This is a genomic window from Streptomyces sp. NPDC005794 (assembly GCF_042871445.1).
Taxonomy (GTDB): Bacteria; Actinomycetota; Actinomycetes; order Streptomycetales; family Streptomycetaceae; genus Streptomyces.
The window spans coordinates 1-113,739 of record NZ_JBIAIN010000009.1 but is presented as its reverse complement, the minus strand read 5'-3'; the positions used below and the strand labels follow the sequence as shown (position 1 = coordinate 113,739).

General features: G+C 71.3%; 100 protein-coding genes and 2 pseudogenes (1 of these 102 only partly in view). 47 read left to right on the top strand and 55 right to left on the bottom strand.

Annotation, left to right across the window (positions count from 1 at the left end):
- A protein-coding gene (map, locus tag ACFYQ5_RS16550; protein WP_389198013.1) for a type I methionyl aminopeptidase crosses the window boundary here: on the bottom strand, positions 1–484 show its 5' portion. Its footprint begins 374 nt before the window's first position; only the first 484 of its 858 coding nucleotides appear in the window; the start codon lies at positions 482–484; its stop codon lies beyond the left edge, outside the window.
- Between the two features lie 58 nt (positions 485–542).
- Between map and ACFYQ5_RS16545 the strand changes: the two genes are divergently transcribed.
- Positions 543–779 carry a hypothetical protein gene (locus ACFYQ5_RS16545; RefSeq protein WP_389198012.1) on the top strand — a complete coding sequence of 79 codons (237 nt, stop codon included), beginning with the start codon at positions 543–545 and terminating at the stop codon, positions 777–779.
- Here the strand turns inward: ACFYQ5_RS16545 and ACFYQ5_RS16540 are convergent.
- On the bottom strand, positions 776–2,065 hold the full coding sequence (locus ACFYQ5_RS16540) for an MFS transporter (RefSeq protein ID WP_389198011.1): 1,290 nt from the start codon (positions 2,063–2,065) through the stop codon (positions 776–778). The two genes, ACFYQ5_RS16545 and ACFYQ5_RS16540, sit on opposite strands and share 4 nt — an antisense overlap.
- A gap of 53 nt (positions 2,066–2,118) precedes the next feature.
- A complete protein-coding gene (locus ACFYQ5_RS16535) occupies positions 2,119–2,721 on the bottom strand; it encodes a hypothetical protein (protein WP_389198010.1) in 603 nt (200 codons plus the stop codon).
- A gap of 151 nt (positions 2,722–2,872) precedes the next feature.
- Here ACFYQ5_RS16535 and npdG point away from each other — a divergent pair, with 151 nt between their 5' ends.
- Complete coding sequence (gene npdG, locus ACFYQ5_RS16530; protein WP_389198009.1) at positions 2,873–3,583, top strand: NADPH-dependent F420 reductase; 711 nt, start codon at positions 2,873–2,875, stop codon at positions 3,581–3,583.
- 80 nt (positions 3,584–3,663) lie between these two features.
- Positions 3,664–3,855 carry a hypothetical protein gene (locus ACFYQ5_RS16525; protein ID WP_389198008.1) on the top strand — a complete coding sequence of 64 codons (192 nt, stop codon included), beginning with the start codon at positions 3,664–3,666 and terminating at the stop codon, positions 3,853–3,855.
- A gap of 13 nt (positions 3,856–3,868) precedes the next feature.
- Here the strand turns inward: ACFYQ5_RS16525 and ACFYQ5_RS16520 are convergent, their stop codons facing one another.
- Positions 3,869–4,681, bottom strand: coding sequence for a site-2 protease family protein (locus ACFYQ5_RS16520; RefSeq protein WP_389198007.1), 813 nt, complete (start codon positions 4,679–4,681; stop codon positions 3,869–3,871).
- A gap of 123 nt (positions 4,682–4,804) precedes the next feature.
- Between ACFYQ5_RS16520 and ACFYQ5_RS16515 the strand changes: the two genes are divergently transcribed.
- On the top strand, positions 4,805–8,140 hold the full coding sequence (locus tag ACFYQ5_RS16515) for a BTAD domain-containing putative transcriptional regulator (RefSeq protein WP_389198006.1): 3,336 nt from the start codon (positions 4,805–4,807) through the stop codon (positions 8,138–8,140).
- 3 nt (positions 8,141–8,143) lie between these two features.
- Here the strand turns inward: ACFYQ5_RS16515 and ACFYQ5_RS16510 are convergent, their stop codons facing one another.
- The 3 genes from ACFYQ5_RS16510 to panB form a co-directional block, all read right to left on the bottom strand.
- Positions 8,144–9,001, bottom strand: coding sequence for an ABC transporter permease (locus ACFYQ5_RS16510; RefSeq protein ID WP_389198005.1), 858 nt, complete (start codon positions 8,999–9,001; stop codon positions 8,144–8,146).
- Positions 8,998–10,017 carry an ATP-binding cassette domain-containing protein gene (locus ACFYQ5_RS16505; RefSeq protein WP_389198004.1) on the bottom strand — a complete coding sequence of 340 codons (1,020 nt, stop codon included), beginning with the start codon at positions 10,015–10,017 and terminating at the stop codon, positions 8,998–9,000. The genes ACFYQ5_RS16510 and ACFYQ5_RS16505 overlap by 4 nt, the downstream gene beginning before the upstream one ends.
- 188 nt (positions 10,018–10,205) lie before the next feature.
- Positions 10,206–11,093, bottom strand: a complete 888-nt coding sequence (gene panB, locus ACFYQ5_RS16500) for a 3-methyl-2-oxobutanoate hydroxymethyltransferase (protein ID WP_389198003.1) — start codon at positions 11,091–11,093, stop codon at positions 10,206–10,208.
- 419 nt (positions 11,094–11,512) lie between these two features.
- On the opposite strand from panB, the gene ACFYQ5_RS16495 reads away from it, so the two are divergent.
- The 4 genes from ACFYQ5_RS16495 to ACFYQ5_RS16480 all read left to right on the top strand — a co-directional run bounded on the left by ACFYQ5_RS16495 (position 11,513) and on the right by ACFYQ5_RS16480 (position 16,440).
- Positions 11,513–12,535, top strand: coding sequence for an endonuclease/exonuclease/phosphatase family protein (locus ACFYQ5_RS16495; protein ID WP_389198002.1), 1,023 nt, complete (start codon positions 11,513–11,515; stop codon positions 12,533–12,535).
- A 323-nt stretch (positions 12,536–12,858) separates the two neighbouring features.
- On the top strand, positions 12,859–14,046 hold the full coding sequence (locus tag ACFYQ5_RS16490; protein WP_389198001.1) for a Cmx/CmrA family chloramphenicol efflux MFS transporter: 1,188 nt from the start codon (positions 12,859–12,861) through the stop codon (positions 14,044–14,046).
- Positions 14,047–14,226: 180 nt separating this feature from the next.
- Positions 14,227–15,441: an MFS transporter gene (locus ACFYQ5_RS16485; protein WP_389198000.1), complete on the top strand. Its 1,215-nt coding sequence runs from the start codon at positions 14,227–14,229 to the stop codon at positions 15,439–15,441.
- A gap of 168 nt (positions 15,442–15,609) precedes the next feature.
- Positions 15,610–16,440: a hypothetical protein gene (locus ACFYQ5_RS16480; protein WP_389197999.1), complete on the top strand. Its 831-nt coding sequence runs from the start codon at positions 15,610–15,612 to the stop codon at positions 16,438–16,440.
- Between the two features lie 78 nt (positions 16,441–16,518).
- Here the strand turns inward: ACFYQ5_RS16480 and ACFYQ5_RS16475 are convergent, their stop codons facing one another.
- The 4 genes from ACFYQ5_RS16475 to ACFYQ5_RS16460 all read right to left on the bottom strand — a co-directional run bounded on the left by ACFYQ5_RS16475 (position 16,519) and on the right by ACFYQ5_RS16460 (position 20,289).
- Positions 16,519–18,273, bottom strand: a complete 1,755-nt coding sequence (locus ACFYQ5_RS16475; protein ID WP_389197998.1) for an NAD+ synthase — start codon at positions 18,271–18,273, stop codon at positions 16,519–16,521.
- 107 nt (positions 18,274–18,380) lie between these two features.
- Entirely contained in the window at positions 18,381–18,806 is a 426-nt protein-coding gene (locus tag ACFYQ5_RS16470; protein WP_389197997.1) for a CBS domain-containing protein, read from the bottom strand.
- A gap of 122 nt (positions 18,807–18,928) precedes the next feature.
- Positions 18,929–19,609 carry a DUF305 domain-containing protein gene (locus ACFYQ5_RS16465; protein WP_389197996.1) on the bottom strand — a complete coding sequence of 227 codons (681 nt, stop codon included), beginning with the start codon at positions 19,607–19,609 and terminating at the stop codon, positions 18,929–18,931.
- Positions 19,606–20,289, bottom strand: a complete 684-nt coding sequence (locus ACFYQ5_RS16460; protein ID WP_389197995.1) for a DUF3105 domain-containing protein — start codon at positions 20,287–20,289, stop codon at positions 19,606–19,608. Before ACFYQ5_RS16460 ends, ACFYQ5_RS16465 begins: the two co-directional genes overlap by 4 nt.
- A gap of 244 nt (positions 20,290–20,533) precedes the next feature.
- Between ACFYQ5_RS16460 and glnA (ACFYQ5_RS16455) the strand changes: the two genes are divergently transcribed.
- Positions 20,534–21,895: a type I glutamate--ammonia ligase gene (gene glnA / locus ACFYQ5_RS16455; protein ID WP_014156604.1), complete on the top strand. Its 1,362-nt coding sequence runs from the start codon at positions 20,534–20,536 to the stop codon at positions 21,893–21,895.
- A 77-nt stretch (positions 21,896–21,972) separates the two neighbouring features.
- Here the strand turns inward: glnA (ACFYQ5_RS16455) and ACFYQ5_RS16450 are convergent, their stop codons facing one another.
- Positions 21,973–23,226 carry an MFS transporter gene (locus tag ACFYQ5_RS16450; RefSeq protein WP_389197994.1) on the bottom strand — a complete coding sequence of 418 codons (1,254 nt, stop codon included), beginning with the start codon at positions 23,224–23,226 and terminating at the stop codon, positions 21,973–21,975.
- A 285-nt stretch (positions 23,227–23,511) separates the two neighbouring features.
- Here ACFYQ5_RS16450 and ACFYQ5_RS16445 point away from each other — a divergent pair, with 285 nt between their 5' ends.
- Positions 23,512–24,318 (top strand): putative protein N(5)-glutamine methyltransferase, encoded by an 807-nt coding sequence (locus tag ACFYQ5_RS16445; protein ID WP_389197993.1) that lies wholly within the window; start codon positions 23,512–23,514, stop codon positions 24,316–24,318.
- A gap of 20 nt (positions 24,319–24,338) precedes the next feature.
- Here the strand turns inward: ACFYQ5_RS16445 and ACFYQ5_RS16440 are convergent, their stop codons facing one another.
- Entirely contained in the window at positions 24,339–24,863 is a 525-nt protein-coding gene (locus ACFYQ5_RS16440; RefSeq protein ID WP_389197992.1) for a pyridoxamine 5'-phosphate oxidase family protein, read from the bottom strand.
- 148 nt (positions 24,864–25,011) lie between these two features.
- Here ACFYQ5_RS16440 and ACFYQ5_RS16435 point away from each other — a divergent pair, with 148 nt between their 5' ends.
- A complete protein-coding gene (locus ACFYQ5_RS16435) occupies positions 25,012–28,008 on the top strand; it encodes a bifunctional [glutamine synthetase] adenylyltransferase/[glutamine synthetase]-adenylyl-L-tyrosine phosphorylase (protein ID WP_389197991.1) in 2,997 nt (998 codons plus the stop codon).
- Here the strand turns inward: ACFYQ5_RS16435 and ACFYQ5_RS16430 are convergent.
- Both ACFYQ5_RS16430 and ACFYQ5_RS16425 read right to left on the bottom strand, forming a co-directional pair.
- The gene (locus ACFYQ5_RS16430) at positions 27,990–28,808 is read right to left on the bottom strand and encodes a phosphatase PAP2 family protein (protein ID WP_389197990.1); all 819 of its coding nucleotides are present in this window, start codon (positions 28,806–28,808) and stop codon (positions 27,990–27,992) included. The genes ACFYQ5_RS16435 and ACFYQ5_RS16430 overlap by 19 nt on opposite strands.
- 189 nt (positions 28,809–28,997) lie before the next feature.
- Positions 28,998–30,041, bottom strand: coding sequence for a LacI family DNA-binding transcriptional regulator (locus tag ACFYQ5_RS16425; RefSeq protein ID WP_389197989.1), 1,044 nt, complete (start codon positions 30,039–30,041; stop codon positions 28,998–29,000).
- A gap of 360 nt (positions 30,042–30,401) precedes the next feature.
- On the opposite strand from ACFYQ5_RS16425, the gene ACFYQ5_RS16420 reads away from it, so the two are divergent.
- From ACFYQ5_RS16420 to ACFYQ5_RS16395, 6 genes are all read left to right on the top strand, one after another.
- A complete protein-coding gene (locus ACFYQ5_RS16420; protein WP_389197988.1) occupies positions 30,402–31,673 on the top strand; it encodes an extracellular solute-binding protein in 1,272 nt (423 codons plus the stop codon).
- A gap of 21 nt (positions 31,674–31,694) precedes the next feature.
- Positions 31,695–32,711 carry a carbohydrate ABC transporter permease gene (locus ACFYQ5_RS16415; RefSeq protein ID WP_389197987.1) on the top strand — a complete coding sequence of 339 codons (1,017 nt, stop codon included), beginning with the start codon at positions 31,695–31,697 and terminating at the stop codon, positions 32,709–32,711.
- Entirely contained in the window at positions 32,708–33,595 is an 888-nt protein-coding gene (locus tag ACFYQ5_RS16410; protein ID WP_389197986.1) for a sugar ABC transporter permease, read from the top strand. The genes ACFYQ5_RS16415 and ACFYQ5_RS16410 overlap by 4 nt, the downstream gene beginning before the upstream one ends.
- Before the next feature lie 97 nt (positions 33,596–33,692).
- On the top strand, positions 33,693–35,369 hold the full coding sequence (locus tag ACFYQ5_RS16405) for a glycoside hydrolase family 13 protein (protein ID WP_389197985.1): 1,677 nt from the start codon (positions 33,693–33,695) through the stop codon (positions 35,367–35,369).
- The gene (locus tag ACFYQ5_RS16400) at positions 35,354–36,430 is read left to right on the top strand and encodes a LacI family DNA-binding transcriptional regulator (RefSeq protein ID WP_389197984.1); all 1,077 of its coding nucleotides are present in this window, start codon (positions 35,354–35,356) and stop codon (positions 36,428–36,430) included. Before ACFYQ5_RS16405 ends, ACFYQ5_RS16400 begins: the two co-directional genes overlap by 16 nt.
- Before the next feature lie 119 nt (positions 36,431–36,549).
- Positions 36,550–37,110: a GNAT family N-acetyltransferase gene (locus ACFYQ5_RS16395; protein ID WP_389197983.1), complete on the top strand. Its 561-nt coding sequence runs from the start codon at positions 36,550–36,552 to the stop codon at positions 37,108–37,110.
- 47 nt (positions 37,111–37,157) lie between these two features.
- On the opposite strand, the gene ACFYQ5_RS16390 is transcribed toward ACFYQ5_RS16395, so the two are convergent.
- Together ACFYQ5_RS16390 and ACFYQ5_RS16385 are read right to left on the bottom strand one after the other, a co-directional pair.
- Positions 37,158–37,367, bottom strand: a complete 210-nt coding sequence (locus ACFYQ5_RS16390) for a DUF397 domain-containing protein (protein WP_389197982.1) — start codon at positions 37,365–37,367, stop codon at positions 37,158–37,160.
- Entirely contained in the window at positions 37,364–38,242 is an 879-nt protein-coding gene (locus ACFYQ5_RS16385) for a helix-turn-helix domain-containing protein (protein ID WP_389197981.1), read from the bottom strand. Before ACFYQ5_RS16385 ends, ACFYQ5_RS16390 begins: the two co-directional genes overlap by 4 nt.
- Before the next feature lie 164 nt (positions 38,243–38,406).
- Between ACFYQ5_RS16385 and ACFYQ5_RS16380 the strand changes: the two genes are divergently transcribed.
- The 4 genes from ACFYQ5_RS16380 to ACFYQ5_RS16365 all read left to right on the top strand — a co-directional run bounded on the left by ACFYQ5_RS16380 (position 38,407) and on the right by ACFYQ5_RS16365 (position 41,476).
- Positions 38,407–38,844, top strand: a complete 438-nt coding sequence (locus ACFYQ5_RS16380; RefSeq protein ID WP_389197980.1) for an ATP-binding protein — start codon at positions 38,407–38,409, stop codon at positions 38,842–38,844.
- 280 nt (positions 38,845–39,124) lie between these two features.
- Positions 39,125–40,045, top strand: coding sequence for a helix-turn-helix domain-containing protein (locus ACFYQ5_RS16375; protein ID WP_389197979.1), 921 nt, complete (start codon positions 39,125–39,127; stop codon positions 40,043–40,045).
- Between the two features lie 16 nt (positions 40,046–40,061).
- Positions 40,062–41,069, top strand: a complete 1,008-nt coding sequence (locus ACFYQ5_RS16370; RefSeq protein WP_389197978.1) for a hypothetical protein — start codon at positions 40,062–40,064, stop codon at positions 41,067–41,069.
- A gap of 77 nt (positions 41,070–41,146) precedes the next feature.
- On the top strand, positions 41,147–41,476 hold the full coding sequence (locus ACFYQ5_RS16365) for a hypothetical protein (RefSeq protein ID WP_389197977.1): 330 nt from the start codon (positions 41,147–41,149) through the stop codon (positions 41,474–41,476).
- Here ACFYQ5_RS16365 and ACFYQ5_RS16360 read toward each other — a convergent pair.
- Both ACFYQ5_RS16360 and ACFYQ5_RS16355 read right to left on the bottom strand, forming a co-directional pair.
- Positions 41,469–41,835 (bottom strand): annotated as a pseudogene (locus ACFYQ5_RS16360) (isochorismatase family protein); the annotation flags it as partial. The gene ACFYQ5_RS16365 and the pseudogene ACFYQ5_RS16360 overlap by 8 nt on opposite strands.
- Before the next feature lie 111 nt (positions 41,836–41,946).
- Complete coding sequence (locus tag ACFYQ5_RS16355) at positions 41,947–42,372, bottom strand: hypothetical protein (protein ID WP_389197976.1); 426 nt, start codon at positions 42,370–42,372, stop codon at positions 41,947–41,949.
- A 154-nt stretch (positions 42,373–42,526) separates the two neighbouring features.
- On the opposite strand from ACFYQ5_RS16355, the gene ACFYQ5_RS16350 reads away from it, so the two are divergent.
- The 6 genes from ACFYQ5_RS16350 (at position 42,527) to ACFYQ5_RS16325 (ending at position 52,673) form a co-directional block, all read left to right on the top strand.
- Positions 42,527–42,871 (top strand): DUF998 domain-containing protein, encoded by a 345-nt coding sequence (locus ACFYQ5_RS16350; RefSeq protein ID WP_389197975.1) that lies wholly within the window; start codon positions 42,527–42,529, stop codon positions 42,869–42,871.
- A gap of 36 nt (positions 42,872–42,907) precedes the next feature.
- Entirely contained in the window at positions 42,908–43,279 is a 372-nt protein-coding gene (locus ACFYQ5_RS16345; protein WP_389197974.1) for a YciI family protein, read from the top strand.
- A gap of 25 nt (positions 43,280–43,304) precedes the next feature.
- Positions 43,305–44,588: an RNA polymerase sigma factor gene (locus ACFYQ5_RS16340; protein ID WP_389197973.1), complete on the top strand. Its 1,284-nt coding sequence runs from the start codon at positions 43,305–43,307 to the stop codon at positions 44,586–44,588.
- Between the two features lie 448 nt (positions 44,589–45,036).
- Complete coding sequence (locus ACFYQ5_RS16335; RefSeq protein WP_389197972.1) at positions 45,037–46,761, top strand: carbohydrate-binding module family 20 domain-containing protein; 1,725 nt, start codon at positions 45,037–45,039, stop codon at positions 46,759–46,761.
- A gap of 90 nt (positions 46,762–46,851) precedes the next feature.
- On the top strand, positions 46,852–52,158 hold the full coding sequence (gene pulA / locus ACFYQ5_RS16330; RefSeq protein WP_389197971.1) for a pullulanase-type alpha-1,6-glucosidase: 5,307 nt from the start codon (positions 46,852–46,854) through the stop codon (positions 52,156–52,158).
- Between the two features lie 164 nt (positions 52,159–52,322).
- Complete coding sequence (locus ACFYQ5_RS16325; RefSeq protein WP_389197970.1) at positions 52,323–52,673, top strand: 5-carboxymethyl-2-hydroxymuconate Delta-isomerase; 351 nt, start codon at positions 52,323–52,325, stop codon at positions 52,671–52,673.
- On the opposite strand, the gene ACFYQ5_RS16320 is transcribed toward ACFYQ5_RS16325, so the two are convergent.
- The 7 genes and pseudogenes from ACFYQ5_RS16320 to ACFYQ5_RS16290 all read right to left on the bottom strand — a co-directional run bounded on the left by ACFYQ5_RS16320 (position 52,658) and on the right by ACFYQ5_RS16290 (position 59,392).
- Positions 52,658–53,392, bottom strand: coding sequence for a TetR/AcrR family transcriptional regulator (locus ACFYQ5_RS16320; protein ID WP_389197969.1), 735 nt, complete (start codon positions 53,390–53,392; stop codon positions 52,658–52,660). The genes ACFYQ5_RS16325 and ACFYQ5_RS16320 overlap by 16 nt on opposite strands.
- A gap of 58 nt (positions 53,393–53,450) precedes the next feature.
- Positions 53,451–55,376: a hypothetical protein gene (locus tag ACFYQ5_RS16315; RefSeq protein WP_389197968.1), complete on the bottom strand. Its 1,926-nt coding sequence runs from the start codon at positions 55,374–55,376 to the stop codon at positions 53,451–53,453.
- An 83-nt stretch (positions 55,377–55,459) separates the two neighbouring features.
- A pseudogene (locus tag ACFYQ5_RS16310) lies at positions 55,460–55,669 on the bottom strand (histidine kinase); the annotation flags it as partial.
- 134 nt (positions 55,670–55,803) lie between these two features.
- Positions 55,804–56,433: a winged helix-turn-helix domain-containing protein gene (locus ACFYQ5_RS16305; protein WP_389197967.1), complete on the bottom strand. Its 630-nt coding sequence runs from the start codon at positions 56,431–56,433 to the stop codon at positions 55,804–55,806.
- A gap of 316 nt (positions 56,434–56,749) precedes the next feature.
- Positions 56,750–57,661, bottom strand: coding sequence for a DUF6891 domain-containing protein (locus ACFYQ5_RS16300; protein ID WP_389197966.1), 912 nt, complete (start codon positions 57,659–57,661; stop codon positions 56,750–56,752).
- An 82-nt stretch (positions 57,662–57,743) separates the two neighbouring features.
- Positions 57,744–58,778 (bottom strand): glutamine synthetase, encoded by a 1,035-nt coding sequence (glnII, locus tag ACFYQ5_RS16295; RefSeq protein WP_389197965.1) that lies wholly within the window; start codon positions 58,776–58,778, stop codon positions 57,744–57,746.
- 254 nt (positions 58,779–59,032) lie between these two features.
- Positions 59,033–59,392 carry an arsenate reductase family protein gene (locus ACFYQ5_RS16290; protein ID WP_389197964.1) on the bottom strand — a complete coding sequence of 120 codons (360 nt, stop codon included), beginning with the start codon at positions 59,390–59,392 and terminating at the stop codon, positions 59,033–59,035.
- Positions 59,393–59,511: 119 nt separating this feature from the next.
- On the opposite strand from ACFYQ5_RS16290, the gene ACFYQ5_RS16285 reads away from it, so the two are divergent.
- The 4 genes from ACFYQ5_RS16285 (at position 59,512) to ACFYQ5_RS16270 (ending at position 63,517) form a co-directional block, all read left to right on the top strand.
- Positions 59,512–59,781 carry a hypothetical protein gene (locus ACFYQ5_RS16285; RefSeq protein ID WP_389197963.1) on the top strand — a complete coding sequence of 90 codons (270 nt, stop codon included), beginning with the start codon at positions 59,512–59,514 and terminating at the stop codon, positions 59,779–59,781.
- Between the two features lie 161 nt (positions 59,782–59,942).
- Positions 59,943–60,812: an arpA protein gene (locus tag ACFYQ5_RS16280; RefSeq protein WP_389197962.1), complete on the top strand. Its 870-nt coding sequence runs from the start codon at positions 59,943–59,945 to the stop codon at positions 60,810–60,812.
- A 53-nt stretch (positions 60,813–60,865) separates the two neighbouring features.
- Positions 60,866–61,669, top strand: a complete 804-nt coding sequence (locus tag ACFYQ5_RS16275) for a class I SAM-dependent methyltransferase (protein ID WP_389197961.1) — start codon at positions 60,866–60,868, stop codon at positions 61,667–61,669.
- Between the two features lie 99 nt (positions 61,670–61,768).
- Positions 61,769–63,517, top strand: a complete 1,749-nt coding sequence (locus ACFYQ5_RS16270) for a choline/carnitine O-acyltransferase (protein ID WP_389197960.1) — start codon at positions 61,769–61,771, stop codon at positions 63,515–63,517.
- Positions 63,518–63,567: 50 nt separating this feature from the next.
- Here ACFYQ5_RS16270 and ACFYQ5_RS16265 read toward each other — a convergent pair whose 3' ends face one another.
- Positions 63,568–64,251 (bottom strand): class I SAM-dependent methyltransferase, encoded by a 684-nt coding sequence (locus tag ACFYQ5_RS16265; protein ID WP_389197959.1) that lies wholly within the window; start codon positions 64,249–64,251, stop codon positions 63,568–63,570.
- A 111-nt stretch (positions 64,252–64,362) separates the two neighbouring features.
- A complete protein-coding gene (locus tag ACFYQ5_RS16260) occupies positions 64,363–64,938 on the bottom strand; it encodes a TerD family protein (RefSeq protein ID WP_389197958.1) in 576 nt (191 codons plus the stop codon).
- A gap of 154 nt (positions 64,939–65,092) precedes the next feature.
- On the opposite strand from ACFYQ5_RS16260, the gene ACFYQ5_RS16255 reads away from it, so the two are divergent.
- Positions 65,093–65,500, top strand: a complete 408-nt coding sequence (locus tag ACFYQ5_RS16255; RefSeq protein ID WP_389197957.1) for a sec-independent translocase — start codon at positions 65,093–65,095, stop codon at positions 65,498–65,500.
- A gap of 95 nt (positions 65,501–65,595) precedes the next feature.
- On the opposite strand, the gene tatA is transcribed toward ACFYQ5_RS16255, so the two are convergent.
- On the bottom strand, positions 65,596–65,868 hold the full coding sequence (gene tatA / locus ACFYQ5_RS16250) for a Sec-independent protein translocase subunit TatA (protein WP_389197956.1): 273 nt from the start codon (positions 65,866–65,868) through the stop codon (positions 65,596–65,598).
- Between the two features lie 150 nt (positions 65,869–66,018).
- Between tatA and ACFYQ5_RS16245 the strand changes: the two genes are divergently transcribed.
- A complete protein-coding gene (locus tag ACFYQ5_RS16245; RefSeq protein ID WP_389197955.1) occupies positions 66,019–67,557 on the top strand; it encodes an LCP family protein in 1,539 nt (512 codons plus the stop codon).
- Between the two features lie 70 nt (positions 67,558–67,627).
- Here ACFYQ5_RS16245 and mgtA read toward each other — a convergent pair whose 3' ends face one another.
- The 3 genes from mgtA to glnA (ACFYQ5_RS16230) form a co-directional block, all read right to left on the bottom strand.
- Positions 67,628–70,264, bottom strand: coding sequence for a magnesium-translocating P-type ATPase (gene mgtA / locus ACFYQ5_RS16240; RefSeq protein ID WP_389197954.1), 2,637 nt, complete (start codon positions 70,262–70,264; stop codon positions 67,628–67,630).
- On the bottom strand, positions 70,227–70,589 hold the full coding sequence (locus ACFYQ5_RS16235) for an ArsR/SmtB family transcription factor (protein WP_389197953.1): 363 nt from the start codon (positions 70,587–70,589) through the stop codon (positions 70,227–70,229). The genes mgtA and ACFYQ5_RS16235 overlap by 38 nt, the downstream gene beginning before the upstream one ends.
- 231 nt (positions 70,590–70,820) lie before the next feature.
- Positions 70,821–72,230 (bottom strand): type I glutamate--ammonia ligase, encoded by a 1,410-nt coding sequence (glnA, locus tag ACFYQ5_RS16230; protein ID WP_389197952.1) that lies wholly within the window; start codon positions 72,228–72,230, stop codon positions 70,821–70,823.
- Between the two features lie 222 nt (positions 72,231–72,452).
- Here glnA (ACFYQ5_RS16230) and ACFYQ5_RS16225 point away from each other — a divergent pair, with 222 nt between their 5' ends.
- Positions 72,453–72,920 (top strand): RDD family protein, encoded by a 468-nt coding sequence (locus ACFYQ5_RS16225; RefSeq protein ID WP_389197951.1) that lies wholly within the window; start codon positions 72,453–72,455, stop codon positions 72,918–72,920.
- A 68-nt stretch (positions 72,921–72,988) separates the two neighbouring features.
- On the opposite strand, the gene ACFYQ5_RS16220 is transcribed toward ACFYQ5_RS16225, so the two are convergent.
- The 4 genes from ACFYQ5_RS16220 to lipB form a co-directional block, all read right to left on the bottom strand.
- Positions 72,989–73,696, bottom strand: coding sequence for a DUF4191 domain-containing protein (locus ACFYQ5_RS16220; RefSeq protein WP_389197950.1), 708 nt, complete (start codon positions 73,694–73,696; stop codon positions 72,989–72,991).
- A 30-nt stretch (positions 73,697–73,726) separates the two neighbouring features.
- Positions 73,727–73,927 (bottom strand): hypothetical protein, encoded by a 201-nt coding sequence (locus ACFYQ5_RS16215; protein ID WP_356707364.1) that lies wholly within the window; start codon positions 73,925–73,927, stop codon positions 73,727–73,729.
- 270 nt (positions 73,928–74,197) lie between these two features.
- Complete coding sequence (gene lipA / locus ACFYQ5_RS16210; RefSeq protein ID WP_389197949.1) at positions 74,198–75,166, bottom strand: lipoyl synthase; 969 nt, start codon at positions 75,164–75,166, stop codon at positions 74,198–74,200.
- Positions 75,167–75,277: 111 nt separating this feature from the next.
- Positions 75,278–76,099, bottom strand: coding sequence for a lipoyl(octanoyl) transferase LipB (gene lipB, locus ACFYQ5_RS16205; protein WP_389197948.1), 822 nt, complete (start codon positions 76,097–76,099; stop codon positions 75,278–75,280).
- A gap of 315 nt (positions 76,100–76,414) precedes the next feature.
- Here lipB and ACFYQ5_RS16200 point away from each other — a divergent pair, with 315 nt between their 5' ends.
- Complete coding sequence (locus tag ACFYQ5_RS16200) at positions 76,415–78,043, top strand: regulator (RefSeq protein WP_389197947.1); 1,629 nt, start codon at positions 76,415–76,417, stop codon at positions 78,041–78,043.
- A 7-nt stretch (positions 78,044–78,050) separates the two neighbouring features.
- Here the strand turns inward: ACFYQ5_RS16200 and ACFYQ5_RS16195 are convergent, their stop codons facing one another.
- Together ACFYQ5_RS16195 and ACFYQ5_RS16190 are read right to left on the bottom strand one after the other, a co-directional pair.
- Positions 78,051–79,364 carry an NAD(P)/FAD-dependent oxidoreductase gene (locus ACFYQ5_RS16195; RefSeq protein WP_389197946.1) on the bottom strand — a complete coding sequence of 438 codons (1,314 nt, stop codon included), beginning with the start codon at positions 79,362–79,364 and terminating at the stop codon, positions 78,051–78,053.
- Positions 79,365–79,549: 185 nt separating this feature from the next.
- The gene (locus tag ACFYQ5_RS16190) at positions 79,550–80,449 is read right to left on the bottom strand and encodes a TIGR01777 family oxidoreductase (protein ID WP_389197945.1); all 900 of its coding nucleotides are present in this window, start codon (positions 80,447–80,449) and stop codon (positions 79,550–79,552) included.
- Between the two features lie 54 nt (positions 80,450–80,503).
- On the opposite strand from ACFYQ5_RS16190, the gene ACFYQ5_RS16185 reads away from it, so the two are divergent.
- Positions 80,504–81,022 (top strand): GNAT family N-acetyltransferase, encoded by a 519-nt coding sequence (locus tag ACFYQ5_RS16185; protein ID WP_389197944.1) that lies wholly within the window; start codon positions 80,504–80,506, stop codon positions 81,020–81,022.
- Positions 81,023–81,040: 18 nt separating this feature from the next.
- Here ACFYQ5_RS16185 and ACFYQ5_RS16180 read toward each other — a convergent pair whose 3' ends face one another.
- From ACFYQ5_RS16180 to ACFYQ5_RS16145, 8 genes are all read right to left on the bottom strand, one after another.
- Positions 81,041–81,562: a DUF4240 domain-containing protein gene (locus ACFYQ5_RS16180; RefSeq protein WP_389198279.1), complete on the bottom strand. Its 522-nt coding sequence runs from the start codon at positions 81,560–81,562 to the stop codon at positions 81,041–81,043.
- An 83-nt stretch (positions 81,563–81,645) separates the two neighbouring features.
- Complete coding sequence (locus tag ACFYQ5_RS16175) at positions 81,646–82,614, bottom strand: helix-turn-helix transcriptional regulator (protein ID WP_389197943.1); 969 nt, start codon at positions 82,612–82,614, stop codon at positions 81,646–81,648.
- A 143-nt stretch (positions 82,615–82,757) separates the two neighbouring features.
- On the bottom strand, positions 82,758–85,427 hold the full coding sequence (gene aceE / locus ACFYQ5_RS16170; protein WP_389197942.1) for a pyruvate dehydrogenase (acetyl-transferring), homodimeric type: 2,670 nt from the start codon (positions 85,425–85,427) through the stop codon (positions 82,758–82,760).
- A 267-nt stretch (positions 85,428–85,694) separates the two neighbouring features.
- A complete protein-coding gene (locus ACFYQ5_RS16165) occupies positions 85,695–86,318 on the bottom strand; it encodes a GntR family transcriptional regulator (RefSeq protein ID WP_389197941.1) in 624 nt (207 codons plus the stop codon).
- Positions 86,319–86,465: 147 nt separating this feature from the next.
- The gene (gene sucB, locus ACFYQ5_RS16160; protein ID WP_389197940.1) at positions 86,466–88,262 is read right to left on the bottom strand and encodes a 2-oxoglutarate dehydrogenase, E2 component, dihydrolipoamide succinyltransferase; all 1,797 of its coding nucleotides are present in this window, start codon (positions 88,260–88,262) and stop codon (positions 86,466–86,468) included.
- A 56-nt stretch (positions 88,263–88,318) separates the two neighbouring features.
- Positions 88,319–89,707, bottom strand: coding sequence for a dihydrolipoyl dehydrogenase (lpdA, locus tag ACFYQ5_RS16155; protein WP_389197939.1), 1,389 nt, complete (start codon positions 89,705–89,707; stop codon positions 88,319–88,321).
- A 345-nt stretch (positions 89,708–90,052) separates the two neighbouring features.
- A complete protein-coding gene (locus ACFYQ5_RS16150) occupies positions 90,053–91,603 on the bottom strand; it encodes a leucyl aminopeptidase (protein ID WP_389197938.1) in 1,551 nt (516 codons plus the stop codon).
- 174 nt (positions 91,604–91,777) lie between these two features.
- Positions 91,778–92,560 carry an adenosylcobinamide-GDP ribazoletransferase gene (locus tag ACFYQ5_RS16145; RefSeq protein ID WP_389197937.1) on the bottom strand — a complete coding sequence of 261 codons (783 nt, stop codon included), beginning with the start codon at positions 92,558–92,560 and terminating at the stop codon, positions 91,778–91,780.
- An 87-nt stretch (positions 92,561–92,647) separates the two neighbouring features.
- Between ACFYQ5_RS16145 and ACFYQ5_RS16140 the strand changes: the two genes are divergently transcribed.
- Positions 92,648–93,421 (top strand): hypothetical protein, encoded by a 774-nt coding sequence (locus tag ACFYQ5_RS16140; protein ID WP_389197936.1) that lies wholly within the window; start codon positions 92,648–92,650, stop codon positions 93,419–93,421.
- A gap of 39 nt (positions 93,422–93,460) precedes the next feature.
- On the opposite strand, the gene cobT is transcribed toward ACFYQ5_RS16140, so the two are convergent.
- Together cobT and ACFYQ5_RS16130 are read right to left on the bottom strand one after the other, a co-directional pair.
- On the bottom strand, positions 93,461–94,582 hold the full coding sequence (gene cobT, locus ACFYQ5_RS16135) for a nicotinate-nucleotide--dimethylbenzimidazole phosphoribosyltransferase (RefSeq protein ID WP_389197935.1): 1,122 nt from the start codon (positions 94,580–94,582) through the stop codon (positions 93,461–93,463).
- Positions 94,583–94,695: 113 nt separating this feature from the next.
- Positions 94,696–95,898, bottom strand: coding sequence for a bifunctional adenosylcobinamide kinase/adenosylcobinamide-phosphate guanylyltransferase (locus ACFYQ5_RS16130; RefSeq protein WP_389197934.1), 1,203 nt, complete (start codon positions 95,896–95,898; stop codon positions 94,696–94,698).
- 86 nt (positions 95,899–95,984) lie between these two features.
- Here ACFYQ5_RS16130 and ACFYQ5_RS16125 point away from each other — a divergent pair, with 86 nt between their 5' ends.
- Positions 95,985–96,188: a hypothetical protein gene (locus ACFYQ5_RS16125; protein WP_099176312.1), complete on the top strand. Its 204-nt coding sequence runs from the start codon at positions 95,985–95,987 to the stop codon at positions 96,186–96,188.
- A 71-nt stretch (positions 96,189–96,259) separates the two neighbouring features.
- Here the strand turns inward: ACFYQ5_RS16125 and ACFYQ5_RS16120 are convergent, their stop codons facing one another.
- The 3 genes from ACFYQ5_RS16120 to ACFYQ5_RS16110 all read right to left on the bottom strand — a co-directional run bounded on the left by ACFYQ5_RS16120 (position 96,260) and on the right by ACFYQ5_RS16110 (position 98,830).
- Positions 96,260–97,333, bottom strand: a complete 1,074-nt coding sequence (locus ACFYQ5_RS16120) for a S1C family serine protease (RefSeq protein ID WP_389197933.1) — start codon at positions 97,331–97,333, stop codon at positions 96,260–96,262.
- Between the two features lie 103 nt (positions 97,334–97,436).
- Positions 97,437–98,171, bottom strand: a complete 735-nt coding sequence (locus ACFYQ5_RS16115; protein ID WP_389198277.1) for a class I SAM-dependent methyltransferase — start codon at positions 98,169–98,171, stop codon at positions 97,437–97,439.
- Positions 98,172–98,230: 59 nt separating this feature from the next.
- Complete coding sequence (locus ACFYQ5_RS16110; protein ID WP_389197932.1) at positions 98,231–98,830, bottom strand: DUF3043 domain-containing protein; 600 nt, start codon at positions 98,828–98,830, stop codon at positions 98,231–98,233.
- Positions 98,831–99,126: 296 nt separating this feature from the next.
- Between ACFYQ5_RS16110 and ACFYQ5_RS16105 the strand changes: the two genes are divergently transcribed.
- The 5 genes from ACFYQ5_RS16105 to ACFYQ5_RS16085 all read left to right on the top strand — a co-directional run bounded on the left by ACFYQ5_RS16105 (position 99,127) and on the right by ACFYQ5_RS16085 (position 105,638).
- Positions 99,127–99,909: a PspA/IM30 family protein gene (locus tag ACFYQ5_RS16105; protein WP_389197931.1), complete on the top strand. Its 783-nt coding sequence runs from the start codon at positions 99,127–99,129 to the stop codon at positions 99,907–99,909.
- Positions 99,910–99,919: 10 nt separating this feature from the next.
- Positions 99,920–100,198: a hypothetical protein gene (locus tag ACFYQ5_RS16100; RefSeq protein WP_389197930.1), complete on the top strand. Its 279-nt coding sequence runs from the start codon at positions 99,920–99,922 to the stop codon at positions 100,196–100,198.
- Between the two features lie 143 nt (positions 100,199–100,341).
- A complete protein-coding gene (locus ACFYQ5_RS16095; RefSeq protein WP_389197929.1) occupies positions 100,342–101,607 on the top strand; it encodes a histidine kinase in 1,266 nt (421 codons plus the stop codon).
- Positions 101,604–102,293, top strand: a complete 690-nt coding sequence (locus tag ACFYQ5_RS16090; protein ID WP_389197928.1) for a response regulator — start codon at positions 101,604–101,606, stop codon at positions 102,291–102,293. Before ACFYQ5_RS16095 ends, ACFYQ5_RS16090 begins: the two co-directional genes overlap by 4 nt.
- Positions 102,294–102,476: 183 nt before the next feature.
- Positions 102,477–105,638, top strand: coding sequence for an efflux RND transporter permease subunit (locus tag ACFYQ5_RS16085; protein ID WP_389197927.1), 3,162 nt, complete (start codon positions 102,477–102,479; stop codon positions 105,636–105,638).
- A gap of 122 nt (positions 105,639–105,760) precedes the next feature.
- On the opposite strand, the gene nadA is transcribed toward ACFYQ5_RS16085, so the two are convergent.
- Positions 105,761–106,948 carry a quinolinate synthase NadA gene (nadA, locus tag ACFYQ5_RS16080; protein WP_389197926.1) on the bottom strand — a complete coding sequence of 396 codons (1,188 nt, stop codon included), beginning with the start codon at positions 106,946–106,948 and terminating at the stop codon, positions 105,761–105,763.
- Positions 106,949–107,168: 220 nt separating this feature from the next.
- On the opposite strand from nadA, the gene ACFYQ5_RS16075 reads away from it, so the two are divergent.
- Positions 107,169–107,525, top strand: a complete 357-nt coding sequence (locus ACFYQ5_RS16075) for an iron-sulfur cluster assembly accessory protein (protein WP_056784314.1) — start codon at positions 107,169–107,171, stop codon at positions 107,523–107,525.
- 74 nt (positions 107,526–107,599) lie between these two features.
- Here ACFYQ5_RS16075 and ACFYQ5_RS16070 read toward each other — a convergent pair whose 3' ends face one another.
- Entirely contained in the window at positions 107,600–109,048 is a 1,449-nt protein-coding gene (locus tag ACFYQ5_RS16070) for a hypothetical protein (RefSeq protein ID WP_389197925.1), read from the bottom strand.
- Between the two features lie 131 nt (positions 109,049–109,179).
- Positions 109,180–109,377, bottom strand: a complete 198-nt coding sequence (locus ACFYQ5_RS16065) for a hypothetical protein (protein WP_389197924.1) — start codon at positions 109,375–109,377, stop codon at positions 109,180–109,182.
- Positions 109,378–109,537: 160 nt separating this feature from the next.
- Between ACFYQ5_RS16065 and ACFYQ5_RS16060 the strand changes: the two genes are divergently transcribed.
- The gene (locus ACFYQ5_RS16060; RefSeq protein WP_389197923.1) at positions 109,538–110,512 is read left to right on the top strand and encodes a carbohydrate kinase family protein; all 975 of its coding nucleotides are present in this window, start codon (positions 109,538–109,540) and stop codon (positions 110,510–110,512) included.
- A 20-nt stretch (positions 110,513–110,532) separates the two neighbouring features.
- On the opposite strand, the gene ACFYQ5_RS16055 is transcribed toward ACFYQ5_RS16060, so the two are convergent.
- The gene (locus ACFYQ5_RS16055; RefSeq protein WP_389197922.1) at positions 110,533–111,915 is read right to left on the bottom strand and encodes a cysteine desulfurase/sulfurtransferase TusA family protein; all 1,383 of its coding nucleotides are present in this window, start codon (positions 111,913–111,915) and stop codon (positions 110,533–110,535) included.
- Between the two features lie 271 nt (positions 111,916–112,186).
- Here ACFYQ5_RS16055 and coxB point away from each other — a divergent pair, with 271 nt between their 5' ends.
- Together coxB and ACFYQ5_RS16045 are read left to right on the top strand one after the other, a co-directional pair.
- Positions 112,187–113,155 (top strand): cytochrome c oxidase subunit II, encoded by a 969-nt coding sequence (gene coxB / locus ACFYQ5_RS16050; RefSeq protein ID WP_389197921.1) that lies wholly within the window; start codon positions 112,187–112,189, stop codon positions 113,153–113,155.
- On the top strand, positions 113,152–113,739 hold a 588-nt coding region (locus tag ACFYQ5_RS16045; protein WP_389197920.1), incomplete at its 3' end, for a cbb3-type cytochrome c oxidase subunit I. The genes coxB and ACFYQ5_RS16045, both read left to right, overlap by 4 nt.

Genomic DNA, 113,739 nt, shown 5'->3' with positions numbered 1-113,739 from the left:
GCTCCACGAGGAGCCGCGACTCCTCGTCGACGTCACCGCAGAGGTAGGTGGCGTTGTTGTCCCCGTGCACACCGTCGATGTACGCGGTGACGTCGAGGTTCACGATGTCGCCGTCCCGCAGCACGGTGGAGTCGGGGATGCCGTGGCAGATGACCTCGTTGAGCGAGGTGCACAGCGACTTCGGGAAGCCCCGGTAGCCGAGCGTCGACGGGTAGGCCCCGTGGTCCACCATGAACTCATGGGCGACCCGGTCGAGTTCGTCGGTGGTGACCCCCGGGGCGATGTGCTTGGCGGCCTCCTCCATCGCCTGCGCCGCGATACGGCCCGCGATCCGCATGCGCTCCACGGTGTCGGAGTCCTGGATCTCCGGCCCGGTGTACGGAGCGGGGGCGGGCTTCCCCACGTACTCGGGGCGCCGGATCTTTCCGGGAACGGAACGGACGGGAGTGATCTCCCCTGGTGCGAGAAGCGACTGGCCAGACATGCCAGCGAGTCTAACCAGCGTGCTCGGGGCACCATGGCAACGAGGAAAGGATTCCGCGATGGCTCTGTTCAAGAAGCGCACGGTGGGCAAACCGGGCGAGTGGTACTACTGCCTGCAGCACAAGAAGGTCGAGGAGGGCCCCGAGTGCCCCGGGAAGGACCGCTTCGGCCCGTACGCCACCCCGGGAGAGGCACAGCACGCGATGGACACGGCGCGCGAGCGGAACCTCGAGTGGGAGAACGACCCGAAGTGGCACGACGGCTCGGAACGGCCGACGGACGAGACGCCGGACTAGACCCGAGGCGCCTCTTCCGGGCCGGCGCTCGCGGCGCGCCGTCGTGCGGCGTCCTCGTCCGTCTCGGAGTCGTACGTGAGGAGCTTCGGAAGTGCCGCGGCCAGCAGCGCGACCGAAGCGACGCACGCCACCCCGCCCGTCCAGATCGCGGTCCGGGTGCCCGTCCAGCCTGCCATCGCGCCCGCTCTGACCTGGCCGAGCTGAGGACCGACGCTGTACGAGAGGACCTCGATCCCCGCCAGCCTGCCCCGCAGCTCGTCGGGGATCGTCTGGTTCCAGATCGTGGAGCGCCCGAGCCCGCTCAGCATGTCGCCCGCGCCGGCGACCCCCAGGCAGCAGAGCACCAGCCAGACGTTCCCGAACCACCCGGCCGCCGCGATGGCCAGGCCCCACACCGCCGCGCCGCCCACGACGAACAGCCCGTGCCGGCGCACCCGTGAGGTCCATCCGCTGGTCAGCCCGAGCAACAGCGAGCCCACCGACCCCGCCGCGTACATCAGGCCCAGCGACCACTCCGCGTCGAGCTCCTCCGCCAGGAACGGGAAGATCGTGTTCGGGAAGGCGAAGAGCATCGCCGCCAGGTCGATCGCGTACGTCCCCAGCAGCACGGGGCGGCTCCAGGCGTAGCGCGCGCCCTCCGCGATCCCCCGGAGCGACGGTTTCCGCGCGTCGTGTGCGGGCGGGGCCGCGGACAGCCGCAGGCACAGCAGGACGGAGACGGCGAACGTGACGACGGTGACGCCGTACGCGGTGGCGTGCCCGGCATAGGCCACGACGAGCCCCGCCAGCGCCGGGCCCGCGATCGCGCCCACCTGCCAGCGCAGTGAGTTCAGCGCTGCCGCCGCAGTGAGCTGGTCGTGCGGCACGATCCGGGCCATCAGCGAGTCCAGCGCGGGCCGTTGCAGTCCCGCCAGTGCGGAGACCCCGGCGGCCACCAGGTAGAGGGGCCAGAGCGCCGGCTCGGGCGCTGTCGCGTTCACCAGCAGGACGACGGCGAGCACACCGAGGCCGGCCTCGGTGCCCAGGATGACCTTGCGGCGGTCGGCGGAGTCGGCCAGCGCCCCTCCGTACAGGCCGAAGACGATGAGCGGGACGAGCTCCACCGCCCCCATGGCCCCGACCGCGAGCGGCGACCCGGTGAGGTCCTTGATCTGCAGCGGCAGGGCGATCAGGGCCATGAAGCTGCCGAAGTAGGTGATCAGCCCCTGGACCCACAGCAGCCGGAAGTCGGCGGAGGAACGCCAGGGCGTGAGGTCGGGCAGCAGACGAGAGGTCACGGTGGGCATGTTCGGCCGCCCCTGCCCTCCCGGCAACCGATTTCCCCCACGGGCCGGGGCCGTCACCAGCGGGCCGGGGGCGGGGCCGTCAGCTGGTCGGCCAGGCGGGAGAGGCGGTCGCGGAACGTGCGGCGGCCCCGGGGTGACGGGGAGCCGTTCTCTCCCGCTGCGGCGCTCACCAGGTGCTGGACCGTGTCCAGGTCGACCTCGGCATCGCCGGAGACGGTGAGCGCCTCATGGGCGAGGCCCCGCACCTCCGGGTCGCCGCCGTCCAGTGCGAGCACCGTCGCCCCCGCGCGGCGCGCGTCGTGCACCCGTTCCAGCAGGCCGCCGTCGGGCCGCTCGGGCGCCACCACGAGCAGCGTCTCGCCTCGCCCGGCCGCCTCGATCCGGCTCAGGCCGACGGCCAGCTGCACCGGGTCGTCCGGCTCCACCCGGTGGCGTACGAGGGTGGGCCGCAGCTGCGGCAGACCCGACCACGTGGACTCGTCCACCAGGTGCGCGGCCAGGTGCCACGGCTCGTAGACCTCGGTCCCCACCAGCAGCAGCCCCCCGCCCTGCGGGACGACGGCGGCCCGCAGGGTCCGGGCGAAGCCGCGGGCCGCCGCGGGCCACTCCGTTCCGGCGAGCACTTCACGCAGCAGGGCGACACGTACGGCATCCATGGCCCCGCATCCTGCCGCTGCCCCGGCCCCGTGACTGCCCGATCGCGGTAATCCACCCGAACGGGAACGTTCCCCCCGCCGCCCGTGACGCACGTCGCAGAGCGGACGAGGAGCGGGTTCACCCTCCCTACCTGGCAGTAGGGTCGGCGCCATGACTACGAACGACAGTGGAAGCGCCCCCAAGCCCCCCGCCAAGGACCCCTGGGACCTCCCCGACGTCTCCGGCCTGACCGTGGGCGTACTCGGCGGAACCGGCCCCCAGGGCCGGGGCCTCGCCTACCGCTTCGCCCGCGCCGGACAGAAGGTCGTCATCGGCTCGCGCGCCGCCGACCGCGCCGAGGCCGCCGCCGCGGAGCTGGGCCACGGCGTCGAGGGCGCGGACAACGCGGAGTGCGCGCGCCGCAGCGACGTCGTGATCGTCGCCGTGCCGTGGGACGGCCACGCCAAGACGCTCGAGTCACTGCGCGAGGAGCTCGCCGGAAAGCTCGTCGTCGACTGCGTCAACCCGCTCGGCTTCGACAAGAAGGGCGCCTACGCCCTGAAGCCCGAGGAGGGCAGCGCCGCCGAGCAGGCCGCCGCCCTGCTTCCCGACTCCCGGGTCACCGCCGCCTTCCACCACCTCTCGGCGGTGCTGCTCCAGGACGAGACGATCGAGGAGATCGACACCGATGTGCTGGTGCTGGGCGAGGCACGCGCCGACACCGACACCGTGCAGGCACTCGCGAGCCGGATCCCCGGGATGCGCGGCGTCTTCGCCGGCCGGCTGCGCAACGCGCACCAGGTCGAGTCGCTGGTGGCGAACCTGATCTCCGTCAACCGCCGTTACAAGGCACACGCGGGGCTGCGCACCACCGACGTGTGAGCCCGTGACCGGAGCCGAATCGGGCATGAGGGACACTGGACGGGACCGCGCACCATTCCCGGACAGGAGCACCAGCCCTCATGCCCCGCCTCGCTCTCTACGCCAGCATCGTCTGCGCCCTCGCCGTCGTCGCGGCCGTGGTGTCCTTCGTCCAGGGCAGCGTCCTGCCGGGCGTCGTCTGGGTGCTGCTGGCCGGTCTCTCCTCGAACATGGCGTGGTTCTACCTGCGCAAGCACAAGATGGAGTCCCGCGCCGAAGCCGCCGCGCGCTGACGGATCACCGCACTCAGCGGATCATCGCGCAGCCCGGGTCCTGGTCGCCGAACCACTCCTGCCAGAAGCGGTAGGTGTCGAGCCCGCAGTACGTCTCGACCTCGCTGACGCCCAGGCCCCGCAGCAGGGCGTCCACCGCGTCGAAGAAGACCCCGTTGAGCTCGGGGATCCACAGGAGCGCGAAGACCGCGATCAGCCCGAAGGGCGCGAACGGCTCCACCTGACGCCGGATCTTGTACGAGAGCCACGGCTCGATCACGCCGTAGCCGTCGAGCCCCGGGACCGGCAGGAAGTTCAGGATCGCCGCCGTCACCTGGAGCAGCGCCAGGAAGGCCAACGCGATCCGGAAGGACACCGGAACGCCGTCCAGGGCGCCCAGCCAGAACGGCGCCGTACAGACGACGGCGAACAGCACGTTGGTCAGGGGGCCGGCCGCCGAGATCAGGCTGTGCTTCCAGCGCCCGTTGATCCGGCCCCGCTCGATGTAGACCGCCCCGCCCGGCAGACCGATGCCGCCCATGATCACGAACAGCACGGGCAGCACGATGCTCAGCAGGGCATGGGTGTACTTGAGCGGATTGAGCGTCAGATAGCCCTTCGCCCCGATCGAGATGTCGCCGCTGTGCAGCGCGGTCCGCGCGTGGGCGTACTCGTGGAGGCAGAGCGACACGATCCAGGCCGTGGTGACGAAGAGGAAGATCGCGAAACCGGTCTGCTCCGCGAAATCCGTCCACACCGCCCAGCCCGAGACGGCCATGGCGGCGGCGATCCCGACGAAGATCGGGCTGACCCGCCGGTCGCTGGGTCGGCGGAACGCGGTGGTCATCGGCTGTACTCCTGGGGGCTGGACGGCGGCTGGAGCCCCCGACAGTACGGGTGCCACGGCGAGAACGCCTCACCGGCTGGTGGCAGTTCCCCGGAGGGCGGTGCCGTCACGGACAATGGGCCCGTGTACTACGGCCTCCTCGGTACCACCCGCGCCCTCCGCGTCGACGGCACGCCCGTGACCCTCGGCGGGGCCCGGCTGCGCGCCGTGCTCACCGTGCTCGCGCTGAGCCCGGGGCGTACGGTCCCGGTCGGGGTGCTCGTCGACGAGGTGTGGGACGGCGACCCGCCCGCCGACGCCCCGGGCGCCCTGCAGGCACTGGTGGGCCGGCTCAGACGCGCGCTGGGCCGGGACGCGGTCGCATCGGCGGGGAACGGCTACCGCCTCGCCGCCGACCCGGACGCCGTGGACCTGCACCGCTTCGAGCGGCTCGCCGGGGAGGGGGCCCGGGCGCTGCGGGAAGGTGACGCGGCGAAGGCCGCCACCCTCCTCGACGACGCGCTCGCCCTGTGGCGCGGACCCGCCCTCGCCGATCTGCCGGACCGCGCCGTGGCGGCGGCCCGCTGGGAGGCCAGGCGCCTGGACGTCCGCCGCACCCGGGCCGAGGCCGTCCTCGCGCAGGGCCGTGCCGACGACGCCCTGCCCGAACTGGCCGGGCTCTGCGCCGACCACCCCCTGGACGAACCTCTGCAGGCCCTCCGGATCAGGGCGTTGCGGGACGCCGGACGCACCGCCCAGGCGCTCGCGGCGTACGACGAGGTGCGTGCCCTGCTCGCCGACCGGCTCGGCACCGACCCGGGCCCCGCACTGCGGGCCCTGTACGAAGGGCTGTTGCGCCAGGACCCGCCCGCCCCGGCCCCCGCTCCCGCCGCCCTGCCCGCCCGGCCGGGCAATCTGCGGACCAGGCTCACGAGCTTCGTAGGACGTGAGACGGACATGGCGGACCTGCGCCAGGACCTGACCCGGGCCCGGCTGGTCACCCTCCTGGGCCCCGGCGGCGCGGGAAAGACCAGACTGTCCCAGGAAGCCGCCGAGACGGCCGCCGCCTCCTGGCCGGACGGCGTGTGGCTGGTGGAACTCGCCCCGGTCGACGACCCGGAGGCGGTCCCCGAGGCCGTACTCAGCGCGCTCGGTGCCCGGGAGACCGTGCTGCGGGGTGCCGGCGCCGAAAGCCTGCGCGCCGTCGAGCGGAGTTCGGGGACGGGGGCGGGGAGCGCGATCGCCCACCTCACCGAGCACTGCTCCCAGCGGAAGATGCTCCTGCTGCTCGACAACTGCGAGCATGTGATCGGGGCGGCGGCCCGGCTCGCCGACCACCTCCTCGCCCGCTGCCCCGGCCTCACCGTCCTGGCGACCAGCCGCGAGCCCCTCGGTGTCCCCGGCGAACTGGTGCGCCCCGTAGGCCCGTTGCCCGACCCCATGGCGCTGCGCCTGCTCGCCGACCGCGGTGCTGCCGCCAGGCCCGGCTTCCGGGTCGACGCCGACCCGGAGACGGCGGCGGCCTGCGCCGAGATCTGCCACCGTCTCGACGGGCTCCCGCTCGCCGTCGAACTGGCCGCCGCCCGGCTGCGGATGCTCGGCCCGCGCCAGATCGCCGACCGGCTCGACGACCGCTTCCGCCTGCTGACCAGCGGCAGCCGCACCGTACTGCCGCGCCAGCAGACCCTGCGCGCGGTCGTCGACTGGTCGTGGGACCTCCTCGACGACGGCGAACGCGCCGTACTGCGACGGCTGTCCGTGTTCGCCGGGGGCTGCGACATCACCGCGGCGGAGGAAGTCTGTTCCCTGCCCGGAGCGGATCCCGGCGACACCGACGCCCGCGACGTGGCGTCCCTCCTCGGCTCCCTGGTCGACAAATCCCTGGTCGTGGCCGCCCCCGGCGACGACGGCGACATGCGCTACCGGCTCCTGGAGACCGTCGGCGAATACGCCGCGGAACGCCTCGCCGCGTCGGGGGAGCGGGCTGCCGCCGAACGCCACCACCTCGTCCACTACCGGGAGCTCGCCCGCGCGACCGACCCCCGACTCCGCGGCGCGGGACAGCGGGCCGCGCTCGCGCTGTTCCGCCGTGAGTACGAGAACGTGCGCACCGCGCTGCGGCGTGCGGTCGCCGCGCAGGACGAGCACGAGGCGCTCTGCCTCGTGCACTGTCTCTTCTGGTACTGGCAGATGCGTGATCTGCGGAGCGAGGCGCGCTTCTGGTCCGACGCGGTCGCGGCTCTCGGCCCCGATCCGTTCGCCGGACCCGTCGAGCCCGCCCCCTCGCTGGCCGAACGCTGCACCGACCGTCCGCCGCCGATGGAACCGGAGCAGCTTCAGGAGGCCCGGCGCGGGGTGCGGCTGGTCCAGCTGGCCAACATGGACCACGAGACCGACGAGTGGGTCACGGGCGCCGGCCTGGAACGCCTGCGGGCGGTCGCCCGGACCTACCGGCCCGGCCAGCCGCAGACCTGCCGCACGCCGGGGTCGATGTGGATGTTCGCCGTCCTGTTCACCGGGGACCACGACCAGTTCCGTGCGCTGCTGGACGGCACGGTGCGCACCTGCCGGGAGCTCGGTGAGGAGTGGGAGCTCGCCACCGCCCTCCAGATGCGGGCCAACGCGCTGGCGAACCGCCCCGACTGGGCGGGCGAGGCCGGGCGTGACGCCGACGAGAGCCTGGACATCTTCACGCGCCTCGGGGACGCCTGGGGCGCCGCCGAGGCACTCGCCTCCAGGGGCGAGGCCAACGAGCGCAACGGGGACAGTGAGGCCGCCGCCGAGGACTTCCACGCCGGCGTCGTCTACGCCGAACAACTCGGAGCGCACGCCCAGGTGGCGGTGCTGCGCGCCAGATACGCCTCCGCGCTCTGCGACACGGGCCGTGGGGAGGAGGGGGAACGTATCCTGCGCGACGTCCTCGCCGAGGGGGGCGGGTCGGGCTCCGAGGCCAGGCCCTGGGCCCGGCTGTACCTCGCGCTCTGGCTGGGAAGGACCGGCCGTATCACTGAGGCGCGTGAGCACCTGGACATACTGCGCGAGGTGTTCGCGTCCGAGAACGTGCCGTTCTTCGAGGGGTTCATCCTGGGTTTCCAGGCCTGGCTGGACAACCTGGAGGGGCTCTACGACACCGCCCTGCCCCGAGCCGTCCGCGCGATGGAGCGGTCCCGGGACACCATGGTGATGATGGTGGCGCCCCATATGACCGCCATCCACCTGGTCGCCGTCGCCTGGGCGCTGGCAGGGCCCGGTGGGGAGCGGCGCGGCGCGGACGCGGCGCGGCTGCTCGGCCTCCACGCGGCGCTGCTCCCGGAGAGATACGTGACCACGGCGACGGAGCGCCGGGACCTGGCCCGCGCGGAGGGGACCGTCCGCGCCGCCCTGCCGGACGCCGGGGCGTACGAGGCGGCGTACGCCGAGGGCGGTGGCCTCACGATCGAGGAGGCCACCACCCTGGCGCACGCGTACCTGGACGCGTAGAGGTCAGGTCTTCTTGCGGAACTTGGACACCGCGAGCGGCGCCGTCACCGCGGTGATGACCACGGTCCAGCCGAGCGTCAGCCAGACCGAGTGGCCGAGCGGGCCGTTCATCATCAGGCCGCGGGCCGCGTCGGCCAGGTTGGACAGCGGATTGTAGTCGGTGAACGTCTGCAGCCAGCCGGGCATCGTCTGCGTCGGGGCGAAGATGGAGGAGCCGAACTGGAGCGGCATCATCACGATCATCCCCATCCCCTGGACCGCCTGGGGGGTCTTCAGGCTCAGTCCGAGCAGGATGAAGATCCACATGATGGCGGCGCCGAACGCGGCCGCCAGGGCGATCGCCCCGATCAGCCCGAGCACCGACCCCTGGAGTTCCATGCCGAGCGCGAAGCCCATGGCGAGCAGGATCAGCGTGGCGACCAGCATCCGGCCGAGCTCGACCACGATCTTGGCGATGAGCACCGAGGAGCGGGCGATCGGCATGGTGCGGAACCGGTCCATGACCCCCTTGCGGAAGTCGTCGTTGACGCCGGATCCGACCGCCATGGCGATGTTCATGCCCATCATCGCCATCAGGCCGGGGATCAGGTAGTTGAGGTAGTCCTGCCGGTTGCCGCCCATGCTGCTGCCGACCGAGCCGCCGAAGACGTACACGAACAGCAGCACGAAGATGACCGGCATCAGGAGCGCGTCGAACATCGACTCCGGATCCTTCTTGATCTGGAGCAGATTGCGCCGCACCAGCGCCCCGATGTGGCGCAGGTTGTTCCGCAGTCCGATCCGGCCCTCGTCGTGGAGCTTCGTGGCCGGGACGGCCGAGGCCGCGTCGGTGGGGCCGGGCGTCAGAGTCGTCGTGCTCATGCCGCGACCTCCTGCGGGATCGTGTCGGTGGGGGTGGCCTTGTCGCCGGTGATGGCGAGGAACACCTCGTCCAGGCTGGGCAGCGCCGTGGCCACATGGGCGAGCGGGAAGCCCCGGGTTCCGAGCAGCCCGATGACGGCGGTCAACTGCGCGTCGCTGAGGATCGGAACGTACAGCAGGCCCTCGTCGGGGACGGCCTGCGCGCCGGCGACCCCGTCGAGTCCGGCCTCCCTGACGGCCTGCGCCATGTCGGCGAGCTGCCCCGGGTCCGAGGGCCGGATCTGCAGGGTGCGGCCGCCGACCTTGGCCTTCAGCTCGTCGACCCCGCCCCGGGCGATGATCTTCCCCCGGTCGATCACGGTGAGCTCGCTCGCGAGCTGTTCGGCCTCTTCCATGTACTGGGTGGTGAGCAGCACGGTCGCCCCCTCTGCGACCATCCGCTGCACCTCGTCCCAGACCTCGTTGCGGGTACGGGGGTCGAGTCCGGTCGTCGGCTCGTCCAGGTAGAGGACGGACGGGCTGCCGATCATCGAGGCGGCCAGGTCGAGCCGGCGCCGCATGCCGCCGGAGTACTCCATCGCGGCCTTCTTGGCGGCTTCGGTGAGCGAGAAGCGCTCCAGCAGCTCGTCGGCACGTGAGCGCGCGGTCTTCCTGGGCAGGTCGAGCAGCCGCCCGATCATGTAGAGGTTCTCCCAGCCGGACAGCTTCTCGTCCACCGAGGCGTACTGCCCGGTCAGGCCTATGGTGCGGCGCAGCTGCCGGGGCTGCTTCACCACGTCGTAGCCGGCGACGACGGCATGCCCCGCGTCCGGCACGATCAGGGTGGACAGGCAGCGTACGAGGGTGGTCTTCCCGGCGCCGTTGGGGCCGAGTACGCCGAGGACGGTGCCCTCGCGCACATCGAGGTCCACACCGTCGAGCGCCTTGGTCGTGCCGTAGTGCTTGACCAGCCCCCGTACCTCGACGGCGTTCCTGCCGCTCCTGAGGTTCTTGTCGTTTCGCGTCATGGACACCATCAGACCAGCGCCCACCGACAAGTCACCGACAAGTCACCGACATGTCGCCGACACCGGAACGACAGCGGAACGACAGCGCGGGCGACGGCGCGGGCGACGGGCGGTTCCACCCGTCCCGGAAAGGGCGACAGCCCGCCGATGGGGGAAGTCGGCGGGCTGTCGGTGGTGCGGCAGTGGTCGGACGGGCGTCAGTGGAAGGTGTGCTCCGCCGCGGGGAACGTGCCGCCGACGACCTCTTCGGCGTACTCCTTGGCGGCGTCGGTGAGCACCTGACGCATGTTCGCGTACTGCTTGGTGAAGCGCGGCGTCCTGCCGCCGGTCAGTCCGACCATGTCGGTGTAGACGAGCACCTGCGCGTCCGTGTCGGGTCCGGCGCCGATGCCGACGGTCGGGATGTGCAGGGTGCGGGTGACCTCGGCGGCCAGTTCGGCCGGTACGAGCTCCAGGACGACGGCGAACGCGCCCGCGTCCTGCACCGCCTTCGCGTCGCGCAGCAGCTGCTGGGCGGCTTCCTCTCCACGGCCCTGTACCCGGTAGCCCATGGCGTTGACGGACTGCGGGGTCAGGCCGATGTGGCCCATGACGGGGATCCCGGCCTCGACCAGGAGCCGGATCTGCTCGTGGGAGCGCTCGCCGCCCTCCAGCTTGACCGCGCCGACCCCGGCGTCCTTGATCAGCCGGGTGGCGTTGCGCAGGGCCTGGACCGGGCCCTCCTGGTACGCCCCGAAGGGCAGGTCGGCCACGATGAGGGCACGCCTGGTGCCCCGCACGACGGCGGCCGAGAGGATGGCCATCTCGTCCATGGTGACGGGCACGGTGGTCTCGTAGCCGAGGTGACAGTTGCCCATGGAGTCGCCGACGAGCATGACCGGGATACCGGCCTCGTCGAAGACGGACGCGGTCATCGCGTCGTAGGCGGTGAGCATGGGCCACTTCTCGCCGCGCTCACTGGCGGCGGCGATGTCGTGGACGCTGATGCGGCGGGTGCTCTTGCCTCCGTACAGGGCCTTGCCGGCACCGGGCGTGGGACCCGCGGGAGGTGTGGCGGACTGATTCTGCGCAGCCTGAAGCGACATGGCCAACGGCTCCTTCGTCATCTCGAGGCGCCCTGACGGCGTCCCCGGATCCCTTCCATGGTGGCATCCCGGAACCGCTCCCGGGAAGTGGGCCCGCTCTGCCCGCACCGCGGAAGTCGGCAAGGCCACCGTCCACCGACCGGAGGCGCCCCTGCCGGAGGGCCTCGCCGGGCGCATGATCCGGCCCTCCTCCAGGGCCTCGCGTCGAAAGCGCAGGTCACAGCTGTGGCGCAGACGACCACCCCCGTGTGATCGTTCTGTCACAAGCCTCGCATCGGCAGCCCCGGCCGGAACCCGTCGTACCGCCTCGCTCGTCCTGATGGCAGTACGGCCGTCGTCGGCGGCGAAAACGGCGTCACCCATCGCCTAGGGTCGGGTGGCGCGGTGATGTGCAGGGCAAGTCAGTGAGGACGAGCGCAATGGTGCAGGCGTACAGGACGGACACCGAGGACGCCGACGCGGGTCCGCGGACGGGATCCCGTTTCGGGGCCCTTCGTCACAGGCTGACCTCCGACCGGGGTATCTGGCGGCGGGGCATCCTCCTGGCGCTCTGCTCGGTCCTCCTGACCGTCGTGATGGTCTTCCACTCGGACATCCCGAACGCCATCGGCAACACGGGCAGCCTCATCGAGACGTTCCTGCCCTGGTTCGGCCTTCTCGTTCCGGTGCTGCTGCTCCTCGGCCTGGTCCGGCGCTCCGCGACGGCGCTGATCGCCCTCGTCCTGCCCGTCGCGGTCTGGCTCAACCTCTTCGGTGGCCTGCTGTTCGCCGACAAGTCGGGCAGCGGCGGCAACCTCACCGTCGCCACGCACAACGTCAACGCCGGCAATCCCGACCCGGCCGGCACGGCCCAGCAGGTCGCCGGTTCCGGCGCGGACATCGTGGCCCTGCAGGAACTGCCGGGCGGCCAGGTGGCGGCGTACGAGGACGCGCTCGCCGACCGCTACCCGCACCACTCGGTCCAGGGCACCGTCGGCCTGTGGAGCAAGTACCCGGTGACGGACTCCAAGCCGGTCGACATCAAGCTGGGCTGGACCCGTGCGATGCGCGCCACGGTCACGACCCCCGAGGGCCCGGTCAAGGTGTACGTCGCCCACCTCCCCTCCGTACGGGTCAAGCTGCACGCGGGCTTCACCGCCAACCAGCGGGACGACAGCGCGGACGCGCTGGGCGAGGCCATCGCCGACGAACCGCTGGGGCGGGTGGTCCTGCTCGGCGACCTGAACGGCACGATGAACGACCGCTCGCTGAACGCGGTCACCGCCCAGATGCGCTCCACCCAGGGCGCGGCGGGCGACGGCTTCGGCTTCAGCTGGCCGGCGTCCTTCCCGATGGCGCGGATCGACCAGATCATGGTGCGCGGTCTCGAGCCCCTCGCCTCCTGGACCCTCCCCGCCACGGACAGCGACCACCTCCCGATCGCGGCCCGCGTGCAATGGTGAGCGCCGCCACCGCGGCAGTTGGTACGCTCCCACCCATGTCCAGCCCCGAGTCCGACAGACTCAGGCCGCCGGTTCGCCGGTGGCCGGTCACCGACGCCGAACGCCCCTGACCCGCGCGGTCACCGGGCTTTCCCCGTCACACCGTCGACCACCGCCGGATCTCCCCCGGCGGTGCGGGCCGACTTCCATGTCCCGTGAGAACACCGGGCATTCCACCGCGTAGCCGTCCTCGCGCCCCGTGCGCGCGTGACGACGGGCGCGGCCCGCACCCCCTGCACACCGCTCGTTCCCTCCGACGGTTCCGTACAAGGGGTCCCTTTCTCATGCCATTCGCTGTCCACGTGCTCGGGCTGGCGGTCTTCGCCCAGGGCACCTCGGAGTTCATGCTGTCCGGCCTGCTCTCGGGCATCGCCGGTGACCTGCACGTCTCACTCGGCGCCGCCGGGCTGCTGACCTCGGCCTTCGCCATCGGAATGGTGGTCGGTGCGCCGCTCACCGCTCTGGCCGGCCGCACCTGGCCCCGGCGCCGGGCGCTGCTGTTCTTCCTCGGCGTCTTCGTCGCCGTCCATGTCGTCGGCGCCTTGACCTCCAGCTACGGGGTGCTGCTCGCCACCCGGGTCGTGGCGGCACTGGCCAATGCCGGTTTCTGGGCGGTGGCGCTGGTCACCGCGCTGGCCATGGTCGGTCCGCACCAGCGGGCACGGGCCACCGCCGTGGTCGTCGGCGGGGTCACCGTCGCGTGTGTGGTGGGCGTTCCGGCGGGGGCGGCGCTCGGTGAACTGTGGGGCTGGCGCGCGGCGTTCTGGGCCGTCGCCCTCGTCTCCGTACCGGCGGCGATCGCGTTTCTGGTGGCCGTGCCGGGCGGCCGGCCCGACGACGCGCCGCAGGTGAGCGCGAGGAGCGAACTGCGCGCCCTGGCCCGGCCCCGGCTGCTGTCGACGCTGCTGGTCATGGCCCTCGTACAGGGGGCGACCTTCTGTACGTTCTCCTACCTGGAACCGCTGGTCACCCGGGTCACCGGCTTCGGTGCGGGCTGGGTGCCCGTGGTGCTCGCGCTGTTCGGCGTCGGCTCGTTCGCGGGGGTCACGCTGGCCGGACGCCTGGCCGACGCCCGCCCGGACGCCGTGATCGGGCTCGGCATGACCGCGCTGGCCGCCGGCTGGGCCGCACTGGCCCTGACCGCCGGCCACCCGGTGGCGGCCCTCGCGCTCGTCCTGCTCCAGGGAGCGCTCGCCTTCGGTACGGGCACGACGCTGATCACCCGGGTCTTCCGCCTGGCCCCGGACGCCCCGACGATGGCGGGCTCCTTCGCCACGGCCGCCTTCAACGTGGGCGCCGCCGCCGGCCCCTGGCTGGGCGGCCTGGCCCTCGGCGCGGGCTTCGGCTTCCGCGCACCGGTCTGGGTGAGCGCCCTGCTGATGTGCCTGGCCCTCGTGGGGGCGGGGGCGCTGTCGGCGTCCTCTCCCACGGGGGTCGTCCGGCGGCCGGGGCGGGGCGGACCCACTGAGTGACGTGCACATCACACCCAGCCGCAACGGCATGTTCACGTCCGGGCATAAAACGTCTGAGAGACTTTGTTCCGACGGGATACATAATCCGTCCCGGCAAAGAAGCCGACGCTCCCGCACACACTCCGCTGTCACCCGGCCCCTCCACGGTCCCGGGCGGCCCCTGCCCGAAAGGTCTTCTCCATGCCCCTGGCCCTGCTCGCTCTCGCTGTGAGCGCCTTCGGCATCGGCACCACCGAGTTCGTGATGATGGGGCTGCTGCCCAACGTCGCGGACGATCTGGGAACGTCCGTGCCCACCGCCGGTTACCTCGTCTCGGCGTACGCCATCGGCGTCGTCCTCGGTGCCCCGCTGCTCACCGGCCTCGGCTCCAGGATCCCGCGCAAGCGGATGCTCCTGCTGCTGATGGCCGTCTTCACCGTCGGTAACCTCGCTTCCGCCTTCGCCCCCGACTTCGGCTGGCTGATGGCCGGCCGCTTCCTGGCCGGGCTCCCGCACGGGGCCTTCTTCGGGGTCGGTGCGGTCGTCGCCGCGCGCCTCGTGCCGGACGGGCGTCAGGCTCGCGCCGTCGCCACGATGTTCCTCGGTCTGACCGTGGCCAACATCGTCGGCGTCCCCGCCGCCACCCTGCTGGGGCAGCACCTCGGCTGGCGCGCCACCTTCATGGTGGTCGCGGTGATCGGCCTGGTCGCGATGGCGTCACTCGCCCGCCTCGTCCCGCAGATCCCCGCCGAGGCACACCAGGGCGTGCGCCGCGAGCTGAGCGCGCTCGGCAACCGGCAGGTCGTCCTCGGCCTGCTCACCGCGGTCCTCGGCTTCGCCGGTGTCTTCGCCGTCTACTCCTACCTCTCGTCCATGACGACCGAGGCGATGGGCTTCGGCGAGTCCTCGGTGACCCTTGTCCTCGCACTGTTCGGCATCGGCATGACCCTCGGCGCGCTGGCGGCGGGACCGCTGACCGACCGGGCGCTGCGCCCCACCCTCTACGGCTCGCTGGGGGCCCTGGCCGTCGTCCTCGTCGTCTTCCCCTTCACGGTGCATGTGCAGTGGGCCGCGCTGGTCATGGTGGTGCTGCTCGGCGGCGTCGGCTTCATGACCACCACGCCGCTGCAGATGCTCGTGATGAACAAGGCGAAGGACGCGCCCACGCTCGCGTCCGCGTCCAACCACTCCGCCTTCAACCTCGCCAACGCGGGCGGGGCCTGGCTCGGCGGGGTCGCCATCGCGGCGGGCTGGGGCTGGACGTCCCCGGCCCTGGTCGGCGCGGTCCTGGCCGTGGCCGGGCTCGCCGTGGCGATCACGGCGGGTGTGCTGGACCGGACCCCCGGCACCTCGCGGGTGGTGGCGTCCGGCGCCCCCGCCGAGGCGCGCGAGCAGGTGGAGGCGCGTTCCCTGTAGGGGCTACGACGGCTCCGGGCCGGCGGGGGCGCGGGAAACCGCGCCCCCGTCGGCCCGGAGCCGTGTGCGGTCCCCGCACGACTGCAGAGGGAACGAGGCGGTTTCACGCGCTGACGCGTGCGTATTCTCCTGGTGACGTGTGGGCGCGGCGACAGTGAGGACGAGGGAATGAGCGGTAACGGGGGCGGGGCGCCGTGGAATCCGTACGGAGGACAACCGCCGGTACCGGGCAGACCGCCCGTGCCGCCGACGCGCCGGCTGACCTTCGGGCGCCTCTTCAACCCGTTCGCCGTGGGCCGCGCGGTGTTCACGCCGTCCCGGCCGGACCGTGTGCACGACCCGGCAGTGAAGCGGGTGCAGGTCGTACGGACGCTCGTCGGCATGGCCGCCATCACATGGATGCTGCTGTCCTACGGGCTGGCAGCGGACGCCGACGCAGTGATGGACGACCGCTTCGCCCAGATCCGCACCACCCTCATCGTGCTGGGCGTGACCTTCCCGGTCGCCGTCGCCGCATTCATCGCGGCGGCCCGCCCACCCAACCGGCGCCTGTTCCTGCGCCGCGTCGCCAAGCCCGCCGGGGCGCTGCTCGCGCTGGTCGTCACGCTCGCCGCGCCGCGACTGATCACAGGGCTGGGCTACGTCAACGAGGAGACGGACTGGACGGCGTCACCGGGACGGGTGGTGCTGCTGTTCGCCCTGGGCGCCTGGCTGCTGTGGCTGGCCCCCTTCGCTCTCTACGGCATCGCGCAGTCGCTCGTGCACGTCTTCCGGACGGCGGACCTCCACGAGACGGTCCCACCGCTGCTCGCGACGCTCCTCGTCTGGGAGGTCACGCTCTTCGACCTGTTCCGGGGCGCCTACGACACCGTGCCGTTCGGGGTGCGGGTGGCCTTCACCCTGGGAGCCCCCCTCTCCGTCACCGCGGTGGCGATGTGGGAGCTGCGGCGGCTGCGCACGCGGCACGGCATCACCCTGCGGGGTGCGCTGCTTCGCTGAGCCGTCCAGGCGGGCCCGCGCGCTGCCGCGCCGGGACCTGTCCGCCGTGCGCGTGCGGACGGGCCCCGGCGCCACGGGTCAGCTCGACTCCCGCCAGTGGTTCGTGATCGGCAGCCGGCGGTCCTTGCCGAAGCCCTTCGGCGAGATCTTCGTGCCCGGCGGGTACTGCCGCCGCTTGTACTCCGCCGTGTCCACCATCCGCAGCGTCTTCGTCACCAGGGCGTCGTCGAATCCGGCCGCCACGATCGCGTCCCGGCCCTGGTCCCGGTCGACGTACAGCTCCAGGATGCGGTCCAGCACGTCGTAGTCCGGCAGCGAGTCCGTGTCCACCTGGTCCGGGCGCAGTTCGGCGCTCGGCGGCTTGGTGATGGAGGCCTCCGGGATCGGCGGGGTCTGCCCGCGCTCCTCGGCGGCCCGGTTGCGCCACTTCGCGAGGCGGAACACCGACGTCTTGTACACGTCCTTGATCGGCCCGTACGCGCCGACGGAGTCCCCGTAGAGCGTCGAATAGCCCACCGCCAGCTCGGACTTGTTGCCCGGGGCCAGCACGATCTGGCCCTCCTGGTTGGAGACCGCCATCAGCATCGTGCCGCGCAGCCGCGACTGGAGGTTCTCCTCGGCGAGACCGGTGAGCTCCAGCGAGCCCATGTACGCGTCGAACATCGGCTCGATCGGTACGGTGCGGAAGTTCAGCCCCGTGCGCCGGGCCAGCTCGGCCGCGTCACCCTTGGAGTGGTCCGAGGAGTACTTCGACGGCATCGAGATGCCGTACACGTGCTGAGCCCCCAGCGCGTCGCACGCGATCGCCGCGACGAGCGCCGAGTCGATGCCGCCGGAGAGCCCGATCAGGACACTCCTGAAACCGTTCTTCGCCGCGTACGCGCGCAGGCCCACGACCAGCGCCGAGTACAGCTCCTCGTCGTCGTCGAGCCGCTCCGCGTACCCTCCGGCGTACTCCGGCTCGTAGGAGGGAAGCGGTGTCTCGCCGAGGACCACGTGGTCGATCCGCAGCCCGTCGTTGACGGTCCCGGACGGCGCCTCGGCCGCGGCGGCCGGCAGGTCCAGGTCGAGGATCACGCTGCCCTCGGCGAACTGGGGTGCGCGGGCGATGACGTCGCCGTCCTTGTCGACGACGATCGAGTCCCCGTCGAAGACCAGTTCGTCCTGGCCGCCGATCATCGCGAGGTACGCCGTCGTGCAGCCGGCCTCCTGAGCCCGCTTGCGGACCAGCTCCAGCCTGGTGTCGTCCTTGTCCCGCTCGTACGGGGAGGCGTTGATCGACAGCAGCAGTCCGGCCCCCGCGGCGCGCGCGGCCGGGACGCGGCCGCCGTCCTGCCACAGGTCCTCGCAGATCGCGAGCGCCACATCGATGCCGTGCACCCGCACGACGGGCATCGAGTCGCCCGGCACGAAGTACCGGAACTCGTCGAAGACGCCGTAGTTGGGCAGGTGGTGCTTGGCGAAGTTCAGCGCGATCTGCCCGCGGTGCAGCACCGCGGCGGCGTTGCGCGGGGACCCCGAGGGCTGTCCGTAGCGCGGCGCGGCGTGCTCGGAGCGGTCGAGATAGCCGACGACGACCGGCAGTTCCCCGAAGCCCTCGTCGGCGAGGCGGGCGGCGAGCGCGCGCAGCGCGGTCCGCGAGGCCTCGACGAAGGACGAGCGCAGGGCCAGGTCCTCGACGGGATACCCGGTCAGCACCATCTCGGGGAACGCCACCAGGTGGGCACCCTGCTCCGCGGCGTGCCGGGTCCAGTGGACGATCGACTCGGAGTTGCCGGCCAGGTCACCGACGGTCGCGTCGATCTGATTGAGTGCGAGACGTAGTTGAGGCACGAGGCCAGTGTAATCGTCTGACTGACGCGATGTCCTGGCGTGTCCCCGTCCGGAAGCGGCGGCCCGCCCCGGACGGAGTCGAACGGCGTGCCCGGCCCCGTAGGGGGTCAGGCGCGTGAGTAGACCTTCTCCGCCCAGCCGGCGACCTGCTCGTCCGAGAGGTGCAGCGCAAGATCGGCCTCGCTGATCATGCCGATCAGCTTCTTGTCCTCGACCACCGGGAGCCGGCGGATCCGGTGGCTCTGCATCTCCTCCAGCACCGCGTCGACATCAGCCGTCGACTCGATCCAGCGCGGGGTGCCGTCGCAGAGCTCGCCCGCCGTCATCTGCGACGGATCGCGCCCCGACGCCACACACTTGATCACGATGTCGCGGTCGGTGATGATCCCGACCATCCGGTCCTGCTCGCCGTTGGCGGAGACGGGAAGCGCCCCCACCTTGTGGTCCCGCATCATCTGAGCGGCGCGGTCGAGTGTCTCGTGGGCGGGGATCCAGTGGGCCCCGGTGTGCATGATGTCCTTGGCCGTGGTCATGGGGTTGCCTCCTGCGTGCCGGTGGGCACTGCTGTACGGCCCCGAGTCCTTCCATCGTCGGGGGCCCGCCCGGCGTACGCGACTGCTGTCACCCGTTCGGGCGTACCGGGGCGGTCCCGCGCTCAGGTACGGGGCGTGGCGCCCCGTGCCGCGAGCATGTCCGCCATCAGGTCCAGCTCGGACTGCTGTGCCTCGACCATGCCCTGGGCGAGGCGCTTCTCCACGGGCACGGTGCACCGCTCGGCGCAGCCGCGGGCCATCGCGACGCCGCCCTCGTGGTGGTCGGTCATCAGCTGCAGGAAGAGGATCTCGGCCTGCTTGCCACGGGCCTCAGCCAGCCGCTCCAGCTCCGCCCTGGTCGCCATGCCGGGCATGAGGGCCCCGTCGTGGTCCATGCCCTCCATGCCGTGCATGGCGTGGCCGCTGTGGCCGCCGCCTTGCATCCAGGCCATCGGGCCCTGCCCGTCGGGCGCCGTCTTCGGCAGCTCCCAGAGATCCAGCCAGCCGAGCAGCATGCCCCGCTGGTTGGCCTGCGTGTTGGCGATGTCGTACGCGAGACGCCGCACATCCTCGTCCCGCGTCCCGTCCCGCACGATGAACGACATCTCCACGGCCTGTTGATGGTGGACGGCCATGTCCCGGGCGAAGCCCGCGTCCGCCGACCCGGCGGCAGGCGTACGGGGGCCGGGCGCGGCCCCGTCGTCCCGTGCGGCGGCGACCGTCGCCGCACCGGCGAACAGCAGGGCGAGGGCCACGGCGGAGCCCGCCACCCACCGTGTGCGGCGGTCGAGGGCGGGGCTCACCCGTCGACCCCGCCGGTGCAGGGCGCGCCCGGCTCGGGTGTCTGCGCGCCCTGGACGTACTTCGCGAAGAACCGGGCCACCCGCGGGTCGTCCGCGCCGTCCACGGTGACCTGCTTGCCCCAGGCGCTCAGCATGATCGCCCCGGCCTGGCCCTCGTACGGGGACATCAGGGAGAACGGGGTGCTCCTGACCCGGGAGGAGAGCGCGTCGACATCGGAGCCGGTCGCCTTGTCGTTGTACGTCACCCAGACCGCGCCGTGCTCCAGGGCGTGCACGGCGTTGACGTCCCGGACGGCCTTCTCGTATACGACGCCGTCGCAGTTCAGCCAGGCCGGATTGTGGTCCCCGCCGACGGGCGGCCGCATGGGGTACTTCACATCGGTCTCGACGTGCTTGCGGGTCAGCAGCTTCGCGTCCCACGTCTTCTCGCCCGCGATCGGCTCGGCGGCGAGCCCCTTCTTCTCCTGCTCGGTCTGCTTGGAGTCCTGGGCCAGGCCGGCCTGCCCGCCCTCGGTCCTCTCCTTCGCCTCGGACTTCTCCAGGAGCATGTACGAGCCGAAACCCAGCAGGCCGGCGACCACGACGGCGCTCAGGCCTATGGCGACGACCCGGTTGCGGCGGTCGCGCGCACGGTCGGCGTTGCGCATCTGCTCTGTGCGGGTCCTGCGGTCGAAGCTCATGACGTCGGGTCCTTCTGCCAAGGGGTCGGGAGGGACGGGAGCGGAGCGGAAAACCTGGGCGCGGAGGACCGTGGCCGAGCGGCTGCGGCCCTTGCACACCATGGGCGCCGATCGTAGTGGGTGGCCGCGTGCTGTCTCTCACACCGTGTGCGTAATCTGGGTGAAATCCCGGGTCGTGATACTGAGGTGTCTCCCCTACCCCGGGCGGTGGTGCACGGACCGTCTGAACTGCAAGGATGTGGCTATGGACAAGCAGCAGGAATTCGTCCTCAGGACCCTTGAGGAGCGCGACATCCGCTTCGTACGGCTGTGGTTCACCGATGTTCTCGGTTACCTCAAGTCCGTCGCCGTGGCCCCGGCCGAGCTCGAACAGGCCTTTGACGAGGGCATCGGTTTCGACGGCTCCGCGATCGAGGGCTTCGCCCGTGTATACGAATCGGACATGATCGCCAAGCCGGACCCCGGCACGTTCCAGATCCTTCCGTGGCGCGCGGAGGCCCCGGGGACGGCGCGGATGTTCTGCGACATCCTGATGCCGGACGGCTCGCCCTCCTTCGCGGACCCGCGCTTCGTCCTCAAGCGCATCCTCGCGAAGACCTCCGACCTGGGCTTCACCTTCTACACCCACCCGGAGATCGAGTTCTTCCTGCTGAAGAACAAGCCGGTCGACGGCAGCCGCCCCACCCCGGCCGACAGCTCCGGCTACTTCGACCACACCCCGCAGAACGTCGGCATGGACTTCCGCCGCCAGGCGATCACCATGCTCGAATCGATGGGTATCTCCGTCGAGTTCAGCCACCACGAGGGCGCCCCCGGCCAGCAGGAGATCGACCTGCGCTACGCCGACGCGCTCTCCACCGCCGACAACATCATGACCTTCCGCCTGGTCATGAAGCAGGTCGCGCTGGAGCAGGGTGTGCAGGCCACCTTCATGCCGAAGCCGTTCTCGGAGTACCCGGGCTCGGGCATGCACACCCACCTCTCCCTCTTCGAGGGCGACCGCAACGCCTTCTACGAGTCGGGCGCCGAGTACCAGCTGTCGAAGGTGGGCCGCTCCTTCATCGCGGGCCTGCTCAAGCACGCCGCCGAGATCTCCGCCGTGACCAACCAGTGGGTCAACTCGTACAAGCGCATCTGGGGCGGCTCCAGCCGCTCCGCCGGTGCCGGCGGCGAGGCCCCCTCGTACATCTGCTGGGGCCACAACAACCGCTCCGCGCTGATCCGCGTCCCGATGTACAAGCCCGGCAAGACCGGCTCGGCCCGCGTCGAGGTCCGCTCCATCGACTCCGGCGCCAACCCCTACCTGACGTACGCGGTGCTGCTCGCCGCGGGTCTCAAGGGCATCGAGGAGGGCTACGAGCTCCCGGCCGGCGCCGACGACGACGTCTGGGCGCTCTCCGACTCGGAACGCCGCGCGATGGGCATCGAGCCGCTGCCGCAGAACCTGGGCGAGGCGATCTCGCTGATGGAGAAGAGCGAACTGGTCGCCGAGACGCTGGGCGAGCACGTCTTCGACTTCTTCCTGCGCAACAAGAAGCAGGAATGGGAGGAGTACCGCAGCGAGGTCACGGCCTTCGAGCTGAAGAACCTGCTGCCGGTGCTGTAATCCCTGCACGCGATCTCGGGCCGACGGTGCGACACCGTCGGCCCGAGGCCGTTTCGTCCGCGAGGGGCCGTCCGGTGTCAGTCGCGCCGTGCCGTCCGGGCGTCGCCCTGCGCCGCATCGGGCGCGTGCGCCTGCGCGGTGTGGACTTCCGGCGGTGTGCTGCGGCGGGCGCCGACGGACGGGGCGAGGAAGACCGCCACGGCGACGAAGCCCAGGACGAGGATCATGGCGGAGCGCAGCCCGTAGTGGTCGCCGAGGAAGCCGAGCCCGGGTGGGCCGACGAGGAACGCGACGTAGCCGATCATCGCCACCAGGCTGACGCGGGCCGCCGAATCGGGGCCCGAGTCGCCGGCCGCGGACAGGGCGACGGGGAAGCCCAGCGAGGCCCCCAGGCCCCAGAAGAGCACCGCGGCACCGGCGACGACGGGGGAGTCGGAGAAGATGACCAGGGCCAGGCCGGCGGCCGCCGACAGCGCGCTGGCCCGGACGACCGGGGCGCGGCCGAAGCGGTCGATGAAGAAGCCGCCGCCGAAGCGGCCGATCGTCATGGCGGCGGCGAAGCCCGCGTAGACCGCTGATCCCAGGGCGGGGTCCACGCCGTGGCCGTCGACCATGAGCAGCGGCAGCCAGTCGTTGGCGGCGCCCTCCGCCAGTGCCATGGCGAGGATGACGCCGCCGATCAGCAGGAGCCGCCTGTCCTTCCACACGGCCGCACGGGCCGGCGCCGTGCCGCCCCCGGCCGACCGGGCGCCCTTGGTCCTGCCGACGCCGGCGGGGATGGCGCGGACGGCGTACACGAACATGCCGGCCGTGACGGCGGCCACGGCGGTCAGATGCCACTGCACCGGGAACTCGACGGCGGTGCACAGGATGCCGACCGCGGCGCCCACGACCGTGCCGAGGCTGAAGAAGCCGTGCAGGGTGGGCAGCACCGTCCGGCCGATGAGCTGCTCGACCTCGGCGCCGTCGATGTTGACCGCGACCTCTCCACCGCCCATTCCGGCGCCGAAGAGGAACAGCCCGGCCGTGACGGTGGGTGCCGAGGTGAGCAGGGTCCCGCAGCCGATGACCACGATGCTGACGACGACCAGCGTCGTCCCCACGCCCATGACCGGCCGGGTGCCGAACCGTGCCACCAACGCCCCGGAGCCGAGGACGCCGAGCATGGAGCCGACGGACAGACCGAACAGGATGAGCCCCATCTGGGCCGTGGAAGCGCCGAGTTGGTCCCTGATGTCGGGCGTCCGCGTCACCCAGGAGGAGACCGCCAAGCCGGGTATCAGGAAGAAGAGGAACAACGCCGTCCGGCGGCGACGGGTGGCCAGGTCCATCAGATACGTCTTTCACGAGAACGGCGCGCGAGCGCGAGTATGTACGAACGTACACTTCTGTGCGGGGCAGAGGAAGTGGCCCCGGCGCGCGGCGAACGAACGGGACGCGGGAGCCGGTGGAAGGAGGCTTCCGGTAGTGTGACGCGTCCCGAGACCGGGACCGACCCAGGAGGTGAGACCCATTACCGCTTCAGCAGGCTGGGCGCTCACCCCTCGCCGTCGCGTGGCCGACCGGGCCTGAGCGAGCGCGGAGCGCCCATCGGTTCATCCGAAAGGCTCCGCCCCATGCAGGAATTCGCCCCGTCGCTCACCTTCTCCACCCTCGTCACCACGCTCCGTGCCGCCGGCTGTGTCTTCGCCGAGGACGAAGCGGAACTCCTCCTCTCCACGGCGTCCGGCCCCGCCGGACTCGCCGCCATGCTGGAACGCCGGGTAGCCGGTCTGCCGCTTGAACACGTGCTCGGCTGGGCCGAGTTCTGCGGGCTGCGGATCTCCGTGGGCCCCGGGGTGTTCGTGCCCCGGCGGCGTACCGAATTCCTCGTCGCGCAGGCCGTGGCACTCGCGCGGGCCGCAGCACTCGCACCGGCCCCGGCGGTCGTGGTCGACCTCTGCTGCGGTTCCGGGGCGCTGGGTACGGCGCTGGCCTCGTCGCTGGACGGTGTCGAACTCCATGCCGCCGACGTCGAACCCGCCGCCGTGCGCTGTGCCCGGCGCAATGTCGGCGGACTCGGGACGGTCTACGAGGGCGACCTCTTCGCGCCCCTGCCCCGTTCCCTGCGCGGGCGGGTCGACGTCCTGCTCGCCAACGTGCCGTACGTACCGACCGAGGACGTCGAGCTGCTGCCCGCCGAGGCGCGCGTCCACGAGCCGCGCGTCGCGCTCGACGGAGGCGGCGACGGCCTCGACGTGCTGCGGCGCGTCGTCGCCGAGGCGACCGACTGGCTGGCCCCGGGCGGCAGTCTGCTGGTCGAGACGAGCGAACGGCAGGCCGCGCGCGCCGAGGAGACGGTGGGGAGCCGTGGGCTCGTCGCGCGCGTCGTCGTCTCCGAGGAGCTGTACGCCACCGTCGTCATCGGGACCAGGCCCCGGTAGCCAGGGTGCGCGGCTCCGGCTCAGGCGAAGCGCCAGCGCGTCTGGCCGTACGGGTCGCCCTTGGCGAAGCCGAAGGCCGTGCGGGGGGTCACCGCGAAGACCTCCGCACGGCCGCCCGCGCCGTTGGAGAACATCCCGTCCGTGACGCCGAAGTGCCACTCGGCGCCGTACTTCGCCTCCCAGGCCTCGGCCAGCGGGATCAGCCGCCGTTCGTCCGTCACCCGGGCGGCCCGGCCCTCGACCACCACGTCGAACCCCTCGCGCAGCGTGTTGGCGCCGGTGGTCAGGACGACCTCCGGGTTGGCGGCCAGATTGCGGGCCTTGCGTTCCGAGGGCCCCGTGCAGAAGTGCAGCGCGCCGTCCGACCAGAGGCCGATCAGCGGGGTGACGTGCGGGCGGCCGTCGGGGCGGACCGTGGACAGCCAGTACAGCTCGGCGCCCTCCAGCAGCGCGACGGCCTCCGCCCACGGACGGGCGGTGGCGTCCTCGCCGCTGTAGTGCGGGTCGAGCGCGGTCTCGGGAGCGGCGGTGTCCTTCTCCGGCATGGCGGGCCTCCAGTGGTGGTTGCGCGGCGTGCGTGGCCTCGTGTCGATCGTCCTCGCGAAGTACGGACTCCGCCCCCGCACCGGATTCATCGGTCCGGGACTAGGCTCGGGGGGCGGACAGGTGTGATCGGCGGGCAGGAGACTCAGGATGACCACGGTGCCGGGACGCAGGAGCAGTACGTTCACCCGCCTGCTGCGGCACGGTTTCACCGACCCGTCCGCCGCCGAACGGCTGCTGGACCTGCCCGAGCTCTCCTCCGTACGCGCCGATCCCGTCCTCTTCGAGGCCCTCGGAGCGACAGCGGACCCCGATCTGGCGCTGCACAGCCTCGTACGGCTCGTCGAGGCCCAGGAGACCGAGGAGCGGCAGGTCCTGCTGGACACGCTCATCACGGCCAAGCCGCTGCGTGACCGGCTCCTCGGGGCCCTCGGGGCCTCCGAGGCGCTCGGGGACCACCTGGCGCGGCATCCGCGCGACTGGCACGCGCTGGTCACGTACGAGGCCACCGATCTGCACCCCGGGGTCGCCGAGTTCGAGCGCATGCTCGGCGACGCCGTCGACCCGGACTCGCTGCGGGTCGCCTACCGCAGGTCGCTGCTGTCGATAGCGGCCCGTGACGTGTGCGGGACGACCGATGTCGCCCAGGTCGCCGCCGAGCTCGCCGACCTCGCGACGGCCACCCTGCGGGCGGCGCTCGACATCGCCCGCGCCGCCGCGCCCTCCGACGCGGCACAGTGCCGGATCGCCGTCATCGCGATGGGCAAGTGCGGCGGACACGAGCTGAACTACGTGTCCGACGTCGACGTGATCTTCGTGGGCGAGCCCATCCAGGGCGCGGAGGAGAGCGGTGCCCTGCAGGCCGCCACCCGGCTCGCCGCCCACCTGATGCGGATCTGCTCCGACACCACCGTCGAGGGCACCATCTGGCCCGTCGACGCCAACCTCCGTCCCGAGGGCCGCAACGGGCCGCTGGTACGGACCCTGTCCTCGCACCTCGCCTACTACCAGCGCTGGGCCAAGACCTGGGAGTTCCAGGCCCTGCTCAAGGCCCGGCCGGTCGCCGGGGACCCCGAGCTGGGCGCGGAGTACGTCGAGGCCGTGTCGCCGCTGGTGTGGCAGGCCGCCGACCGGGAGAACTTCGTCGGCGACGTACAGAAGATGCGCCGCCGCGTCGTCGACAACATCCCCGTCGACCGTGTCGACCGCGAACTCAAGCTCGGCCCCGGTGGGCTCCGGGACGTCGAGTTCGCCGTGCAGCTGCTCCAGCTCGTCCACGGCCGCAGCGACAGCTCCCTGCGCTCCGGCTCCACGCTGGAGGCCCTGCGGGCCCTCGCCGACGGCGGATACGTCGGGCGGGCGGACGCCGCGCAGCTGGACGAGGCGTACCGCTTCCTGCGGGCCATGGAGCACCGCATCCAGCTCTACCGCCTGCGCCGCACCCACCTGGTCCCCGAGGGCGAGGCCGACCTGCGCAGGCTCGGGCGTTCCCTCGGGCTGCGTACGGACCCGGTCACCGAGCTCAACAGGGCGTGGCGCCGGCACGCCTCCGTCGTACGGCGGCTGCACGAGAAGCTCTTCTACCGCCCGCTCCTGGACGCCGTCGCCCAGCTGGCGCCCGGCGAGAGCCGGCTCAGCGCCAAGGCCGCCGTCGTCCGGCTGGAGGCCCTCGGCTACGCCGATCCCACCGCCGCCCTGCGGCATCTGGAGGCCCTCTCGTCGGGTGTCTCCCGCAAGGCCGCGATCCAGCGCACGCTGCTGCCGGTGCTGCTCGGCTGGTTCGCGGACTCCGCCGATCCGGACGCCGGGCTCCTCGGCTTCCGCCAGGTGTCCGACGCGCTCGGCAAGACCCCGTGGTACCTGCGGCTCCTGCGCGACGAGGGCGCCGCGGCCGAGAACCTCGCCCGGGTCCTGTCCGCCGGCCGGCTCGCCCCCGACCTGCTGATGCGCGCCCCGGAGGCCGTCGCCATCCTCGGCGACCCGGAAGGGCTGAGGCCGCGTAGCCGGGACCACCTGGAGCAGGAGATCCTGGCCGCCGTCGGCCGCGCCCCGAGGGCCGAGGCGGCCGTCGCGGTGGCGCGCGGGGTGCGGCGGCGGGAACTGTTCCGTACGACGGCGGCCGACCTCATCGGCTCGTACGGCACCGAGGACAACCCGGCGGAGACGGACCCGGGCGCCCTCGTCGACCGGGTGGGCTCCGCGGTCACCGACCTGAACGCCGCCACCCTGTCCGGGGCGCTGCGCGCCGCCGTACGCGAGCGGTGGGGTGACACCCTGCCGACCCGGTTCGCCGTCATCGGCATGGGCCGCTTCGGCGGGCACGAGCTGGGTTACGGCTCGGACGCCGACGTCCTGTTCGTGCACCGGCCCCGGGAAGGGGTCAGCGACGAGGAGGCCGCACGGGCCGCGAACACCGTCGTCGCGGAGATGCGCCGGCTCCTGGAGCTGCCGACCGCCGACCCGCCGCTCCTCATCGACGCCGACCTGCGGCCGGAGGGGAAGACCGGGCCCCTGGCGCGCACCCTGAAGTCGTACGAGGCCTACTACCGGCGCTGGGGGCTGGTCTGGGAGAGCCAGGCGCTGCTGCGCGCCGATCCGGTGGCCGGGGACGAGGAGCTGGGCCGCGCCTTCGTCGAGCTCGTCGACCCGCTGCGGTACCCGGTGGAAGGGCTGGGTGACGACGCGGTCCGGGAGATCCGGCGGCTCAAGGCGCGGATGGAGTCCGAACGCATGCCGCGTGGGGCCGACCCGACGCTCCACACCAAGCTGGGGCGCGGCGGGCTGAGCGACGTCGAGTGGACGGTGCAGCTGATCCAGATGCAGCACGGCTGGGCCGAACCCGGACTGCGGACCCCGCGTACGCGACAGGCGCTGGCGGCGGCGTGCGCGGCCGAGCTGATCCCGGCGGAGGACGCGCAGACGCTGGACGAGGCGTGGGTCCTGGCATCGAGGGTGCGTAACGCGGTGATGCTGGTGCGGGGGCGGCCGGGGGACACGTTCCCCTCGAACCCGCGCGAGCTGACGGCGGTGGGGCGCTACCTGGGCTACGAGCCCGGGCACGTGGGGGACATGCTGGAGGACTACCGGCGGCTCACCCGGCGGGCCCGGGCGGTGGTGGAGGAGCGGTTCTACGGCGCCGCGGGCTGAGTCCGCCGGTCTCCGGTCCCGTCGCCGCCCGGGGCGGTGCCGGGACGCCGTACCTGTTTCGGCAGGCGGTGCGGCAGCGTCCCGTACCAGGCGCAGGAGATCGCCGCTCCGAACGCCAGGCAGGCCGCACCGCCCACCGCGTCCAGCCAGAAGTGGTTCGCCGTCGCCACGATCACGACCAGCGTGGCCACGGGGTACAGCACGCCCAGGATCCGCGCCCAGGGGGCGCTGGCCAGCGCGCAGATGGTCAGACCGCACCACAGGGACCAGCCGATGTGCATGGACGGCATCGCCGCGTACTGGTTCGACATGTGCTTGAAGTTGCCCGAGGCCATCGAGCCCCAGGTCTGGTGCAGCAGCACCGTGTCGATGAAGCCGCCGCCGGTCATCAGCCGGGGCGGTGCCAGCGGGAAGACGTAATAGCCGAGCAGCGCGACCGCCGTGGTGGCGAAGAGGACCAGGCGGGTGGCCGCGTAGCGGCCCGGATGGCGGCGGAACAGCCAGATCAGCACACCGATGGTCACGACGAAATGCAGAGTCGCGTAGTAGTAGTTCATCGACACGATCAGCCATGTCACCGAATTGACGGCCCGGTTGACCGACTCCTCGAAGGCGAGCCCCACGGTGTGCTCGAGGGACCAGATCCAGTCGGCGTTCCGCAGGGCCGCGGCCTTCTGCTCGGGCACGGCGTTGCGCACCAGCGAGTAGAGCCAGTAACTGACCGCGATCAGCAGGATCTCGAACCAGAGACGCGGGCGGCGCGGGGCGCGCAGCGAGCGGAGGGAGAAGGAAGTGCGCATACGTGACGGGAGGATCGCTCTCGTGGAACCGGACGTTTTCGTTCCGTCCATGGCCGGTGACGGGGTGGCCGCCGTACGGTCTTCCTGTGTGGTCACGTGCGATTCACCCATAGGCGCAGAGTCTGCCAGATACGTCCCTCTCAGCCCGATGATCCTCCGGTCGGGAGCCGGTCGCACATCCGGCTGACGTCACCGAGGGGCGCGGGGCGCCGAGGAGGGACCCGGCCCCGAGGCCGTTGAACCGCGTACGACCAGTTCGGGCATGAACACGAACTCGCTGTGCGGAGCGGGGGTGCCGCCGATCTCCTCCAGCAGGGTGCGTACGGCCGCCTGGCCCATCGCCGTCACCGGCTGCCGGATCGTGGTCAGCGGCGGATCGGTGAACGCTATGAGGGGCGAGTCGTCGTACCCGACCACCGAGAGGTCGCGCGGCACCTCCTTCGACAGCCTGCGGGCCGCCCGGATCGCGCCGAGCGCCATCATGTCGCTCGCGCACACCACCGCGGTGCAGCCGCGTTCCATCAGTGCCGAGGCGGCGGCCTGGCCGCCCTCCAGCGTGTACAGGGAGTGCTGGATCAGTTCCTCCACCGCCTCGGCGGTGAGAGCCAGCTGCTCCCGCATCGTGGCGTGGAAGCCCTCTATCTTGCGGAGGACCGGAACGAAGCGCTTGGGCCCGACCGCCAGGCCGATGCGCTGATGACCCAGTGCCACCAGGTGTGTCACCGCGAGTCGCATGGCCGCCCGGTCGTCGGGGGAGATGAACGGGGCCTGCACCTTGGGGGAGAAGCCGTTGACCAGGACGAAGGGGACGCCCTGGGCCCGGAGTTGCTCGTAGCGCTGCATGTCGGCGGAGGTGTCGGCATGCAGTCCGGAGACGAAGATGATGCCCGAGACCCCGCGGTCGACGAGCATTTCGGTGAGCTCGTCCTCGGTGGAGCCGCCCGGCGTCTGGGTCGCCAGCACCGGCGTGTAGCCCTGCCTGGTGAGCGCCTGGCCGATCACCTGCGCCAGCGCGGGGAAGATCGGGTTCTCCAGCTCGGGCGTGATCAGGCCGACGAGACCGGCACTGCGCCGGCGCAGCCGGACGGGGCGTTCGTAGCCGAGGACGTCGAGCGCCGCGAGGACGGATTCACGGGTGGCCGCTGCGACACCGGGCTTGCCGTTCAGTACGCGGCTGACCGTCGCTTCGCTGACCCCCGCCTGAGTTGCGATATCGGCAAGCCGTGCGGTCATGGCAATGGACTGTACCGGGCGTGTGTCGGATTGCCCACCATGCGCGGGATTCGGGCGGTCTTCTTCGGCTTTCACCGCTGGGCGGTCCTCGCGTAGCAATATCTTGCAAAGCCTTGCGGGCATCTGCCGACCGCTGTGGTCCGGTCGTCACACCGCCGCCAGGGCGGGCCTGGCCAGGTGTGGGCAGGGCGCAAGGGCTTCCGTCAAGAGGCTTGACGGCAACCTTGCGGACACGCCAATGTAACGATCAACGGAGCTTGCAGAAATCTTCCGCAAACTCTTTCGGTCGTCTTTCATCCTTGTTACGTTCACGTCGACCCGGCGCCGCGACGGAGCGGTACGGCAGTTGAAGGAGTTCAGATGCGACGTGGCATAACGGCCACCGCCCTGGTCGCGACCCTGGCGCTCGCGGCGACCGCCTGCGGAAGCGACGACGAGTCCGGCGGCAGCAAGGGCTCGGGCGAGCTCTCCGGCACGGTGACGTGGTGGGACACCTCGAACGTCGGCAGCGAGGACAAGGTCTTCAAGAAGATCGCCGAGGGCTTCGAGAAGAAGCACCCCGAGGTCGACGTCACGTACGTCAACGTCCCCTTCGGCGAGGCGCAGAACAAGTTCAAGAACGCGGCCCAGGCCGGTTCCGGCGCCCCCGACGTCATCCGCTCCGAGGTCGCCTGGACCCCCGAGTTCGCGGACCTCGGCTACCTCGCCCCGCTGGACGGCACCACGGCGCTGAAGGACCAGGACGACTTCCTCGAGCAGGCCGCCGCGTCGACGAAGTACAAGGGCAAGACGTACGCGGTCCCGCAGGTGATCGACTCCATGGGCGTCTTCTACAACAAGAAGATCTTCAAGGACGCCGGTGTCGAGCCGCCCGCGAAGATCGCCGACCTGAAGACCGTCGCCGAGAAGGTCAAGGACAAGACCGGCAAGACCGGTCTCTACCTGCGTGGCGACGACTCGTACTACTTCCTCTCCTTCCTCTACGGCGAGGGCGGCGACCTGGTCGACGCCGACGCGAAGACCGTCACCGTGGACAACGCCGAGGGCGTCAAGGCGTTCGGCGTCGTGAAGGACCTCGTCGACTCCGGGGCGGCCAGGACCGACGCCACGGACGGCTGGGAGAACATGATGCAGTCGTTCAAGAACGGCGACGTCGCGATGATGATCAACGGCCCCTGGGCCGTGGCCGACACGCTCACCGGCAAGGAGTTCACCGACAAGGCGAACCTGGGCATCTCCCCGGTGCCGGCCGGCTCCGCCGCACAGGGCGCCCCGCAGGGCGGCCACAACCTCGGCGTCTACGCGGGCTCAGAGAACCTCGAGGCCTCCTACGCGTTCGTCGAGTACATGACCTCGGTCGAGTCCCAGGCGCAGGCAGCCGGTGAGCTGAACCTGCTGCCGACCCGCACCTCCGCGTACTCCAAGAAGGAGGCCGTGGACAGCGAGATCGTCCAGTTCTTCAAGCCCGTCGTCGAGACCGCGGTCGAGCGTCCCTGGATCCCGGAGACCGGCAGCCTCTTCGCCCCGCTGAACGTCGAGTACACCAAGGTCCTCACCGGCCAGACCACCCCGGAGAAGGCCGCCAAGGCGACCGGCGACTCCTACCGCAAGCTCCTCGAGGGCTGGAAGTAACCCAGGAAGGCAGGCCGGCTGATGGCTGTCCACACCAGCCAGTCGGTGGCGAAGGCCGCGGGCGACGACGTCGCCCGCGGCCGGAGCCGCGGTACTGGTAACCCCCCGCCACCGAGCAGGCTCCGGCGCGCCCTGTCGGTCCACTGGTACGCCTGGACCATGGTCGCCCCGGTCGTGCTCGTGATCGGCGTGATCATCGGCTACCCGCTGGTCCGCGGCGTCTGGCTGTCGCTGACCGACGCCGACGAGCGCAACGTCGCCCGCTCCATCGGTGTCAACGACATGCCCGCCACCTACGAGTTCGTGGGCCTGGACAACTACGCCGACGCCCTGACCGGCACCCAGTTCCTCGGCACGCTGGGCTGGACGCTGGTGTGGACGGTCTCCTGTGTGACCATCACCTTCTGCCTGGGCATGGCCCTCGCCAACATCCTCAACCGCAGGATCGCCGGCCGCTCCGCCTACCGCATGGCGCTGATCCTGCCCTGGGCCATCCCCGGCTTCGTCTCCGTCTTCGCCTGGCGCTTCCTCTACAACGAGAACAACGGCCTGCTCAACAAGATCCTCGGCGGCGCCGGGATCGACGGCATACCGTGGCTGAACGACCCCACCTGGGCCAAGTTCTCCGTCATCGCCGTCAACGTCTGGCTCGGTGTGCCGTTCATGATGGTCGCCCTGCTCGGCGGCCTCCAGTCGATCCCCTCGGAGCAGTACGAGGCCGCGGAGATGGACGGCGCCACCGCCTGGCAGCGCTTCCGCCACATCACGCTCCCCGGACTGCGCCCGGTGTCCACCACGGTGGTCCTGCTCTCCACCATCTGGACCTTCAACATGTTCCCGGTGATCTTCCTGCTGACCCGCGGCGGACCCGGTGAAGCCACCCAGATCCTGGTCACCCAGGCGTACAAATTCTCCTTCGAGATCAGCCCGCGCGACTTCGCGCAGTCCTCCACCTGGGGCGTGCTGATCCTCGTACTCCTGATGCTCTTCGCCATGGTGTACCGGCGAGTGCTCCGCACGCAGGGAGACAACTGGTGACCACCGGCACGGCGACCCCCGCCACCCCCGTCAAGCACGGCGCCCGCAAGGTCCGCAAGCGCGGCGACCGCTCGCCGGCCGCCTCCGTGGCCCTGCACCTCACCCTGATCGTCATGTCGGTGATCGCGGTCTTCCCGGTGCTCTGGGTCCTGCTGACCTCGCTGAAGCCCGCGCAGTTCGCGTCGACCACCGACTTCTTCAAAGAGACGACGTTCGAGAACTACACCAACCTGATCAAGGACACCGAGTTCCTGAGCTGGTTCGGCAACTCCGTGATCGTCGCGGGACTCTCCACCGTCATCGGCGTCTTCGTCTCCGCCACCACCGGCTACGCCGTCAGCCGCTTCCGCTTCCCCGGCAAGCGCGGGCTGATGTGGACCCTGCTGGTCACCCAGATGTTCCCGGTGGCCGTCCTCATCGTGCCGATCTACAACATCATGTCGACGATGGGCCTGCTCAACCAGCCGGCCGGGCTCGTCATCACCTACCTCACCATCTCGGTGCCCTTCTGCGCCTGGATGATGAAGGGCTTCTTCGACACGATCCCGCGCGAGATCGACGAGTCGGGACAGGTCGACGGACTCACCCCGTTCGGCACCTTCTGGCGGCTCATCCTGCCGCTCGCCAAGCCCGGCCTCGCCGTCACCGCCTTCTACTCCTTCATCACCGCCTGGGGCGAAGTGGCGTACGCCTCCGCGTTCATGGTCGGTGACGAGAACCTCACGCTCGCCGGCGGACTGCAGAAGTTCGTCAACCAGTACGGAGCCCAGTGGGGCCCGATGACCGCGGCGTCCGTGCTCATCGCCATCCCGGCCGCGCTGGTCTTCCTCTTCGCGCAGAAGCACCTGGTCACCGGCATGTCCGCCGGAGCAGTCAAGGGCTGAGCAGCCGCACGACCCGCACGACCGCACCCGTCACGGCGGCGCCGGATCCCCGACCCGGTCCCGGCGCCGCTCCCCACCCAGACACCCCAGGGACGACATGACCCAGCACCTCGCTGCCCCCTCCACCGGCACGTCCGACGACGCCCCGGGCCACCGCACCGGCTGGTGGCAGGACGCGGTGATCTACCAGGTCTATCCACGGAGCTTCGCCGACGGCAACGGCGACGGCATGGGCGACCTCGCGGGCGTCACCGCGCGGCTCCCGTACCTCCGGGACCTCGGCGTCGACGCCGTCTGGCTCAGCCCCTTCTACGCCTCGCCGCAGGCCGACGCGGGCTACGACGTCGCCGACTACCGGGCCATCGACCCGATGTTCGGCACACTCCTCGACGCCGACGCGCTGATCCGCGAGGCCCACGGCCTGGACCTGCGCATCATCGTCGACCTGGTGCCCAACCACTCCTCCGACCAGCACGAATGGTTCAAGCGCGCCCTCGCCGAGGGCCCCGGATCGGCCCTGCGTGACCGCTACCACTTCCGCCCCGGCAAGGGCACCGACGGCGAACTCCCGCCCAACGACTGGGAGTCCATCTTCGGCGGCCCCGCCTGGACCCGCACCACCGACCCGGACGGCACCCCCGGCGACTGGTACCTGCACCTCTTCGCGCCGGAGCAGCCCGACTTCAACTGGGAACACCCGGCCGTCGCCGACGAGTTCCGCTCCATCCTGCGCTTCTGGCTCGACATGGGCGCCGACGGCTTCCGCGTCGACGTCGCCCACGGCCTCGTGAAGGCGGAGGGCCTGCCGGACCTCGGATCGCACGACCAGCTCAAGCTGCTGGGCAACGACGTCATGCCGTTCTTCGACCAGGACGGTGTGCACGAGATCTACCGCAGCTGGCGCACCATCCTCGACGAGTACCCCGGCGGGCGCATTCTCGTAGCCGAGGCGTGGACCCCCACCGTCGAACGCACCGCCAACTACGTGCGCCCCGACGAGATGCACCAGGCCTTCAACTTCCAGTACCTGTCGACCGCCTGGGACGCCGCCGAGCTGCGCAAGGTCATCGACTCCTCGCTCGACGCGATGCGTCCGGTGGGCGCCCCCACCACCTGGGTGCTCTCCAACCACGACGTCACCCGGCACACCACCCGCTTCGGCAACCCGCCCGGCCTGGGCACCCAGATCCGGACCCCCGGCGACCGCGAGCTCGGCCTGCGCAGGGCCCGCGCGGCGACCCTGCTGATGCTGGCCCTCCCCGGCTCCGCCTACATCTACCAGGGCGAGGAACTGGGCCTGCCCGATGTCACCGACCTGCCCGACGAGGCCCGCCAGGACCCGTCCTTCTTCCGCGCCGAGGGCCAGGACGGCTTCCGCGACGGATGCAGGGTGCCGATCCCGTGGACCCGCGAGGGCAGCTCGTACGGCTTCGGCGACGGCGGCAGCTGGCTGCCGCAGCCCGACAGCTGGGGCGCGCTCTCCGTCGAGGCGCAGACCGGCACGGAGGGTTCCACGCTGGAGCTGTACCGCGCCGCGATCACGTCCCGGCGCGAGCACCCGGGACTCGGCGCCGGCACGGACGTCGCATGGCTGGACGCCCCCGAAGGCGTACTCGCCCTCGGCCGCCCCGGCTTCGTCTGCACCGTCAACACGACGGGCGCACCGGTGCGGATCGACGCCCCCGGCACCCTGCTGCTCGCCAGCGCCCCGGTGACCGTCGACGGCGACACGGTCGAGCTGCCCGCCGACACCACGGTGTGGTGGACGGTGTGACCGTCCCCGCACCCAGGACCGTCCCCGCACCCAGGACCGGACCGGCGCTGCGGCTCTCCGACATCGCCGGTCAGGCCGCGGTCAGCGAGGCCACCGTCAGCCGGGTCCTCAACGGGAAGCCGGGCGTCGCGGACACCACGCGTCAGCGGGTGCTCGCGGCGCTCGACATCCTCGGCTACGAACGCCCCGTACGGCTGCGGCAGCGCAGCGCCGGACTGATCGGGCTGGTGACACCCGAACTCGTCAACCCGATCTTCCCGGCGTTCGCGCAGTCCGTGGAGCAGGTCCTCGCCGGGCACGGCTACACCCCCGTGCTCTGCACCCAGCTGCCCGGCGGCGCCACCGAGGACGAGCTGGTCGAACAGCTCGTCGAGCGTGGCGTGGGCGGCATCGTCTTCCTGTCCGGGCTGCACGCCGACACCTCGGCCGACCCGGCGCGCTATGCGGCGCTCACCGAACGCGGCGTGCCGTTCGTCCTGATCAACGGCTACAACGAGCGCATCAGCGCCCCGTTCGTCTCGCCCGACGACCAGGCCGCCGTACGGATGGCCGTCAGCCATCTCGCCGAGCTCGGGCACCGGAGGATCGGCCTGGCGATCGGGCCGCAGCGCTACGTGCCCTCCCGCCGCAAGCGCGAAGGCTTCGTCGACGCGGCAGTCTCGCTGCTGGGCATGGACCGGGAGGAGGCCGAACTCCTCGTCTGTTCCACGCTGTTCAGTGTCGAGGGCGGCCAGGTCGCGGCAGGCGCCCTGCTCGACGCGGGCTGCACCGGCATCGTCTGCGGCAGCGACCTGATGGCGCTCGGTGTGGTCCGGGCAGCGCGGGGGAGAGGCTACGAGGTCCCGCGTGACGTCTCCGTCGTCGGCTTCGACGACTCGCAGCTGATCGCCTTCACCGACCCGCCCCTGACCACGGTGCGCCAGCCGGTGCAGGCGATGGCGGCTGCGGCGGTGGGCGCCCTGCTGGAGGAGATCGGCGGGAGCCCGGTGCAGCGCACGGAGTACGTGTTCCAGCCGGAGTTGGTGGTGCGCGGCTCGACTGCGGCGGCGCGCAGCGTCTGAACGGGCGCGAGGCGGGGCCGGGTCCGGAGGGGGACCCGGCCCCGCCTCACGTGCCGGCCCGGGGCAGAACCGGGTCAGGGCCCGGATCCCTCCCATGGGCGTGCGATAGGTTGCCCGCCATGACCGGACTCGGCCCCGTCGCCTGGCCGCCCGCCCCGATAAGGACCGAGCGGCTTGTGCTCCGCGAGTCCGAGGCCCGGGACCGTGCGGCGTTCATCGAGCTGTTCGCGTCGCGCCAGGTGCACACCTACCTCGGTGGCCCTCGACCGCGTGATGAGCTTGAGCGCGCGGTGCCTGAGGTGCCCGGGCGGCGCCCTGGCCTTTTCGTGATCGATCTCGGCGGAGCGATGATCGGCATGGTCGCGCTCGATCGGCGCGACGCGGAGCGTCCGGGGCACGTCCGTCCGGATGCAGGGGAGGCCGAGCTCGGTTACACCTTCCTTCCGGAAGCGTGGGGACGAGGGTACGCCGCCGAGGCCTGCGCAGCGGCACTCGCCTGGTTCGCCGACGTACTTCCCGGTGAGCCGGTGGTGCTCTGCACCCAGACCGCCAACGACCGCTCGATGCGCCTCGCGGCGAAGCTGGGGTTCACCGAGGTGGAGCGGTTCGAGGAGTACGGCGCCGAGCAGTGGTTCGGCGTGTGGCCCTCGGTCACGCCGCCCGGCCTTCGCACCGGCTGATCCGGTGACTCAGCCGGCGTCGCGGTGGGTGCTTCGGAGGGGAAGGGTCAGCTCGCGGAGGCGTAGGTCACGAAGGCTGCCCATGGGGTGGGGGTGAACCCGAGGTGGGGGCCGGGAGCGCGCTTGGAGTCTCGGACGTGAACCGCCCCGGGTGTGGTCGCCACCTCGACACAGTCGTTGCCGTCACTGCTGTCGCTGTAGCTGCTCTTGAACCACTCCAACTCGGAGGAGTGTCCTGCGGAGTTCTTGTGGATCATGTCTCTCCCAGAACTTGCTCGATGAAGGCCAGTGACTCCTCTGGCGAGAGAGCCCGAGCCCGGATGATGCCATACCTCAGTTCGAGGATCCGGAGCTGCTTCGGGTCAGAGACGGGGCGGCCGGCGAACTCGTTGTCCGTGCGTCCCACGGCTGAACCGTCTCCGAACTTCAGTACCTGGATCCGCCCGCCCGTACCGGGATGGTCCCCACGGCATGTCGGCATCACCTGGATCTCGACGTTGCGCAACTGACCTACCTCCAAGAGGTGGTTGAGCTGCTGGCGCAACACCATTGTCCCTCCGATCGGGCGGCGCAGGGTCACCTCTTCCTGGACAAAGCTGAACTCCGGAGCCGGATCCCGTCCGAAGACGGACCGGCGAGCCATGCGCGCATCCACCATGCGTTCCAGCTCCTCGTGGGAGTAGGCCGGCCGACGCGTAGCGAGCAGCGCCCGCATGTACGCCTCGGTCTGCAAGAGCCCATGCATGTTGTGGTTGCCGTACGCCGCGAGCTCGACGGCCTTCGCCTCCAGCTTCGCCAGGTCCCGCACCTTCTTCGGGTACCGGGCCTCCGCCATCTCCCGTTTCAGCATGGCAAGCTTGCCGCCCGCCCCCAGCACCTCGTCCGCCCTGTCCAGGAACTCCGGACGGGGGATGCGTCGGCCGCCCTCCACCTTGTAGACCAGGTCCTCCCCGTACCCGATCGCGGCTCCGAACTCACCGGCCCGCATGCCTGCCGCCTCTCGCCAGGCCTTGATCTGCCGGCCCACCGTGGCGGCCATGGCGACTCCCGACTCGTCATCGGGGTCGACCTCCCAACCGGGCTCGTCCGCTCCGTCGTTCCCGCGTGCCGTACCAGCCTCATCCACGCTCATCCGTGCCCCACTTCCGACGCGCCTGCCGTTCTTGCACCAACCTCTGCCGTCCCCTGCGAGTCACCCAGGACAGCCGGGACAGCACTGGACAAGGACGGGACAATGACCGTACGTAACCGGCCTGCCACTCCTCACGGTAAGCAAAAAAGGCCACGCTGAGTGATGTGACCGAAGAAATCACCCGAACCGAACATTCCGCTCTCACCCGGCAGTTCACCGTGCTGCTCTCGCCCACGCGCCGAGGTGCCAGGCTCGCCCGCCTGCTCACCACGGCCCACCTGGCCGACTGGGGGCTGCCCACGAGACCGGCCGCGCACATCGTGGCCGAACTCGCCACGAATGCCGCCGTGCACGGTCGCGTAACAGGCCGGGACTTCCGGCTCGGCCTCATGGTCCACCGCGATGCGCTTCTCCGTATCGAGGTGACCGACACCCGGGGCGAGCGGCTTCCTCCCGGGCCCGGAACCGTCGATGTGCCCGCCGACGACGCGGAGTCGGGGCGCGGTCTGCTGATCGTCGGGGCGCTCGCGGACCGCTGGGGCGTCGAAGCCGGGCCCGCCCCGCACAAGACGGTCTGGGCCGAACTCGACCTCGTACGGTGACCGTCGCCACCGGGCCGCGGGGGCCCGCGACCCGGTGGGCCGTGACGCGGTGGCCCACGACGCTAGAAGCTTTGAAAGAACTCGGGAAATGACCCTTCCCAACCCAACTCGCCGTAATTCATGCTCTGTCACTCGCTCGGGTGACAAAGGGCAACTGAGCTGGATTTGGCACGTGTTGCCGGGCATATGCTCGCCTCGACCACCACAGACATGCGACGGCCCCCGACGGGACTGGAATCCCGATCGAGGGCCTGACCACCGAGGAAGTAGAGGCTTCCCGATGGGTACCCAGCAGATTACCGCGCCCCCGTGCACCCAGCCCGCTGCGTCGGGCGTGATCCACAGCAACGTCCGGCACAGCGCAGGCTTCACCGTCATCGGCAACCACCTGGCCCAGCACCGGGGCCTCACCCTCGTCGCGATCGGCCTGGCCGCGCACATCCAGTCGCTGCCGGCCGGAGCGAAGATCGGCATCAAGCGCCTCGCCGAACGCTTCCCGGAGAGCGAGACCCGTATCGCCGCCGCCCTGCGGGAGTTGGAGGCGACCGGTTACCTGCACCGCAGCCGCGTGCGCCTCGCCGACGGCCGCATCGTGACGCGTACGGTCTCGTACAACCAGCCGGGCGGGGACGCCCCCACCGCCAGGCCTGCTCAGCCCCGGGTCGCGCGCAGCGCGGCCGAGCCCGCGCCGGTGATCTCGGCGCAGGCGCAGTTGATGGCGCCTGCCGCGACCACGCCTCCGCCCGCCGCCACCCCCGTACCGCCGCCCACAGCCCGCCTGGCAGCACCCGTTCCGCTCCCGCAGCCGCAGGCCCTCACTCCGGAGCTCCAGCGCACGGCCGCCGCGCTCCTCTCCGACCTGCGACGTCACGCGCCTCAACTCGTGCTGGCCGAGGCGGACGTCCGCGCTCTCGTGCCCGGCGTCGTCACGTGGCTCGAACGCGATGCCCACCCCGACACCGTCCGGCACGTCCTCACCGCCGACCTCCCCGTCCCTCTCAAGCACCCCGCGAAGCTCCTGCGGCACCGGATCACCGCCCTTCTGCCGCCGCCGCTTCCCGGCACCCACGAACTGGAGGCCGCACGCCCCGGCTCGATCGTCATCCCGCTCCAGAACTGCGACCGCTGCGACCGCGCCTTCCGATCGCGGCACCCCGGCCACTGCCGTGACTGCCGTACCGACCTGCCCACAGCCGCCTGATACCGAACGGAGCTCCATGGTCAGCGCACCGCACGAAGCGATGCACCGCATCTTCCAGGAATACCCGGACCTCTTCTCCCAGCTCTCCGATGTCCTCGGGCTCGAATTGCCGCCTTTCGTGTCGGCAGAGCTCCTGACCGTCGACCTCACCGAAAACGAGCCGCTCGAACGGCGCGTCGACACCCTCCTGCGTATCAGCACGGAGAAAGACGGCCCTTTCCTCCTCGTCGTCGAAGCCCAAGGTAAGAAGGACCCCGGCAAAACGGCCAGCTGGCCGTACTACGTCACGTACCTCAACAACAAGTACCGGCTTCCGGTCCTGCTCCTGGTGATCTGCCAGGACCACGCGACCGCCACATGGGCCGCCCGTCCTCTCACGATCGGCCTGCCCCAATGGCCGACCGTGACCACCCGTCCCCTCGTGGCCGGACCGCACAACATGCCCGTCATCACGAACGTGGCCGAAGCCCGGAAGGACCTCGCGCTCGCCACGCTCTCGGCGATCACACACGCTGACAATCCGGACGTCGATGTGATACTGAAGACGATGTCCGTCGCCTTGCGCGACGCACCGGAATCGATCGTTGAACCGTTCGTCGAACTCATCGCACAAGGCCTGGGCAACCGCCCTGCCGCCCAACAGTGGAGGAACCTGGTGGCCGTGGATCTCTCCTTCTACACCTCGCCGCTCTCTGAAGAAATCCGGGACGAAGGCCGTATCGAAGGCCGCGCTGAAGGCCGCGTAGAAGGCCGCGCTGAAGGCCGCGCTGAAGGCCGCGTAGAAGGCCGCGTCGAGGGTCGAGTAGAAGGCCGCGTCGAGGGTCGAGTAGAAGGCCGAGTCGAGGGTCGCGCCGACGCGGTCCTTTTCCTCCTGGGTGAACGCGGTATCCACATCACTGACGCCACCCGCGAGAGGGTCACCGCCTGCGGTGACCCGGAGGTGCTCGGCCGATGGTTGATGCGTGCAGCGTTCGTCCCCACCTCCGATGGAATCTTCGATGAGGCAGCCTCTGCCGATCGGTAGCGTCCTTCCGATGCCGGTGCCCCGTACGGCGCACCGGCATCGGCCATCTCACACGACAATGGAGGAACCTGGTGGCCGTGGATCTCTCCTTCTACATCTCGCCGCTCTCTGAGGAGATCCGCGAAGAAGGCCGCGCACAAGGCCGCGCCCAAGGTCGGGCCGAGGGGTATGCCGAGAGCATCCCGATCGTCCTCGGCGTACACGGCATCGACATCACCGAGGCGACCCGCAGGAGGATCACCACCTGCGGCGACCCGGAAATCCTCCGCGAGTGGTTGCTTCGTGCCATCCGTGCCACCACCGCCGAAGAGGTTTTCGGTGAGGTAACCCCCGCGACCGGTGACCGTACCGTCCCGGTTCGCGAGAGGACGGTTCGCGAACCGCCGGGCTTGGGTCGGCTCAGGTGAGGGACTTCTGCGTCGGGACGACGACCCCGCACGGGGTCGTCGATGGTGGCAAGGGCGCTGTAGTGCACCTGACGGGCGTCCAGTTCGATGCCGACGACCGGCAGCGCCCGGGTGGCGCCGGCATCGGCCACGACGGTGGGACGGTCCGCGCAGGAAGGTGCCCTGTGCGGTGGAGGCCACGCACATGTGCGTCATGGACCCGGCGATGACCAGGTCGCTGTTGTGCCCGCGGCGTCGACGTGCCGGTCCAGGTCCGTGCCGACGAAGGCGTCCGGCGTCTTCTTCACTACGACGGGCTCACTCTCGGCCGGTGCGACGGCGGGGTGGATCCGGCCGATCTCGGCCCGGATGTCGTACGGGTGCCTTCGCCGCTGTGAAGTCGGGCCGCCCGGGGCCGGAATGAAAGCGCGGCCCCGGCCTGTGCCCCGATCGGGACGAAGGCCGGGCCCGGCAGACCGCATCGGCCGGGTTCAGACCCTGGTCATGGTTGACGTGTATCCGCCCCCGCCGGGGTAGACCCAGTCGCCGGTCATCGTGGCGTCGTCGGCGCTGAAGGTGCCCTCGAAATGGGCCGGGCTTCCCTTCGCCCCGGCCCAGATGACGAGCGTGTCACCGGTCAGTTCGTAGACGTAGTCGAGGGTGTTGCCCGTCGAGTCGTAGAACCGCGACACCACGTCCGCGCCGGCCGGCTCGCCGAACGGACGTAGGTTCCCGATCAGCTCCAGACCACTGACCCGCTCCCCGGACTGGGTGAGCTCGACGTGCTGGCTCAGGAAGAACCGGCCGGGCATCCACTCGTAGCGCACGGTTCCCTCGGCTCCGCCGGTCACCGTCCAGGTGCCGATCAGGCGATCCAGGGCCTTCAGCTCGGCGCTCGGCTGGTTGGACTCAGACATTCGTCCTCCTTGGTGGGTCGGGTTCTCGCGGCTACCTCGAAGTCGACGGTTCGTTCTCGACACCACTGATATGTGGCGTGAGTCACGCCGGAAGGGTGTCGAGATCGTGGCTTCTGCCACGAGGTAGCCGGCAGAACCCCTCGAGGAGGAAGCCGTGACCGCCACCACCATCGACACAGTCGGCCCCGTCGCCCGCCGCCCCGACCGCCTGCTGATCGCGGGAGCGCTCGCCGGGCCGGTCGTCTTCGCTTCGGCGGCCGTCCAGATGGCCACACGCGAGGGCTTCGACATCACACGGCACCCGATCAGCCGGCTCGCCACCGGCGGCGCGGGCTGGATCCAGGTCGCCACGTTCGTGCTGCACGGTGTTGCCGCCCTCGTGCTGGTACTGCCCATGTCGCCGGACCACATGAGTGTTCAGATCGCCGTGACCGGCCTGGTCGCCTTCACCTGGACGACCGCCCTCGCACTCTCCCTGCGCCGCACGTGCCGAACCTGACCTACCATCGCCAAGCGTTGTCGGAGAGGGGACCCCGTGAAGTACCTGCTGCTCGGATACACGCCGGCCGCCGCCTGGGACGCTGCGACCGCCGACGCGCCGACGGAGGAGGCGCTGGCCGCGTTCGCCGCGTACCAGAGGTTCGAGAAGGAACTGCTCGAGACCGGAGAGCTGGTCGGCACCGAGGGCCTGGCGCACCCGGCCCTCAGTACCACCGTGCACCGGGGCCCGGACGGCGTGACGGCGACCGACGGGCCGTTCGCCGAGCTCAAGGAGGTCCTGGCCAGTTTCGCCGTCATCGATGTGGCCGGCCGGGAACGGGCCGTGGAGATCGCCTCGCGGATCGTGGAGGTGCTGGGCGAGCCGATCGAGATCCGGTCGATCATGGACGAGGACTTCGCCACGTGACCGGCCGTCCGTCACCAGGCCCGGCGTGGGCAGCGTGCCACACCGGCCCGTGAAGGGCGGGCCGTTCGCGACCACGGATGTCGAGCACCTGCTCCGTGCCGAAGCGCCGCACGTGCTGGGCGCGTTGGTGCGGCGCTTCGGACGCTTCGACATCGCCGAGGACGCGGTACAGGAGGCACTGCTGGCAGCGCACCGGACGTGGTCGGCCGAAGGGGTGCCGGAGCGCCCGCGCGGTTGGCTGATCCGGATCGGTTACCGGCGGATGGTCGACCAGCTCCGCTCCGAACAGGCGCGGCGCCGACGCGAGCAGGAGGCCGGCCTGGCCGAACTGGCCATGCGGGAACCGGCGCGCCAGGCGGGTTCTGCGGGAGAGGCCGATGACGGCCTCACCCTGCTGCTGCTCTGCTGCCACCCCGCGCTGACCCCCGCCTCGCAGGTGGCGCTCACCCTGCGGGCGGTCGGCGGTCTGACGACCGCCGAGATCGCCCACGCCTTCGGACACACCGAAGCCGCCCTGGCCACGCGGATCAGCCGCGCCAAACAGCGGCTGGCCCGCGCCGGCGCCCGCTTCACCGCACCCACCGCCGACGACAGGAAACGCCGGGTGGCCGCGGTCATGCGGGTGCTCTATCTGATCTTCAACGAGGGGTACACGGCCTCCGCCGGTGAAGAACTCGCCCGCGTCGACCTGACCGATGAGGCTGTCCGGCTGACCCGGATGCTCGGCGACTCCGTTCCGGACGACGCCGAGGTGACCGGACTGCTGGCGCTGATGCTGCTCACCGGGTCGCGGCACGCGGCCCGCAGCAGCGACGACGGTGGGCTGGTGCCGCTGGACGAGCAGGACCGCACGCGCTGGAATCGCGATCTGATCCGTGAGGGCACCCGGCTGATCGACGGAGTGTGGAGCCGGCGCGAAACGGGCCCGTACCAGTTGCAGGCGGCGATCGCGGCGCTGCACGCGGCGGCTGCGACACCGGAGGGGACGGACTGGCCGCAGATCGCGATGCTGTACCTGTGGCTCGAACGTCTCACCCCCACCGCGCCGGTGCGGCTGAGCCGGGTGGTCGCGGTCGCCCAGGCCTACGGACCGGCCCGCGGGACGGCACTGCTCGACGACCTCAACAGGCGCCACGGGCTGGATCAGGACCCTCTCACCCGGCAACGGGAACGCGCGGTGCGTGCCCACCTGCTGCGGATGACCGGGGACGCGGCCGGTGCGACCGCGCTGTACCGCGAGGCGGCGACCCTGACGGCCAATCAGGTCGAACGCCGCTACCTTCTCGGCGAAGCCGACCGCCTGACCTGACCCGGTACGGTGCCGAGCCCGGCCGCCGTGGCAGCCGTGCGGGCCGGATGCACAGGAAAGGCCCCGAAGTCGGCCCGGGATCGGGCCGGCGGGGAAGTGACGTCGGGGCCTCTCCGTGCCGTGACCGGCCCGGCCGGACGGGCGCGTGGGATCCGGCGTGCCGGACCCCCGGCCGGCCGGACCGGAGTCGGGACGAATCTAACAGCCGCGCAATATTTTGCGTAAGACCTTGCAGGAAAGGAGTCTGCGGGATTTCGCGGATGTGAGCGGGACGTCATCGCGTCGTGTCCAGGGGGTTGACCAGGGCAGGTCAGGATCGTACGGTCTGCTGCACCCCAGGTTTTGCATTCTTTCTGCAAGAACCTTCAGCAGCCTTGACGGCACGGCGCGTTGCCCGGTGAGGCTGCTCCGCCATCCCCGCACCTTCCCCCACCGCAGGAGGAACGTCATGGCACGCAGACCGTTGTCTGGCGCGCTGGCCCTCGTCACGGGCGCCGCTGTCCTGGTCATCCCCACCGGACTCGGCACCGTAGGCACAGCCCAGGCCGCACCGCCCGGTGAGAGGGACGTCACCGCGGTGATGTTCGAGTGGAAGTTCGCCTCGGTCGCCAAGGCGTGTACCGACAGTCTCGGTCCGGCCGGCTACGGCTTCGTCCAGGTCTCGCCGCCCCAGGAGCACATCCAGGGCGGCCAGTGGTGGACCTCGTACCAGCCCGTCAGCTACAAGATCGCCGGCAGGCTCGGCGACCGCACCGCCTTCGCGAACATGGTCAGCGCCTGCCACGGCGCGGGCGTCAAGGTCATAGCCGACTCGGTCATCAACCACATGTCGGCCGGCTCGGGCACCGGTACGGGCGGGTCCTCGTACAGCAAGTACGACTACCCGGGCACCTACTCCGTCAGTGACATGAACGACTGCCAGTCGCAGATCAACAACTACGGCGACCGGGGCAACGTCCAGAACTGCGAACTGGTGGGCCTCGCCGACCTGGACACCGGCGAGGAGTACGTACGCGGCCGGATAGCGGGCTACCTCAACGACCTGCTCTCCCTCGGTGTCGACGGCTTCCGCATCGACGCGGCCAAGCACATGCCGGCCGCCGACCTCGCGAACATCAAGTCCCGGCTGAGCAAACCCGGTGTGTACTGGAAGCACGAGGCGATTCACGGGGCCGGCGAGGCCGTCTCGCCCTCCGAGTACCTCGGCAGCGGCGACGTCCAGGAGTTCCGCTACGGCCGCAGCCTCAAGCAGGTCTTCAACGACGAGAACCTCGCCTACCTGAAGAACTTCGGCGAGGGCTGGGGCTTCATGGAGTCCGGCAAGTCCGCCGTCTTCGTCGACAACCACGACACCGAGCGCGGCGGCGACACCCTGAACTACAAGGACGGTTCGAAGTACACCCTGGCCAGTGTCTTCATGCTGGCCTACCCCTACGGCTCCCCGGACGTCCACTCCGGCTACGAGTGGTCCGACAAGGATGCGGGCCCGCCCAACGGCGGCCAGGTCAACGCCTGTTACAGCGACGGCTGGAAGTGCCAGCACGCCTGGCGCGAGATCTCCTCCATGGTCGGCTTCCGCAACGCCGCACGCGGGCAGGGTGTCTCGAACTGGTGGGACAACGGCGGCGACCAGATCGCGTTCGGCCGGGGCTCCAAGGCGTACGTCGCCATCAACCACGAAGGCTCCTCGCTGACCCGTACGTTCCAGACCTCGCTGCCCGCCGGTGACTACTGCGACGTCCAGTCCGGCAACGGCGTCACCGTCAACGGCTCGGGGCAGTTCACCGCCACCCTCGGCTCCGGCACCGCTGTGGCCCTGCACGTCAACGCCCGCACCTGCTCCGGCGGCACCACCACCCCGGACCCGGGCACCGGCCGGTCCGGCGCCTCCTTCGGCGTCAACGCCACCACCCAGCCGGGTCAGAACATCTACGTCACCGGCGACCAGACCGCCCTCGGCAGCTGGAACACCGGCAGCGCACTGAAGCTCGACCCCGCGACGTACCCCGTCTGGAAGCTCGACGTGAGCCTGCCCGCCGGGACCACGTTCGCGTACAAGTACCTCCGCAAGGACGCGAGCGGCAACGTCACCTGGGAGAGCGGCGCCAACCGCACCGCCACCGTGCCGTCCTCCGGCAAGGCCGCGCTGACCGCCGACGTCTGGCGCAGCTGACCTGCACCGAACAGCGGGCCGGGGACGCGAGTGACGCGTCCCCGGCCCGCACCGCTGAACCCACCCCTGAACGCCGAGGAGTACCCGCCCGTGTCCCGAACCACCCTCCGGCGGGGAGCCGTCACCGCACTGTGCGCGGCGCTGCTGCCCGTCGTGCCGGCGGCCGCCGCGCCTGCCGCGCCCAGACCCCCCGCCCCGCCCTCGGACGCGGAACTCGCCGACGAACCGGCGCGGCACGACCTGACCCGTGAGCAGTTCTACTTCGTGCTGCCCGACCGGTTCGCCAACGGCGACACCTCCAACGACCGTGGCGGGCTGACCGGTTCGCGGACGGAGACCGGCTACGACCCCACGGACAAGGGGTTCTACCAGGGCGGCGATCTCAAGGGACTGACCCAGCGGCTCGACTACATCAAGGACCTCGGCACCACCGCGATCTGGCTCGCCCCGATCTTCAAGAACCGGCCCGTCCAGGGCACCGGCGACAACGCGTCGGCCGGCTACCACGGTTACTGGATCACCGACTTCACCCAGGTCGACCCGCACTTCGGGACCAACGCCGACCTCACGAAGCTGATCGACAAGGCCCACGGCAAGGGCATGAAGGTCTTCTTCGACGTCATCACCAACCACACCGCCGACACCGTCGACTACGCCGAGAAGAAGTACGGCTACAAGCCCAAGGGCGCCTTCCCGTACCTCGACGGGAACGGCCGTCCGTTCGACGACACCCGGGGCGTCGAGGAGGTGGACGCCGACTCCTTCCCGTACACCCCCGCCCACACGGGTGAGAAGGTCCCGGCCTGGCTCAACGACCCCACGATGTACCACAACCGGGGGGACTCGACCTATGCGGGCGAGTCCACCGAGTACGGCGACTTCTCCGGCCTCGACGACCTGTGGACCGAACGTCCCGAGGTCGTCTCCGGCATGGAGAAGATCTACGAGAAGTGGGTCCGCGACTTCGACATCGACGGCTTCCGCATCGACACCGTCAAGCACGTCGACCTCGACTTCTGGACCCAGTGGGCGACCGCGCTCGACGCGTACGCGGACAAGCGCGGCCGGGACGACTTCTTCATGTTCGGCGAGGTCTACTCCGCCGACACCGCGATCACCTCGCCCTACGTCACCCGGGGCCGTCTCGACGCCACGCTCGACTTCCCCTTCCAGGAAGCGGCCCGGCAGTACGCCTCCCAGGGCGCCCCGGCCTCGAAGCTCGCCGCGGTCTACGGTGACGACTACCGCTACACCACCGACAAGGCCAACGCCTACGAGCAGGTGACCTTCCTCGGCAACCACGACATGGGCCGGATCGGCACCTTCCTGAAGCAGGACAACCCGAAGGCCGACGACGCCGAGCTCCTGAACCGCGCCCGCCTCGCCAACGAGCTGATGTTCCTCGGCCGCGGCAACCCGGTGATCTACTACGGCGACGAGCAGGGCTACACCGGAGCGGGCGGCGACAAGGACTCCCGCCAGACGATGTTCGCCTCGAAGACCGCCGACTACCTCGACGACGACCAGCTCGGCACCGACCGCACGCACGCCTCCGACGCGTACGACACGGAGCACCCGCTCTACCGCTCCGTCGCCGCCCTGTCGAAGCTCACCCAGGACCACCCGGCCCTGCGCGACGGCGTACAGACCGAACGCTACGCGAAGGACTCCGTCCACGCCTTCTCGCGGACGGACACCAAGCGCCCCTACGAATACCTCGTCGCCACGAACAACGGCACCGAGGCGAGGACGGTCGAGCTCACCACCGAATCGGCCGGCATGAACTTCCGTACGCTGTACGGCGGTTCCGGAACCGTGCGCAGCGGCGCGGACAAGACCGTCGAGGTCACCGTGCCCGCGCTGTCCAGCGTCGTGCTCCGCGCCGACAAGCCGCTCGGCACCCCCGCCGCCGAGCCGTCGGTCACCCTGAAGGCCCCGGCCGCCGGAGCCACCGGCACCGTCGAGGTCAGCGCCGACGTGGACGGCGGAGACCTGAACCGCGTCGTGTTCGCCGCACAGACCGGCAACGGCACGTGGGTCACCCTCGGCTCCGCCGACCACGCCCCGTACAAGGTCACCCAGCACCTGGACGACTCGGTGAAGGCCGGGACCCCGCTGCGCTACAAGGCCGTCGTGACCGACCGCGCCGGACGCACCGCGAGCGCCCTCGCCGCCACGACCGCCGGCCAGGCCCCGCCCGCCCCGAAGCCCGTCGCCGTCGAACGCGACCACGCCGTCGTCCACTACAAGCGCGCGGACGGCGACTACGAGGGCTGGCAGCTGAAGTCCGGAGACACGACCGCCGACTTCACCGGCCGGGACGCCTACGGCGCCTTCGCCTGGATCGACCTCGACGAGGGCGCCTCCTCCGTCCCGTACACGGTCGAGAAGGACGGCACCGCCGACGGCCCCGAACGCACCGTCGACCTCGCGAGGACCGGCCAGGTCTGGGTCGAGCAGGGCAAGGATGAGCAGGCCACCGAGGCTCCCGAGGCCCCGGCGCAGGACACCTCGAAGGCTGTTCTGCACCACCACCGCGCCGACGGCGACTACGACGGCTGGGGCCTGCACACCTGGACCGGGGCCGCCGCCCCCACGGACTGGGCGAAGCCGCTGCGGCCCGTGAAGACCGACGCCTACGGAGTGACCTTCGAGGTCCCGCTCACCGACGGCGCCACCTCGCTCAGCTACGTCCTCCACAAGGGCGACGAGAAGGACCTCCCCGGCGACCAGTCCCTCGACATCGCCTCGCACGGGCACGAGGTCTGGATGCTCGGCGGAAAGCCCGGCTACCTGCTGCCGCAGGCCGGCGGGATGCCGACGCCCGACCTCACCAAGGCCGAGGCCCAGTGGATCGACGGGGACACCGTCGTCTGGAAGGTGAAGGCCACCGACGCCACCAGCCAGCAGCTCGTGTACGCGAGGAACGGCGGCATCTCCGTCGTCGACGGGGCGCTCTCCGACGAGGGGCAGTGGCTCCGGCTCGGCGCGACGGAGCTCACCGACGCGCAGAAGGTGAAGTACCCGCACCTTAAGGACTATCCGGCGTTCACCGTCGACACCCGCGACCGGGACAGGGTGCGGGAATCCCTGCGCGGCCAGCTCATCGCCACCCAGCGCGCCGCCAACGGCGCCCTGCTCGCCGCCACCGGCGTACAGACCGCGGGCGTACTGGACGAGCTGTACGGGAAGGCCGCGAGCGGCGCCGCCCTCGGACCCGTCTTCCGCAAGGGCAGCCCGACGCTCTCCGTCTGGGCGCCCACCGCCCGTACCGTCGCGCTCGAACTCGACGGGAGGACCGTCCCGATGCGGCGCGACGACCGCACCGGCGTCTGGTCGGTCACCGGGAAGAAGAGCTGGAACGGCAAGCCCTACCGCTACGCCGTCGACGTCTGGGCGCCCGCCGTCCGGAAGATGGTCACCAACAAGGTCACCGACCCCTACTCCACCGCCCTGACCGCCGACTCCGCCCGCAGCCTCGCCGTCGACCTCGACGACCCGAAGCTGGCCCCGCGCGGCTGGTCCGGCCTGAAGAAGCCCGCCGCGACCCCGCTGCGCGACGCCCGGATCCAGGAGCTGCACGTCCGCGACTTCTCGATCACGGACAGCACGTCGAAGCACCCCGGCGAATACCTCGCCTTCACCGACACCCGGTCCGACGGGATGCAGCACCTCAAGGAGCTCGCGGACTCCGGCACCAGCCATGTGCACCTGCTGCCGGCCTTCGACATCGGGACGATCCCCGAGAAGAAGTCCGACCAGCAGCAGCCGGCCTGCGACCTGTCCGCCTCCGCCCCGGACTCCGGGGAACAGCAGGCCTGCGTCACGAAGGCCGCCGCGAAGGACGCCTTCAACTGGGGCTACGACCCGCTGCACTACACGGTCCCCGAGGGTTCGTACGCCTCCGACCCCGACGGCACGAAGCGCACCGTCGAGTTCCGGCAGATGGTCCAGGGGCTCAACGGCGCCGGGCTGCGGACCGTCATGGACGTCGTCTACAACCACACCGTCGCCTCCGGCCAGGACGACAAGTCCGTCCTCGACAGGATCGTGCCCGGCTACTACCAGCGGCTCCTGGAGGACGGCACCGTCGCCACCTCGACCTGCTGCGCCAACACCGCACCCGAGAACACCATGATGGGCAAGCTCGTCGTGGACTCGATCGTCACCTGGGCCAAGGAGTACAAGGTCGACGGCTTCCGCTTCGACCTGATGGGACACCACCCCAAGGCCAACATCCTCGCGGTCCGGGAGGCCCTCGACGAGCTGACCGTCGCCGAGGACGGCGTCGACGGGAAGAAGATCATCCTGTACGGCGAGGGCTGGAACTTCGGTGAGATCGCCGACGACGCCCGCTTCGTCCAGGCCACCCAGAAGAACATGGCCGGCACCGGGATCGCCACCTTCTCCGACCGGGCCCGCGACGCCGTGCGCGGCGGCGGCCCCTTCGACGAGGACCCCGGCGTCCAGGGCTTCGCCTCCGGCCTCTACACCGACCCCAACACCTCGGCCGCCAACGGCACCGAGGCCGAACAGAAGGCCCGGCTGCTCCACTACCAGGACCTGATCAAGGTCGGCCTCACCGGCAACCTCGCCGGCTACACCTTCACCGACACCCAGGGCCGTACGGTCAAGGGTTCGGCCGTCGACTACAACGGGGCCCCCGCCGGATACGCGGCCGTGCCCGGTGACGCCCTCGCCTACGCCGACGCCCACGACAACGAAACCCTCTACGACGCCCTCGCCTTCAAGCTCCCGGCGGACACCACGGCGGCCGACCGGGCCCGCATGCAGGTCGTGGCGATGGCGACCGCCGCACTCTCGCAGGGACCGGCGCTCTCCCAGGCCGGCACCGACCTGCTGCGCTCCAAGTCCCTGGACCGCAACTCCTACGACAGCGGCGACTGGTTCAACGCGCTGCACTGGGACTGCCGCAAGGGCAACGGCTTCGGGCGGGGACTTCCGCCCGCCGCCGACAACGAGGACAAGTGGTCCTACGGCAGGCCGCTGCTGACCTCGGCCGCGCTCACCCCCGGGTGCGCGCAGATCACGGGCGCTTCGGCCGCGTACCAGGACCTGCTCACCATCCGCACCACCGAGAAGGACTTCGGCCTGGCCACCGCCGAACAGGTGCAGGAGACCCTGTCCTTCCCGCTCTCCGGCAAGGAGGAGACCCCCGGGGTGATCACGATGCGCCTGGGCGAGCTGGTCGTCGTCATGAACGCCACCCCCGGTACGCAGAGCCAGGACGTCGCCGAGCTGGCCGGGACGACGTACGCCCTGCACCCCGTCCAGGCAGCGGGCGCGGACGCCGCGGTCAAGAAGTCCTCGTACGAGGGGAGGACGGGCAGCTTCACCGTGCCGGGGCGCACGGTCGCCGTGTTCTCCCAGCGCTGACACCCACCGCACCCGGTCCCGGCTCCCGCCCTCACGGCGGAAGCCGGGACCGGCCGTGTCCGTGCTCACTTGTGCGGGCGGCGTGAGCACGCGAAGCTGAAGCCGTACACGTGCATGCACGCTGTACACGTATACGTACCCGCACTCGCCATCAGGAGCGCTTGATGCCGCAGATCACCGTCGACTACTCCGCCGAGCTCGACGACAGCTTCGACCGCCGCGGCTTCGCGCTCGCCCTGCACCCGCTCGTCGCCGAGACCGTGTCCACCAAGGTCCCCGCCTGCAAGACCCGGTTCCGCCGGGCCGAGGACTCCTTCGTCGGTGACGCGGCGACGGGCGACTCCGTCGTGAACGTCTCGATCGCGATGCTGCCCGGCCGGACCCCCGAGATCAAGGCGCAGCTCACCGAAGCCGTACTGGAGCTGCTGGCCGGGCACCTGAAGGCCGTCGACGGCTTCACCGTCCACGCCTCGGCCGAGGTCCGGGACCTGGACGCGTCCTACGTCAAGAACTGAGAAAGCCGCTGCGACGGGACGGCCGGTGCGGCGGGCGCCAGGACCGTGAGCCTGGCGAGCAGTTCGCCGAACGGGCCGTCCGCCGGCTCCTGCGCGAAGACCCGCAGCATGATGCCGGCCATCTCCTGGTCGTACGCGGCACTCACCGAGGCCAGCGCCGCGAAGTCGTGCACCAGCTGCAACTCCAGCTCGGCGCGCGGGATCCGCTTCCCGTCCAGCCAGAGCAGGGCCGTCGACTCGGCCAGTGACACCCAGGACCGCACGACGAGCTCCAGCCGGGCAGGCGGGGTCCGGACACCGAGATGCGCGATGATCTGCTCGTACGCCGCCTGCCGCACCCCGTCGACCAGGGCGTCGGCGCTGGACGAGCCCCCTGCCGGACCGCCCCGCATCAGCGCGGCGAAGCCCGGACCGTGCTGCTCGACGAAGTCGAAGAACCGGCACATCACCCGGATCAGCCGGGCCCCCAGCGGCCCTTCGTGCGCCTCCAGGAAGCGACCGGACAGCTCGTCGGCGGCCCGCTTCAGCGCCGCCTCGTACAGGCTGCGCTTCCCCGGGAAGTAGTGGTAGACGAGCGGGCGCGAGATGCCGGCCGCCGCCGCGATCTCGTCGATCGACACGTCGTCGGGCGAGCGGGTGCTGAACAACTCCAGGGCGACGCCTATCAACTGGGCCCTGCGCTCGTCGACACCCATCCTGCGCCGCACCCCGGTCGTCATACCGAACAGCCTAACGGTGCAGGTCGAGTGGTCCTCTCCTGCCCGTCCCTCCCCGGCCTCAGTGCAGGGCGCCCGCCCGGCTGCCGTCCGTCAGCAGCCCGTCGAGCCGTGGCCGGTCACCCTTCCTGGCCGGAAGGGCCAGCAGCCGCCCGGCGGCCCGGCCCTTCACACCTCCGGACGCGGTCAGCGACGTGAACTGCCGTGAGCCCGCCGCCAGTACGTACCACCGCCCGCCGTCCGACTTCCACAGCACACCGGCCAGTACCCGGGGTGAGCGCGCCCCGCACGCCGGTGAGTCCTCGGCATGTGCCGCCACCACCCCCGGAGGTCCGCTCCCCGGCGGCTGCGCGGACGGGGCCTGGAACTGGGCGAGCACCCGGCTCCCGGTACCCCGCCAGGTCTCCGCCCTGGTGCACACCCACTGTGCCGAGCCGCTCCCGTCGGGCAGCGGCTGCGTCGCGTACGTCCAGGAGTTCACCGACCGCACACCGCTGGACCGCATCGTCGGCAGCAGACACGCGGTCCGCGCCCAGCTCTCCCGCTCGGCCCGCCCCGACACGTCGTGCGGAGCGGACGGCGCACCGGAGGTGAGGCGTACGGGAGTGAGCTCACCGAGATCCGTCATCAGGCGCACAGCGGTGCCGTCCCGCAACTGCAGGGCCGGCCAGGAACGGCAGTCCGCCCGGCCCCCCGCCGCGGCCCCCGGCCCCGTGAACGGGTCCGTCACCCCGTAACGGTCGCGCGGTAACGGCCGGGCCGACGCGTGCGGTGCGAGAAGGTCCCGCAGGCCGGCCTCCCGCACCCAGGGCGCGGTCAGATAGCGGATCCGGCCGACGCGGCGCTCCACCACCAGCGCGCTCGCCGCCACCTCGTCCGCGCCGTCCACCCGGCTGAAGTCCAGCGCGGCGCCCCTCGACGGATCGGCGTCGCGCGGCTCGGCGTAGCGCACCACCCGCAGGCCGTCGTGGAACAGCACCACGGTCGCCGCACCGACCTCGCCCGCGTACAGCAGCTGCGGCGGTCCCATCGGCGGCCCGTCGGGCGTCCCGGGCGTCGCCGACACGGCCACCGCGGGTCCGGGCCGGGCCCACGCGGTGAGGGCGCGGCGCAGCAGGCGGGTGTCACCTCTCCGGTCGCCGCGCGTGGGCCAGACGGTGAAGTCCCTGCGGGTGGATCCCTGCCAGAGCCCGTCCGGCACACGGTGCAACGCGGCAGGATCCAGGGACTGCTGGTCGGTGCCGCGGCGTGTGTGGAGCGGCGCGGAGGCGATGGTCGGACCGCCCAGGCCGTCACCCGGCATCAGCATGAGCGTCCCGCACACCAGCAGTGCGCCGACGGCGGCCAGGAGACTGCGCCCGCGCCGCCTGCGGCGGACCGGATCGGCCGGCCTGACCTGCAGCGAGCACGGGTCGAACTCCGGTGAGGCCAGCAGGGAATGAGGCGCGGTGAGCGCGTCGGCCTCCAGCAGCGCCGCCCGGGAGTCGGCGACGCCCGCCGCGTCGAGGACCCGGCACACCTCGGCATCGTCGAGCCCTTCGAGCCCGCGCAGCACATGCGCGGCCCGGCAGGCCCCCGACACCCCGGCCAGGGCCTGCTCCAGAGCCAGCCCCTCCGCGCCGTGGGAGTGCGGAAACAGGCGCAGCCCCCACACCTGCGGCACCAACGGCGGTAACTGCGCCCGCCGAGGCCGGGCGAACCGCACGAGGGGGAGCCCCGCGTCCAGTGCGGAACGCAGCACCCGGAGCCGTACGTTCGCGTAGGCGCACCCCGGGTCGGCGCCCTGCCCGCCGGCCAGGGCCCGCTGTGCCAGCCAGTGGGCGGACAGCACCCGGCGGTTGCGGCCGAGCGAGGGTGCCAGCACGAGATACGCGATCCGCGCCAGCCGGGCGTAGTGCTCGGCGGGCACGGCCTCGACCCGCTTCCCGACGACCTGCTCCGTGTACGGGTGGCCGGCGGGCAACGGTACTGCTCGCAGTGGGGACATGTTCAGCTGAACGAGCGAATGGTGCGATGGTCACCCCGGCGCGCACGCTCCCGGGCGGGTCGCGCGGTTCCGCCGCGCGAGCCGGGACAGGCGAATCCGCTCGCGCGGACTGCACCCGCACGGTTTCCACGGTCACCTCGGACGCGCACCGGCGGGTGGAGGTCACGCAGTTCGGTGAGGGCCTCCGCGGAGGACGCACGGGCCATCGCCAGAAGCTTCTTCGCCCGCGCCGGGTTTTTCTCGATCAGCGCCTCGACGGTGCCGAGGTTCATGCCCACGCTATCCAGCCGCGCAAGGAAACGCTCCCTCGACCCCGAAACATCATCGCGTCCAACGGCCACGGTCCTCGCAACTCCCACAGATCGCGGGTGTTGCGAGGACCGTTAGAACCCAAGAGCTCCCGGGGCCTCGTGTACGAGCGGAGCGGTCAGGGCGCGTACTTGTAGCCCACGCGCCGCACGGTCTGGATCGACCGGCGGTACTCGGCGCCCAGCTTGCGTCGCAGCCGGGCCACATGGACGTCGACGGTGCGCCCGTCGCCCACATGCCCGTAGCCCCAGACCGTCGTCACCAGCTGATCGCGGGTGTGCACCCGGTGCGGGTGCGCCACCAGGTGCGCCAGCAGCTCGAACTCGAGGTAGGTGAGGTCGAGGGTGACGCCGTCCACGGCGGCGGTGCGCCGGGAGGAGTCGATCTGTACGGGCCCGCCCGCCGCGGGGTCGGCCTCCGGCGCCGGTACGAACTCCTGGTGCCGGTCGGAGAGGACGGTCCCGGCCGGAACGGGCTGCTGGTCGGCGGGCACGAGCACCAGGTAGCCGACCATCGGCGGCCGGCCAGGCAGCGCCGGCAGTGTGTGCTGGGGCGCGGGCAGCCAGGTGGCGCCCGGCGGCAGGAAGCCGGCCACATCGGTGAGATCGACGACCTCGTCACGGTCGACGGCACGCAGTCGGGGGCGGTTCGGGGGCGGGGTGGTGCGAGCGGTGGTGGTGGCCGCAGCGGGCACCACGGACGCCGCGGTGGCGGCGGACGCGGTGGAGAAGGTACGGGTGTTCGCCATGAGGGTCAGCTCTTTCGCGCGAGGAGTCGTCGAGAAGTGATCGAGGACGTACGTCGTGCGCGCGGGCCAAAGGCCGGGATGAGGCGGCTTTAGAGGGCCTGCGCGTTCCACGCGCGGCAACACACCCGGTCGAAGTCATGGTGCTGACGGGAGGGCCAGAACGGCTCGAGGTCGCTGCGACCCGACGCGGTGTACTGGAAGCTGGCCATGTCCCCATTGAAGCAGAGATTGCGGCTGCGCAGGAGGGCCCTCTCACCCGTCGATACGGTCCCGCGGGGTTACCTTCCTCACCTGCCACTCCATTCCTGGCGGGTCCTCAGCCCACGAGGCGCTTGCGCCAGTCCGTGAGGGGCACCAGGATCGACGTGTCCGGTGAGCCGTCCCACTCCACAGGGAGCCCGGCCTCGCCCAGCGCGTCGGCGACCTCACGGCCCACCGCCGCGGTGGTCCCTGCCGAGCCGTCGAAGCCCCCGTAGTACAGCGAGAGTCCGTGCCCTTCGGCGACGGCGTCCGTGCCCTGCGTGTGGAAGAAGACGAAACCGCGGGCGTCCGCGCTCCCTTCCGCGTGGATCTCACCCGTCCCGCAGGAGCGGCAGCAGGTGAAGTCCTCCCGCGCGGTGATCCCGCGCTCCTCCAACGCGGCGAAGGCCCGCTCGACGCGGTCCGCTCCGGTCACATCGGTCCACCGTGCCTGCTCCGCCACCCGCTCCAGCCACAGCCGCTCCACGAGCTTGCGCGCCTGCGCCATGGTGACCGGCCGGACGCCGTCCTTGACCAGATAGTCCTCGGCGGTCTCGGTCAGCGACTTCACGGTGCCGTATCCGCCGCGCAGCGACAGCCGGATCCGCTCCTCCAACTGCTCGCGTATCTCCGGGGCCGGATCGGGCACCTCCTCCTCCGAAGGCATACCGGCGCTCTCCCAGCCGATCCCGGCGTCCCAGTCAGGCTCCTGGCGCCCCCAGCGGGCCATCACCTCGGCCACCCGGGCCGGTGTATCGAGATCCACCCGGACATGACTCGCGGTGTCCCCGGCGCGGCACTCCAGCCGGTAGCTCCCGCCCGCCTCGTGCCACGTCTGCACGAAGAAGCCCGGCAGGTCGGGAAGACGCTGCACCACCAGGAAGCGGTCACGCTCCCCGCCGATCCGGTGCACCAGGGCGCGCAGGGCCTGTTCGGTGATGCGTGCGTGAGTCTGCTGGTTCTCGGTCTCCACCGTGATGTCGAGCATGGACCGAACCCTGGCACACCGCACCGACAGCGAGGGCGCCCACCGCGGTCGGTGGGCGCCCTCGCTGTCGGTGCGGTGCGGATCAGACCTGGCCGGCCTTCTCCAGCGCGGTGCAGCAGGTGTCGACGATCAGCCGCGTGACGACGTACGGGTCGACGTTGGCGTTCGGGCGACGGTCCTCGATGTAGCCCTTCTGGTCCTGCTCGACCTGCCACGGGATACGGACCGAGGCGCCGCGGTTGGAGACGCCGTAGCTGTACTCGTTCCACGGGGCGGTCTCGTGCAGGCCGGTCAGACGGTCGTCGATGCCCGCGCCGTAGTTCTTGACGTGGTCCATCGGCTTCGAGCCCTCACCGAGCGACTCGGCCGCGGTGATGATCGCCTCGTAGCCCTCGCGCATCGCCTTCGTGGAGAAGTTGGTGTGCGCGCCCGCGCCGTTCCAGTCGCCCTTGACCGGCTTCGGGTCCAGCGTCGCGGAGACGTTGAAGTCCTCGGCGGTGCGGTACAGCAGCCAGCGCGCGATCCACAGGTGGTCGGAGACCTCCAGCGGCGAGACCGGTCCGACCTGGAACTCCCACTGGCCGGGCATGACCTCTGCGTTGATGCCGGAGATGGCCAGGCCCGCCTTCAGGCAGTTGTCGAGGTGCTTCTCGACGATGTCACGGCCGAAGATCTCGTCCGAGCCCACACCGCAGTAGTAGCCGCCCTGCGCGGCCGGGAAGCCACCCTCGGGGAAGCCGAGCGGACGGTGCCCGTCGAAGAAGGTGTACTCCTGCTCGATGCCGAAGATCGGCTCCTGGCCCGCGAACTGCTCGGCGACCGGACGCAGCGTGGCGCGGGTGTTGGACTCGTGCGGAGTCATGTCGATGTGGAAGACCTCGCACAGCACGAGGATGTCGTCCCCGCCGCGGATCGGGTCCGGACACGCGAAGACAGGCTTCAGCACCCGGTCGGAGGCGTGGCCCTCGGCCTGGTTGGTGCTCGAACCGTCGAAGCCCCAGATGGGCAGATCCGCAACGCCCTGCGCGGGGCTTCCGGTCATTATCTTCGTCTTGGAACGGAGCTTGGCGGTCGGCTCGGTGCCGTCGATCCAGATGTACTCAGCCTTGAACGTCACGGACGCCATCCTTTGCGGGTGCTGCGGTCTATGGTGCGCAGCTTGGCAAGATGCGATTTCCCGGCCGTTGCCCGAATGTGAACCCGGTGTTACCGAGGTTTCCCGGCGGTGTCGGAGAGCTGGCCCACGCCGCCGGGAGGCGTCTCAGCCTGCGGCGAACTGGATACGGTCGGCCCCGGGCGGGAGCGGTCACAGTGCCGGGCGTCCACAATCCGTCGTCCGTCGTCCTTCGCAGAGGGCGGGCACCTCGCCGCTCACCGTCCCAGCGCGTCCCGTACCGCCTCGTCCGTCCGCGCCACCACGGCCGACCCGTCCTGCGCGGTGATGATCGGGCGCTGGATCAGCTTCGGGTGTCCGGCCAGCGCCGTGATCCACCGCTCGCGCGAAGCGGCGTCCTTCGCCCACTCCTTGATCCCGAGCTCCACGGCCTCCGCCTCCTGGGTCCGGGTGATGTCCCACGGCTCCAGCCCGAGGCGGTCGAGCACGGCCCTGATCTCCTCGGGTGACGGCACGTCCTCGAGGTAGCGGCGCACGGTGTAGTCGGCGCCCTCCGCGTCGAGCAGACTCACCGCGCTCCGGCATTTGGAACAGGCGGGATTGATCCAGATCTCCATGGGGCCCAGGATACGGGAGGGATCCTCGAAAAGGCCTCTGGCCAGGGGTGATTGTCAGTGGTGGGCAGTAAAATAGAGGGAGTTCGTGAGGGTTCCACCACTGTGCCAGGAGGTAGTCGATGGCCGTTGCCACAGCCATGACCGAGCCGCTCCACAAGCCCCTGCGGAAGAAGCGCCTGCCCGCGGGCAGGCCCCGCGAGTGGTATGTCTCGCACAATCGCCGCCTGAAGGCCATGCGCCTGACGATCGCCCTGCTCGACGCCGGTGTGTACCAGCCGTCGAGCGCCGACAACGCCCGGATCCGCGCCGCGGCGGACCGCCTGGCCATCCACCCGCCGTCCGACACCACCTGCCGCATGGTCCGTGCCCTGATCCGCTACGGCCGCTGACCCGCCCGCCTGCGCCCCCGGGAGACCGGGGGCGCAGGTGTGTTCCGGCCGCCCGGGCGTCAGGAAGTGCGACGTGTCACAGACAACGTGACGGGGGCTGTGGGAACTTCAACTCTGTTACTCATCAGTTGAGTTACCGACGTGGGAGTGGAGAGGGTCGAATGAGCACTCTGCAAGCCATCACGCTCGACCAGGTGGTCGACACGGACCGCTACCCCTTGTCGGCCCCCGAAAGTACCGAAGCCCGCGCCGTGGTGACGCGGGCGAGGCGCGAACTGGCCGAAGCGGGCTGCACCGTACTGCGGGACTTCGTCCGGCCCTCGCACCACGAGGTCCTGCGAGAGGAGTGCGCCGCCCTCGCCCCGCAGGCGTACTTCGACGTCGAGACGGTCAACGTCTACAACACCGACGTGGACGCGGACCTGCCCGAACACCACCCCGGCCGGCGCACCTTCGAGCGCGGCAACGCGTTCGTCGCCCGCGACCGCATTCCCGGGGACTCCCTCATCGGCAGGCTCTACGCCCACGAGTCCTTCCAGCGCCTCGTCGCCGACTGCTTCGGGCTGCCGCACCTGTACGAGCTCGCCGACCCCCTCTCCGGGCTCGTGCTCAACGTCGTACGGCCGGGCATGGAACACCCCTGGCACTTCGACACCAACGAGTACACGGTCAGCATGCTGACCCAGGAGGCGCAGGAGGGCGGCTCCTTCGAGTACTGCCCGAACATCAGGTCCGCCACCGACGAGCGCTTCGACGACGTACGGGACGTCCTGGACGGCAGCGGCGCACGGAATCCGGAGCGCCTGCCCCTGCGCCCGGGCGACCTGCAACTGTTCAAGGGCCGCTACTCGCTGCACCGGGTCAGCCCCGTCCGGGGCGACCGCGCACGCCACAGCGCGATCTTCGCCTACAGCGAGCGCCCCGGAGTCATCGGGAGCGTGGCGCGTACCCGCCAGCTCTTCGGCCGTGTACTCCCCGAGCACCTGGCCGCGGAAGGCCGGGCCGTACGGGGCGATCGACTGCTGGACTGAGACGACGGCGAACGGTCCCAGGCACTGCCACGCGCCCCACCGAGGAGAAGCCCTTGCGTCTCGACGCGTCCGGAAAAGTCTCGCTGGACCACATCTACACCGCGCCCGACCCCCGCACCTACTTCCAGGTGCTGCGCCCGCTCGGATACTGCGTCCCCCAACTCGCCAAACCCTGCTTCGACAAGATCCTCAGGGAGTACCGGGAGACCGAACGGGTGGCCGTCCCCCGAGTGCTGGACATCGGCTGTTCGTACGGGGTCAACGCCGCTCTGCTCAAGCACGACATCACGATGGACGAGCTGTACGACCGCTACGACGGCAGCGGCCCCGACTCCCGCGCCGCGCTGCTGGACCGGGACCGAGACCTCTCCCGACGCCCCGCGCGCCCCCTGCGTTTCACCGGCCTGGACGTGTCCGCCAACGCCCTGGCCTACGCGCACGCCGCGGGATTCGTCGACGACACCGTCAACGCCGACCTCGAGACGAACGACCCCACCCCCGCGCAGCGGGACCGTCTCACCGGGACGGACCTGGTGATCTCGACGGGCTGCATCGGCTACGTCACCGAGCGCACCCTCACCCGCGTCGTCCACGCGCAGGACGGCCGCCTCCCCTGGATGGCGCACTTCGTGCTGCGGATGTTCCCCTTCGAACCCGTCGAGGACGCCCTGGACGGACTGGGCTACCGGACGGTCCGGGCCGACGGGGTCTTCAAGCAGCGGCGGTTCGCGGGCCCGGAGGAACAGCGAGGCGTCCTCGACAGCCTGGCCGCGGCCGATGTGGACGCGAGCGGGCTGGAGGAGGACGGCTGGCTCTACGCTCAGCTCTACCTCTCCAGGCCGCAGCAGCACCGGTAGACCACTCCACCCCCACTCACCGAGAAGAGAGCCGCATTGAACGTCAGCCAGGAAGCAGCAGCCGGCGCGACCTTCGCCCGTGAAGGAAGCCTTCCGCGCGTGCCGCTGCCCACGCTCGAGGCGAGCTGCGAGAGGTTCCTCGCCTGGTGCGCCCCACTGCTGACCGCCGAGGAGCGGGCAGCGACGGAAGCCGAGGTCACCGCCTTCCTGCGGCCCGGCGGCCCCGGCCGTACCCTGCACGCCGCGCTGGAGGAGTACGACGCGACGGAGGGCGTGCACAGCTGGCTCGACACGTTCTGGCCGTACCGCTATCTCGGCCGCCGGGACCGCATCGCGCTCAACGCCAACTTCTTCTTCCTGTTCCAGGACACCGGCCAGGGGCAGCTCGGCCGGGCGGCCGGGCTCGTCGCGGGGGCGCTGCACTACAAGCGGCAGCTCGACGAAGGGCTCATCGCGCCGGTGGAGCAGCGCGGCGTACCCCAGTCGATGGTGCAGAACGCGTACCTCTTCTCCACGACCCGCGTTCCCGGCGTACCGCTGGACCGTGTGCGCGCCCCGTACAGCGAGCAGGCGCCCGGGCCGTCGGCGGCCCGGCACATCGTGGTCTTCCACCGGGGCACGATGTTCCGGCTGGACGTGCTCGGCCCCGACGGCGTCCCGCACAGCCTCGACGAGATCGAGGCCGGGCTGCGCGCCGTCACCGAGGTCGACGTCCACACGGCCGAGGAGGACCGGGCCGGCCACCTCACCACCATGGCGCGCGCGGAATGGGCGGACGCCCGGCAGTCGCTCCTCGCCGGCCGTCCCGGCAACGCCCGGACACTGGACGACATCGAGACCGCCCTCTTCTGCGTGTGCCTGGAGGACTTCGCGCCCGAGGACACCCAGACCGCCTGCGACGAGCTGCTGCACGGAGACCGCGGCAACCGCTGGTTCGACAAGGCCGTCTCCTTCGTCGTCTTCGCGGACGGCCGGGCCGGCATCAACGTCGAGCACTGCGAGCTGGACGGGACGACCATCCTCAGCTTCACCGACGCCCTGCTCGGCACCGAGCCGGACGAGCACTCCCGCCGGTCCGGCGCGCGCTCCCAGGGCGAGCCGGTGCCGCAGCACCTGACGTTCGAACTGGACGCGTCCCTGCGGTCCCAGGTGCGCTCCGCAGCCGAGGCGTTCGCCGCGTACGGGCACGACACCGCGACCCGCACCGTGTCGTTCGGCGACTTCGGCAGCACGGCCGCCAAGGCGCTCGGAGTGTCCCCGGACGCCTTCGTCCAGGCCGCCTACCAGCTGGCCCACCAGCGCGCCAAGGGCCACCTGGGAGCGACGTACGAGTCGATCGCCACCCGCCAGTACCGCCACGGCCGCACCGAGGCGATGCGCGTCGTCACCCCCGAGATGGCCGCCTTCGTCGCGGCGATGGGTGATCCCACGGCCGACCGCGAGACCCGCCGCGCCGCGTTCCGGGCCGCCGCCGGGGCCCATGTGGCGCGGGCGAAGGAATGCCAGGCGGGCGAGGCTCCCGAGCAGCACCTCTGGGAACTGGAACTGATCCAGCGTCGCCGCGGCGACGAGCTCGGCATCCATGAACAGCCCGCCCTGTACCGCTCCCCGGGCTGGCTCACCATGCGGGACGACTACCTGAGCACGAGCTCGGCGCCGTCCGAGAACATCCAGTACTTCGGCTTCGGCTCCACGAGCAGCCGTTGCATCGGCGTCGCCTACGTCCTGCTGCCGGACCGCTTCAACGTCTATCTGAGCACCCCGCTCACGGTGGCAGGCCCGATGCACGCGTTCGCGGAGCACCTCCGCGAGGCGGTCACCGAACTGCGCGAACTGCAGACGGACTGACCCGAGGCACGGGGGAGGGGGAGGCCGGCGGGCCACCCCTCCGCCCCGGCTCATCCGGCCTTGCGCGCCCTCACGGCCATGACGACCGGCGTGGGGGCTCCGTGCTCGGAGAACCGCTCGGGCGTCAGCCCCGCGTCGAGGAAGCCGTGGAGCAGGTCGGGCAGCGGGAGATGGCGCGCCCCGACCTTGTCGCGCAGGCCCCGGTCCGTCCACGACTCCCTGGTCCAGCCGGCGTCGCGGTAGCCGGGACGTACCACGACCGCCTCGGCGTCGGCGCGGTCGGCGAACCCACCGCAGAAGCAGGGGTGGACGCCGATGTGGACGAACACCCCGCCCGGGCGGAGTACCCGGGCTGCCTCGCGGAGCACCGCCGGGTAGTCGGGCACGTCGGTGTGCACCATCACGGCGACGACGGCGGGCGACGACCCGTCGGCGACCGGAAGTCGCGCGGCATCAGCCTGAGCGACCGGAAGGCGGCCCCGTGCGTGTTTCAGCATCCCGCCCGAAAGGTCCATGCCGACCGGCTCCCAGCCGAGCGCGCGCAGCCGTGCGGCGTGGACCCCGGTGCCGCATCCGAGTTCCAGGCACGTGGCGCCGCCGCCCGCGCCGAGGAGCTCATCGAGGAGAACGCCGAGGGCGAGCGGATTGCCGTCGGTGGTCCGGGCCGCAGGACCGCCGAGGAAGTCCTCCTCGTACCAGTCCGCGATGCCGTCGTACGCCGCTTCCGTCGCCATGTGTCGGTCCGATCCTCGATGAGTCGTCACCCCATCGTCCGCCCGGCGCACCGAGCCGGTCCCGGCCTTTCGCCCGCGGCGGAACGGCGTCCCGGCCGCCCCCAGCCGGCGTCAGATGTTGACGCCGAAGTCGGCGGCGATGCCGGCCAGGCCGGAGGCGTAGCCCTGGCCCACCGCGCGGAACTTCCACTCGCCGCCGTGACGGTAGAGCTCGCCGAAGACCATGGCGGTCTCCGTCGAGGCGTCCTCGCTCAGGTCGTAGCGGGCCAGCTCGGCGTTGTCCGACCGGTTGATCACCCGGATGAAGGCGTTGCGGACCTGGCCGAAACTCTGCCCACGCGCGGGGGCGTCATGGATGGAGACCGGGAAGACGATCTTCGCGACCCCGGCGGGCACGGACGCCAGCTCCACGTTGATGGACTCGTCGTCGCCCTCGCCCTCGCCGGTGAGGTTGTCGCCGGTGTGCTGGACCGAACCATCAGGGCTGGTCAGGTTGTTGTAGAAGACGAAGTGCAGGTCGGAGACGACCTTGCCGGCTGCGGTGCACATCAGGGCGCTGGCGTCGAGGTCGTGATCGGCGCCGGTGGTGGTGCGCACGTCCCAGCCGAGCCCGACCGTCACGGCGGTGAGGCCAGGGGCCTCCTTGCTGAGCGAGACGTTGTCGCCCTTGGACAGGCTGACTCCCACGGGTGTTCCTCCATTGCTTCTGGTCTGCGTCGTCATCCGGTCCAACGCCGGAGTGCCCCTTATGGTTCCATCAATTGCGCAACTTTGAAACTATTGGTGAAGGCCGTGGGGTCCTGGCGGTACGCAGGCCCACGACGACCCGGGAGGTGGTGGCGTGTTCGCCGATGTGGGTGTACTGGAACTGGTCACGCTGGTGATCCTCGCCCTCGTCCTGTTCGGCCCCGACAAGCTGCCGGAGGCGATCAGGACCGTGTCCGCGTTCATCAGGAAGTTCCGGGAGTTCTCCGAGAGCGCGAAACAGGAGGTACGGACCGGACTGGGCCCGGAGTTCGAGGACTTCGAGTTCGAGGACCTGGACCCGCGGGCGTTCGTGCGCAAGCACGTGCTGGACGGTGACGGCCTGGGGCTCGACGGGGTCCGCGACGCCCTGGACCCGCGGCCGGAACTGAACGAGGCCGTGGACGCCGTGCGGGACGCGGCCGACGCGGAGCCGGTCTCCCCGCGGAAGGACGGGGGCGGGGCGGCGGTCGGGCGCCCGCCGGTCGACCCCGACGCCACCTGACCCGCGACGCCGGTGGAGCCGCGCGGGCGTTGCCCGGCGGCTCCCCGGCGCTGCTCGACGCGGCCAGCCCCTGACGTCCCCGCCGGGGCGCGCGTTCACCGCCCCGGGGTGTCGCTCTCCGGGGCGGGCGGGTGGGTCCGGGGTGTGTCGCCGGGGGCCGTCCGTGCGGCCCTGGGTGTGTCCGGACCGTCGGGTGCGGGGCCGGGCGTCGCGCCGTCCTCCTTCATGGCCTTCGTCTCGCTCTTGAGGATCCGGAGGGACTGGCCCAGTGCGCGGGCGGAGTCCGGCAGTTTCTTCGATCCGAACACCACGATGACCACGATCGCCAGGACCAACAGGTGCCAGGGTTCCAGTCCGTTGCGGAGCATTGCCACCCCGTCCTTTCTCTCGTCGGTGCCGGTGTGCGTGCCACGGGGGCGCGACGCACGCACCAAAGATTGCTAGATTGCGCAACTGTACAAGCTTGGGGCGGGTTCAGTCGTCCCCTCCGCCGGAGCCGGACGAATGAGGGTGTACAGATGACAGGCAGCCACCGGGCGGCAGCGACTCCCCGGCGTGGCACGAGGGCCACAGCCTCCCGCCGGCGGCCCGGGCGCACCCGGATACGGATCGTCCTCACCACGGCGGTGTCGCTGCTCGTGCTCGTGACGGCCGGTGCGGGCTGGGCGTATCTCAAGCTCAGCGGCAACATCGACACCTTCGGAGCGGACGGGATCTCCGACGACCGGCCCGCTGCCGCCTCCGGCGGGCAGAACGTCCTGGTGATCGGTTCGGACGCCAGGACCGCCGGGAACAGCGAACTGGGCGGCGGTGACAAGAACGACATCGGCCGTTCCGACACCGCGTTCCTGCTGCATGTCTACGCCGACCGCCGGCACGCGGTCGCGGTGTCCATCCCCCGTGACACCCTGCTCGACATCCCCCCGTGCAAGCTGCCCGACGGCAGCTGGACCGGAACCAGGCATCAGGCCATGTTCAACGAGGCGTACACCGTGGGCCGTTCGGCGGAGGGCAACCCCGCCTGCACCCAGAACACCGTCGAGAACCTCACCGGCCTGCGCGTCGACCACACCGTGGTCGTCGACTTCAAGGGCTTCTCGGAACTGACGGAGGTCGTCGGCGGCGTGGAGGTGTGTGTGCCGCAGGACATCTACCAGAAGGACCTGGATCCGGGCCGCTCCACGCGTGGCAAGCGCCTCTTCGCCCAAGGGGTGCAGACGGTCTCCGGCCAGAAGGCCCTGGACTACGTACGCATCCGGCACGGCATAGGCGACGGCTCCGACATAGGCCGCATCAAACGGCAGCAGGCCTTCGTCGGCAGTCTGCTCAAGAAGGTGAAGAGCGACGGGCTCACCCCCACGAGACTGCTGCCGCTCGCGGACGCGGCGACGACGTCCATGACCGTCGACCCCGGCCTCGGGTCGGCCGACAAACTGGTCTCCTTCGCCATGTCGCTGAAGGACATCGACCTGCACGACACCAGGTTCGTCACCATCCCCTGGCGGTACGAGGGCGCGCGCGTCGCGGTCGTCGAGCCGGACGCCGGGGCGCTGTGGGCAGCGCTGAAGGCGGACCGCACCCTCGACGGCCAGGACGCCGGCGGCGGGAACGACGGGGAGGAGAAGGACTCCGGCCCTTCGCCGGACGCCGACGAGCAGGTCTCGGGTGAGGGCATCTCCGTCACCGTCCACAACGGTACCCAGGTCACCGGACTCGCCGCCCGCGCGGCGGCCACCCTGGAAGCGGCAGGCGTCACCGTCACCGGCACGGCGACGGCGAGCAGCCAGGACCACCGCACCACGGTGATCGAGTACGGCCCCGGCCGGAAGGACGAGGCCGAGACCCTCGCCCGGCTCCTCGGCACCGGCGAACTCCGCTCCACCACCGGCGGCCTGGACGTCGTGCTCGGGCAGTCCTACGCGGACCGGGCGCCCGGCGATCCGTCCGGTGAGGGGTCCGCGGCGGCCTCCCCGGCTCCCTCCGAGGTGCCGGCCGAGGTCGCCGAGGGTGCCCGCGCCGCGGACGAGGACCTCTGCGCCGGGCTCTCGTACGGATGATCCGGGCACCGCACCGCGCACCGACGGCCCCCGAGGTGCCGGTGGGCCGGCGCGGGGGCGGCGCCCGACGCTAGCGTGCGGGGCCGGGCCTGTCGTCACGGGACCGGGCCACCACCAGCGCCACCGTGTACAGCGCGAGGACCGCGGCGAGCAGCGGGTAGTACAGAGGCGGCAGCGCGGTCATGCCCAGCGGCGGCCCGAGCGGGGAGAGCGGCAGCAGGATGCCGATGACGGCCAGGCCTGCGGCGGCCCACCGGACCGGGCTCGCGGTACCGCCGCAGACGACGCGGCGGCCGGTGCGCAGCAGCAGCATCACCAGGGCCTGGGTGAGCAGGTTCTCGGTGAACCACCCGGAGTGGAAGGCGGCCTCATCGGAGGCGGCGGCGTCGTGCAGGGCGAGTGCGAGGACGCCGAAGGTGGCCAGGTCGGCGGCGGCTCCCAGCAGCCCGAAGCCCGTGATGAAGCGGAGGAAGTTGCGGGGCTGCAGCACCGTCGGCCGGCGGAGCGCGGCGGGGTGGAGCCGGTCGAAGGCGAAGGCGAGCTGAGCGGCGTCGAAGCACAGGTTCTGGACCAGGATCTGTGCCGGGAGCATCGGCAGGAAGGGCAGCATCAGACCGGTCACGAGCATCGCGATCACGTTGCCGAGGTTGGAGGAGAGCGTGATGCGCAGATAGGTGGCGATGTTCACGCTGCTGTGCCGGCCGGAGGTGATCGCGTGGGCGATGGCCGTGAGGTCCTTCTCGGCCAGGACCACATCGGCGCTCTCGCGCGCGACGTCCACGGCGTCACGCGGACAGATACCGACATCGGCCGCGTGGAGCGCGGGCAGGTCGTTGACGCCGTCTCCCAGGAATCCCGTGGTGTGCCCGTCGGCGCGCAGCACGGAGATGATCCGGGCCTTGTGCTCGGGAGCGCAGCGCGCGAAGACGGTGGCGCGGCGGGCGAGGTCCGCGAGCTCGTCGTCCGTGACGCCCTCGATGGCGTCGGCGGAGAGGACGACGCCGGGGTCGAGCCCGAGATCCGTGCAGGCGCGGGCCGCTGTGCCCGGGTGGTCACCCGTGAGGACCTTCACGGTGACGCCCCGGTCCGCGAAGACCTCCAGAGCGGCCGCCGCGGTCGGAGCGAGAGCGTCGCGCAGGGCGACGAAGCCGACGAGGGTGAGGCCGCGCTCGTCGGCCGGGGTGTAGTCGCGGTTCCGGGCGTGCCGCTCGGCGGTGGCGACCGCGAGGAGCCTCAGGCCGCTCCGCGCCTCCCGCGCGGCGAGCTCGAGCAGCCGGGCCCGCTCGTCCCCGGTGAGCGCGCAGCGCTCGAGTACGTCCTCCGCGGCGCCCTTGACGACCATCGTGTGAAGACCGAGGCGGCCTGGGCGGCGTACCACCGCGGTGGAGAGGCGGCGCACCGGATCGAAGGGCAGCGCGGCCACGCCTTCGTACCCCAGCGGCTCGTCCTCCTCGACGGCGTCCAGGATCGCCTCGTCCAGGGCGTCCGGGACGGGCAGGTCGGCGAGCTGGAGCGTCCACCAGGCGTTGACGCCGGCCCAGTGCAGCACCTCGCGGTCCGGACGGCCCCGCACGTCCAGCGCGTGGTGCAGGACCGGCCGGTCCTGGGTGAGGGTGCCCGTCTTGTCGAGGCACAGCACGTCGACCGCGCCGAGATCGTGCAGCGCGGGGAGCCGCTTGACGATCACCCTGTGGTCACGGGCGAGGCGGGCCGCCCCACGGGCCAGGGCGGTGGTGACGATGACCGGCAGCATCTCCGGGGTGAGTCCGACGGCGACCGCCACCGCGAAGGGCAGCGTCTCGAAGCCCCGGCCCCGCAGTGCCGCGTTGGCCATGAGCACCAGTGGCGGGGTCAGCAGCATGAAGCGGATGAGGACCCAGGAGATCCCGTGGACCGACCGGTCGAACGCACTGGCCGCGCGCTGCCCCGGGCCGCTCTGGGTGGCGGCGAAACGCGTGTGTGCCCCGGTCGAGACGACGACCGCGGTACCGCTGCCCGATGCCACGCTGCTGCCCTGGAAGCACAACTGCGGCTGGTCGAACGGCCCGCCCAGCGGCTCCGGCGCGTCGACGGGGTACTTGGCCACCGGCGCCGACTCGCCCGTCAGCGGTGCCTGGTGCACCGTGAGGCCGCTCGCGCGCAGGAGCCGCACATCGGCGGGGACCAGGTCACCGGGTCCGAGACGGATCACATCACCCGGCACCAGCTCGTCGACCGGGATCTCCCGTGACCGGGGCGCCCCGTCCGCGGCCGTGCGCCGCAGCACGGTCGCCGTGGTCGCCACCAGCTTCCGCAGCGCGGCCACGGACCGGTCGGCCCGGCGCTCCCCGCCCGCGCGCAGCACGCAGCTGACCACCACCAGGGAGAGGATCACACTCGCGGTGCCCCAGGCCGCCACCGTGGCCGACACCAGTCCCAGACACAGCAGCACCACGGTGAACGGATCCCGCAGGCTTCCCACGAGGCGGCGGGGCCAGGAGGCCGTGCGCCACGCGGGAACCGCGTTCTCGCCGAACCGGGCGAGCCGCTCCCCGGCCTCCGCCTCGACGAGCCCGCGGGGTCCGCTGTCCAGACGCCGCAGTACCTGGAGGGAGGTGAGTTCGGGCACCGGCCGCGGCGGCCACTCCGCGCCGGGGCCCGCAGGACCGGTACTTCCTGCCGTTCGGGTCTCAGGCACCGAGGTCACGGAGGCGGGGGGCCGAAGCATGCGCGGCACGGGTGGTCAGCTGGCCGATCATCAGCCGTACCACGGTCACCACATCGGCGTCGTCGACGAAATAGACCTGCCGACGTCCCTCCCGCCGGGAGCGTACGAGGCCGGCGAGCTTCAGCTTCGTCAGATGCTGGCTCACCGCGGGCAGGGCTCCGCCCACGCGCTGGGCGAGCCCGCTCACATCGCTCTCACCCTCGGCCAGGGCCCACACGATGTGCAGGCGCGGTGGCGACGCCAGCAGCCCGAACGCCGCAGCCGCGTCCGCCAGCACCTCTGCGGGCGGATCGTGCGGATCGTCGGAGTTCCCTGCTGCCACCATCGCTCTCCCGTCCGGCCTGGGCCGCGCTGTCGGACCCGAAGGATCTCAGTGTAGGTGCCGTGCCGAAGCCGGATCCGCCGCTCCGGAGCCGCCCGGGGAGACGGCCGGCAGGAAGCCGGTGGGCGGTGCCGAACCGCCGAATGGCTCCGCCCTCCGGTGGGAGGCGGAGCCATTCGGCGGAAGTGCGGGGCCGGGTCAGCCGGGAGGTGGCCGGCCCTACGAACCTGCGGCCTAGAGGTCGAAGTACAGCTCGAACTCGTGCGGGTGCGGGCGGAGCTGGATCGGGGCGATCTCGTGGGTGCGCTTGTAGTCGATCCACGTCTCGATCAGGTCCGGCGTGAAGACGCCGCCGGCCTGGAGGTACTCGTGGTCCTGCTCCAGCGCGTCGAGGACCGCCGGGAGCGAGGTGGGGACCTGCTGGACGCTGGCGTGCTCCTCGGGGGCCAGCTCGTAGAGGTCCTTGTCGATCGGCTCCGGCGGCTCGATCTTGTTCTTGACGCCGTCCAGGCCGGCCATCAGCAGGGCCGAGAACGCCAGGTACGGGTTCGAGGACGGGTCGGGTGCGCGGAACTCGACGCGCTTGGCCTTCGGGTTGGAGCCCGTGATCGGGATGCGCATCGCGGCCGAGCGGTTGCGCTGCGAGTACACCATGTTGACCGGGGCCTCGAAGCCGGGGACCAGACGGTGGTAGGAGTTCACCGTCGGGTTGGTGAAGGCCAGCAGCGACGGGGCGTGCTTCAGGATGCCGCCGATGTAGTAGCGCGCCATGTCCGACAGGCCGGCGTAACCCTGCTCGTCGTAGAAGAGCGGCGTGCCGCCCTGCCACAGCGACTGGTGCACGTGCATGCCGGAGCCGTTGTCACCGAAGATCGGCTTGGGCATGAAGGTCGCGGTCTTGCCGTTGCGCCAGGCGACGTTCTTCACGATGTACTTGAAGAGCATCAGGTCGTCGGCCGCGGCGAGCAGCGTGTTGAACTTGTAGTTGATCTCGGCCTGGCCGGCGGTGCCGACCTCGTGGTGCTGGCGCTCGACCTGGAGGCCGTTCTTGTCCAGCTCCAGGGAGATCTCGGCACGCAGGTCGGCGAAGTGGTCGACCGGCGGGGTCGGGAAGTAGCCGCCCTTGTAGCGGACCTTGTAACCCCGGTTGTTCTCGGTGGCACCGGTGTTCCAGGCGCCGGCCTCGGAGTCGATGTGGTAGAAGCTCTCGTTCGCCGACGTCTGGAAGCGGACGTTGTCGAAGACGTAGAACTCCGCCTCGGGACCGAAGTACGCGGTGTCGGCGACGCCGGTCGACGCGAGGTAGGCCTCGGCCTTCTTGGCCACGTTCCGCGGGTCACGGCTGTACTGCTCGCCGGTGATCGGGTCGTGGATGAAGAAGTTGACGTTCACCGTCTTGTCGCGGCGGAACGGGTCCACCCGGGCCGTCGACAGGTCCGCGCGGAGCGCCATGTCGGACTCGTGGATGGCCTGGAATCCGCGGATCGAGGATCCGTCGAAAGCCAGTTCCTCGGCCGGGTCGAAGCTCGCTGCCGGAATCGTGAAGTGCTGCATCACACCCGGCAGGTCGCAGAACCGGACGTCGATGAACTTGACGTCGTTGTCGGCGATGTACTTCTGGACTTCGTCGGCGTTCTGGAACATCCAACTCCTCCTACTCCCGACCCGGGAAAGGGCGGGGTTGCAGCTCGTCTGTGTGGCCAGTGCGGTGGCACACGCTGGACCCGACCATAGGCAGACGGGATTTCTCCAGCATGACCCATTTGTTTCGCTCAAGTTAACCAGCCCGGTTGCGGGCGGCACCTCGGCGACATGTTCGGTGCCCCGCCCGACCGGGCGCAAACAGGGGCGCAGTACCGTGGACGGGTGGACAACAGGCAAGCAATCGGATCGTGGCTCTCGGGGCCGCGCGCGGCGGCCGAGGAGATGGGCGCCGACTTCGGTTACCGGGGCGAGCGCCTCGGTCTGCCCCAGGAAGGCCCGGGGTCCGTGGCCCCGCTCGGCCGGCGCTTCGGGGCCCTCTTCATCGACTGGGCCCTGTGCATGCTGATCGCATACGGGCTGCTCGCTCGCGGTGACCAGCAGGCGGCCGGGAACTGGGCGCTCGGCGTCTTCCTCGTCATGAGCCTGCTGACGCTCGGAACCGTCGGTTCCACCCCGGGCAAGCGGATTCTCGGCCTGCGGGTCATCGGCGAGGACGGTGGCAGGCTCGGTGCCGTGCGGGTCGTCGTACGGAGCGTGCTGCTCCTCCTGGTGATCCCGGCCATCGTCTGGGACCGCGACAGCCGCGGCCTCCACGACCGGCTGGCCCGCGCCGTCCAGGTCCGTATCTGAGGCGTACGGGAAGAGAGAGCGGCCCCGGACGACGTGCTCGTCCGGGGCCGCTCCTCGTATGTGCTCGGTCAGCGCATCTTTCCGCCGCGCGGCATCCGCATGCCCTTCGGCATCGGGCCCTTCGGCAGCGGCATGTTGCTCATCAGGTCGCCCATCGCCCGGAGCCGGTCGTTGGCCGCGGTCACCTGCGGGCCGGTCAGGACCCGGGGGAGCTTCAGCATCGTGGTACGCACCTTCTTCAGCGGCACCTGGCCCTCGCCGTCGCCGACGATGATGTCGTGCACCGGTACGTCGATGACGATGCGGGCCATCCGCTTCTTCTCGGCCGCCAGCAGGCTCTTCACCCGGTTCGGGTTGCCCTCCGCCACCAGGACGATGCCGGCCTTGCCGACCGCCCGGTGGACGACGTCCTGGCTGCGGTTCATCGCGACGGCCGGGGTCGTGGTCCATCCGCGGCCCACCCGGTCCAGCACCGCCGCCGCGGCGCCGGGCTGGCCCTCCATCTGGCCGAAGGCCGCACGCTCGGCACGCCGCCCGAAGATGATCGCCATCGCGAGGAAGGCCAGGACGAAGCCCAGGATGCCCGCGTAGATGGGGTGACCGATCAGGAAGCCGATGGCGAGGAGGACACCGAAGGTGACGATTCCCACACCCGCGACGACAAGACCCACCTTGGGGTCCGACCGCCTGGTCATCTTGTAGGTCAGGGCGATCTGCTTGAGCCGCCCCGCGTTCTCGGCGCTGTCCGCGCCTTCAGTGTTTGCCTTCCTCGCCATGTACCGAAGTTTACGTGGCGCGGGAGTGACCTAGGAACGGTGGTCGGCCACAGCCTTCAGCACATGCTCCGCCTCGACCCGGTCCTGGGCCCTGCGGCGGTCCTCCAGGACCGCCGTCCAGGCGTTGCGGCGGGCGGTGCGCTGGCCGCCGCTCATGAGCAGCGACTCGACCGCGCGGAGCGCGGTGGTGACGGTCGGGATGGCGTTGGCTCGTACCGGTGCGGCGTGCATCGTGGGTGTTCCCCCTCGGAGCGGATGCGCGCGCCCGGCGCGCACTGGGTAGCGGGAAGCAATGACGGCGGCGGCTGCGGAAGCCACCGCTCATGTACCTAGGGTCACTGCTCGGTGTTACCAGTGCATGACCGGTCGGTCAAACACCAATGAAACTCTGATTCCGGCGCCCCGCACGCCGACGCAGCCCATACGGGCCCCCGACCTGCGGGGGACGTACGGGCCGCGTCGTCGAGGCCGATACCGCTCAGTAATGTCTTGTGCGCCGATTCACACGGCGGACGCCGTCGCGGCGGTCGCGCCGCGCCGTTCCATCGCCTGCTGGAAGAGGCGTCCCGCGCGGTACGAGGAACGCACCAGCGGCCCCGACATGACGCCGGAGTAACCGATCGCGTCGGCCTCGTCCTTCAGCTCCACGAACTCCTGCGGCTTCACCCAGCGCTCGACCGGGTGGTGCCGTGCGGAGGGCCGGAGGTACTGCGTAATCGTGATGAGCTCGCAACCCGCGTCGTGCAGGTCCTGGAGCGCCTCGCTGACCTCCTCGCGGGTCTCGCCCATGCCGAGGATCAGGTTGGACTTCGTCACCAGGCCGGCCTCGCGGGCCCGTGTGATGACCTCCAGGGAGCGCTCGTAACGGAAGCCGGGCCGGATCCGCTTGAAGATCCGCGGCACCGTCTCGACGTTGTGCGCGAGCACCTGGGGGCGCGAGGAGAAGACCTCGGCGAGCTGTTCCGGCTCCGCGTTGAAGTCGGGGATGAGCAGCTCCACCTTCGTGGCGCCGCCCTCCCGGTCCGCGGTCAGGGCGTGGATCTGGCGCACGGTCTCCGCGTACAGCCAGGCTCCGCCGTCGTCCAGGTCGTCGCGCGCGACGCCGGTGATCGTGGCGTAGTTCAGGTCCATCGTCACGACGGACTCGCCCACGCGGCGGGGCTCGTCACGGTCCAGCGCCTGCGGCTTCCCCGTGTCGATCTGGCAGAAGTCGCAGCGCCGGGTGCACTGGTCGCCGCCGATGAGGAACGTCGCCTCGCGGTCTTCCCAGCATTCGTAGATGTTCGGACAGCCGGCCTCCTGGCACACGGTGTGCAGTCCCTCGCCCTTGACGAGCGCCTGCATCTTCGTGTACTCGGGGCCCATCTTCGCCCGGGTTTTGATCCACTCGGGCTTGCGCTCGATGGGGGTCTGGCTGTTTCGGACCTCCAGGCGCAGCATCTTGCGCCCGTCGGGTGCGACACCGGACACTCCGGCACCCCTTTGCTTTCGCTGCATTGGATTCTTCGGCGAACACCAGGGTACGCCCGTGGTTAGAACGGTCTTGCGTCTGGCCAACCTGTGGCCGACAGGGCCTATTCCCTAGGCCTGGACGGCAGGCCCCACAGCCGGCTCCTTCGGAGTGACGACGCGGGGCGCCGGCTCCGCGTTCTCCAGGACGTCACTCAGGTGCTTCTCGGCGACCGGGAGGACCTCGGAGATCGTGATCTCGCGGCCCGTCTCGTACGAGAGCGAGGTCACGCCCGCGTCCCGGATCCCGCACGGCACGATCCGGTCGAACCACGTGTTGTCCGGGTTCACGTTCAGCGCGAAGCCGTGCATGGTCACGCCCTTGGCGACGCGGATGCCGATCGCCGCGAGCTTGCGGTCCTCGCGGCGCTGGCCCGCGTTGGACGGCGCGTACTCGGGACCGTTCAGCCGGGGGTCGAACTCCTCGTCGTGCAGCCGGGGGTCGAAGTCCAGGGAGAGTCCGCCGAGCGCCGGGCGGTCCTCGACCGGGTCGCCGAGGACCCAGACGCCGCTGCGGCCCTCGACCCGGCTGGTCTGCACACCGAACTCCGCGGCCGTGCGGATCAAGGCGTCCTCGAGGCGGCGGACATGCGCGACCACGTCCACCGGGCGGGGGAGCTTCAGGATGGGGTAGCCGACGAGCTGTCCCGGACCGTGCCAGGTGATCTTCCCGCCCCGGTCGACGTCGATGACGGGGGTGCCGTCCAGAGGGCGTTCGCTCTCCGTGGTGCGCCGCCCCGCCGTGTAGACGGGCGGGTGCTCGAGGAGCAGGCAGGTGTCGGGGACGGTGTCCTCGAACCGGGCGGCATGCACCTCGCGCTGCTTCTGCCAGGCCTCCTGGTAGTCGACCGCTTCCTCGCCGAAGCCAAGACGGACGAACCGCAGCTCACTCACTCGGGTGCCTCCCTACTCGCGGTGCCGGAGGGCCGGGGGGTGTCCCCGGAGCCACGTCACCATGCACTGATGTGCGCCCTGAGCCACTGTACGACCGCCCCGGAACACGGAGTCGGGCAGGTTACGGGCAGGGCGCTTCCCGTCAGTGATCCGACAATCCTCACACGATCGGATGAACGTGGAGCGAAGGGCGTCGGCGCCACCGCCGGGGCGGTTAAGTTCGCGCCGTTCCATAACGGGCTCGCCCGCTCCCACTCGTGGGGGAGCCCGTAAGGGCTGCCCGCCCGGCGCCGAAGGCAGGAGACCTTACAGCTGATGTCGGAACGACCTCCACAGCGCACCCCGAACCGGCGGCTCGCTGCCCTCATCGCGGAGGCCGGGTTCTCCCACGCGGGCCTGGCCCGCCGGGTGGACCAGCTCGGCCTCGAACACGGGCTCGACCTGCGATACGACAAGACCTCGGTGACCCGCTGGCTGCGCGGACAACAGCCCCGGGGCACCACCCCCGCGCTGATCGCCGAGGTCTTCACCAGGCGGCTCGGCAGACGGCTCTCCGCCCAGGACCTGGGCCTCGACGCGTGCGCGCCCGTCTACGCCGGCCTGGAGTTCGCGGCGACCCCCGCCGAGGCCGTCGACATCGTCAGCGGGCTGTGGCGCAAGGACTCCGGAAGTCACGCGGAGCTGCGCAAGATCGCGTTCACGCCCGCCGGACTGGTCGTCCCCAGCAGGGACTGGCTGATCGGGCGGGCCGACGAATGGGGCGGCCACGCCGAGCCACCGAACCGTCCGAATACCGTCACCGGCCTGCCCGCCCCGCGTACGCCCGTCGAGGCCAACGGCGCCCGGGCGCCGCAGGGGCCGCACCGGACCAACGGGACCGGCGTCCCGCAGACCCACGGTGCCCCCGGTGTGACGCACGCGGCGGGCGTCCAGGGCGTACGGGCCGGTGGCCCCCGCGGTCCCGGCTCCGCCCGTCCGCCCGTACCGGCGGCACCGCCCCTGGGCGTACCGCGCCAGCGGCAGACGGACCGCGGCGCGGGAGAGCGGGTCGGCAGCGGCGACGTCGCGGCCCTGCGCTCGGTCGGCGAGCTCTTCCGCACGCTGGACAACGCCTACGGCGGCGGCCACGCCCGGCAGGCCCTCGTCCGGTATCTGGAACACGAGGCCGAGCCCATGCTCCGGGGGCGCTACGGCGAGGCGACGGGCCGCCGGCTGTTCTCCGCCGCGGCCGATCTGACCCGGCTGGCGGGATGGACCTCGTACGACATCGGGGCCCACGGCCTCGCCCAGCGCTATTTCGTCCAGGCGCTGCGGCTCGCCCAGGCCGCAGGGGACCGGGCGTACGGCGCCTTCGTCCTGATCACGATGAGCCGGCAGGCGGTCTATCTGGGGCACGGCAGGGAAGCCGTCCAGCTCGCCCGCGTCGCCCAGCAGGGCATCGGATCCTCCGCGCCGCCCGTCGTCCTGGCCCTGCTGCACGCGGTCGAGGCACGCGGACACGGAGTCCTCGGCGAGGCCAGGGCCTGCGTCGCCGCGCTCGTACGGGCGGAACGCGCGCTGGGCATCTCCCGGCCAGGGGACGACGTGCCGCCCTGGGCCCGCTACTTCGACGAGGCCCAGCTCGCCGACGAGTTCGGCCACTGCCACCGGGATCTGCAGCAGTACCGTGCCGCCGCCCAGCACGCGGAGAGGTCGCTCCAGCTGCGCGCACCGGCGTACGCCCGGAGCAGGCTGTTCTGCCGAGTGGTGCTCGCCTCCGCACGGCTCGGGCTCGGCGAGCTGGACCAGGCGTGCCTGCTGGGCGCCGAGGCGGCCCAGCAGGCCGCGGAGATGCGGTCGGTGCGCGCGACGGAGTACGTACGGGACTTCGAGCGCCGTCTGGAGCCGTACCGGGACGCCGTCGCCGTACGCGGCTACCGCGACCGGGTCGCCGCGCTCGGCTGACACCGGCCTACGCGGCGGCGGGCAGCTCCGTCCCGTCCGCCGGCCCCCGGCGCACCCCCAGGTCCCTGAGGATCGCCGAGGCGGCGCGCCTGCCGGAGCGCAGGGCGCCCTGGACCGTGCTGGTGTCACGGTGGTCGCCGCACACGTACAGCCCGGCGAGCAGCCGGACCGGCCGACGCGGGTCGTGCGGCGGTGGCATGGCCGGGACGGCCTCCGGGTCATGACGGGCGGCCAGCAGTTCCCAGTCGTGGGTGGGTGTGCCGTACAGCCTGGCGAGATGGGCGCGCACCTCGCCGTCGAGGTCCGGCGGCGGCGGGCCGAGCACCGTCGAGGTGATCAGGGCCCGGCCGCGCGGGGCGCGTGAGGGGTCGACCTCGCTCATCACGGCGGTGTGCGCGACGGGCCCCGAGCGGTCCGCGTCGAGCAGCAGGCGGCCCCCGGTCGGCGGTGCCGCGACCGTGGTGTGGTGCACCACGGTCACCTGGTGGAACGCCGGAGTCCGCAGCCCCGGCAGCAGTTCGGCGGCGGCTCCCGCGCCGGTGGCCAGCAGGAGCGACCGGCAGCCGAGCTCACCGTGCTCCTTGGTCCGTACGGAGGTGATGTCGGCGGCCGTCACATGCACCCCGGTGCGCACGGTCCCGGGGGGCAGGGCGGCCGCCAGCAGCTCCGGCAGCGTCGCGGAACCGCCCGAGGGGACGCAGAGCCGGCCGCGCGCGTGATCCCGGAGGGTGAGGTCGGCCATGCGGCTCGACGTGATGAGCCCGGGGTCGCCGAGCAGCGCCGAGAGCAGGGGGCGCAGGAATCCGGCGACGACGCGCGGCGAGAGGCCGCGGGCCGAGAGTGCGTCGAGCGCGGCCCTGTCGGGCCGGGCCAGGATCCGGGACTCCGGAGTGGCGGCGAGACGGGCCAGCCAGGCACCGAGCCTGGCCTGTTCGATGGCTCCGCCCAGGGGTGCGCGAGGGGCGCTCGATCGGGAGCGCACGGCACGCAGCGCGCCCCGCGCGCTCCGTACGTCGCCGGCGCGGTACTGCCGTCCCCCGCTGTGGACGAGCACCCCGGGAGCGAAGTCCCGCAGCACCAGGCCGTCGAGCCCCGGGGTGGTGCTCAGCTCCGGATACGCCGAACTGAGCAGCGGCCCCAGATGGTCGAGCCGGAACCCGTCCACCTCGTCGGTCGCCATCCGGCCGCCGACGTGCGCCGCGGCCTCCAGGACGCTGACGCCCACTCCCGCGCTGATCAGCTGGTGGGCCGCCGAAAGGCCGGCGATCCCGGCCCCGATGATGACCACATCCGCGTGGTCTGCTGTGTGTGCCCTGAGCACGTGCCCCTCCCCGAGTCGGTGCGACTGGTGGGGGGCTATTGCCCCCAACAGGCCCCCGGAATGCCCGAGTTCGGGTCGATGCCAGGTGTATGGCCGAGAGAGGCGCAGTCGCGCGCACCCCGGGCACCGGTGCACGGGGTGCGCACGGCGGCCCGGCGCCGGGCCGCCGACGGGAGAGGCCGTGGTCAGCGCAGTGCGGAGCGGATGGCGTCGTCGATCCCGGGGAAGGCGAACACGAAGCCCGAGTCGAGAAGTTGGCCGGGCAGCACCCGCTGGCTGGCCAGGACGTCCCCGGCGAACTCTCCGAGCGCGGCCCTCAGCGCGGGCGCCGGGGCGGTGAACAGGGTCGGACGCCGCAGCACCCGCCCCATGGCGGCCGTCACCTGGCCGTTGGTGACGGGGGAGGGGCCCGTCAGATTCACCGGACCGGCCAGCGTCTCCGTGTCCAGGATGTGCCGCAGCGCCGCGATGTGGTCGTGCAACGCGATGAAGCTCCAGTACTGCCGGCCGTTGCCCATCCGCCCGCCGAGCCCCGCCTTGAACAGCGGGAAGAGCCGTCCCCAGGCCCCGCCCCGCCGGGAGACGACCAGTCCGGTCCGGGCGTGGACCGTGCGCACGCCCGCTTCCTCGGCGGGAGCCGTGGCCTCCTCCCACTCGACGCACACGGAGGGCAGGAAGCCGTCGCCGGGCGGCGCGCTCTCGTCGACGGCACGGTCCCCGGTGTCGCCGTAGAAGCCGACGGCGGACCCGGACAGCAGCACCTTCGGTGGGGTGTCCAGGGAGGCCACCGCCTCGGCGACGGCCGCGGTGCCCAGGACCCGGCTGTCCCGGATCTCCCGCTTGTAGGCCTCGGTCCACCGGTGGTCCCCGACTCCGGCGCCGGCGAGGTGGACGACGGCGTCGCAGCCGACCAGGCCCGCCACGTCGACGTACTGGCGCTTCGGGTCCCACTCCACCTCGTCGCCGGTGGCGGCAGGGCGGCGCACCAGGCGCACCACCTCGTGCCCGTCGGCGCGCAGCGAGCGCACGAGCGCCGCTCCGATGAGTCCGGACGATCCGCTGACGGCGATACGGGAACGCAGCATGGCCCCATCCTGCCCCATGGGTCACGCGGAAATGCGGCGTGGCACAGTGGTGCCATGGCCCCGTTCCCCCTGCGCCCTGTCCGCCGCGCCGTGCCCGGGGACGGCGACGCCCTCGGGGAGCTCGACCGGGCCACCTGGTCGACGCTGCACGCGGTGCAGCCGAGGCCGCAGCCGCCGTACGAACCGTTCTTCGACGAGCGGCACCGGCCCGAGGACGTGCTCGTCGCGGAGACCGACAGCCCGGGCGAGGGACCACGCCTGGCCGGGTACATCCGGATCGTCCCGCCCACCCCGCTGGCCTGCAACGCACACGTGCGGCAGATACAGGGGCTGGCGGTGGCCGAGCGGGCACGCGGGCAGGGCGTCGCGCGGGCCCTGCTGCGGGCCTCGTTCGCCGAGGCGCGGCGCCAGGGCGCGAACCGCGTCACGCTGCGCGTGCTCGGGCACAACGCTCCGGCCCGCGCGCTGTACGCCGCCGAAGGGTTCGTGGTGGAGGGCGTGCTGAGCGGTGAGTTCTTCCTGCACGGGCGCTACGTCGACGACGTGCTGATGGGCCGTCCGCTCGCTCCTTGAGCGGCCGGGGCGGCGCCTTCAGACCGCGCCGAAGCGGTTCCGGAGCGAGGGGTACCGCGCGGCCAGTACCGCGTCGTCCTCCAAGCTCACCGGGGTGCCCGCCGGCTCCGTGGGCTGGGGCGGCAGCCCCAGGTCGGGGGCGACCACCCCGGTGAGCTGCTCGTAGGCCTCGTCGGCGGCGTAGCCGAGGTCCTCGCCGTCCCCGTCGAGGTCCTCGTCGAAGTCGTCCAGCAGCTCGGCCAGGCTGTCCGGGTCGTGCACCGCGCCTTCGAAGACCTCCCGGCCCTGCCCGATCAGCCAGCATCGGAAGTAGTCGAACGCGTCGTCGCTCGCCCCGCCCAGCAGCACGGCCGCCGCGCCCCACAGGTCCCAGCTGTACGCACGGTTGTAGCGGGCCTCGAAGTGCCTGGCGAAGTCCAGCACGGAGTCGGGATCGAGCCGCACCAGCCGTTCGACGAGCAGGTCGGCGTGGTCCTCGGGGTCGCCCTCGGCGGCCTCGCGGGTGCTGTCGATGATCTCCCAGAACTCCGTCTCGTCCATCACGGGTCCAGCATCTGCCCCGACGGCGGGCGACGCACGCTCAGACACCGAAATGAGGCCTTCGGCATCACTTCCGGGCCAGTTCAGCGATAGAGCTCGCGCAGTCGTTCGGCGGTATCGGCAAAACGTTCGCGCAGGGCGGCGGGTGCGAGGACCTCCACCTCGGGCCCGAGCGCGAGGAGCTGGCTGTACGCCACCTCCTCGGACTCGACCGGCAGGACGACCGTGCGCCGGCCGTCCGCGTCCGGGCCGGCCGCCCCGGGCAGTGCCTCCTCGACGGCGGCCCGGTCCATGGCGTACGGCAGCCGCCGTACGCCTTCCTCCGACAGCCGTACGGTCACCTCGGCGCGCAGGATCGCCCGGGCGAACTGCGCGGCCCGTTCCTCCCAGAAGCGCGGCAGGTCGAAGTCCTCGTCCCGTACGAAGCGGGTCTCCGACACGGTGACGGCGGTGAACCGGTCGATCCGGTACACCCGGAAGTCCTCCCCGGCCCGGGCGCAGAGGTACCAGACCCCGGCCTTCAGGACGAGGCCGTGCGGAGCCAGCTCCCGCTCCACCTCGCCCGCCGGCCGGCGGCGGTAACGGGCCCGGACCAGCCGGTCGTCCCAGACGGCCTCCGCGACGGCGGGCAGCAGCTCGGGGGTGGCCGGATCGTGGTACCAGCCGGGGGCGTCCAGATGGAAGCGCTGGGCAGCGGTGTGCGAGGCGTCCCGGAGCGAGGGGAGCAGCGCGGCCGAGACCTTCAGCCGGGCGGCCGAAGCGGCGTCGTCGAGCCCCATCTCGCGCAGCGCGGAGGGCAGCCCGGACAGGAAGAGGGCCTCCGCCTCATGCCGGGCCAGTCCGGTGAGCCGGGTGCGGTAGCCGCCCACGAGCCGGTAGCCACCGGCCCGGCCCCGGACCGCGTACACGGGCACGCCCGCCTCGGAGAGCGCCTGGGCGTCCCGGGTCACGGTGCGCTCCGACACCTCCAGCTCCCCGGCCAGCTCGGCGGCGGTCATGGAGGGCCGGGACTGCAGGAGCAGCACCATCTTGATCAGCCGGGCAGCACGCATGCCGCCATTGTGCGTGCCCGCACCGCGCCTCCACAGGCCGCCCCGGCCCATGGAGGCGCGCGCGGGGTGGACGACCGCAGGGCGGGCTCGAAGCGAGCCCGCCCTGCGGTGTGAGAGGAGACAGCCGTCCGGCCACCCGTCCCTCAGAGGCCGTACTTCTCCCGGGCCTCCTTGACCTTCGAGGCCGGGATCTCGCCGCGGCGGGCCAGCTGGGCCAGCGCGGCGACCGCGACGGACTCGGCGTCGACACCGAAGTGGCGCCTGGCGCCCTCGCGGGTGTCGGAGAGGCCGAAGCCGTCCGTGCCCAGCGAGGACCAGTCCTGCTCCACCCACTGGCTGATCTGGTCCGGGACGGCGCGCATCCAGTCGCTGACCGCGAGGACCGGGCCCGGTGCGCCGGAGAGCGCCTGGGTCACGTAGGGCACGCGCTCCTCGCCGCGGAGCAGCGCCTCGTCGGACTCCAGCGCGTCGCGGCGCAGCTCGCCCCACGAGGTGGCGGACCAGACGTCGGCCGTGACACCCCAGTCGGCGGCCAGCAGCTCCTGGGCCTGCAGGGCCCAGTGGATCGCCGTGCCCGAACCGATCAGCTGGAGACGCGGCGCGTCCGCCGAGGCGGGCGTGCCCTCCTTGAAGCGGTACAGGCCCTTGACGATGCCCTCCTCGACGCCCTCGGGCATCGCGGGCTGCTGCTTCGGCTCGTTGTAGACCGTCAGGTAGTAGAAGACGTTCTCGGCCTCGGGGCCGTACATCCGCCGCAGACCGTCCTTGACGATCACCGCGATCTCGTACGCGAACGCCGGGTCGTAGTTGAGCGACGCCGGGTTCGTGGACGCGATCAGGTGCGAGTGGCCGTCCGCGTGCTGGAGGCCCTCACCCGTCAGGGTCGTACGGCCGGCCGTGGCGCCGACGATGAAGCCCTTGCCGAGCTGGTCGGCGAGCTGCCACATCTGGTCGCCGGTCCGCTGCCAGCCGAACATCGAGTAGAAGATGTAGAACGGGATCATCGTCTCGCCGTGCGTCGCGTACGACGTGGAGGCGGCGATGAAGTCGGCCATGGCACCGGCCTCGGTGATCCCCTCGTTGAGGATCTGGCCGTCCTTGGCCTCCTTGTAGTACATCAGCTGGTCGCGGTCGACCGGCTCGTACGTCTGGCCCATCGGCGAGTAGATGCCGGCCGAGGGGAACAGCGACTCCATACCGAAGGTACGGGCCTCGTCCGGGACGATCGGAACCCAGCGCCTGCCGGTCTCCTTGTCCCGCATCAGGTCCTTCACCAGGCGGACGAACGCCATGGTGGTGGCCATCTCCTGCTTGCCCGACCCCTTGTACAGGGCCTTGAAGGCACGCTCCTCGGGCTGCGGCAGCGCCACGGGGTGCACCCGGCGGGCGGGGGCCGGACCGCCGAGGGCGGCTCGGCGCTCCTGGAGGTAGCGGACCTCCGGGGAGTCGGCGCCCGGGTGACCGTAAGGAACCAGCCCGTCCGCGAAGGCGCTGTCCGGGATCGGGAGGCCGAGCAGCTCACGCATGCCCTTGAACTCGTCGATCGACAGCTTCTTCATCTGGTGGTTGGCGTTCTTGGACTCGAAGCCCTTGCCGAGCGTGTAGCCCTTGACCGTCTGGGCCAGGATCACCGTCGGCGCGCCCTTGTGCTCCACCGCGGCGCGGTAGGCCGCGTACACCTTGCGGGCCTCGTGGCCGCCTCGGGAGCTGTAGAAACACTCCCCGATCTTGGCGTCGCTGAGCAGTTTCGCCAGTTCGGCGAGCGCGGGCTCGGCGCCGAAGAAGTGCTCGCGGATGTAGGCCACGTCGCGCGTCGCGTACGTCTGGAACTGCGCGTCCGGCACCTCGCGCAGGCGGCGGATCAGCGCACCCGTGGTGTCCAGCTGGAACAGCTCGTCCCAGGCGTTGCCCCAGAGCGTCTTGATGACGTTCCAGCCGGCCCCGCGGAAGGCGCCCTCCAGCTCCTGGACCACGCGGAAGTTGGCGCGGACCGGGCCGTCGAGGCGCTGCAGGTTGCAGTTGATGACGAAGGTCAGGTTGTCGAGCTGCTCACGGGCCGCGAGGGCGAGGGCGGCGGTCGACTCGGGCTCGTCCATCTCGCCGTCGCCCAGGAAGGCCCAGACGTGCGAGTTCGACGTGTCCTTGATGTTGCGGTTGGCCAGATAGCGGTTGAAGCGGGCCTGGTAGATCGCCGAGAGCGGGCCGAGGCCCATCGACACGGTGGGGAACTCCCACAGCCAGGGCAGTCGCCGGGGGTGCGGGTAGGACGGCAGGCCGTCGCCACCGGACTCCTGGCGGAAGTTGTCGAGCTGCTGCTCGCTGAGGCGGCCGTCGAGGAAGGCGCGGGCGTAGATGCCGGGCGAGGCGTGGCCCTGGATGTAGAGCTGGTCGCCGGAGCCGTCACCTTCCTTGCCGCGGAAGAAGTGGTTGAAGCCCGTCTCGTACAGCCAGGCCGCCGAGGCGAACGTGGCGATGTGGCCGCCGACGCCGTACCGGGCGCCACGGGTGACCATCGCGGCCGCGTTCCAGCGGTTCCACGCGGTGATCTTCGATTCCATCTCCAGGTCGCCGTCGAACGCGGGCTCGGCGGAGGTGGGGATGGTGTTGACGTAATCGCTCTCCAGCAGCTTGGGCAGCGCGATGCCGGCGCCCTCAGCGTGCTGGAGCGAACGCCGCATCAGGTACGCGGCGCGGTGCGGGCCCGCGGCCTTGGTGACGGCGTCGAGGGAAGCCGCCCATTCGGCGGTCTCCTCGGGGTCGCGGTCCGGGAGCTGGTCGAGCTCGCTCGGAAGCTTTGCTACGGGGTCGGTCATGATCGCCGCCTTCCGGAGTGGGAGGGGGTGGAGAAGTCCCTGGCTGGCAGGACAGGGCGATGGGGCCGGTGGGCCCGCGGATGAACTGTAAGTCTCCGATCGATGATCGATCAAAGGGTGAAGAGTAAAACTTCTCGATATGAAGAAAAGTGGCATGCGGTGCCGCGAAATGGGGCACGGGGTGACGGGACCAAGGGGGTGAAACGGGCACCGACCTGCACGGCAGAGCGGGCCGCACCGCAGATGGGCGCCTGCTCGTGCCCGGTCTCAGGCGCGTGGCGCGCAGCCCAGGACGTGCTCCTTCACCAGCACGGCGATCTGTGGGTCCCGCCGCAGGAACGCCTCGATGAGCGCCTGGTGCTCCTCGGCGTACGACTTCTGCACGGTGCCCAGCCAGCGGATCGACAGGGCCGTGAACACCTCGATGCCCAGTCCCTCCCAGGTGTGCAGCAGCACGGCGTTCCCGGCCGCCCGCACCATCTCCCGGTGGAAGCCCACCGTGTGCCGCACCTGCGCCTCGCCGTCGGCCAGCCGGTCCGCCTCGTACAGCGCCGCCACGTGCGGGGTGAGCGCCGAGCAGTCCTGGCCGAGTGCCGGGGCGGCCAGCTCCGCCGCGATCTGCTCGAGCCCGGCCCGTACGGGGTAGCTCTCCTCCAGATCGGCCGCGGTGAGATTGCGTACCCGGACGCCCTTGTTGGGCGCCGACTCGATCAGCCGCAGCGTCTCCAGCTCGCGCAGCGCCTCGCGCACGGGAGTCTGGCTGACCTCCAGCTCGGTGGCGATACGGCGCTCCACGATCCGCTCGCCCGGCTTCCAGCGCCCGCTGACTATTCCTTCCACGATGTGCTCGCGGATCTGTTCGCGCAGCGAGTGGACGACGGGCGGGGTCATGGGGGGCTCCTTCGGGGCGAACCGGTACTGCCGGCGCCGACACGGCGGCCGGAGACGACCGGCGGTGTCTAGACAATACGGCGGCGCCCCCGTTCGGAAGGGTTCCGAACGGGGGCGCCGCTGGTGAGGCTGGTTACAGCTGGAGGATCAGAGGCCGAGCTCGACCTCGAACTCGCCGGCCTCGAGGATCGCCTTGACCGTCGTCAGGTAGCGGGCGGCGTCCGCGCCGTCCACCAGACGGTGGTCGTAGGAGAGCGAGAGGAACGTCATGTCGCGGACACCGATGACGGTGCCCTCCTCGGTCTCGATGACCGCCGGACGCTTGACGGTGGCACCGATGCCCAGGATGGCCGCCTGGTTCGGCGGCACGATGACGGTGTCGAACAGCGCACCGCGCGAACCGGTGTTGCTGATGGTGAAGGTCGCACCCGACATGTCGTCCGGGGTGAGGCCGCCACCGCGGGCCTTGCCGGCCAGCTCGGCGGTCTTCTTCGAGATGCCGGCGATGTTCAGGTCGCCCGCACCCTTGATGACCGGGGTCATCAGACCCTTATCGGCGTCCACGGCGATGCCGATGTTCTCCGAGTCGAAGTACGTGATCGTGCCTTCGTCCTCGTTGATCCGGGCGTTGACGACCGGGTGGGCCTTCAGCGCCTGGGCGGCGGCCTTGACGTAGAACGGCATCGGGGAGAGCTTGACGCCCTCACGGGCCGCGAAGCCGTCCTTCGCCTTGTTCCGCAGCTTCATCAGCTTGGTGACGTCGACCTCGACGACCGAGGTCAGCTGGGCCTGCGAGTGCAGCGCCTTCATCATGTTGTCGCCGATGACCTTGCGCATGCGGGTCATCTTGACCGTCTGACCGCGCAGCGGGGACGCCTCGAGCTTCGGCGCGGCCTTGGCTGCCGGGGCGGCGGCGGCCGGAGCCGGAGCTGCGGCGGCGGCCTTGGCGGCCTCCGCGGCGGCCACTACGTCCTGCTTGCGGATACGGCCACCGACGCCGGTGCCCTTCACCGCGCCCAGGTCGACGCCGTTCTCGGCGGCGAGCTTGCGGACCAGCGGCGTGACGTACGCGCCGTCGTCACCGGAGGGCGCGGCCGGAGCTGCGGCAGCCGGTGCCGGGGCGGCCGGCGCGGCCTGAGCCGGTGCCGGGGCGGGAGCCGCAGGTGCGACCGGAGCCGGAGCGGCGGGTGCGGCCGGGGCGGGAGCCGGAGCCGCGGGTGCGGCCGGGGCGGGTGCCGGGGCGGCGGGTGCGGCCGGGGCGGGTGCCGGGGCCGCGGCGGGGGCCGGGGCGGCCGGAGCCGGAGCGGCGGCCGGGGCAGCGCCCGGAGCACCGATGACGGCCAGCTTGGCGCCGACCTCGGCGGTCTCGTCCTCGCCGACGACGATCTCCAGCAGCACACCGGCGACCGGTGCGGGGATCTCGGTGTCGACCTTGTCCGTGGAGACCTCGAGCAGCGGCTCGTCCTCCGCGACCTCCTCGCCGACCTCCTTCAGCCAGCGGGTGACGGTGCCCTCGGTGACGCTCTCGCCGAGCGCCGGAAGGGTGACGTCGGTGCCGGAGGCACCACCGGCCGGAGCGGCGGCGGGAGCCTCGGCGGCAGGGGCCTCGGCGGCGGGCGCCGGAGCCTCCTGGGCAGGTGCGGCGGCGGGAGCCTCGGCAGCGGGTGCCTCGGCAGCCGGAGCCTCGGCGGCGGCGGGCGCGCCCGAGCCGTCGTCGATGATCGCCAGCTCGGCGCCGACCTCGACGGTCTCGTCCTCGGCGACCTTGATGGACGAGAGCACGCCGGAGGCGGGCGCGGGGATCTCGGTGTCGACCTTGTCGGTCGAGACCTCGAGCAGCGGCTCGTCGGCCTCGACGCGCTCGCCCTCGGCCTTCAGCCAACGGGTGACAGTGCCCTCGGTGACGCTCTCGCCGAGCGCCGGAAGGGTTACGGAAACCGACATGGTTTCAGTTGCTCCTTACGAATGTGCGGAAGTGGTCGGTCGTCCCCGGGACTGGATCAGTCGTGGGAGTGGAGAGGCTTGCCGGCCAGGGCCAGGTGGGCCTCGCCCATCGCCTCGTTCTGCGTCGGGTGGGCGTGGATGAGCTGCGCGACCTCGGCCGGCAGCGCCTCCCAGTTGTAGATCAGCTGGGCTTCGCCGACCTGCTCGCCCATACGGTCACCGACCATGTGGACGCCGACCACGGCACCGTCCTTGACCTGGACGAGCTTGATCTCGCCCGCGGTCTTCAGGATCTTGCTCTTGCCGTTGCCCGCGAGGTTGTACTTGAGGGCGACGACCTTGTCCGCACCGTAGATCTCCTTGGCCTTGGCCTCGGTGATACCGACGGAGGCGACCTCGGGGTGGCAGTACGTCACCTTCGGCACGCCGTCGTAGTCGACCGGAACGGTCTTGAGGCCGGCCAGACGCTCCGCCACCAGGATGCCCTCGGCGAAGCCGACGTGCGCGAGCTGGAGGGTCGGGACCAGGTCACCGACGGCCGAGATCGTCGGGACGTTGGTCTGCATGTACTCGTCGACGAGGACGTAGCCGCGGTCCATCGCGACGCCGGCCTCCTCGTAGCCCAGACCCTGCGAGACGGGGCCGCGGCCGATCGCGACCAGCAGCACCTCCGCCTCGAAGGTCTTGCCGTCGGCGAGGGAGACCTTCACGCCGTCCTGCGTGTACTCGGCCTTGTCGAAGAAGGTGCCGAGGTTGAACTTGATGCCGCGCTTGCGGAAGGCGCGCTCAAGAAGCTTGGAGCTGTTCTCGTCCTCGACCGGGACCAGGTGCTTCAGACCCTCGACGATGGTGACGTCGGTGCCGAAGGACTTCCACGCCGAGGCGAACTCGACGCCGATGACGCCGCCGCCCAGGACGATCGCGGACTTCGGCACACGGTCCAGCTTCAGCGCGTGGTCCGAGGAGATGACGCGGTTGCCGTCGATCTCCAGGCCGGGCAGCGACTTCGGCACGGAGCCGGTCGCCAGGAGCACGTGGCGGCCCTGGACGCGCTGCCCGTTCACATCCACCGAGGTGGGCGACGAGAGCCGGCCCTCACCCTCGATGTAGTGCACCTTGCGCGAGGCGATGAGGCCCTGCAGGCCCTTGTACAGGCCCGAGATCACGTCGTCCTTGTACGCGTGGACGGCCTCCATGTCGATGCCCTCGAAGGTGGCCTTCACGCCGAACTGCTCGGCCTCGCGGGCCTGGTCGGCGATCTCGCCGGCGTGCAGCAGCGCCTTCGTGGGGATGCAGCCGTTGTGCAGGCAGGTGCCGCCGACCTTGCCCTTCTCGATCAGTGCGACGTCCAGGCCCAGCTGAGCTCCGCGCAGGGCCGCGGCGTAACCGCCGCTACCACCGCCGAGGATCACTAGGTCGAAAACGGTGCTGGCGTCGTTCGCCACGTCACGTCCTCCATGCATGTGCGCCGTATGCCGGGCCCCGTCGCTGGGGTGTGACCGGCCGGTCGGCTGGTGTTCGGCCGCTTGCGTTATTCGGCCCTGTGGTGGGGGCCCTGTCCTGCCGAGAACCCATCTTCGCACTTGTTGCGGGCGAACGAGACGCGGGCCCCCGCTCCGGGCCGGACGAAGATCCTGGCCGGGTGGTTACCGGTGTGCGCAGATTTCCGGAAAAACGCCGGTCGGAGCCACCGGAGTGAACGCTTACGGCCCCGGACGTATGCCCGGGGCCGTCCACGCCGTGAGTGGACCTGGCGCGCGGGGTCCACGCGTGGGCCCCGGCTCCGGGACTCAGCCGAGGTCGCCGTCCGCGGTGCGCTCCGCCAGCCGCACCAGGGTGCGGACCGCGGAACCGGTGCCGCCCTTGGGCGTGTAGCCGTACGGCGCGCCCTCGTGGAAGGCCGGGCCGGCGATGTCCAGGTGCGCCCAGGCGATGCCCTCGCCCACGAACTCCTGCAGGAAGAGACCGGCCACCAGGCCGCCGCCCATCCGCTCGCCCATGTTGGCGATGTCGGCGGTCGGGGAGTCCATGCCCTTGCGCAGGTCGGCGGGGAGCGGCATCGGCCAGGAGGCCTCGCCGACCTCCTGGGCGATCTCGTGGATCGACGTACGGAAGGCGTCGTCGTTGGCCATCACGCCGAAGGTGCGGTTGCCGAGGGCCAGGACCATCGCGCCCGTCAGGGTCGCCACGTCGACGATCGCGTCCGGCTTCTCCTCGGAGGCGCGGGTCAGCGCGTCGGCGAGGACCAGGCGGCCCTCCGCGTCGGTGTTGAGGACCTCGACGGTCTTGCCGCTGTACATGCGCAGCACGTCACCGGGGCGGGTGGCGTTGCCGGACGGCATGTTCTCGGCGAGGGCCAGCCAGCCGGTGACGTTGACCCGGAGGCCGAGGCGGGAGGCGGAGACGACGGCGGCGAACACGGCGGCGGCACCGCTCATGTCGCACTTCATCGTCTCGTTGTGCCCGGCCGGCTTGAGCGAGATGCCGCCCGAGTCGTAGGTGATGCCCTTGCCGACCAGGGCGAGCGTCTTCTCCGCCTTGGGGTGGGTGTAGGACAGCTTGACCAGGCGCGGGCCGTGCGTGGAGCCCTGACCGACGCCGAGCAGACCGCCGAAGCCGCCCTTGACGAGCGCCTTCTCGTCCAGGACCTGCACCTTGACGCCGTGCTCCTTGCCGACCGCGGTGGCCACGGCGGCGAAGGACTCGGGGTACAGGTCGTTCGGCGGGGTGTTGATCAGGTCACGGGCCCGGTTGATCTCCTCGGTGACCGCGACGGCGCGCTCGGCGGCCGCCTTGAAGGCCTTGTCGCGAGGCTTGGCACCGAGCAGGGCGATCTCGGCGAGCGGAAGCTTCGCGTCGGACTTGGCGCCCTTGGGAGCGAGCTTGTTCTCGCCGCCCTGGTAGGCGGTGAAGGCGTACGCGCCCAGCAGGGCGCCCTCCGCGATGGCCCCGGCGTCCTCGGCGGACTCCGTCGGCAGCGCGAAACCGGCCTTCTTCGAACCCTTCAGCGCACGTGCGGCGCTGCCCGCGGCCCGGCGCAGCGCCTCGGCGTCGTACGCGTCACCCTTCGCCGGGGCCGGGCCGAGCCCGACCGCGATGACGACGGGGGCCTTGAGACCGGACGGGGCGGGGAGCTTGGTCACCTCGCCCTCGGCACCGGAGGCGCCCAGGGTTACCAGGACGGTGGCGAGCTTGCCGTCGAACGCCTTGTCCACGGCCTCGGCGCCCGGTGCGACGACCAGGGCCCCGGACTTGGACCCGGCGCCCTTGGCGACACCGACGACGAGTGCGTCGGCGCGCAGCGTCGCCGCACCTGAGGTGCTGAGAGTGAGAGCAGTCACGGTGGTGAATTCTCGCTTCCGTTGAGTGATGTGCCGGTCGAGGGGTGGGCCGACCGTGCCCGGCGCATCGTAGATGTCGCCGCAATGCGCCGCTGACGAGCCTACGCGCGCCCGTGTCCCCGGCTCACGGGGGCGGGCCGTCCGGGTACGGCCCCAGGGTCTCGGGCTTCGGTCCTAGCTCAGCGACAGCGCCAGCAGGGCCACCGTGCCGGCCGTCTCCTCCAGCGCACCGAACACGTCGCCCGTCACCCCGCCGAAGCGCCGGACACAGTGACGCAGCATCAGTTCTGAGGCCCCCAGGCCCGCCAGGGCGGCGAGGGCGAGGTGCGGCGCGGAGCCGTAGCCGCCCAGCAGCGCGCCCGCCCCCGCGCAGCACACGACCACCGCGCCGGCCACGGCCGCCGCGCCGCCGGGCGGGACGGTGCCCGCGACCGCCGCGCCGAGGCCCTCCGGCCGGGCGGGCGGGACGCCGCGCCGCGAGGCCAGTGTGAGCGCGAGCCGGGCCGTGACGGCGGCGGCGACCGTGCCCAGGGCGCCGTCCGCCCAGCCGCGGCCGTACAGCTCGTGGAGAGCCGCGACCTGCGCCAGCAGCACGAACAGCAGGGTGATCACACCGAACGGGCCGATGTCCGACTGCTTCATGATCCGTAGCGCGTCTGCGGCGGGCTTGGCGCTGCCCAGCCCGTCGGCGGTGTCCGCGAGACCGTCCAGGTGCAGCCCACGGGTCAGCGCGGCGGGGAGGGCGGCGGAGGCGACCGCCGCCATCAGGGGCCCCGACCCGCCGAGCAGGAACAGCACTCCGGGGACGGCCGCGAGCAGCCCCACGGCGAGTCCGGCGAGCGGGGCGCACAGCATGCCGGCGCGAGCGGTCCCACGGTCCCAGCGGGAGACGCGGACGGGGAGCGCGGTCAGGGTGCCGAAGGCGAATCGCAGGCCGTGGCTGTTCAGGGAGGTCACCGCGCGCAGGCTAGCCGGTGCGGCAGCGCGTCAGATTGGGCAAAGTAACCCAAAAGCCGCGAAGGCGGTTCCACGGGCGGAGGTGGCATGGGTCACTGGTTCCATCACGACATCGTCGAGCCGGGCAAACTCCCGCTGCTGCTCGCCCTGAGCGCCTTCGTGCTGACCTTCGCCATCACCCGGATGATCACCCGGATGATCAGGGCCGGGAAGGGGCCGTTCCGCAACATCGCGCCCGGCGGTGTGCACGTCCACCACGTGGTGCCCGGTGTCGTGCTCACGGTGGTCGGCGGCTTCGGGGCGGTCGCCTGCGGTCAGCGCGGTGTCGCAGCCGGGATCCTCGCGGTGGTCTTCGGGATGGGGGCCGGCCTGGTCCTCGACGAGTTCGCGCTGATCCTCCACCTCGACGACGTGTACTGGACCGAGGAGGGCCGCCAGAGCGTGGAGGTCGTCGTCCTCACCGCCTCGCTCGTCCTGCTCGTGCTCGCCGGCTTCGCACCGCTGGGCGTGGACCAGCTGAGCGGAGAGCAGCAGCAGAACCGGCTGGGGGTCGTCCTGACCTACGTCCTCAACTTCGGCTTCGTGCTGATCGCCCTGTTCAAGGGCAAGGCCCGGATGGCGGTGATCGGCACCCTCGTCCCGTTCATCGCGATGATCGGCGCGCTCCGGCTGGCGCGGCCGGCCTCGCCGTGGGCGAAGCGGTTCTACCGCCGCCGCCACCGGGCCCGCGCCAAGGCGGTGCTGAGGGCGTACCACCACGATGTGCGCTGGGCGCGGCCGCGACGCAGGTTCCAGGACCTGATCGGCGGGGCCCCGGACAGGACCCCGCTGCCGGGTCCCCGCCCGGGCGACGGAACCTGAGGCACCGCCGCCGGGCTCCGGCGGCGGTGCCTCAGATGCTCAGGCCGTCGTGTCCGCGGGCGCCGTGTCCTCGGACGGCTCCTCCGCTGCCTCTGCTGGCTCAGCTTCCTTCTCGGCGGGCTCCGGTGCGCGCTCGGGCAGTTCCGCCGCCAGCGCGGCCGCGGCCTGGACGAGCGGCAGCGCCAGCAGGGCCCCGCTTCCCTCACCCACCGTCACCCCGTGCTCCAGCAGCGGGGTCAGCGCCATCCGGTCCAGCGCCTTCAGCTGCGCCGGCTCCCCGCTGAGCTGACCCGCCAGCCACCAGTCCGGGGCCCGGAACGCCGCCCGCTGGGCCACCAGCGCACAGGCCGCCGAGACCACGCCGTCCAGCACCACGGGCATCCGGCGCACCGCGCTCTGCAGCAGGAATCCCGTCATGGCCGCGAGGTCCGCGCCGCCCACGGTGGCCAGCAGCTCCAACTGGTCACCGAGGACCGGCCGGGCCCGCCGCAGCGCGTCCCGGATCGCCGCGCACTTGCGCATCCACGCCAGGTCGTCGATGCCCGCACCGCCGCGTCCGGTGACCACCGAGGCGTCCGTGCCGCACAGCGCGGCGATCAGCGTCGAGGCCGCCGTCGTACCGCCGACACTCAGATCACCCAGCACCACGAGATCCGTGCCGGAGTCGGCCTCCTCGTCGGCGACGCGCATCCCGAGCCGTACGGCCTGCTCGGCCTCCTCGGCCGTCAGCGCGTCCTCGACGTCGATCCGGCCGCTGCCGCGCCGCACCCGGTGGCGTACGACGGCCTCGGGCAGCAGCTCCGGGTCGCAGTCCAGGCCGGCGTCCACGATCCGCACGGGGACGGAGAAGCGGCGGGCCAGCACGGCGACGGGGCTCGCGCCGTCCAGCGCCGCGCGTACCAGCTCGTGCGCGGTCCCGGCAGCCCGGCCGGACACCTCCAGCTCCGCCACGCCGTGGTCACCGGCGAACAGCACGACGCGCGGCCGCTCGATCGCCCTGACGGGGACCGACTGCTGGGCTGCCGACAGCCATTCACCCAGCTCGTCGAGCCGCCCGAGTGCGCCGACGGGAACGGTGAGCCGCTCCCGTCGTTCCTCGGCATCACGCCGTACGCCCCCGTCGGGGCGTTCGATCAGGTCGGAGAAGTCGTCCAGATTCACGGGGATCTGCCTCGCGGGTCGTCACAGGGTGGGCAGGAACCCGCCGGAGGGCTCCTGCCCGGAACAGTACCCGGCACCGTCTCCCGCGCCCCTGGCCCGCACCCGCCCGCGGCTCAGCCCCGCAGTACCAGCGCCTGCCCGGCCACGACCAGCAGCACCTGCTCGCACTCGGCGGCGAACGCGGCGTTCAGACGTCCCAGTTCGTCGCGGAAACGCCGCCCGGAGGCCGTCGCCGGGACCACGCCCGAGCCGGTCTCGTTGGTCACGGCGACGACCGTACGACGTGTCCCGCGCACCGCGCGGACCAGCTCGGCGACCCGTTCGCGGAGCTTCTCCGCCCCGCCGTCCGCCCACCGGCCGTCGTCCCACGCGCCGACCCGGTCCATCGCGTCCGTCAGCCACAGCGACAGGCAGTCGATCAGCAGCGGCGGACCGTCCTCCTCCAGCAGGCCCGTCAGTTCGCAGGTCTCCTCGGTGCGCCACGCGGCGGGCCGGCGCTCCCGGTGCAGCCCGATCCGGGCCTCCCACTCCGCGTCGCCCTCGCGGCGCCCGCCCGTGGCCACGTACACCACCTCGGGGAAGGTCTCCAGGCGCTGCTCGGCCTCCACCGACTTCCCCGAACGGGCCCCGCCGGTGACCAGCGTGCGGCGGGGCACCTCGGATGCGGCGTGGTACGCGCCCACCGGCAGCGTCGTCCCGTCCGGTACGGCCCGCGCCCCGCCGGCCGCGAGCCGGCGGTCCAGCTCGGCGCCGGGCGGCGCGTCGTGGTCCAGGTGGACGGCGATCACCTCGGTGGTGGGCCCGACGGCCTCGACGGCGCGCAGTCTGGCCACGGCGTCCGGACGCGCGACCACATCGCACACGACCATGTCGTACGGGTCCGTCACCCGGTCGGCCAGACCGGCGGGGGAGGCCCCGGGCGGCAGGTAGAGCAGGCGTTCACCTTCCGGTGACGTCACCTCGTAACCGGTGCCGGGCGCGTCCATCGCCACGGCCCGGATCCGGTGCCCGCTGATCAGTGTCAGCTCCTGGCCGTCCGGGACACGCCCCGCCGGCGGGAGCGAGGCGGGCAGCTCCATCGCGGGACCGTCATGGGGGTGGGTCAGCAGCACCTGCCGTACGGCGGCGAGGGAACGGCCCGCGCGGGCGGCGGCGAACACGGCGCCCGGGGTGAGGTCCAGCAACAGCGCGTCGTCCACGAGCAGCGCGGTCGCGGCACGTGCCCCGGCACCGCGGGAGGACGCGCAGACGGCGCAGGGGCAGTCGGGCCGCGGCAGCCCGTCGGGGGCTCCGGTGCCGAGCAGTGTCAGTTCCACGCTCTGATCCTCCCGTGTCCATCCACCACCTGCGCGCCCGGGACACCCACTAGTCTTCGGGGAGCAACGTGACCCAGGAGGCGGACATGGCGTGGACGTGGCGGTTCGAGAAGTCCGACGGTACGGAGACGGAGCCGGCGCTGCAGCCGGAGGAGTTCACGACCCAGGGCGACGCGGAGTCCTGGATCGGTGAGTTCTGGAAGGAGCTCCTCGAGGGCGGCGCGGACCAGGTGACGCTCTTCGAGGACGCGACGAAGATCTACGGCCCGATGAGCCTCCAGGCCGACTGAGGCCCGCAGGCCCGCCCGGACGGCGTCCGGGCGGGCCACCACCCCGTGCCCGGACCGCCCCTGACCGGCTCTCAGATCTCGCCCAGGGTGACTCCGGCGGTCTTCGCCGTGTCACCTCGCGTGTACGTCACCCTGACCTCCTGGCCCGGCTTGTCGCCCGCAAGGGCCTCCGAGAGCGAGGTGATCGTCGTGATCCGGGTGTCGCCGATCCGGGTGATGATGTCCCCGGCGCGCAGGCCGGCCTTCTCCGCGGCTCCGCCCTTCTCGACGCTGACGATCGCGACACCGGCGGGCCGGTACGCGTCGTCGACGACGGTGCGGCCCGTGATGTTCAGCGCCGCCCGGCCCGAGTCGGTGACCTTTCCCGACTCGATGATCTGGTCGGCGACCGTCCGCACCATGGAGACGGGGATGGCGAACCCGATCCCGGGTGCCGCGCTGTCGCCCAGCTGGGGGTCCGTCGCCGCGAGGGTCGGGATGCCGATCACCTCGCTGTCGAGGTTCACCAGGGCGCCACCGCTGTTGCCCGGGTTGATCGCCGCCGAGGTCTGCACCATGTCGGCGAGCGTCGCCCCGGTGCCGCCGCCCGAGCTGCTCTCGCTGACGGTCCGCCCCACGGCCGAGACGATGCCCTGGGTGACACTGCTGGACAGGCCGAGCGGTGAGCCCATCGCCAGGACGATCTGCCCCACCTCGACCTCGTCGGTGTCCCCGAACTCCGCGGCCCGCAGCCCGTCGGGGAGGTCGTCGAGCCTGATGACGGCCAGGTCCTGTTCCGGATAGGAGGAGACCAGGGACGCCTTGAGCACCTTCTCGCCCGTGGCGACGCTCACGTCGAAGCTCTTCTCGTCGCCCACGACATGGGCGTTCGTGACGATATGGCCCTTGTCGTCGTAGACGATGCCCGACCCGAGCCCGTCCCCGGCGCCGATCTGCACGACGGAGGGCAGCACGTCCTTGATGACGGCCTGGTACCGATCCTCCAGGTCGCCGGCGGCCGGTGACACCGCGGCCTGCTGGGCCGGGGCGGCCGACGGGGCGGGGCCCGGCCCGGCGCAGCCGCCTGCCAAGGTGATCGCGCAGACTCCGGCGGCCAGGGGCGTGAGCGAGCGGCGTACCCGGCTGGAGGAAGGGGTTGCGTCCATGCCCGGAGTATCGCCAGGGCCCGCCGTGGACGGCCTGCGCTGGTGGTCCGATCAGGCGTACGACCGCGTGCCCGTACCGATCGGGCGTACGGCCGAGACGGCGTCAGCCGCGTACGCCGCACAGATGCAGCAGCGCGGCCACCCCGCGGTACGGATCGGTCCGGCCCGCCCGGTCCTCGGCGGCGAACACGCGCGCCAGCTCCTCGGGGCCCGGCAGTTCCACCTCGTTGCTCACGTTGTCCGTGAAGACCCGTACGCCGTACCAGGCGTGCAGCGGGGCGGCGATCCCCCCGAGGGTGGCCCGCAGTACCTCGAGCCGGTCCGCCCGGACGTCGAGGCCGAGCCTGTTGGTGTACGTGTCCGTGTCGAACGCGGCGAGAGCCGCGCCGAAGGCACCGGCCGTTCCCGGCCGCATCGCCAGCGCGTCCGCGTTCCGCACGAGCAGCGAGAGCAGCCCGCCGGGGGCCAGCACCCGAGCCAGGCCGGCCAGCAGCGCGTCCGGCTCGGAGACGTACATCAGCACGCCGTGGCAGAGCACCACGTCGAAGCTGCCGGGCGGGAAGTGCACCCCGGTGTCACGGCCGTCGCCCTCGATGAGGCGCACCCGCTCCCGGATGCCCTCGGGCTCGCCCGCCAGGGAATCCCTGGCCGACCGCAGCATCTCGCCGTCGGACTCGAGGCCCGTCACGGAATGCCCGGCCCGCGCCAGACGCAGGGCCTGGGTGCCCTGGCCCATGCCGACGTCGAGCACCCGCAGCCGCTGCCCCACGGGGAAGCGCGCGGCTATCTGCTCGTCGAGCTGCCGGGCGACGAGCTCCTGGCGGACCGTGTTGCGCAGTCCGCCGAGCCCGCCGAGCCACTGGGACGAGACCCCCGTGAAGCCGGAGGTCTCCGTGCTCAGGGCCGCTCTCCCCGCTTGACCTGCGGCTTCGGAAGCCGCAGCCGGCGCATCTGGAGCGTGCGCATCAGGCCGTAGGCCACCGCGCCGCGCTTCGGGGTGTCCGGGAAGCGCCGGGCCAGCTGCTTCTTGAGACGGAACCCGAGGCCGATGGAGTCCACGACGATCAGCACGATCACGCCGAGCCAGAGCAGCAGCGAGATGTTCTGGATGTTCTGGACCTGGATCACGCTGAGGATCAGGATGATCACCGCGAGCGGAAGGAAATATTCCGCGATGCAGAAGCGCGAGTCCACGAAGTCACGGACATAGCGGCGCACGGGCCCCTTGTCGCGTGCGGGCAGGTAGCGCTCGTCGCCCGACGCGAGCGCCTCCCGCTGCCGGGCCATGTCCGCTCGACGCGCTTCGCGCTGGCGCTTCGCGGCCTCCTTGCGATCGGTCGGCGTGCCGCTGGAGGCACGTCGGCGCTGCGTCTGGGCCTCGCTGCGCTTGGGGGTGGGGCGACCCTTGGGAGCCTGAGGGTCGCGGGGCTGCTTGGAGAGGTCCGCCGTCACCTTGCCGGTGGGGGCCTTCTCTTCCTTGGAACGGCTACGGAACACAAAACCCAAGGGTACGGGGTCGGCCGTCGGTACCGGGGACCGGCCGGGAACGATCCGGCAACGGCCTGCGTCCTGAAAAGTGTCCCGACAGGGGCAGAACGGACGTTGCCGACGCTTTCCCTGATGTCCGCCTACTCCCTGGGCGGGAGTGGTCACGGGTGGCAGTCGTCCTTGGGTAGGAGCACATCCACGTCCGAACAGTGCGGTAATAGAGACAGGGCCCGTACTGTGGGTTCTGTTGGAGTGCTGGAGCTCAGTCCGTCAGAAGGGGGCGCGCGAAGCCCATGAGCGGTGTCATGAAGCGTATGGGAATGATCTTCCGCGCGAAGGCAAACAAGGCCCTTGACCGGGCCGAAGATCCGCGCGAGACCCTCGATTACTCGTACCAGAAGCAGCTCGAGCTGCTTCAGAAGGTACGCCGCGGCGTCGCCGATGTGGCGACCTCGCGCAAGCGGCTGGAGCTGCAGCTGAATCAGCTGCAGGGACAGTCGTCCAAGCTGGAGGACCAGGGCCGCAAGGCACTCGCGCTCGGCCGCGAGGACCTGGCCCGCGAGGCGCTGTCGAGGCGCGCCGCCCTCCAGCAGCAGGTCACCGACCTGGAGACGCAGCACCAGACGCTGCAGGGCGAGGAAGAGAAACTCACTCTCGCGGCTCAGCGTCTGCAGGCCAAGGTCGACGCCTTCCGGACGAAGAAGGAGACCATCAAGGCCACCTACACCGCGGCCCAGGCCCAGACCCGGATCGGCGAGGCGTTTTCCGGCATCTCCGAGGAGATGGGCGACGTCGGCCTGGCGATCCAGCGCGCCGAGGACAAGACCCAGCAGCTCCAGGCACGTGCGGGAGCCATCGACGAGCTGCTGGCCTCCGGAGCGCTCGACGACGCGTCCGGCACGGCGAAGGACGACATCGCCGCCGAGCTGGACCGGATCTCCGGTGGTACGGATGTAGAGCTGGAACTGCAGCGCATGAAGGCCGAGCTGGCCGGCGGTTCCGCCGGGCAGCAGCAGGCCATCGAGGGCGGAGCCGAGGGTGCGGCACCGCAGTCGCAGCAGTCCCCGCACAAGTTCGACAAGCAGTGAGGGCGGCGTCATGATCGTACGGATCATGGGGGAGGGCCAGGTCGAACTGGCCGACAGTCATGTCGCCGAGCTGAACAAGCTCGACGACATCCTCCTCGCGGAGATGGAGAGCGGTGACGGACCAGGCTTCCGCGCCACGCTCCACGCGCTTCTGGAGAAGGTGCGCGAGCTCGGCTCGCCGCTCCCCGACGACTCCCTGGAGCCGTCCGAACTGATCCTGCCGTCACCCGACGCCACGCTCGAAGAAGTGCGCTCCATGCTCCGTGACGACGGGCTGATCCCCGGCTGACCGGGCGCGCCCGCTCCACGCTCCCCACGATGCCCCGCTCCGGTCCGGCCGGCGCGGGGCATCGTGCCGCGCCCACGTACCCTGACGCGGCTCCGCCGCCGTCCCGGACCGCCCGTCGACGACACGCCGTACCGTAGCTCGACGTGACCCCCCTCGGAACCGGGCTCGCGCGCCCCCGCCGCTGGCTGCGAGGCCATCCCCTCGCGTTCGACGCCGGCCTCGCGGTGGCCGTGCTCGCCTGCATGATCTGCGCGTCGTTCGCCGAGCCGAACCCGGGCCACGGGCCCGTCTTCGGAGCCCGGGTGCCCGAACCGTCGAGCGTGCTGCTGATGGTGCTCGGAGCCGGGGCTCTCGTCCTGCGCCGGCGCAGGCCCCTGACGGTACTCGCCGTGACCGGGCTGCTGTCCGTCGCCGAGTTCGTGCTCATGGACCCGCCCGCCCCGGTGGTGATGAGCGCGGTCATCGCGCTCTTCACCGTCGCGGCCAGCACCGACCGCCCCACCACCTGGCGGGTCGGTCTGCTGACCACGGGGGTACTGGGCATGGCCGCGATGGTGGACGGCTCGACCCCCTGGTACAGCCAGGAGAACCTCGGTGTCCTCGCCTGGACCGGCCTGGCCGGTGCCGCCGGCGACGCGGTACGCAGCAGACGCGCGTTCATCCACGCGATCAGGGAACGGGCCGAACGCGCGGAGCGCACCCGCGAGGAGGAGGCCCGCCGCAGGGTCGCCGAGGAACGGCTGCGGATCGCCCGCGACCTGCACGACGTCGTCGCCCACCACATCGCCCTGGTCAACGTCCAGGCCGGGGTCGCGGCCCATGTCATGGACAAGCGCCCCGACCAGGCGAAGGAGGCGCTCGCCCACGTACGGGAGGCCAGCCGCTCCGCCCTCAACGAACTGCGGACCACGGTCGGGCTGCTGCGCCAGTCCGGCGATCCGGAGGCGCCCACGGAACCGGCCCCGGGGCTCGCCGTCCTCGACACCCTGGTCGACACCTTCCGTAACGCCGGGCTTCCCGTCGAGGTGGCCCGCACCGACCCGGACAGCCCGCTGCCCGCGGCGGTCGACCTCGCGGCCTACCGGATCATCCAGGAGGCCCTGACCAACGTGCGCAAACACGCGGGTGCCGACGCGAAGGCCGAGTTGAGCGTCGTACGCGTCGGGGGAACCGCGGAGATCACCGTGCTCGACAACGGCACGGCGACGCACCCCCGCCCCGCGCCGGCCGACGGCGGCAGGCACGGCCTGATCGGCATGCGCGAGCGCGTCACCGCCCTCGGCGGCACCCTCACGGCGGGGCCCCGTTACGGAGGCGGATTCAGAGTTCATGCGATCCTGCCCGTCACGTCCCGCACACGCGCGCCGGAGGGGCCGGGCGCGGCGGAGACGACGGGGGGACGCGCATGACGCCCATCAAGGTGCTGCTCGCCGACGACCAGGCACTGCTGCGCAGCGCGTTCCGCGTGCTGGTCGACTCGGAGCCCGACATGCAGGTCGTGGGTGAGGCCGCGGACGGGGCACAGGCCGTGGACCTGGCGCGCTCGACCCTCGCCGACGTCGTGCTGATGGACATCCGGATGCCGGGCACCGACGGGCTCACCGCCACCCGGATGATCAGCGCGGACCCGGACCTGGCGGGCGTACGGATCGTCATGCTCACCACCTTCGAAGTGGACGAGTACGTGGTGCAGTCCCTGCGCGCCGGCGCCTCCGGCTTCCTGGGCAAGGGCGCGGAGCCGGACGAGCTGCTCAACGCCATCCGCGTCGCCGCTGCCGGCGAGGCGCTGCTCTCCCCGGTCGCGACCAAGGGCCTCATCGCCAGCTTCCTCGCCCAGGGCGGCAGCGCGGCCGAAGGCCCGGGCGGCGCGGAGTACTCCACGCGACTCGCCGCGCTCACCGGACGCGAGCGCGAGGTGCTCGTCCAGGTCGCGGGCGGGCACTCCAACGACCAGATCGCCGACCGGCTCGTCGTCAGCCCTCTCACGGTGAAGACCCACGTGAACCGGGCGATGGCGAAACTGGGCGCGCGGGACCGGGCCCAGTTGGTCGTCATTGCGTACGAATCGGGCCTGGTCCGCCCAAGGGTGGAGTAGAGGGTGTAGGTCCGGATACTCCAGCTGCGGTATGCGGCGGATGAGAAAGCAACCCGAGGGCCGACGTTTTCGCTCACGGGTACGGCGATCGTATAGGTGGCGGGCTGTGTCCCCGGTGCTCACCCGAGTGAGCACCGAACAGCCGCCCATCTGCCGCGTACGCCACAGAAGAGAGACCCACCCATGTCCTGGCTGTCCAGATTCAGCCTCGCGCAACGGGCGCTGATCGGGCTGATCTCGATCGTCGCGCTCGTTTTCGGGGCGATCGCGATACCGCAGCTCAAGCAGCAACTGCTGCCCACCATCGAACTGCCGATGGTGTCGGTGCTGGCCCCCTACCAGGGCGCGTCCCCCGACGTGGTCGAGAAGCAGGTCGTCGAACCTCTCGAGAACGCCATCAAGGCCGTCGACGGCGTGGAGGGCATCACCTCGACCGCCAGCGAGGGCAGCGCCGTCATCATGGCGAGCTTCGACTTCGGCGACGAGGGCACCAAGCAGCTCGTCGCGGACATCCAGCAGGCGGTGAACCGGGCGGGCGGCCAGCTGCCCGAGGACGTCGACCCGCAGGTCATCGCCGGTTCCACGGACGACCTGCCCACCGTCGTCCTGGCCGTCACCTCCGACAAGGACCAGCAGGCCCTCGCGGACCAGCTCGACCGCACGGTCGTCCCGGCGATCGAGGACATCGAAGGCGTCGGCCAGGTCACGGTCGACGGTGTCAGGGACCTCCAGGTCTCCGTCGTCCCCGACGACAGGAAGCTCGCCGCGGCAGGACTGAACACCGTCTCGCTCTCCCAGGCCCTGCAGGCCGGCGGCGCCACCCTCCCGGCCGGCTCCTTCTCCGAGTCGGGCAAGAGCCGCACCATCCAGGTCGGCGGTGCCTTCAGCTCGCTCCGGCAGATCGAGGACCTGAAGGTCTCCGCGGCGGACCCGGCGACGGGCAGGGCCGGAAAGCCGGTGCGGGTCGGTGACATCGCCACGGTGAAGCAGGAGCCCGCCCCGGCGGTCTCCCTCACCCGCACGAACGGCAAGCCGAGCCTCGCCGTGACGGCGACGATGGACCAGGACGGCAGTGCCGTCGCCATCTCGGACGCCGTCCAGGACAAGCTGCCCGACCTGCGCGAGAACCTCGGCACCGGGGCCGAGCTGACCGTCGTCTCCGACCAGGGCCCCGCCGTCTCCAAGGCGATCTCCGGCCTGACCACGGAGGGCGCGCTCGGCCTGCTCTTCGCGGTCGTCGTGATCCTGGTCTTCCTCGCGTCGATCCGCTCGACGCTGGTCACCGCGGTCTCCATCCCCCTCTCCGTCGTCCTCGCGCTCATCGTGCTCTGGACCCGCGACCTGTCGCTGAACATGCTGACCCTCGGCGCGCTGACCATCGCGATCGGCCGGGTCGTCGACGACTCCATCGTGGTCCTGGAGAACATCAAGCGGCACCTCGGTTACGGCGAGGAGCGCCAGTCGGCGATCATCACCGCGGTCAAGGAGGTGGCCGGCGCGGTCACCTCGTCCACCCTCACCACCGTCGCGGTCTTCCTGCCCATCGGTCTGGTCGGCGGCATGGTCGGCCAGCTCTTCGGCTCGTTCTCCCTCACGGTAACGGCGGCCCTGCTGGCCTCCCTGCTGGTCTCCCTGACCGTGGTCCCGGTCCTCTCGTACTGGTTCCTGCGCGCACCCAAGGGCACCGCGGAGAACCCGGACGAGGCCCGCCGCAAGGCCGAGGAGAAGGAAGCCGCCAGCCGGCTCCAGCGCCTCTACGTCCCGGTGCTGCGCTTCGCCACCCGGCGACGCGTCACCAGCATCGTCATCGCCTTCGTGGTCCTGTTCGGCACGTTCGGCATGGCGCCCCTGCTGAAGACGAACTTCTTCGACGCGGGCGAGCAGGAGGTCCTCTCCCTCAGCCAGGAGCTGACCCCCGGCACCAGCCTGGGGGCGGCCGACGAGGCCGCGCGGAAGGTCGAGAAGGTTCTCGCCGCCGACGAGGGCGTCGAGGACTACCAGGTCACCGTCGGCTCCTCCGGCTTCATGGCGGCCTTCGGCGGCGGTTCGGGAGCCAACCAGGCCTCGTACCAGATCACTCTCAAGGACTCGGCGGACTACGAGGCCACCGAGAAGCGGATCGACGAGGCCCTCGGCAAGCTCGACGGCATCGGCGACACGACGATCGCCGGGGGCGGCGGCTTCGGCAGCCAGGACCTCAGCGTCGTGGTGAAGGCCGCCGACGCGGACGTCCTGGAGAAGGCGTCCGAAGCGGTACGCCGTGAGGTCGCCGAGCTCAAGGACGTCACCGATGTCCAGAGCGACCTGGCGCAGAGCGTCCCGCGCATCTCGGTCAAGGCCAACGACAAGGCGGCCGACGCCGGATTCAACGAGACCACGCTCGGCGCGGCGGTCGCCGGCGCGGTGCGCGGCACACCGTCCGGCACGGCGATCATGGACGACACCGAGCGTGACGTCCTGGTGAAGTCGGCCCGGCCGGCCACCACGACGGCCGAACTGAAGGCCCTCCGGCTCGGCCCGGTCGAGCTCGGCCGGATCGCCGACGTGAAGCTGGTGCCGGGCCCGGTCACGATGACCCGGATCGACGGCCAGCGCGCCGCCACGATCACCGCCAAGCCGACCAGTGACAACACGGGCGCGGTCACCACATCCCTCCAGAAGAAGATCGACTCCCTGGACCTTCCGAGTGGCGCCACCGCGACCATCGGCGGTGTCTCCGAGGACCAGAACGACGCCTTCTTGAAGCTGGGCCTGGCCATGCTGGCGGCCATCGCGATCATCTTCATGCTGCTGGTGGCCACCTTCCGGTCGCTGATCCAGCCGCTGATCCTGCTGGTCTCCATCCCGTTCGCCGCGACGGGCGCCATCGGCCTCCTGGTCGCCACCGGTACCCCGATGGGTGTCCCGGCGATGATCGGCATGCTGATGCTGATCGGCATCGTGGTGACCAACGCGATCGTGCTGATCGACCTGATCAACCAGTACAGGTCGCAGGGCATGGGCGTGGTCGAGGCAGTCATCGAGGGCGGCCGCCACCGTCTGCGCCCGATCCTGATGACAGCTCTGGCGACGATCTTCGCCCTGCTCCCGATGGCGCTGGGCGTCACGGGCGAGGGCGGCTTCATCTCCCAGCCGCTGGCAGTCGTGGTGATCGGCGGTCTGATCACCTCGACGCTGCTGACCCTGCTCCTGGTGCCGACGCTCTACGCGATGGTCGAGCTCCGCAAGGAGCGCCGCGCGAAGAAGAAGGCGGCCAAGCACGCGGCGAAGTCCGGTGCGGCGACCCCGGAGGCGGCGGAGGAAGCCCCCTCCGCGGAGCCCGAGCCGGAGCCGGTGAAGGCCTGACAGGCCCCGCCGTAGCCACACAGGAAGGCCCCCGACGCCGCACGACGGCGGTCGGGGGCCTTTCCCTTCGGGACGGGGCGGCTCGAGCTGTCCGGGGCGTTCCCGGGGCTCCGTCTCACCTGCTACGGCAGCGCCAGCATCCGCTCCAGGGCCAGCTTCGCGAACTTCTCCGTCTCCGGGTCGACCTGGATCCGGTTGACGAGGTTCCCCTCGGCCAGCGACTCCAGCGTCCACACCAGGTGCGGCAGGTCGATCCGGTTCATCGTCGAGCAGAAGCACACCGTCTTGTCGAGGAAGACGATCTCCTTGTCCTCCGAGGCGAAACGGTTCGCCAGCCGGCGCACCAGGTTCAGCTCCGTACCTATCGCCCACTTGGAGCCGGCCGGAGCCGCCTCCAGGGCCTTGATGATGTACTCCGTCGAGCCGACGTGGTCCGCGGCGGCCACGACCTCGTGCTTGCACTCCGGGTGCACCAGCACGTTGACGCCAGGAATCCGCTCCCGTACGTCGTTGACCGACTCCACCGAGAAGCGCCCGTGCACCGAGCAGTGCCCGCGCCACAGGATCATCTTCGCGTCGCGCAGCTCCTCGGCGGTCAGGCCGCCGTTCGGCTTGTGCGGGTTGTAGAGGACGCAGTCCTCCAGGGTCATCCCCATGTCCCGCACCGCCGTGTTCCGGCCCAGGTGCTGGTCCGGCAGGAAGAGAACCTTCTCGCCCTGCTCGAAGGCCCATTCCAGAGCCCGCTTCGCGTTGGACGAGGTGCAGATCGTGCCGCCGTGCCTGCCGGTGAAGGCCTTGATGTCGGCGGAGGAGTTCATGTACGAGACCGGCACGACCTGGTCGGCGACCCCCGCCTCCGTCAGCACGTCCCAGCACTCGGCCACCTGCTCCGCGGTGGCCATGTCGGCCATCGAGCAGCCGGCGGCCAGGTCCGGCAGGACGACCTTCTGGTCGTCGCCCGTCAGGATGTCCGCGGACTCGGCCATGAAGTGCACGCCGCAGAAGACGATGTACTCCGCCTCGGGCCGTGCCGCGGCGTCCCGGGCGAGCTTGAAGGAGTCGCCGGTGACGTCCGCGAACTGGATGACCTCGTCGCGCTGGTAGTGGTGGCCGAGCACGAAGACCTTGTCCCCGAGCTTCTCCTTTGCGGCACGGGCCCGCTCCACCAGGTCCGGGTCGGACGGGGAGGGCAGGTCACCCGGGCATTCGACCCCGCGCTCGCTCCGCGGGTCGGCCTCGCGGCCGAGCAGCAGAAGGGCGAGAGGCGTCGGCTGGACATCCAGGGGCTGGGCGGTGGTCACGACACGCACCCTTTCTTTTCTGCGAAAAGCCTTTTCGTCGAATTGACGTTATCTATCATAACCGCTTCGTGTCAGCTTGACGATGCCGATAGCGTCGATGTGACGCATCCCCCCGCGCATGCGGTGTGCGAGCATGAAGGGAACAGACACGCGCCTGGCCCGGAATGAATCCGCGGCCCCGATGGTTGGACCGTCGGCAAGCAGTCCGTACAACCCGGGAGAGAAGCAGATGTCCGTATCGGACGAGACCACCACCGTGAGCGACGGCATCCTCCTGTCCGACGCCGCCGCAGACAAGGTCAGGACCCTGCTGGAGCAGGAGGGCCGGGACGACCTCGCGCTGCGCGTCGCCGTGCAGCCCGGCGGCTGCTCGGGCCTGCGCTACCAGCTCTTCTTCGACGAGCGCTCGCTCGACGGGGACGTCGTGAAGGACTTCGGCGGCGTCAAGGTCGTCACCGACCGGATGAGCGCCCCGTATCTGGGCGGCGCCTCCGTCGACTTCGTGGACACCATCGAGAAGCAGGGCTTCACGATCGACAACCCGAACGCCACGGGCTCCTGCGCCTGCGGTGACTCCTTCAGCTGAACCCTGAGTCGTACGACAGCGGCGGCGCTCCCGGAATCCGGGAACGCCGTCGCTGTCGTCTCCGCGTACGGAACTCAGGCCCGCGGCACCGTCTCGCCCGACCCCGCGTCGACCACCTTCCGGCCGTCCAGCGGCGCGTCCAGCGTCAGCGTCCGGGTCAGCTCCTTGGCGATCATGATGCAGGCCTTGCCGGGATCCGGCTTCGACTCGTCGACGGTGACCCGCACCGTCGAGCCGTCCTCCGTGGCGCGGGCCGTGTACGTGCTGCACACACCGCCCCAGAAGGTCACCTCCAGCGTCCGGCCGTCCGCGCTGTACGAGATGATCCCCGCGCCCGAGCTCTCCGGGTCCCTGGTGGGCTCCGGAGAGGGCTGGGCGCTTTCCTTCGCCAGGTGATCCGGGTCCACCGCGACCTGGGCGACCGTGTGGCCGGGGCCGCCCTCTTCGGGCCGTACGGAGAAGAGCCACGAGGGTACGAGGATCTGCTCCCCGTCCGCGTACCGCGCGGCGAGCCCGAACTCGGCCTTCTCGACCGTCACCGTGGTGGCCGGCGGAGTCCCGCCCGACGCACCGCAGTCGGGCTGCGGTGCGGAATCGTCCGCCAGCGGCACGGAGGTCGCGCAGCCGCCGGTACCTGCCTTCGGGGTCCTCCCGCTCTCCGCGTTCAGCTGCTTCAGCGCCTCGTCCGCGCCCATCACGGGGTAGCTGTCGCCCTTCTCCAGGCCCTTCAGGTGTCCGCTGCCCCCGACGATCTCGCCCTCGGCGCCCACCTGGATCCCGGTCGCCCAGCCGTACGTCGGCAGCCCGCTCACCACGGGATCGGCGTTCACCACACGTACGGCACCCATCAGCTGATCCGCGTCGAGCGCGGCGTCGCCCTGTCCCACGGCCTTCAGGACCGGAACGGCCGCGGCCTTGGCGGCCTTCTCGCTCACCGGCGAACCGGTGCCGGTGCCCGGCCCCGCGTCCTTCGAGCAGACCGTGGGCGACTCGCACGCGTCCGGACCGCCGGAGCCGTACCGGGCGAAGGTCCAGGTGCCCGGGGCCTGCTTGGTCACCCGCAGAACGGGGCCGGACCCGTCCCCGTCACTGCCCACCTTCCAGGCCGTGCCTTCTGTCCGCGGCGCGCCCCGCACCCCGAGGGCCTTCGCGAGGCGTACCACCTCAGCCGCGGTCACCGTGCCCGTCGAGCGGTGGACGGCGGCCGAGTCCGGGCCGTCGGGCAGCTCTCCCGAGGCGCGGTAGACAGTCCCGCCGCCGTGGGGATCCGGCTCACCCGGTGCGATGCCCTGCGGGGGCGTCGACGGGCCGCTGTCCGCCGAGGTGTCGAGTGAGAGCAGCGGCGGCGAACCGGTCCCGGGGTCAGGGAGAAGGCCCGGGCCGGCCTCGCCCGAAGCGTGCGACGCCCAGTACGCACCGCCGCCCCCGGCCAGCAGCACGGCCGCCGCCACCGAGGCCACGGCGAGCGGCGAACGCCGCCGCCGGGGGCCGGTCACGTCATTCTCGGGTCGCTCGGTGCTCACCGGATCGCTCCTTCGGCTGCCTGGCCGTCACCGGCCCATCATCCGCCCCCGGGGCGGGGACACCGGTGGGACGGGCCAGGGGAGCGCGCGGTTCCACCGTGTGCGCGGAGGAGCCGCCTGGGGAACCCGGATCAGTCCCCGTAGTCGGACATGGCGTCGATCAGACGGGCCGAGGACGGCGGTACCGTGACCCCGTGGATACGGGAGGGCTGCACCGGCTCGGCGGCGGTCTTCGCCGGTACGGCCCAGTGCGGCGCCATCCGCGCGCAGTCACCGCGCAGCTCGGCCAGGCTCATCTCGGACTCACGCGGAACGATGTTGTTCGACATATCCGCACCGTACGCACGGTAGGGGCCAGGTAGAAAGACCTACTATCGGGTAGTTTTGCCCTTTCGGGCACGGTGGCGTCACCGGGTAGCGTGAACTGTCACGCCGTCCCGGAGGGCGCGCTCACGCGTTCCCTTCGCCTTCCGCAGGAGCAGCCACCCCGTGCGTATCGCAGTCACCGGCTCCATCGCCACAGACCATCTCATGACCTTCCCCGGCCGATTCGCCGACCAGCTGGTCGCGGATCAGCTGCACACGGTCTCGCTCTCCTTCCTGGTCGACAACCTCGACGTGCGCCGCGGCGGAGTCGGCGCGAACATCGCCTTCGGCATGGGGGTGCTCGGCACACAGCCGATCCTCGTGGGTGCCGTCGGCTCCGACTTCGACGACTACCGCGCCTGGCTCGACCGGCACGGTGTCGACACCGGCTCGGTCCGGACCTCCGAGGTCCTGCACACGGCGCGTTTCGTCTGCACGACGGACGCCGACCACAACCAGATCGGCTCCTTCTACACCGGCGCCATGAGCGAGGCCCGGCTGATCGAGCTCAAGAGCGTCGCCGACCGCGTCGGTGGTCTCGACCTCGTCTCGATCGGGGCCGACGACCCGGAGGCGATGCTCCGGCACACCGAGGAGTGCCGCTCGCGGGGTATCCCGTTCGCCGCGGACTTCTCGCAGCAGATCGCCCGGATGAACGGCGAGGAGATCCGGATCCTCCTCGACGGTGCGACGTACCTCTTCTCCAACGAGTACGAGAAGGGGCTCATCGAGTCCAAGACCGGCTGGAGCGACGAGGAGATCCTGTCCAGGGTCGGTCATCGCGTCACCACCCTCGGCGCCCGCGGCGTACGCATCGACCGGGCCGGCCAGGACCCCATCGAGGTCGGCTGTGCCGAGGAGGAGCGCAAGGCGGACCCGACCGGCGTCGGCGACGCCTTCCGGGCCGGCTTCCTCTCCGGCCTCGCCTGGGGCGTGAGCCTGGAGCGTGCCGCCCAGGTCGGCTGCATGCTCGCGACCCTGGTCATCGAGACGGTCGGCACCCAGGAGTACACCCTGCGCCGCACCCACTTCATGGACCGCTTCACCAAGGCATACGGGGACGAGGCCGCCTCCGAGGTCAGGAAGCACCTCTCCTAGGGCGCGGCTGAGGCGGCAGCTCAGAGGAGCCGGCGGACCACATAGGCCGAACCACGGTCCGCCGCCTCCTCGCCGACGTACTCCTGTTCGCGCATCGCACACCAGGCCGGGATGTCGAGGCGGGCGGCCTCGTCGTCCGAGAGCACCGTCACCGTGCCGCCCACGGGTACCTCTCCGATCACCTTTGCGAGCTCGATCACCGGAATCGGGCAGCGCCTGCCCAGCGCGTCGACCACGAGCGAGTCCCGCGGCGTGGGGGAGGGGGCCGTCGACGCGGGCGCGCCGAGCCGCTCCCGCACCCCGGCCACCACGCCCGGCAGCACGCCGAGGAAGTCACCGACCTCCTCGCCGGTCGTCCCGGCCGGGAGTGACACACGGATGTTCCCCTCCGTGAGCACCCCCATCGCCTTGAGGACATGGCTGGGCGTCAGGGTGCTGCTCGTGCAGGACGATCCGGACGATACGGAGAACCCGGCCCGGTCCAGCTCGTGGAGCACGGTCTCTCCGTCGACATAGAGACAGGAGAAGGTGACCAGATGGGGCAGTCGCCGCACCGGATCACCGACCACCTCCACATCGGGCACCAGGGACCCCACCGCGGCCCGGATCCGGTCCACCAGGGCACGCAGCCGGGCGCCCTCCGCCTCGGCCTCCGCGCGCACCGCACGCAGTGAGGCCGCGGCCGCCACGACGGCCGGGATGTTCTCGAAGCCGGCGGCCCGGCCCGACTCCCGCTCGTCCGCGGGGCCTTGGGACGCGAACCGGACCCCCTTGCGCACGGCGAGCAGACCGACCCCGGCCGGCCCGCCCCACTTGTGGGCGCTCGCGGCCAGCAGTGACCAGCGGCCCGGCACCGGGCCCCAGCCCAGTGACTGCGCGGCGTCCACCAGCAGGGGCACGCCTGCCGCGGCACAGACCTCGGCGGTCTCCGCCACCGGCTGCACGGTCCCCACCTCGTGGTTGGCCGACTGCAGGCAGGCCAGCGCGGTGTCCGCGCGAAGGGCCCGGCCGAATGCCGAGGGGTCCACCACCCCGGTCCGGTCCACCTCCACCTCGGTGAACGAGCCGCCCTCGGCCTCGAGGGCCGCGGCCGAATGGAGTACCGAGGAGTGCTCGACGGCGGAGAGCACCAGATGGCGGCCGACACGCCGACGCCCGGAAAGAGCTCCGGCCACCGCCGAGTGCACGGCCCGGGTGCCGGACGAGGTGAAGACGAGCTCGTCCGGACGGCAGCCCACGGCCTCCGCCGCGGTCTCCCTGGCCGCGTCCAGCAGCAGCGCGGCGCGCCGCCCCTCGCGGTAGAGCCGGGCGGGATCGGCCCAGCCCTCGTCGAGTGAGGCAAGCAGCGCCTGGCGGGCGACGGGATGCAGGGGGGCGGAGGAAGCCGCATCGAAGTAGGGCACACCGTCACGCTAGCCCGCACCGGGGCGTGACCAGGAGACCGGCTGCGCCAGGACGGGGAGAGGGGGCGTCAGATGGCGGCCGGAGGCTCACATTCCATCCCTTCGGGGTGTCGCGCGGCGCGTTGGGCACCCTCCCCGCGCGGCCCCAAATAGCGTCCAGTAGGGTTTGGTCCGCATAAACATCCAAACCCCTGCCCGCGTCAGGGCCGGCGACCGACCAAGTGAGACGGGCGCGCCGACCGTGCGGGCGAGACTCTCGGGAAGGCGCTACGTGAGTCCCAACGGCTCCGACCGCTTGTCGCGGCGCCCGATGCGGCGGAAGCTGCCGCAGGTGCTGACTGCGGGCCTGGTCCTGGCGACGGCCTCCGGTTGTTCATACAACTGGGAGGATTTCCCCCGCCTCGGTATGCCCACCCCGGTAACGGAAGAGGCCCCTCGGATCCTCTCCCTCTGGCAGGGCTCGTGGGCGGCAGCGCTCGCCACGGGCGTCCTTGTCTGGGGGCTGATCATCTGGAGTGTCATCTTCCACCGGCGTAGCCGGACCAAGGTGGAGGTACCTCAGCAGACCAGGTACAACATGCCTATCGAGGCGCTGTACACAGTGGTCCCCCTCATCATCGTCTCGGTGTTCTTCTACTTCACCGCGCGCGATGAATCGAAGCTCCTCGAGCTCAGCCCGAAGCCGGCCCACACCATCAACGTGGTCGGCTACCAGTGGAGCTGGGGCTTCAACTACATCGAGAACGTGGAGGGCTCGCCGTCCACCGGCAGCGAGGTCCCCAAGGAGCTCGATGCCATCCCCGACAAGTACCGCGAGGACTTCCCCAAGGACGCCGGCGGCGTCTACGACGTGGGCATCCCCGGTACGCGCAACCCGCAGAACGGCAACCCGGGTCCGACCCTGTGGCTGCCGAAGGGCGAGAAGGTCCGCTTCGTCCTGACTTCGCGTGACGTCATCCACTCCTTCTGGGTGGTGCCGTTCCTCATGAAGCAGGACGTCATTCCGGGCCACACCAACTCCTTCGAGGTCACGCCGAAGAAGGAGGGCACCTACATGGGTAAGTGCGCCGAGCTCTGTGGCGTCGACCACTCCCGGATGCTCTTCAACGTCAAGATCGTCTCTCCCGAGCGTTACCAGCAGCACCTCAAGGAGCTGGCGGAGAAGGGTCAGACGGGCTACGTGCCGGCAGGCATCGAGCAGACGGACCCGGCCAGGAATGCGGAGACGAACAAACTGTGAGCATCCTCAATGAATCCCAGGGTGCCGCGGCAGCAGACGACTCGTTCGAGGACGAGCTGCCGGTGCGGCGCAAGCAGCCGGGGAGTGTCGTCGTCAAGTGGCTGACCACCACTGACCACAAGACGATCGGCACGATGTACCTGGTCACCTCGTTCGCGTTCTTCTGTATCGGTGGTCTCCTGGCGCTCTTCATGCGCGCCGAGCTGGCCCGTCCGGGTACGCAGATCATGTCGAACGAGCAGTTCAACCAGGCGTTCACGATGCACGGCACGATCATGCTGCTGATGTTCGCGACGCCGCTGTTCGCCGGGTTCGCGAACTGGATCATGCCGCTGCAGATCGGCGCGCCCGACGTGGCGTTCCCGCGGCTGAACATGTTCGCGTACTGGCTGTACCTCTTCGGGTCGCTGATCGCCGTGGCCGGCTTCCTCACCCCGCAGGGTGCGGCCGACTTCGGCTGGTTCGCCTACTCCCCGCTGTCGGACGCGGTCCGCTCGCCGGGCGTCGGCGCCGACATGTGGATCATGGGTCTGGCCTTCTCCGGCTTCGGCACGATCCTCGGCTCGGTCAACTTCATCACCACG

Coding starts and splice junctions, on each gene's coding strand:
- ACFYQ5_RS16545 (WP_389198012.1), top strand. CDS start 543: ATGGCTCTGTTCAAGAAGCGCACGGTGGGCAAACCGGGCGAGTGGTAC.
- ACFYQ5_RS16540 (WP_389198011.1), bottom strand. CDS start 2,065: ATGCCCACCGTGACCTCTCGTCTGCTGCCCGACCTCACGCCCTGGCGT.
- ACFYQ5_RS16535 (WP_389198010.1), bottom strand. CDS start 2,721: ATGGATGCCGTACGTGTCGCCCTGCTGCGTGAAGTGCTCGCCGGAACG.
- npdG (WP_389198009.1), top strand. CDS start 2,873: ATGACTACGAACGACAGTGGAAGCGCCCCCAAGCCCCCCGCCAAGGAC.
- ACFYQ5_RS16525 (WP_389198008.1), top strand. CDS start 3,664: ATGCCCCGCCTCGCTCTCTACGCCAGCATCGTCTGCGCCCTCGCCGTC.
- ACFYQ5_RS16520 (WP_389198007.1), bottom strand. CDS start 4,681: ATGACCACCGCGTTCCGCCGACCCAGCGACCGGCGGGTCAGCCCGATC.
- ACFYQ5_RS16510 (WP_389198005.1), bottom strand. CDS start 9,001: ATGAGCACGACGACTCTGACGCCCGGCCCCACCGACGCGGCCTCGGCC.
- ACFYQ5_RS16505 (WP_389198004.1), bottom strand. CDS start 10,017: ATGGTGTCCATGACGCGAAACGACAAGAACCTCAGGAGCGGCAGGAAC.
- panB (WP_389198003.1), bottom strand. CDS start 11,093: ATGTCGCTTCAGGCTGCGCAGAATCAGTCCGCCACACCTCCCGCGGGT.
- ACFYQ5_RS16495 (WP_389198002.1), top strand. CDS start 11,513: ATGGTGCAGGCGTACAGGACGGACACCGAGGACGCCGACGCGGGTCCG.
- ACFYQ5_RS16490 (WP_389198001.1), top strand. CDS start 12,859: ATGCCATTCGCTGTCCACGTGCTCGGGCTGGCGGTCTTCGCCCAGGGC.
- ACFYQ5_RS16485 (WP_389198000.1), top strand. CDS start 14,227: ATGCCCCTGGCCCTGCTCGCTCTCGCTGTGAGCGCCTTCGGCATCGGC.
- ACFYQ5_RS16480 (WP_389197999.1), top strand. CDS start 15,610: ATGAGCGGTAACGGGGGCGGGGCGCCGTGGAATCCGTACGGAGGACAA.
- ACFYQ5_RS16470 (WP_389197997.1), bottom strand. CDS start 18,806: ATGACCACGGCCAAGGACATCATGCACACCGGGGCCCACTGGATCCCC.
- ACFYQ5_RS16460 (WP_389197995.1), bottom strand. CDS start 20,289: ATGAGCTTCGACCGCAGGACCCGCACAGAGCAGATGCGCAACGCCGAC.
- glnA (WP_014156604.1), top strand. CDS start 20,534: ATGGACAAGCAGCAGGAATTCGTCCTCAGGACCCTTGAGGAGCGCGAC.
- ACFYQ5_RS16450 (WP_389197994.1), bottom strand. CDS start 23,226: ATGGACCTGGCCACCCGTCGCCGCCGGACGGCGTTGTTCCTCTTCTTC.
- ACFYQ5_RS16445 (WP_389197993.1), top strand. CDS start 23,512: ATGCAGGAATTCGCCCCGTCGCTCACCTTCTCCACCCTCGTCACCACG.
- ACFYQ5_RS16440 (WP_389197992.1), bottom strand. CDS start 24,863: ATGCCGGAGAAGGACACCGCCGCTCCCGAGACCGCGCTCGACCCGCAC.
- ACFYQ5_RS16435 (WP_389197991.1), top strand. CDS start 25,012: ATGACCACGGTGCCGGGACGCAGGAGCAGTACGTTCACCCGCCTGCTG.
- ACFYQ5_RS16430 (WP_389197990.1), bottom strand. CDS start 28,808: ATGCGCACTTCCTTCTCCCTCCGCTCGCTGCGCGCCCCGCGCCGCCCG.
- ACFYQ5_RS16425 (WP_389197989.1), bottom strand. CDS start 30,041: ATGACCGCACGGCTTGCCGATATCGCAACTCAGGCGGGGGTCAGCGAA.
- ACFYQ5_RS16420 (WP_389197988.1), top strand. CDS start 30,402: ATGCGACGTGGCATAACGGCCACCGCCCTGGTCGCGACCCTGGCGCTC.
- ACFYQ5_RS16415 (WP_389197987.1), top strand. CDS start 31,695: ATGGCTGTCCACACCAGCCAGTCGGTGGCGAAGGCCGCGGGCGACGAC.
- ACFYQ5_RS16405 (WP_389197985.1), top strand. CDS start 33,693: ATGACCCAGCACCTCGCTGCCCCCTCCACCGGCACGTCCGACGACGCC.
- ACFYQ5_RS16395 (WP_389197983.1), top strand. CDS start 36,550: ATGACCGGACTCGGCCCCGTCGCCTGGCCGCCCGCCCCGATAAGGACC.
- ACFYQ5_RS16390 (WP_389197982.1), bottom strand. CDS start 37,367: ATGATCCACAAGAACTCCGCAGGACACTCCTCCGAGTTGGAGTGGTTC.
- ACFYQ5_RS16385 (WP_389197981.1), bottom strand. CDS start 38,242: ATGAGCGTGGATGAGGCTGGTACGGCACGCGGGAACGACGGAGCGGAC.
- ACFYQ5_RS16375 (WP_389197979.1), top strand. CDS start 39,125: ATGGGTACCCAGCAGATTACCGCGCCCCCGTGCACCCAGCCCGCTGCG.
- ACFYQ5_RS16370 (WP_389197978.1), top strand. CDS start 40,062: ATGGTCAGCGCACCGCACGAAGCGATGCACCGCATCTTCCAGGAATAC.
- ACFYQ5_RS16355 (WP_389197976.1), bottom strand. CDS start 42,372: ATGTCTGAGTCCAACCAGCCGAGCGCCGAGCTGAAGGCCCTGGATCGC.
- ACFYQ5_RS16335 (WP_389197972.1), top strand. CDS start 45,037: ATGGCACGCAGACCGTTGTCTGGCGCGCTGGCCCTCGTCACGGGCGCC.
- ACFYQ5_RS16325 (WP_389197970.1), top strand. CDS start 52,323: ATGCCGCAGATCACCGTCGACTACTCCGCCGAGCTCGACGACAGCTTC.
- ACFYQ5_RS16320 (WP_389197969.1), bottom strand. CDS start 53,392: ATGACGACCGGGGTGCGGCGCAGGATGGGTGTCGACGAGCGCAGGGCC.
- ACFYQ5_RS16315 (WP_389197968.1), bottom strand. CDS start 55,376: ATGTCCCCACTGCGAGCAGTACCGTTGCCCGCCGGCCACCCGTACACG.
- ACFYQ5_RS16305 (WP_389197967.1), bottom strand. CDS start 56,433: ATGGCGAACACCCGTACCTTCTCCACCGCGTCCGCCGCCACCGCGGCG.
- ACFYQ5_RS16300 (WP_389197966.1), bottom strand. CDS start 57,661: ATGCTCGACATCACGGTGGAGACCGAGAACCAGCAGACTCACGCACGC.
- ACFYQ5_RS16290 (WP_389197964.1), bottom strand. CDS start 59,392: ATGGAGATCTGGATCAATCCCGCCTGTTCCAAATGCCGGAGCGCGGTG.
- ACFYQ5_RS16285 (WP_389197963.1), top strand. CDS start 59,512: ATGGCCGTTGCCACAGCCATGACCGAGCCGCTCCACAAGCCCCTGCGG.
- ACFYQ5_RS16280 (WP_389197962.1), top strand. CDS start 59,943: ATGAGCACTCTGCAAGCCATCACGCTCGACCAGGTGGTCGACACGGAC.
- ACFYQ5_RS16265 (WP_389197959.1), bottom strand. CDS start 64,251: ATGGCGACGGAAGCGGCGTACGACGGCATCGCGGACTGGTACGAGGAG.
- tatA (WP_389197956.1), bottom strand. CDS start 65,868: ATGCTCCGCAACGGACTGGAACCCTGGCACCTGTTGGTCCTGGCGATC.
- ACFYQ5_RS16245 (WP_389197955.1), top strand. CDS start 66,019: ATGACAGGCAGCCACCGGGCGGCAGCGACTCCCCGGCGTGGCACGAGG.
- mgtA (WP_389197954.1), bottom strand. CDS start 70,264: ATGCTTCGGCCCCCCGCCTCCGTGACCTCGGTGCCTGAGACCCGAACG.
- ACFYQ5_RS16235 (WP_389197953.1), bottom strand. CDS start 70,589: ATGGTGGCAGCAGGGAACTCCGACGATCCGCACGATCCGCCCGCAGAG.
- glnA (WP_389197952.1), bottom strand. CDS start 72,230: ATGTTCCAGAACGCCGACGAAGTCCAGAAGTACATCGCCGACAACGAC.
- ACFYQ5_RS16220 (WP_389197950.1), bottom strand. CDS start 73,696: ATGGCGAGGAAGGCAAACACTGAAGGCGCGGACAGCGCCGAGAACGCG.
- ACFYQ5_RS16215 (WP_356707364.1), bottom strand. CDS start 73,927: ATGCACGCCGCACCGGTACGAGCCAACGCCATCCCGACCGTCACCACC.
- ACFYQ5_RS16200 (WP_389197947.1), top strand. CDS start 76,415: ATGTCGGAACGACCTCCACAGCGCACCCCGAACCGGCGGCTCGCTGCC.
- ACFYQ5_RS16190 (WP_389197945.1), bottom strand. CDS start 80,449: ATGCTGCGTTCCCGTATCGCCGTCAGCGGATCGTCCGGACTCATCGGA.
- ACFYQ5_RS16185 (WP_389197944.1), top strand. CDS start 80,504: ATGGCCCCGTTCCCCCTGCGCCCTGTCCGCCGCGCCGTGCCCGGGGAC.
- ACFYQ5_RS16180 (WP_389198279.1), bottom strand. CDS start 81,562: ATGGACGAGACGGAGTTCTGGGAGATCATCGACAGCACCCGCGAGGCC.
- ACFYQ5_RS16175 (WP_389197943.1), bottom strand. CDS start 82,614: ATGCGTGCTGCCCGGCTGATCAAGATGGTGCTGCTCCTGCAGTCCCGG.
- aceE (WP_389197942.1), bottom strand. CDS start 85,427: ATGACCGACCCCGTAGCAAAGCTTCCGAGCGAGCTCGACCAGCTCCCG.
- ACFYQ5_RS16165 (WP_389197941.1), bottom strand. CDS start 86,318: ATGACCCCGCCCGTCGTCCACTCGCTGCGCGAACAGATCCGCGAGCAC.
- sucB (WP_389197940.1), bottom strand. CDS start 88,262: ATGTCGGTTTCCGTAACCCTTCCGGCGCTCGGCGAGAGCGTCACCGAG.
- ACFYQ5_RS16140 (WP_389197936.1), top strand. CDS start 92,648: ATGGGTCACTGGTTCCATCACGACATCGTCGAGCCGGGCAAACTCCCG.
- ACFYQ5_RS16125 (WP_099176312.1), top strand. CDS start 95,985: ATGGCGTGGACGTGGCGGTTCGAGAAGTCCGACGGTACGGAGACGGAG.
- ACFYQ5_RS16120 (WP_389197933.1), bottom strand. CDS start 97,333: ATGGACGCAACCCCTTCCTCCAGCCGGGTACGCCGCTCGCTCACGCCC.
- ACFYQ5_RS16105 (WP_389197931.1), top strand. CDS start 99,127: ATGAAGCGTATGGGAATGATCTTCCGCGCGAAGGCAAACAAGGCCCTT.
- ACFYQ5_RS16100 (WP_389197930.1), top strand. CDS start 99,920: ATGATCGTACGGATCATGGGGGAGGGCCAGGTCGAACTGGCCGACAGT.
- ACFYQ5_RS16090 (WP_389197928.1), top strand. CDS start 101,604: ATGACGCCCATCAAGGTGCTGCTCGCCGACGACCAGGCACTGCTGCGC.
- ACFYQ5_RS16085 (WP_389197927.1), top strand. CDS start 102,477: ATGTCCTGGCTGTCCAGATTCAGCCTCGCGCAACGGGCGCTGATCGGG.
- ACFYQ5_RS16075 (WP_056784314.1), top strand. CDS start 107,169: ATGTCCGTATCGGACGAGACCACCACCGTGAGCGACGGCATCCTCCTG.
- ACFYQ5_RS16065 (WP_389197924.1), bottom strand. CDS start 109,377: ATGTCGAACAACATCGTTCCGCGTGAGTCCGAGATGAGCCTGGCCGAG.